Source organism: Haloarchaeobius litoreus (assembly GCF_024495425.1).
In the GTDB taxonomy this organism is placed as follows: domain Archaea; phylum Halobacteriota; class Halobacteria; order Halobacteriales; family Natrialbaceae; genus Haloarchaeobius; species Haloarchaeobius litoreus.
Map to the genome: position 1 here is coordinate 338,510 of NZ_JANHJR010000004.1, position 111,676 is coordinate 450,185.

Below are 111,676 nucleotides of genomic sequence, written 5' to 3' on the forward strand. Positions count from 1 at the left end.
GGGAGTGTGTCGACCAGCGCCTGCACGTGGCGGGGGTGCGGTGGCGTGAACACCTGCCCACCGAAGATGATGTTGATGTAGTACGGCGGGTCGAGGAGCCCCTGGTCGATGAGCCGTTTCGCCTCCTGGAGCTGGCCGCTGTTGAAGCACTCCAGTTCCGGCTTGATTCCCTTCTCCTGCATCTCGATGGCGAGCTGCTCGATGTTGTGCCGTGTGTGCTCGGTGATGATGTGCTGGTCGCGCTTGAACGGGCCGAGGTCGAGCGACGCCATCTCCGGGGCCGGGTCGGTCCGGATTCCCTGGATACGTTCGGGCAGGGTCGCCTGCCCGCCGGTGGTGTTCTGGATGATGATGTCGTCGCAGTGCTCGCGGATGGCGTCGTTGACCGCCTGTAGCCTGCTCGCGTCGTTCTCACCGTGTTCGTCCCGACCGTGCACGTGGACGATGGCGGCACCGAGTCGTTCGCACTCGGCGACTTGTCGGGCGATCTCGTCGGGTTGCTCCGGAAGGTTCGGGTTCGCGTCCTTCCCGTGGACACCTCCGGTGGTCGCGACGGTGAGGACGAGTTTCTTCCCGGACAGATACTCCTCGTAGGTCATGCTGACCGGGTTCGAGGGGACGCCCCGGTTTTGTATTGTGCCGGGTACCGGCCGGCGCGGATGGTAGCCAGTTCCTGACCACCGACACAGTAACACACGACCAACCGCAGACGGGACCGTGAAGACGAGGGAGTATTGCTGGGGGAGTGACCGCGTCAGCGGGGACCTGCAGGGTACAGCCTAAACCGTCGGACCGGTGCGCCCGGTTGCGAGACGGTCGGTCAGCTCACGCCATGTCCGAGAGGTCGACGAGGTCGTCCTCGCCGACGACCATGAAGGCGTCGTCGTGGAGCATGTCCTCGTCCTCCGGGAGCAGCAGCAGCCGCTCGTACTGCTCGGCCTTCACCACGCTGATCGAGAGGCACTCGTACTCGAGGTCGGTTTCGGGATGGGGATGGGGTGCTGCATCCTTCCACTCCTGTTCGAGGTCGGTCATCTCGACCGGCCTCCGAGCCGGAGGTCGACGTTGCCGTCGACGGACACTGCCTCCAGCCTTCCCGAGTACCGGTAGACGTGGATGCCGTCGTTGACGATGCCGACGACCCGGCCTTCGGTGGGAGGTGCCGGCTGTTCGACGGCCTCCGCGTCGCTGCTGGCGTCGCAGTCGGCCCGAATCTCGCCCGACACCGACAGCGTGTAGGTCGCGTCACCCTGGGTGTCGCTCCCGTCGACGAGTAGCTCGTTCGGCAGCGGGTCGGCGTCCTGTGCGGTCTCGGACGCCTGGTCCGCGGTTGTGTCAGTCGCGCCAGACGGGGTTCGATCCGTGCTGTCGATCCCAGTGTCAGCGTCGTTCACATCCGCATCCTCGGGTGACTCCTGCCAGTCGACATCCACGTCGACCACGAAGCCGTCCGAAGCCTCCGTGATGGAGACCGACCGGTACTGCTCCTCCTCCGTCGGCTCGTTCGAGCGCCGCGGTTCCCGGCTGCGCTCTACCATCTCAGACCCCCTGGAGCGAGACGTCGGCATTGCCGTCGACGGTTACCTCGACGACGGAGCCGGAGTAGCGGTAGACGTCCGCACCGTCGTGGACCAGTCCGATGACCTTGCCGTCGCGGGCGACGTCCTCGAACCGGTCGAACTGCCCGGCTGCGGTACTGCTGGCGTTGTCCTTGACGACATCGCCGGAGACCGTCACCGTGTACGCCGTCACGCTGTCCGCGTCGGTGCTTTCGATGACCAGTTCGTTCGGGAGCGCCTCGTCGTCGGTCGTGTCGTCCGCCGTCGAATCGTCGGACGTGGAGTCGTCGGACGTGGAGTCGTCGGTCGACCCATCGTCCGTCGAGCCATCGTCGGTCGACCCGTCGGACGAACCGTCGTCCGAGCCACCGTCGTCGCTGGACTCGCCGACGAGCGCCTCGAAGGTTGTCGACTCGCCGTCGATGGCGACCGAGACGTCGTACTCGCCCGGGAACTCGTAGTCGACGACCTCGCCGGTGAAGACGTACGAGTCGACGGCATCGGGGTCGAGTCCAACGCTCACGACCGTCGTCGTCCCGTCGTCGTTCTCGACGATGCGGTCCGTGTCCGTCTCGGACTCGGGTCCGTACTCGGCGTCACCGGAGACCGTGACGGAGAGCTCGGGAACGTCGTCGGGGTTGTCGGGGGACGCCTGCACGCGGAGCTCGTGCTCCTCGGCGGTGTCCTCCGACGGTTCCTCCTCGGTGTCCGAGGGCTCCTCGCCGACGAGCTCCGCGAACGTGGTAACCGTCCCGTTGAGCGAGACGTCGACCACGTACCCGTCCGGCAGGCTGTAGTCGACGACTTCGCCGTCGAAGAGGAACGAATCGAGCGCGTCCGGGTCGAGGCCGACGCTCGTCATCGTGGTCGTGCCGTCGTCGTTCGCGGTGATCAGGTCGGTATCGGCCTCGGCTTCCGAACCGTAGTCGGCATCCCCGGAGACCGTCAGCGAGAGCTCGGCCACGTCGCCGTCGTTGTCGGGCGAGGCGTGCAGGACGACGTTGTTCTCGTAGTCGTCCGGTGTCGTCTCGCTGGTGCCACCCGAATCCGGTTCGCTCGCACCGGCGTCGATGGGTGCGCCGAGGAACTCCTCGAAGTCGGTCCGCGGCGGTGTCGCTCCGTCGCCACGGGTGACGTCGGATTCGTCTACGCCTTCCAGCTCGAGGTTGCCGCCGCCGGAGATGTGGACGTTCTCGGCGGACCAGCTGGCGTCGGAGCTCTTGTTCCGGACCACCGGCTGACCCGTCTCGTTCAGGACACGGCAGTTCCGCATCACACCGGCCGTCTCGTCGGCGCGGAGCTCGACCGGCGAGCCCGCCCCGGAGACGTCGCGATAGACGAAGTCGCAGTTCTCGATGACGTGATCGCCGGGCTCGCGGAGCCGGATACCACGTGCGTTCGCCGAGTTCGCTCCGTCGGTCGGCACCTCGCCGTCGATGATGACCAGCGAGTTGTACACCTCGCTGTCGCCGAATCCCAGGCGGATGCCCGCGATGTTGTTGTTGTGCGAGACGCAGTTCTCGTAGACGACGCGGCCGTTGTCGGTGTACGCACCGTTGTTGCCGAAGCCCTGCCAGTAGCAGTTCCGGACGAACGCCTCGCCGGCGTGCTCGCTGTCGGCGTAGAGGAAGCGGTCCTCCTCCTGGCTCGCACCGTCGGGTGCGCGGATGTGCTCGAACCGGAGGGTGCCGTCGGAGCCGACGGCGAAGGTAATGCCAGCCTTCGGCTCGGGGTTCGCACCGCGGAATGTCACGTTCTGGAACAGGACCGTCCCGCTCCCGTGTGCGAATTCGCCGCCTAAGGTGCTGTTTACCCTGAAGACGACGTCGCCGATCTCGCCGTCGCCGACGAGGGCGGCGTCACCCTCGTCCGGACCGGAGAGGGTACCGTTCCACTCGTACTCGCCCGGGGGAATATGGACCTCGTTACCGCTCACGAAGAACTCGTCGATGTACGGGTCGATCTCGTCACCCGACGAGAGTCCCTCCGTACCGAGGTCGACCACGGTCCCGAACTCGCCGTTAGGCGCCGCCGAAGCAGTCGAGCCGAACGCCCCGAGCGTCGCCGCCGAAGCGGCCGCCGTCCCCAGGAATCGGAGCGCTTCACGCCTGCTTACTCCGCCAGTCTGTTCGTCAGCGTTGGCCTTGTCAGATGCCATGGACCAGTAGCCCGGGACTACCCCATTAGTAATTTTCACCAACTCGCACCCGAACTGTACCCGACTGCAACCGGTTGCTGGCGAGATACCGACCGACTACCGACCACGTACCGACTGGACTAGGTTGCTTGCAGCCCGTCCGACGCGAAGATTTCGGGGTCCGCGAAAGAAGGGATTTCTGCGAGTAACCACCGCATTTGGTCGACGGGTTCGTGTTCCAGTGCCAGAAAACGCCTCCCTACCGGCCTGTAGAGGGCTTCTACCCGCAAATCAGGAGGCTCTCTACTCGACCGGTGTGCTGGCCACCGGACAGGTGCCCGCTGCGTCGCCCGGAGTCGGGCTGGCCCCCTCTCCAGGTCGAGGTCCTGCTATCGTCCACCTCAGAGCACTCCCAGGGCCGGGAGTCTCCCATCGCGATCTTGCCCCACGGGACCCTCGTTCCGTCAGGTTACTTTCGCCGGTCGTGCGCCGGCTAACTCCCGGCGGTCCCCGACATACCGCTGCATAACAAAGGGTAGCGCTATGCTCTCAGCGCCCACATGCCAACCGAGTCGGATGCCGGCGTCGAGACACTCCTCGTCGGCGTCGATGCAGCCTGTCCTCGAATTCTGGACGAGCTCTTCGAGAAGGGGGTGACACCGAACCTCGAATCCTTCTTCGACGCGGCCGCGAGCGGACCGCTCGCCTCGCAGCTCCCGCCCTGGACTCCCAGTGCCTGGCCCTCGATATACACCGGCGTGAACCCGGGTAAGCACGGCGTGTTCGGCTTCCTGCGCTTCCGGGGCTACGACTGGGACGTGGTCGACTACGGGGACGTCCGCGAGTTCTCCCTCTGGGAACTGCTCGGCCAGCAGGGCAAACAGAGCGTCGTCGTCAACGTCCCGGTCACCGGGCCACCGCGCTCGTTCCCCGGCGCACTCGTGCCGGGGTACGTCGCCCCCGAAGAACCGACCTGTCACCCCGACGGGCTGTTCGACGAGCTCCGCGAGGTCGTGCCGGAGTACCGGGTCTACCCACCAGACGCCGACCGTCGGGACGAACAGCTCCAGCACTACCGGGACTGCGTCTCGTCCCGCGTCGAGGCGTTCGACTACCTCGTCGACCGGTTCGCACCCGACTTCGGCTTCGTCCAGTTCCAGGTATGCGACACCGTCTTCCACGAGTATCCCGGGGACTGGAACGCCGTCGAATCGGTGTACGAGGCCGTCGACGAGGCCTTCGGTCATCTCCTCGACGAACACGACCCCGAGACCGTCGTCGTCGCCAGTGACCACGGCATCGGGGAGTACGGGGGCTACGAGTTCCGCGTGAACGAGTACCTCGCCGACCGGGGCTACATCGAGACGACCCGGGACGGGTCCGGGATGCCCTCCTGGGCGAGCATCGCCCGCGAACAGTTCCACGACGGCGACGAGCAGGGAGGGCACCTGACCAACGCCGTCGAGCAAGCGACCCAGCGGGCGGTCGCGACCGCCGCACGTGCCGGCGTCACGGCCGACCGCGTCTACCGGTATCTCGACCGGGTCGGCCTCGCCGAACCCGTCGCTGAGCGGCTCGGTCCCGACATCGTACGAGCGGGCACCCGTCGGGTCGACTTCGGCGAGTCGATGGCGTTCATGCGCGACCGAATCGAACTCGGCGTCCGCCTGAACGTCATCGGCCGAGAACCCGACGGCGTCGTTTCCCCCGACGACTACGACTCGGTCCGTACCGAGCTCGTCGACGCGCTGGAACGGGCGCAGACTCCAGACGGGGAGCGGGTGTTCGAACGGGTGTTGCCCCGCGAGGCTGTTTTCCACGGTCCGTACGTCGAGGAGGCGCCCGATCTGATCGTCGTCCCGGCCGGGTTCGACCAGTTCCTCTCCGCCTCCCTCCGGGGCGACCAGTTCGCACCACCGAGCGAATCCTGGAACCACAAACCGACCGGCTCGGTCGCCATCGTCGGTCCGAACATCGACCAGCAGCAGTCGGTTCGGGACGCCGGGCTGCTCGACATTGCACCGACCATCTGTTCCTCGGTCGGTGTGCCAGTCCCCGACCGGATGGACGGCGAGGCACTCGACGTCGTCCCGACGCCACCCCGTGAACAGTACCCGCCGTACCCCCACGGTGGCGGCGGCGAGGCGACGCGACGGCATCCAGCCGGTGCGACCGACTACGAACCAATCGAGGAGATAGAATGAGCTACGACTGCGAGGAGCTCGACCCGGCGGACCGAGACCAGTGGAACGAACTCGTCGAAACTGCCCCACAGGGGACGCCATTCCACCTCTTCGAGAGCCTGGAGGTGTTCGCCCGCGACTCCAGCACGGAGCTCCACCCCCTCCTGGTCCGGAAAGGACAGGAGCCGATCGGTCTGTTCCCCGTCTTCGAGCGCCGGGTCGGTCCCATCCCCGTCGCGTTCTCACCGCCACCGAACCTGAAGATCGAGTACATGGGGCCGGTGCTCGTCGAGCGACAGCGGCTGAAGCCGCGCCGCCGCGAGAAGCGACTCGCACGGCTGATCGATACCAGCCTGGACTGGGTCAACGCCGAGATCGATCCCCGGTTCGTCCACGCCAGAACCGGAGCCCGGTTCGACGACCCCCGACCGTTCATCTGGCGGGACTGGGAGGTCGTCCCGAGACACACCTACGTCGTCGACCTCACCCGGGATCTCGACGACCTGTTCATGGCCTTCAGCGCGGACGCGAGGTCGAACGTCCGCCAGGCCGAAGAGTACGATGTGGTGGTCAAAGAAGGCGAGCGCGAACACATCGAGCCGATCATCGACCTCGTCCGACGGCGGCACGAAGAGCAGGACGTGACGTACCCGCTTGGAGCCGCCACCGTGGAGTCCCTGTACGACTCACTTCCCGACGATGTGTTACGGCCGTACGTCTGTGAGTTCGAGGGCTCGTTGGTCGGTGGGCAGCTGTCGCTCGAACTCGGCGAGGACCACTTCGTCTGGACCGGCACCAGCGAACGCGACATCCCCATCGACCCCAACGACCTGATGGACTGGCACGCGATCCAGCAGGCGGCCGAACAGGGACTGAAGCGGTACGATTTCGTCGGCGCGAACAACGAGCGGATCACCGGCTACAAGGCGAAGTTCGCCCCCGAACTCGAGCGGTACTACCGACTCGAACGGTCCACCTTGCCGACGCGGACCGCCGCCAGGGCGTACCAGCGCATCTCCTGAACACCCACTCCAGTTGGAGTCCGTTCCCCACCCCAGCCCAGTTGCAGTCCGTTCAGGCCCAGCAGCGGATGATGACCAGCCCGTTGTGTGCCGCTACGACAGTCGCTGTTACCGTCGGGATGCCGTACCCCACGAACCGTACCACACGGGGTGGTCGACCCAGACGGGTCCAGAGCAGTACCCCCGTTTCTGTGACGACCGTCACCAGCAGCACACTGGCGAACGAGAACCAGACCAACGCCGGGAACATCCCGACGGCCTCGAACCCCGCACGCATGACCGGGTTCAACTCCTCGGTGCGCTCGAAGAGCGAGAGACCGACGAGCGTCGTTCCGGCGTCGAGTGACTTTGCGACCGTCACCGATGCGATCCCGAAGCCAGCAGTCGGTCGTCGTATCTCATGCGCGGAGATCCCAGTTGCCATTCGACCGTCCGGATGCGAGCAGCCCCCTTCGTTAGCTGGAGAGTTCAGATAGTATCGGCTTACTGAACGTGAGCGACACTCCGGTTCCCCTTCGTTTTCCAGTGGACGTGTGAGCGTCTGCTGGCCGTGGATAAGTGCACTCTTCCAGCCATGTAGAAGGTCTGTAACAAAGAACCCCGACTGTGTGCACTCCACCGTATGTCGCACAGCCCAGAGACCGACAGTTCGGATCGCCACGAGTTAGGCGGCTGTCCACACTGTGGGACGCGACTAGCACGGGGGGATGTGTTGATCAGCTACACCGGGGGAGACCAACAGCGCCACTGGGTCGACTGTCCGAACTGTCGCGAGGTAGTGCACCCGCAGGGAGTGCGGGAGTGAATCGGAGGCGCTCCACAGGGCCAGCTGCGGCGTCGACGGGACGAATCGTGCGCCCGATTCCGGGGGACACTGAACACCGTGTCCAGTGAGGAACCGCGACGACTCGTGTCCGCCTCGCAGCTCGATGTGACGACGTACCCCAGCTCTCGCCAGACACCCGACATCGTCGACCTGTCGACGAGCAGCTGGAACTCTGCGACGAGACAGCTGCCTCACGTCCGGACAGGCCCCTGCCCGTGTTAGAGATCTCCCATCTGTGTGGCACCGCGACCATCGGTCAGCTTCCAACCCGTGCAAACCCGAATCCAACAATGTCCAACCAAATCGACACCCGGCTCGACACCGGCTCACTCACCGTCGAGCTGTTCGTCTGCGCATCGATGTACGGAACGTACGAGAAACAGAACGACATCATCCATCGGATCGATCGACTCGCCGACCGGGGTGTTGTCGACGAGTTCGACCGGTACACCTGGGCGCGCGAACTCTCACCCGCTGCCGAAGACACCTGGTGTGAGTTCGCTCGCGAGAAGTACGAGGAGTTCACCCGATGGGCCGAGCTGTCCAACCGGACACTCGAGCCCGCGTTCACGAGACGGTCGGTCTCCAACGATTTCGTCGGCGAACACTACGAGGTCATCCAGTTCCCGATACTCTCCATCGCGGTCTACGCGGGGGACAGACTGGTTCGACTTTCCCCGTCCGTCGACGCGGATGGTGTCGCCTACACCGTCGGGGACTGCCTCTCCGAACTCGAACAACTGGCAGAACAGCAGGTCCGCCAACCCCAACACGTTCCCGGACCGTAACTGAACGTCTACCGTATCCGAACACCCATCACCGTTTCCAGACACCCACCACCGTTTCAGCAATTCTCGGAGCCAGTACCGGTTCGAACAGCGCTGGCGTCGGCCGCAGGCAGAAGCAGACAGTGTCCGGATCGGGACGGTTCGAAGTTCTCGAGCGTGCCCGCCAGTCGGTGGCTCTGTGACAGCTGAACGCTGCCTCCCGTTCGAGTGAGAGCCCTGTAACCAACAGACAGATTGTTGGTTAAAGCACTCATTCCGCCTCGCACCGCTCTCGCCACTTCGTCGGTGAGTCACCCCCTTCACACGGCTCGGCGAGTCACGCCCACCCCCTCACCCCACACCCACCACCGTTTCAGCAATTTCACTGGTAATCGAATACTACCCGGACGATGGGGACACCCACCACCGTTTCGAGAATTCGGACGGCAGTCTCTGGAGGTAGTAGCCGATTACATCTGGCGGGTGGGTCGAGGAACTCGTGCTGCCGTGTCGGCTGGAGAGCCGCTCCAGCTCGGGGACACACACCACCATTTCGAGAATTCCTGTCCGTGTGCGGCCGAGCCGAGTAACCCACTTCTACCGATTGCGGGAGAGAGAACCCACCGAATGTCGGGACATCCCCACCACCGTTTCGGGAATTCGAGACGGAGTATCGGAGTCGAGACGGGGAATCGGAGTCGAGATGGAGAGATTGAGTCGTGACGAGCAATGGAGGGTCGCGTCGTTCCAGCTGTTCAGTCTTTGGATCTGGGGAGATTCATGAGGGAGAACGGTGAACACGTCCGCCGGTGTATCACGACGACGGACAGCTACCACTGTCGACGGGTAGCCACCACTGTTGACGGACACCCGGCACTGTCGACGGACACCCACCACTGTTTCGGCAATTAATCCAGACACGGGGAACTGGTTAGTCGAACTCAGCCACCTGCCCGGGCCCACCCACACCACCGTTTCAGCAATTCCCCGGTGGAACTCCCTCCGCACACGACCCGTGTAAAGATAGTCGAGAACCGAACTTTGGTGTTCGAGAACAAGACAGGGGTGTCGAACAGCTGCCAGTTGCGACACGCGGAATCGTGAGTGGAGGGGAATGACGGGGGAGACAGGGACAGAGACACGACCGGGGGGAGGGTGGACGGTTTCCGCACACCCACACCACCGTTTCGGCAATTCGGCGCAACACGGACCGGGGGGTGTGGCTCGTAGAAGCGGAGTCGAGTCAGATTGTTGAAACGATTTGGATGGATAGCATATAAGGAAGCGGATGTAGCCTCGATTTCCCATCCAAATTCTGCTCCTGAGTCTCTCTACCCCCACCCTTACTACTACTTACCGTTAACGTTATAAATAATAATAATAGCGATCGGACGACTCTGTTCGGAAGATTCGGGATCTCGGTCCGGTGAGACGCCTGAATTCCTGCATCGACCTCCTCAGGCAGTGATTCTCCCCCCACCCCACCTTCTCCCACGAATTCCCGAAACGGTGGTGTGGGTGTGGTGAGTCCCCCGGTCCAAATTCCAGACGTTCTCGACATTCGTGAAAGTAGGGTTTTAAGTGGCCTGCACGTGTGGTGTCTCGGTAATGACCCAGTTCTCCGAGACCTCGCCGATCTTCAAACGGGAGGAGGTCCTCCGTGAGGAGCACTACCCGGACGAGCTCCCGGAGCGGAAGGGCGAGATGGACGACCTGCACATGTCCCTCGCACCGGCGGCACGGGGTGTCGGAGCGAACAACGTCTTCCTGCACGGGAAGGCTGGTCAAGGGAAGACCGCGGCCGCACAGGCGAAACTGTCCGAGCTACAGCAGCACGCCGAGGAGGAGTCCGACCATCTGAACCTGACGACCTGTTACGTCTCGTGTGAATCTCACGACCTCTCGACCTCCTACAAGGCTGCATCCCGGATCTACCAGGAGCTCACCGGTGAGACGAGACCGACGGGGTACGCCACGGACGTGGTCATGGACATGATGTTCGAGGCGATGAACGACATCGGCGGCACGATTATCATCGTCCTCGATGAGATCGACACGCTCGGCGACGACGACCGCATCCTCTACAGTCTTCCCCGGGCACGGGCCCAGGGGTACGTCGGCGACCACGTCTTCCCGAGTATCATCGGTATCAGTAACGACCTCCAGTGGCGCGACAACCTCAGCCCGAAGGTGAAGAGTTCGCTGTACGACGACTCCGTGTTGTTCTCGCCGTACGACGCGACCCAGCTCCAGCAGATCCTCCGTCGGCGGGCTGCCAAGGCGTTCCGCGATACGGAGCTCGTTCCCGTCGACGGAGCAGCTCTTCCGCCGGACGCCGACGGTGATAGCGAGCCAGCAGAGTCGTCGACACCGTCACAGACTGCACCGGACGACGATACGGCAGAAGAACAGCAGACTCACGACGAGACACCTGTCGAAGGACCCACCGTCTCGGAGGACTCAGAGACCGAGGAACTGACGGATGAGCAGTCCGACAGCCCGCTGGCGGGGACACCGATCCAGGTCGACAACTCGGGGCAGGAGTACATCTTTCGGAGCGGGATACTCACCGACGACGTCATCCCGCTCATCGCCGCACTGTCTGCACAGGACACCGGCGACGCCCGGCAGGCGATCAAGTACCTCCGGAAGGCGGGCGAGTTGGCCGACAAGAGCGACGAGCCGATGGTCACCGCCGAGCACGCTCGCGAGGCGCAGGCGCTCGTCGAGCGGGAGGCGGTCGTGGAGGCGATGCGGGAGATGACCACGCAGGCACATCTCGCACTCGCGGCCCTCACCGCGCTCGAGCTCTCGGGAGACGCCCCGGTCCGCGCGAAGCCCATCTACGGCGTGTACAAGAGCATCGCTTCGGAGGTCGACGCGGACAAACTCGGGCAGCGCCGGTTCAAGGACCACCTCCGCGAACTGGATATGCAGGGTATCGCCGACGGGGAGAAGGTTGCAGCCGGTTCGATCGGCGGGCCGGCCTGGCAGTACCAGCTTCAGGTGGACACGGAGATCGCCGTCGAGGTGCTGAAGGACACGACGCGCGTGGCGAACATCAACTTCAAGACCATCGGCGACGACCGCTCGCTCCCCTGAGCGGTCGGTCGAGTGGCGTCGGCCCGAGCCCATTCCCCGGGACACCCCCACCACCGTTTCGAGAATTATAGCGAGCCCGTCGGTGGGTTCTTGATCCGCTTCCGTTCCAGCGACGGTGCGTGTCGGGCCTCCAGAGTCGACACCGGTATTTGAACTTCGGGGTCGGCACAGGTATTTAACGTCGTGTACGTCGAATCGGCAGACGATAACGATGTACGACACAGTCCTCGTTCCGACGGACGGCAGCGACCACGCCCTGCGCGCAGCGGAACACGGTCGGTATCTGGCCGACCTGTTCGACGCGACGGTTCACGTCGTCTCGGTCATCGACGAGACGGCGGGTACCGGGCCGTTTGGTCTGGCGGGCGATGATGCGGAAGCCGCCAACCGACTCGAAGCCGAGGCGGAGGCTGCGATAGACACAGTGGTCGGGGTGATGGACGAGTCGTTCGAGATCCAGCGGGAGGTGCTTCGAGGGACACCGGCCGAGGCGATCCTCGGCTACGCCGACGACCACGGGATAGACTTCCTCGCGATGGGGACCCACGGTCGAACCGGAGTCCAAAGGTACGTCACCGGCAGCGTGACTGAGTCAGTCGTGCGCCACGCGAGGGCACCGGTACTCACGGTTCGGTCGGTCGAGGAGAGCCGTGTCGAGGGCTCGTACGACGAGGTGTTGCTCCCGACCGACGGTAGCGAGGAGGCTGGCGGGGCGATCGAACACGGCCTCAGAATCGCGGAGTTCGCCGACGCACGGGTACACGTCGTGAACGTCGTCGACGTCGTCGGGCTCGGTGCGAGTCCGGAGTACACGATGCCGACCAGCGTGCTCGAGGACCTGGAATCCGCCGGAGAATCGGCGACGGAAGACATCGCGAAGCGGGCGAGAGACACCGGGCTCGAAGCCACGACCACGGTGCGTCATGGCTCACCTGCCAGGGAACTCCTCGACTACACGACGGAGTTCGACATCGACCTCGTCGCGATGGGAACCGCCGGGCGGTCGGGGATCGGGAGGTTCCTCCTCGGAAGCACGACCGAACGAATCATGCGGCACGCGGATGTCCCGGTGGTGGCGGTGAACGCCGGCGAGTCCCCGACTGAATGATCGAGCGAGAGGTCGACTGAGTGACCGAGCGAGAGGCCGATTGAATGATCGAGTGAAAGCCCGGTGAGAGACCGGACTGCCGCACCTGGAACCTATTAACCAACACACCGGTTGCGTTGGTTAAGGCATGCCACGCAGGCACTGCTGCGTCCACATCCTGCATCCCACCATCCCCCGCCTCGCGCTCCTCATCCGCTTTCCGACGCTCCTACCCGCTCGCTCCTACTTCGGCCCGACGAGCTCGTCCGCGACAGCAGCGAGTGACTCGACGTGGAGGTCCGGCGACGGCCCGAACGGTTCCCAGGGCCTTCCCTGGCGGTTGACCCACGCGGCCTGCATTCCGGCGTGAACGGCTCCGAAGACGTCGAACCAGCCGGCGGTCACGTGCAGGATCTCCTCGACCGGTGTCCCGGTCCGTTCGGCAGCGTGTCGGTACAGTGTGGCATCCGGTTTGAAGGTCGCCACCTCGTCGGCACTGATGCTGTCGACCACCAGATCCCCGATGGCCGCGTGCTCGACCATCGACTGCAGCATCTCGGGGTCACCGTTCGAGAGCACGAACGTCGGGACGCCGGCGTCGTGCAGGCGCTCGATGCTCTCGACGACGTCCTCGAACACCTCGAGCTCGTGGTAGACCGCGAGAATCTCGTCCCGTTCGTCCGTGTCGAGATGCACCTCGTTCGCGAGGAGTGCGTACTCCAGTGCATCCCGAAGGATGTCGTAGAACCGGACGTAACCGTCGATCTGGTTCGCGACGAACGTGTACGCCAGCGACCGCGAGCGCCACAGCCGGGAGACGGGCTCCGGGTCCGGAACCCGGTCGGCCAGTGCGTCAGTTGCCGCGGTCACGTCGACGAGGGTTCCGTAGGAGTCGAACGTGACCGTCGTCACGTCGGATGGGTCGAGCGACATACGTGGCACACTCGTGGTAGAATCGTATAGCTGCCGGGGTGTCGTGCGGAGGGGCGACCAAACCGACGACGGCGGTTACCTCGACTACACTCGAACAGTTACAAGCCAGGGGGCCGAGGGTTCCGGTATGACCGACCCGTTCGTGATTATCGGCGGCGACGCGGCAGGACTGAGCGCGGCCAGCAAACACCGGCGAGAGAACCCCGACCGGGAGGTGATCGTCTTCGAGAAGGGTCGCTGGGTCTCCTACGCCGCCTGCGGAATGCCGTACTACGTGAAGGGAGAGGTGGAGTCGCTGATGGACATGCTGTCGTTGACACCGGAGAAGGCGGCGGAACGGGGTATCGACCTCCGTCGAGAACACGAGGTCGTCGGCGTGGACACCGACGCGGGCAGCGTCACCGTCGAGGGTCCCGACGGACGGTTCGAACAACAGTACGGTGATCTACTGGTGGCGACCGGCGCGCGTGCCGTCTCCGAACCCATCGAAGGTGCCCGACTCGAAGGTGCGTTCACGATCCACAGCATGGACAGCGCGGCGGCAGTACGGGCCTTCCTCACCGACCCCGAGAGCCCCGAGTTCGCGGAGCCGGACGTTCCGTACGTGGACACGGACCTCGTGGAGCGATTCCTGGCGAGAGAGCCCCCGGAGACGGCTGCCATCGTGGGTGGCGGCTACGTGGGCGTGGAGATGGCGGAGGCGTTCGCCGCACACGACCTCGACGTCCACCTGTTCCAGCGGCCGGATCAGCTCCTGGAGCCGTTCGGGGAGGCTGTCGGCGACGAGGTCGCAGAGACGCTCCGAGAGGAGGGCGTGAACCTGCACCTCGGCGAGGAGGTCGAGCGGCTCGAATCCGACGGCGATGGGGCTGTTGGCACGGTCCGTTCGTCCGTCGGGACGGTCGACGCCGACCTGGTCGTCGTCGGTATCGGTGTCCGGCCGAACAGCGGGCTCGTAGCCAACACGCGAGTGGAACTCGGGGTGTCCGGTGCCATCGCGACCAACCGGTACGGCGAGACGAGCGTCGAGGGGGTGTACGCCGCCGGTGACTGTGCGGAGATGCGCCACACCGTCACGGGGAGTCCGGACTGGGTCCCACTGGGCCTGACGGCGAACCGGGCCGGGCGCGCGGTCGGCCAGACCGTCGCCGGCGACCCGACGCCGGTCGGTGCCATCTCGGGCACGGCGGTCGTCAAAGCGTTCGAACTGGAGTGTGGCCGCACGGGGCTGGTCGACCACGAACGCGCTCGCGAGGCGGGGTTCGACCCGGTCTCGGAGACCGTGACCGCGGGCTCGCGGTCGGGCTACTACCCCGGGGCTGCGGAGACGACGGTCACACTGACTGCCGACCGCGGCACCGGCAAGCTCCTCGGCGGAACCATCGTGGGAACGGACCGGGCGGCGATCCGTATCGACACCGTCGCGACGGCACTGGAAAACGGGATGACCGTCGGTGAGCTGGAGCGAACGGACCTCGCGTACGCGCCACCGTTCAGCCCTGTCTGGGACCCCGTCCTCGTCGCGGCGAAGGTACTGAACGGCACGCTCGAGGACTGAGCTGAAGTGCCGGGACAGGAAGGACTGTATCCCTCTCGGGACGCCGTAGAGGCGGGCGTCACTCGGACGGTTCGGTCAGGTGTTCGAGCCCCCAGTCCCGCATCGAGACGATCACCGGCTCGAGTGACTCGCCGTGTTCGGTCAGCGAGTACTGGACGCGGAACGGTTTCTCGCTGACGATATCGCGGTCCACCAGCCCCTTCTCCTCGAGGTTCTCCAGGCTGTCGGAGAGCACCTTCGAGGAGATCCCGTCGACGTTGGTCTTGAGCTCGTTGAACCCGCTCGGTCCGTGCTCGAGGAGCCGGTGCACGATGACTGGATGCCACTTCCGTCCGATGAGCGAGGCGGTCGTGGTCACCGGACACCAATCCTCGCCGGCACACCAGACCTCGAGCTCGTCGACAGCATCGCCGTCCACGGAGTTGTCGGTCATACGGGCCTCATCTCGGGGATCGGTCTTAATAGTGAGCTATCGAAAGTCCATTTCCGAGGGTAACCACCGTCGGAGCGGACGAAGACCAGGCAACATCTTGTCCGTCTCCTCGAACGAGACGGAGGATTCGATGGTCCCGTCGATACCGTCGACGACCACCTTTCCACTAGTGCGGTGCCTCTGTCCCGCGATGCTCGACGGGCTCGGCGTTCGATTCCTGTCGCTGATCCTGGCGCGCCTCAGAAGTCCTGCCCTGGACACTTACCAGAGTACGGCTGCATTACTCCACGAGAACAGTCGGTAGAACCGGATTAATCGGGTAATCCCGTCCTACAACACGAACGACCGTGTCCTACTGCAACTGGTCGGTAAGCGTTCGCAGCACTCGGCAACTGGTCCCGAAAGAGACGCTACGTCGGGGATAGACGTGTGTTCCCGGTCCAGAGTGGTAACTACGCTTATGGGCGTAATCCCAAATTACTGGCTCGATGTCCGAAGAACCGCCCGACGATTCAACAGGTAACGACCTCTTACCCGGGGATTCGGGGCACGAGTCCCGGGTCCGCCGCCGGTCGTTCCTCACGGCTTTGGCCACGGCGAGTGCGGGACTCGTCGCGGGCTGTAGCGAGACAGGAGACTCCACTGGACCGACGTCTTCGCCGCCCGAGACGACCCACGGGTACGGGGGCGTTCCGACCACGGAGCGACCATCCTCGACGCGAACGACACCGACCCCGACGACGACCACCGGGCCGGGTGGCGACGGCACGACCGAACCGGGGACCACGCCGCCCGAAACCACGACGCCGGGGGACGGGAGCACCGGTTCCGGCGGGTCGAACGGTGGCGGCGGTGGTGGCGGCTCCGGCGACGGTGACGCCACGGGGACGCCAGCGGTGCCGACTGTCGAGAACGGCGAAGCGGTCACGCGCCGACTCGGACGTGGCGAGACGGCCTGGGTCGCACTTGGCTCCACCGCACCGGCGTCCCTCGTGGCGTCCGCACGGCGCACGGATGGGACCGAGGCCTTCGCGGTGACGCTGTACGGTCCCGATGGCTCGCTTCTCGCCCACGAGTTCGTCGACGGCGCGTCGACGACGCTCCGCGCACGCGCCGAACAGACCGGAGCACAGCACTGCCGGCTCTCGAACCTCGGCACGACCGAGATCGAGTGCGTGGTCGCCGTCGAGACCTCCAACCCCCGACCGCTCACGGGAGGCGAGAGCGACGAGAGCGGGGATGATGGCTCCTTCGAGGTGACGAGCCTCCAGACCGATGGCTCGGTCACGGAGACGGTGCCGCCCCGGGGAACGGGCTGGTACCGGGTCGACTTCGACGCGGACGTACTCGCGAGCATCACGGCGAACTCGTCGGCCGCGGACGGGAGTTTCGCGCTGTCGCTGTACGAGCCCGACGGCGGGCTGCTCGACCATCGCAGCACCGCGAACGGTGAACTGGCGGTCGAGGTGCCGACGACCGCCGCGGGCGGCCATCTCGTCCGGCTCTCGAACACGAGTACCGAGTCGCTCCCGGTTCGGGTCGCGGCGAGTTCCGAGCGACCGGACGACGGCGGGGAGCCCGAGCCGACGACCACGTCGGAACCGACCACGACGACCACCTCGGAACCGACCACGACGGCGGCACCGACGACGACCACGACCACTGCCGCCCCCACGACGACTGCAACGACCACCACGACCACCACGACCAGCGATGAGTCAGGCGACGACGGCGGACTCGCCCAGCTCGGCTACGGAATGGGCGGCTACGGTGGGGCGTCGAACTGACAGACTAACCAAGACACACAGACACCTACGATGACAGACTACCACGGCTACAACACCCCCTCGCAGGGGACGACGGACTGGCACGTACCGATCAACGAGAACTTCGACCGACTGGACACGGACGTCACCGTCTGGGACAGCGCCGGCAACCGAGGAGCCTACACTCCGAAGGACGGTGCGCACTTCGTCGCGGAGGACACCGGCGCAGTGTACCGCGGTGACGGCAGCTCGTGGACCCAGATCGGCTCGATCGCGGAGAGCGACACCGGCGACGCACCGGGGTCCGCCTACTACAACAAGGTGACCTCCTGGGGCGACCTCCAGGGAGCTATCGACGCGGCCCACGAAGCAGGCGGCGGCACCGTCCTGCTCGCTGCCGGCGAGTACGGCCCGCTCGGCGTCGACGACCAGATAACGATGAAAGGTAACGTTACCCTTCGCGGTGAAGGTCCAGGCGTCACGCACATCGTGTATGAGGGTGGGGACGACTCGCTCATCGGCGACAGACAGGAGGCAGACTCGGACATGGTCCTCGGCGACCTCTCCGTCGCCGGCAACGGCGTCGCCGACGGCGCCATCCACTGGGGCTACGGCAACGACGACGGCGTCTACAACGAGCGCAACTACATCGAGAACGTCCATGTCACCCAGTGCGCGAACGGCGGCGTCGGCTTCCGGCACGTCCACGACGGCGCGTTCCGCGACTGCGTCATCGAGGAGTGCGGCAAGGTGAGTATCAACGCCGCCGTCGAGTGTAAGGGGGTTATCATCTCCAACTGCGTCATCAACGACTGCCGGACCTGGCCCGACTCCACGGACGACTTCCTGCACGGCACCAGCGTCGAGCAGTCGAGCGAGTGCATCGTCGAGAACTGTGTCGTGAAGGGCGGTGGCGCCAACGGCGCGTCGCCGGCGTTCAACTTCAACACGGTCAACAACTCCACGCTGACCGGCAGCGTGGCCCACGACGTGAACTGGGGCGTCGAGAGCGTCCGCGACGCCTACTCGAACACGTTCGTCGGCAACACGTTCACCGACATCAACGAGTACGGCATCTACGTCCAGCACTACACGGCCGACTCGGAGAACCCCGACCGCGAGGTCCTGTACAACCAGGTCATCGGGAACAACTTCCGGAACCTCGGTGGCCCGGCCTACGAGGGGGCCTACGGCTTCAGCTGCCAGTTCATGAACAACACCATCGTGAACTACGGTACCAACACCAACACCGACGCACAGCACGCCGTCTGTACGTACAATTCCCCGCTGCTGCACACCGAGGGGAAGGTCAGCGGGAACATCATCCGGGGTGGCGCACAGGACGTGGCGGCTATCAACCTGGGCTCGCCCGAGACGGTGACACAACTCCACATCCAGGACAACTACTGCGACGACGACATCGTGGCCGAGGTGAGCGGCGCATTCGCGACCGGGAACGACGTCGAGGGCAACCTCACGCTCTCCGGTGGCGATACCGCCGCGATGAACAACCGGGCCAGTGGGTCGGTGTCGGCGGATTCGGCCCAGGGCAACGTCTGAGACGGTCGGGTCGAACCTCGACCGGACAGGAATCCCGGACGGTCCACGGTCCGAGGACTGCCGACGGGACGCTGCGTCGCCCGTGGTCACGACTCTCTCGTCCACGCGCGGCGCAGCTCGTTGGTAGTCTTCGGATCGTGGCGGCGTGTGCGCCACTCCCAGTGCACGTCGTCACCATGCGGTCCGTCTGCGACCCGGAGTCGGGTGAACGAGACGCCGGCGTCCGACGAAGAGTTCGCGGTCGAAGCGGCCTGTCCACGTCGATGACGCCTGTCCCAGACGGTTGGTCGGCGACGAGTCAGTCGGTCGACGCCGGTGTTGTCGTCTCGGCGAGTCCGTTCACGAGGTTCTCGATACAGCGCTCGTTCGTCCGCTGGACCGCCTCGTGCGTGTTCTGTGCGTTGTGCGAGCCCAGGAGCACGTCGTCGAGTTCGGTCAGGGGGTCGTCCGATGGGAGCGGCTCACGCTCGAACACGTCCAGTGCGGCACCGGCGATGGTGCCGTCACGGACGGCGGCGACGAGCGCCGACTGGTCGACGATCTCGCCACGGGACGTGTTGACGAGGTAGCCGTCCGGACCGAGCCGCTGGAGCGCCGCGCGGTCCACCATCTGCTCCGTCTCCGAGTTCAGTGGACAGTTGATGCTGACGACGTCCGCGCGCTCGAACAGTTCGTCCCGGTCGACCCGCGAGATGCCGGTATCCGCGACGAGTTCGTCGTCGAAGGGGACCACGTCGTACCCGAGCACCTCCATCCGATGGGCGGCGGCGCGTCGGGCCACAGCCGAGCCGATGTTCCCGACGCCGACGATGCCGAGTGTCGCGCCGCGGAGCGACGTCCCACGGGGACAGTACCACTCGCCTGCCCTGACCGCGTCGTCGACATCGTGGAGCCGACGGGTGAGCATGGTGGTGTACCCGAGCACCACGTCGGCGACATCGTCTGAGAGCGTGCCGGGCGTGTTGTACACCGCGATACCCTCGTCCGCCGCCGTCTCCTGGTCGATGTTGTCGGTGCCGACGCCCCACTTCGCGATGACCTGCAGCCGGTCGGCCGCTCGGAGCACCCGGCCGGTGAGTTCGTCGTCGCCGGCGAGGACGGCGTCGTACTCGTCGATGCACGCGAGCAGGTCGGCTTCGGAGAGCTGCTGGTCGACGTCCGGCACGTCGTACGCGATGCCGTGCGATGCGAGCGTCTCGTCGAACTCGTGGATGGTGTCCTGGATGAGCGGACAGGAGATGAGGGCCCGGTGTTGGGACATGCGGTACACACCGGTAGTTCGAGAACCATGAAATAGCTTCGAGAGGGTTCTAGACCGCTGTACGGCGGTAATACCTCCATATCCGGGTACGCCGGGTATAACAAAGCCCGTGTCTCGGTACCAACGGCGCATGCGTACCGTCGCCGTCATTCCTGCACGGATGGGCTCGACACGGTATCCCGGGAAGCCGCTCTGTGACATCCACGGCCTCCCGATGATCGAACACGTCTACCGCCGGACCCGCATGAGCGACAGCCTCGACGCGACGTACATCGCGACCCCGAACGAGGAGATCAGGGAGGCTGCCGAGGAGTTCGGCGCCCCGGTCATCATGACGGGCGAGCACACCCGCTGCACCTCGCGGGTCGCCGAGGCTGCCCAGGGACTCGACGCGGACGTCGTCGTCGTCATGCAGGGTGACGAGCCGCTCATCCGCCCGGAGATGGTCGACACCGCGGTCGAACCGATGCTGGACGACCCGGACATCGGCTGTGTCAACCTCGCGAGCCGCATCCGCGACCGCGAGGTGTTCGAGGACGAGAACACGGTGAAGGTCGTGCTCGACGGGGACGACCGGGCGCTGTACTTCTCGCGCGAACCCATCCCGAACCTCCACGACGTGGCCTTCGAGGATGCGAGGGTCTACGAGCAGGTGTGTGCGATGCCGTTCCGCACGGAGTTACTGCAGACGTTCGTCGAGCTCCCGGAGACGCCGCTCGAACGGGCCGAGTCCATCGACATGCTCCGACTGCTGGAGCACGGCTTCGACGTCGACGTCGTCGAGACGGACGTCGAGACGCACGCGGTCGACACACCCGCAGACCACGAGCGGGTGAACGAGATGATGGCGGGCGACGACCTGTTCGCGGAGTACGCACCGCGCGAAGCCTGACCACCGCATGGACCCGGCTGAATCGTCCGAGACGACGGACGACGGTCCCGACCTCGGCTCGCTCCTCTACGGCTTCGCCCGGGGGAGTGGCATCCTGTTCATCGCGCTGGCCGTCGAGCTGATGTTCCGCTTCCTCGGGAAGGTGCTCATCGCGCGGGTGCTCGGCCAGGTCGCGTTCGGCGTCGTCGTCATCGGCATCACCACGGTCACCGTCGCCTCGATGATCGCGACGGTCGGGCTGAACAAGGGTGTCGGCCGCTTCTACCCGCGGTCCGACGACGAGGCGTATCGACGCGGTGTCGTGATCTCGGCCCTCCAGATCGCCGTGCCGGTCTCGATACTCGCCGGCGGCCTCGTCTTCCTGCTCGCGGGGCCGATGGCGACGCTCGTCTTCGACGACCCGGCCCTGACGCCGGTGTTCCGCATCACCGCCCTGGCCATCCCCTTCGCCGTGGTCGTGAAGATGGCCGTCGGAGCCGTGCAGGGACGCGAGCTGACCCGGCCGAAGATCCTCGTCCAGAACGTGGCGATGCCGTTCTTCCGGCTCGCGTTCTTCGCCGGTGCCCTGCTGCTCGGCGCACGAGCGGTCGGCGTGGCCTGGGCCTACACCCTCGCCGTGGTCCTCCCGGCCTGCCTTGGCGTCTACTACATCCACCGCTACACCGACGCGTTCTCGCCGGGCGAGTGGCGGCCGATGCACCGCAAGATGCTGTCGTACTCCTCTCCGATGATGCTCCGTAACACGATGACGATGATTCTGGTGCAGGCCGACACGTTCCTGCTCGGCGCGCTGGCGACCGTCGCAGCGACGGGCGTCTACAACACGGTGTACCCGCTCGCGATGCTCATCACCATCGGGCACAAGGCGACCGACTTCCTCTACCTGCCGCTGGTCTCCGGGCTCCACGCCGACGACGCGAGGCAGGAGATCGGCACCATCTACCGGCTCGTCTCGAAGTGGCTGTTCATCGTCAGCGTCCCCCTGCTCGTCGTGTTCGGCGTGTTCCCGGAGCTGGCGATCCGCTGGACCTACGGCCCGGAGTACGTCTCGGGGGCGCTCGCGCTCACCATCCTCGTCGCCGGGTTCTTCGTCGACACCGTCGCCGGCGTGAACGGTCGTACCCTCGAGGCCATCGGCTCAACGAGGGTCGTGATGTACGCGACGACCATCGCAGCGACGGTGAACCTCGCCCTCAACTGGCTGCTCATCCCCCGGTACACCGTCGTCGGCGCCGCCATCGCGACGACCGTCGCCTACCTCCTCCTGAACGGCATCTACACCGCGAGACTCTACCAGGAGACCGGCATCGTCCCGGTCGACCGGACGATCGCTCGCTTCGGCGTCGCCTCGCTGTCGCTCGTCGCGCTGTTCGCCGCCGTCAAGTTCGCCCTGCTCGACCCCGGTCTGTCGGGGAGTCTGGTGCTCCTGGCAGGGTTCGGACTGTGCTATCTCGTGGTCGTCGTCGTGCTCGGGCTCGACCGACCGGACGTGGAGCTCCTGATGCGGGCGGAACGCGAGCTGGGGGTCGATCTGGCGCCGGTGAAGCGTGTCGTCGCACCGTTCGTCGACTGGTGAGGGGCCGCGGTCCCCGTCTGAACCCGCCCGGGCCAACTCACCCGCCCGCCGCGGGTGTCGCCGCAGCGCTCCCCTCCGTCAGCACCGAGTCGACGACGGACCGGATGGTCCGGCGGAACCGTTCGCGGCCGAACTCCGACTCCACGTCCGGGAGCTGCTCGCGGAGCCGGTCCTGTTCGGCCCCGGAATCGAGCACCGTGGAGATGGAGTCGACCGCCTCCTCGACGGAGCTGTAGAGCAGGGTCGACAGTTCGCCGACGACCTCTCGCTGGCCGCCGCTGTCGGGGACGAACGGGAGCATGCCGCTCGCGACCTGCTCGGCGACCGCGATGCCGAAGTGCTCTTGTTCACGGCCGTGGAGGCCGTACCGGTGGCTCCCGAGCAGCGACAGCAACCGGTCACGGTCGACCTTCCCCTCGTACGTGACGAACTCCAGGTCCGACGTCCGTCGCTCGACTCGCTCCGTGTACCGTCTGTCGTGGGCGTGGCCCACGATGTGCAGGTGGACGTCGTGGCCACGGTCGACCAGCCGTTCGACGATTTCCAGGTTCCGGAGGACGTTCTTCTCGGGGGCGATGCGGCCGACCGTGACGAACCCGGATTCGCGCTCGCCCCACGGCTGTCCCGCGGGCAGGTCGGTCGTGTCCACGGGTGGGTAGCAGACGGCCGGTCGCGTGCCGTAGTCTCGGGCGACACGGTCGGCCGTCCAGCCCGAGTTCGCGAGCATCGCCCCGTCCGGACGTGCGGTGCCGACGCCGGCCGTAAGGAGCTCCGACAGCCACCGACGACCACGGTCAAGCGTCTCTGTCGCCGGTAGGCCGTGCTTGTGGTAGTAGACCACGGTCGGGGGCTCGAACGGGAACTCGCCGGCCGTCGAGACGACTAGGTCGGCGTCCCGCGTCTCGCGCTGGACCCACCGGACGAACGCCGCCCGCCGGAGCGACTGGAGCGCGACCCCCAGCCGCCGGTCGGTGACCTCGCCGAGACGGGCGAGCGTTCGCTGGGACGGGCGGCCCCGCCCGGTCCTGAACCGCACCGACGACCGGTCGATGGTCGTGCCGTAGAACTCATCGAGCTCCGCGACCGGGGGCAGCGCCCGCGTGAACACGGTCAGCTCGTGTTCGTCCTGGAGCGCCTCGATGGTGGCGGTACAGACCGCCTCGCCACCGCCGAACAGGTCGAGGCGGTCGTGGAAGATGGCGATGTCCGACATCTGGTTGGTTCTGCCCTCCCGACGGCGTGCTGGTACAAAGGAATGGGCCGACTTTCGACGGAAAGCTGCTGTTACCCGCGTTCGGGGAGCAAAGTCGCCGCCTACTCAAGAGCCACGAGTCCGAGAACCGCCTGTGACTCGCGTATCGACCGGGCGGCAGCGTCCGGGGCCTACAGGGAGGGACCGAGGATGGAACTGACCCGTCGAGACGCGGTCGTCGTGCTCGCGCTCACGGGCGCGGGTGCCGGCGTCTCGGGGCGACTGGTCGAACAGCTCGACGACGACCCGTTCGCCGAATCGGTGGCCGCACTCGCGGGGACCGTCTACCCCTCGGCCGTCGAGCTGGACGGCGAGTTCGTCCGGACGTACCTCGCGGGCCGGCTGGAGGCCGAACGCTCCGAGTACGGCTACGTGATGGACGCGTTCGACACGCTCGACGAGCACGCGATGCGTCTCTACAGCCGCGAGTTCACCGACATCGGGGTCGGTCGGCGGGAGGACGTGCTGCGCGACCTCGGCGTCGACGCTGCGAGCGCCGAACGGCACGGTTCGGTCCCCGAGCGGATCCGGTACCTCGTCGACGAGCTCCTGTTCGTCCTGTACACGTCGCCGACGGGCGGCCGCCTCGTGGGCAACGAGAACCCGGCTGGTCATCCGGGCGGGCTCGAATCGTACCAGCAGGAGCCGTGAGATGTCGGGGGCAGGACAGACACCACGGGCGCCGTCCAGGGACCCGGACGTCTGCGTCGTCGGGTCCGGGCCGGCGGGTGCCATCCTCGCCAACTCGCTGGCCGGCCGCGGACACGAGGTCGTCGTGCTGGAGGCCGGGCCGCGGTTCGACCCGAGCGAGCGCCTCGAGCGCATGGAGACCTCGATCCGGGGGTCGAAGCCGAAGGCGGCCGTCTGGGACATGGGTGGCGAGCGCGACCGCTTCCGGATGGACTCGAACATGCCGTACCGCCTGAACCTCGCCAGGGTGAAGGGTGTCGGGGGGAGCTCGCTCCACTGGGGTGGTACCGTCCCGCGCTTCCACGAGGTCGACTTCGAACGGGAGTCCAGGTACGGGTACGCCTCCGACTGGCCGTTCTCGTACGAGGACCTGCGGCCGTACTACGCGGCGGCAGAACGAGAGATCGGCGTGGCAGGGACGGACGACTCGCCGTTCTCGCCGCCCCGGGAGCACGACTTCCCGGTCGCGCCGTTCCCGCCGAGTTACTCGGACCGCGTCCTGACCGAAGCCTGTGAGGACCTCGGCATCGAGGTCCACACTATCCCACGCGCACAGGTCACGGAGCCGTACGACGGCCGGTCCGTCTGCCTCGCCTACGGTACCTGCAAGCCCGTCTGTCCGTCCGGGTCGAAGTACGACGCGACCATCCACGTCGACCGGGCGGTCGAGAAGGGCGTCCGGGTGCTCGACCGCGCCCCGGTCCAGCGCCTCGAACACGACGCGTCGGGCGACCGGGTCACACACGCGGTGTACGAGACGCCGTCCGGCGAGCGGTTCCGCCAGCCGGCAGACCACTTCGTCGTCGCCTGCGGCTCGGTCGAGACGGCACGGTTGCTCCTGCTCTCGGATTCGGAGACGTACCCCGACGGGCTCGCGAACTCCAGCGGCCAGGTTGGACGGAACTTAATGTCCCATCCCTACGTGACGGGCGTCGGCCGACTCGACCAGCAGACAGGACAGAACGAGATCGGCTTCTCGACGACGATGACACACCAGTTCTACGAGAACGAGGGTGGACGGCCCGGGAGCATCCAGATCGAGTTCCTCAACAACGCCGAACCGGCCCTCGGGACGCTGGCGACGGCGAAGTCGACGATCCTCGACGATTTCCTCGACCTGACCGCGACCCCGGACCGCTTGGGTGTCTGGCAGGACCTGCTGTCGGAGCCCATCGGGACGACGTCCTGGGGCGACGAACTCCTCGAGGAGATGCGGTCTGTGTACGGCACGCACCTCGGCCTGACGGCCACCGTGGAAATGCTCCCCGACCCTGAGAACCGGGTCACCCTGCACCCGAGGCGGACCGACGACCACGGCAACCCCATTCCGGACGTGTCCATCCACACCGGCGAGTTCGCCGAGGAGACGCTCTCGTTCGCCGAGGAACGGATTCATGAGATACTGGCGGCGACCGGCGCGGAGGAGATTGCGACCACCCGCGGCTGGTCCCCGCACCAGTCGGGCACCGCACGGATGGGCGAGGACCCTGCGACCAGCGTCGTCGACGCCCGGCTCAGAGCACACGACCTCGACAACCTCTCCATCGTCGGGGCGAGCGTGTTCCCGACCGACACAGCCGTCAATCCGACGCTCACCATCGTCGCGATCTCGCTTCGCGCGGCCGACGACCTGGACACGTCGCTGGGGTGAGCTGTCGCCGGCCGGACCGCCTACTCGCTCCCGTCGCCGGCGGTCACAGTCGGGTTCGTGTTGCCATCGTCGGCCGCAGACTTCACGGGACGTTCGTCGTCCCCGCCTGCAGACACGGCTGCGGTCGGTAGCAGTCCGACCACGGCGACGAGCGCCACCGCCGCGATACAGAACTGGAGCAGCTGGCCGACCCACAGGGTGTGGGCCGCGAACTCGAAGACGCCCACGATGCGGTGTGGGACGTGCTGTTCGACGACCGGCGGCGGGAGGAGCTCGAGGTCGTGCACGACGGTGTCGGTGGCGGTCGCGACACCCAGCCATGCGAGACCGACGACCGCCAGGAGCAGCCCGCGTTCGACGGAGGTGTTCGGTATCCAGTCAGCTCCCGGTCCCATGGACTCCGGGAGGACGTCGAACCGGTCGAGGAGGACGTAGCCAGCTGCAAGGCCGATCGTCGAGACGATTGTGCCCACCGCTCCCTCGACCGCCAGCGGGGCGAAGGGGTAGCCCGCGACGGTCGCGGCGAGCCCGCCGAACAACGCGTTCCCGACGCTGGCGGCCGCGACGGTGCAGACGATGAAGGACAACAGGAGCCGCCAGCGCCCGGTCGTGACGCTCCTGTCGTCGCCGGGAGACCAGCAGCGCCACGCGACCGCCGCCGCGGCTCCCCTACCGACCGCCATCGAGAGCGAGTACCCCAGGTCACCCCCCACGAACGCCGCCTCGACGACCGCACCACCGACGGCACCGACCACGCCGACCGGCCCGGCGGCGATCCCGAAGAGCACGGGAAGGCCGGCGGATGGTCTGAGGATGACGTGATGTGGGCCGCTCGTGGTCACCAGCGGGTCGACGACGAGCGAGACGAGTGCGTAGCCGATGGCGAGCGCGACGACGGTGGCTGGACCACCAGTGGGCGCTACTCGCCACGACCCCCGGGTCATGGCTGTTGTACGGGGCTCCTGCAGGATAACTACCTGCTAGTTACTGGCGCCGCGACCCAGAAACCGGCACGTATTCGACCCCGGCAACCCCGGTCTCGTCGCACGGGGTCCATAACAATCCCCCTCGGGCCAGGGGACCCTCCATGGACGCTGTGCTCCTCGCCGGGGGCTACGCCACCCGGCTCTGGCCACTGACCCGCACCCGACCGAAGATGATGCTCCCGCTCGGCACGGGGACGGTGATGGACCGGGCGCTCTCGGCGCTGGAGGCGGAGGAGCGAGTCGACACCGTGTACGTCAGTACGAACGCGCGCTTCGAGGCGGAGTTCGCGCGGTTCCTCGACCGGAGCGACTACACGAAACCGGTGCTCTCCGTGGAGGAGACGACCGGCGAGGCCGAGAAGCTGGGGGTCGTCGGCGCGCTCGCACAGCTCGTCGACCGGGAGTCCGTTGACGACGACCTGCTCGTGGTCGCGGGGGACAACGTGGTCGGGTTCGACCTTGAGTCGTTCCTCGACTTCTTCGAGCAGACGGGAACGACGACGCTCGCGGCCTACGACGTCGGCTCGAGGGAGGCCGCGAGCGCGTACGGTCTCGTCGAGACCGACGGGACACGCGTCGTGGACTTCCAGGAGAAACCGGCGGACCCACGGAGCACGCTCGTCTCCATCGCCTGCTACGTGTTCCCCCGACCCGTCGTCGGCCTCCTCGACCGCTACATCGAGGCCGGGGAGGACCCTGACGAACCCGGCTGGTTCGTCCAGTGGCTCCAGGACCGGCGGTCGGTCCACGCCTACACCTTCGACGAGCAGTGGTTCGACGTCGGCACACCGGAGAGCTACCTCGACGCGGTCGAGTGGACGCTGGAGGGCGACGTGACGGTCGCCTCCGACGCCGAGGTGGTCGACTCCGAGCTGGGCCCCAACGTCCATGTGCTCCCCGGGGCCACCGTCGTCGACAGCGAGCTCAGGTCGACCGTCGTCTTCCCGCAGGCGGAGGTACGGAACGCCTCCCTCGACCGGTCGCTGGTCGACGAGCACGCCCAGATCACGGACGTCGACCTGCAGGGCTCGCTGGTCGGTCAGTACACCGCGATTCCAGGTGCGTGACACCTGAGCGGACCAGCCTGCATCTGACCAGACGGCTTCCGACCCCACCGGTTACTGACTGGTTTCCGGTCGGGGAGACAGATACGGGTGGAATAACAAACAGCGGGCTCGGCGAACGCGTCGGTGTGTTCCGTATCGTTCGCCGGTCGCGAAGCCCCGCGTGGCACGTACCGAGACGTGGTCGCCGTCCCCTGGCTGGTCGCTCCCCGGTGAGTGCGAGCCGCGGTCGCGACCAGCCATGACCGAGACGAGCGTCGTCATCAGGTCGTTCAACGAGGCCGACACCATCGAACGGGTGCTCGACGCGGTCGAGGCGCAGGCCTACAGAGACTTCGAGGTCGTGCTCGTCGACTCCGGGTCGACCGACGGCACCCTCGACGTGGCGGCCCCGCGGGTGGACACCGTGGTCGAGATCGACCCGCGTGACTTCACCTTCGGCTACTCGTTGAACGTTGGCTGTGACGCCGCCGAGGGTCGGTTCCTCGCGTTCCTTTCCGCACACGCCATCCCGACTGACGAGCACTGGCTCGGACCGATGGTCGAGAACCTCCGCGACGACGACGTTGCGATGACGTACTCGAGACAGCGCGGCGTCGAGTCGACGAAGCTCCCCGAGGAGCGCCACTTCAAGGAGCTGTTCCCCGACGAGCGGAAGGTCCAGACGCCGCCGGACTACTTCGCGAACAACGCCAGCTCCGCCATCGAGAAGTCGCTCTGGGAGCAACACCAGTTCGACGAGTACCTCACCGGGCTGGAGGACATCGAGTGGGCGAAGCACTTCATGGACCGGGGCTACGTCGTCGTCTACGAGCCTGAGGCCTGCATCTACCACATCCACGACGAGAGCTGGGAGCAGGTTTTCACACGATTCGAACGCGAGGCCATCGCGGCCCGCGAGATCGGCGTGCGTTCGCCCGGCGATGCGGTCCACGAGTACGCGAGACTCCCCGTCGACATCGTCGGCGACGTGCTCGCGGCGGTCCGCCGCGGCGAACTCGACGGCGAGACGCTCCGGAACGTCCTCGGCTTCCGCTTCCATCAGCGTCGGGGAGCGGCGACCGGCCTCCGCGCGGAGCCCGAACTGCAGGAGAACCGTTACGAGTTCTTCTACGGCGGCGCGAACGAGCACGTCGTCGTCTCCGAGCCCGGCGTCGCGTCGGTCGAGCGGGAGCCACTCCCCGCGGTCAAGCCGAACGACGTCCTCCTCGCGGTCACCCACGTCGGCGTCAGCGACGACGACCTCGCGCTCTACCACGGTGAATCGCCACCGGTCGAGACGGACACGTACCCCGTCACCCCCGGCAGGGAGTACGTCGGTCGCGTCGTCGATGCCGGCGCGAACGTCGACCGGGTCGCCGAGGGCGAGGTGGTCGTCGGGGAGGCCACGCTCCACTGCGAGACCTGCGAGCACTGCACGAACGGAGACCGTGGCCGCTGTCCGGACCGGCAACGCCTCGGAATCGACGTCGACGGCAGCTACAGCCACTACCTCGTCGTCCCGTCCGACCACGTCCACGCCGTGCCGTCGTCGCTGACCCACCCGACCGCGACGCTGGCCCGGCCGCTCGCGACGGTCCTCGACGGTCTCGAACGGGTCGGCGGGCTGCAGAACGGGCAGTCCAGGGTCGCCGTGCTCGGCGGCGGGCTGCTCGGCAACCTCTCTGCCAGCCTGCTCGCGAGCGAGGGGAGTGACGTGACCGTGTTCGAGGACCGCTCGACCTTCCGTGATGCCCTCCCCTCATCGGTCCACGCCCGGGGCGCGGCGGCCGGCCAGCTCACCGCGTTCGACCTCGTACTGGAGACTGGCGGGTCGACCGCCTCGCTGGATGCGGCGGTCGGCTCCGCCGCGCCCCGGGTCGTCCTGCTCGGTGCACCCTACCCCGACGAGTCGCTGACCGCAGACGGCGGTGCCGCACTCGACCGCGACGTGACCGTGGCGACGGTCGTCGACCCGTCACCCTCACAGTACGATGCGGCGCTCGACCGGCTAACCGAGCTTCGGGCCGACGGGTTGACGGGCCAGGTGCTGCCGTTCGAGGAGTACGAACGGGCCTGGGCGGCGGCGGACCGGGAGCTCCGGACCGTCCTCTCGGTCAACGGGCGCTGAGGGACCAGATTCCGAGGCGTGACCGGTTGGGACTCAGGCGTGCCCGTCGGTCCCTCCGTCGCTGACCGCCGGCGCCTGTTCCATACTGGCGGCCTCCCCGAGCGCCTCCAGGATGCGGACAGTGTCCCGTGCCTCCTCGAGGGTGACGGGTGGCGCCCGACCCTCCCGGAGCGCGCGCTGGTGGGCGTCGATCTGCTCGTAGTGGCTCCGGTTCGGAATCGGCGGCTCGTCGTTCATCCTGGCGTCGTACAGTTCGGCGAGACGCCCCCCGACCTTCCCGACGACGTTCCGGGTGGCGCCGAGTCCGAGCCCGGCGTTCGACCGCAGGAAGTCGAGGACGCCGACCGAGTTGTCCTCGTTCGCGACGCGGTCGGTGAACAGGCCGCCGCGGATGAAGTCGATGGTGAGCTCGGCGTTCCGTCCGTGGACGAGCAGCTGGTCCTTCGAGGTCGAGCCCGTGAGCACCTTGATGGTGACGAGCCGGTCACCGCTGCCGTCGAGCGCCTCGAGCGCCACGCCGTCGAAGGCCACGTCGTCGTAGCCGCCGTAGTTCTGGGTCGTCACGCACGAGACCTCGCCCAGCCCGTCGACGAACGCGAGCGGGAGGTACGCCTGATGGGCGATGCCCTCGCCAATCTCGCCGCCGGGCAGGCCGAACACCCAGTCGCCGCGGTCGCTCAGACTCAGGTCCCGTGGCTCACCGAACAGCATCGTCACGGAGACGGGGTCGCCAATCTCGCCGCGGTCCACCTTCTTCCGGGCCTTCGTGACGAACGGCGTGAACAGCTTGTTGTGGACGACTGAGGCGGTCGTCCCGGTCTCCTCGCTGATGCGGGCGAGCTCGTCGACCGCCTCGACGGAGTCGGCTGCGGGTTTCTCGACGAGCACCGGGATGCCCGCCTCGAGGACGGGTTCGGCGACGGCGACGTGCGTGTGGGGTGGCGTGCAGACGTGGACCGAGTCGAGCGACTCGGCGGCGAGCATCTCGTCGAGGTCCCTGTAGCGCGCCACGTCGGCGTCCACGTCCACCGACCGGAGCCGCGACTCGTCTGCGTCGCAGACGGCGACGAGCCCGAGGTCCGGGTGCGCCTCGACCACGGGGACGTGGATCTGACTCCCGGCGATGCCACAGCCGACGACGGCGGTCTGGAGTTCCCTCATGGGGGACCACACCGGGTTCGGCCGTTTCGTAATAGCGGCGTTACCGGCCGAGCGACGAATCAGGAGTCCAGGGGGCCGTGGCGTTCCGGCTCACCGGTCGCCGACCGGACCATTCGCGTCAGCCCCTCACGAAGCCCGACCGAGGGTTCCCAGTCGAGGTCGCGCCGGAGCCTCGTCGCGTCGGCGAAGATGCCGAACTGGTCGCCCGGCGTGCCGTCTGTCACCTCCACGGGCCCGCGATCGCCGTCGTACACCTCGCCCATCGTCTCGAGGAGTTCGTCGACGGTCACCCGCTCGCCGCGCCCGAGGTTGTACGTCTCGCCGTAGGTGGCCTGTTCGTCGAGAGCCCGGACCCACGCGTCGACGACGTCGTCGACGTAGACGAAGTCCCGGAAGCGGTCGAGTGGCCCCTTCACGACGATGGGGCCGTCGTCCAGGCAGAACGAGAGGAAGATGCTCACCATGCCCTGTTTCATGTTCGTCATGTTCTGTCCGGGGCCGTAGACGCTGAACAGCCTGAAGACGGTCGTCTCCGTCCCGAGATTGTCGAACAGCCGGACGTACGCCTCGGCGCCGCGCTTGCCCGCGGCGTAGAACGTCTTCGGGTCCGACGGGTGGGACTCGTCGACCGGCAGGTACCGCGGGTCGCCGTAGATGCTCATCGAGCTCGCGTACAGGAGGCGGTCGATGTCCCGCTCGCGGCACCACCGCAGCAGCTCGAACGTCCCGGTGACGTGGCTCTCCAGATCCGCGGCGGGGTCGTCGAAGGACGCCTCACCGGAGGACTGCCCGGCGAGGTGGAACACGGCGTCGACGTCGGACACGCTCTCGACCTCCTCGTACGTCGCGGGGTCCGCGGTGTTCCCCGCGACGAGCGTCGCACCCGCCGGGACGTTCTCCCGTCCGCCCGTCGAGAGGTTGTCGACCACGACGACCTCCCGGCCGGTATCGAGCAGTCGCTCCGCCATCGCGGAGCCGATGAACCCGGCCCCGCCGGTGACGAGCACCGTCTCTGTTGTCATCCGTTCCGACTGGTCACCGGGACCGGTTAGTAAGTCGGCCGTGATTCGGGTGTTGCCCGGGTAGGCCGCGCTTAGCTCGTCGCAGGCACATGCTGCAGTCGTCGCTCGTCGAGTCGCTCGCGGATCCGGTCGAGGACGAGCTCCGTCGAGCTCGACCCGTCGACCTCGAACGCCGAGGGCGTGTAGCAGAACCGGCGGAGGTACTCCCGCTGGGTCTCGATGGACCGTTCGGCCGCGGCCCGGTCGAGGTCCTCGGTCCCCGGCCGGACCTGTACGATGTGCCGGTGGGTGAACGGCTCGAACGCCTGGTGGGTCTCCGTGTCGTCCCACGGCACCGTCAGTACGCCACAGACCTTCCCCTGGACGACCCCCTCGAAGAGCGCGGTAGAGTGGCTCGCGAGGATGACGTCGTAGTTCGCGATGTCGGCTGCGAGGCTCGGCTCCTCCGAGACCGCGACCTGCTCCCGGTAGCGGTCCATCTTGGCTGTGGAGTCCTTCGGGTGCGGGCGGACCGTCACGTCGGCGATCTCGTCCAGTCGGCCGAGGCGGTCGACGTGCCAGTCGAGGTTCTCCTCGGTCCAGAAGCCGCTCTCGTAGGTCTGCTGGGAGAGGTAGAGCACCGAGTCCGTCCGCGGTTCGTACGGCTGGATGCCGCCGTCGAACTCCGGCGACCCCGTCACCGTCACCGGTGTCGTGCCGTCGCAGGGGTACTCCTCGCGGAGCGCGGCGATGCGACGCTGGAAGAACGTCCCCATCGTCAGCACCTCGCCGACGAAGGGGTTGGTGTAGACGGAGAAGCCGTACGGGTAGAGCAACCGTCGCTTCAGCCGCTCCAGCGGCGGGAGCACCGGGTCGAAGCTCGGCGAGAGGACGCCGTTGCGCACCGCTAGCACGCTCGCGTCGAGGTTGTTCGGATACACGCCGTGCTGGAGGACGAGCGTCTCGACGCCGCGCTGGCCCGCGTCCCGGATGAGATGCCGCAGGAACGGGATGGAGTCCATCGCAGCCACGAGGACGTCCGGGTCGACTGCGTCGAGGTATCCCGCGGTGTCGTAGAACGGCCGGTGCGAGAGCCGGTCGACGAGGAGCTTCTGCACCATCGCGTCGCGGAGCCCGTCGGGGAACCGGCTGAACACTGGCTCGTCCCGCTTCATGAACGATTCGGCCAGCCGGTGGTCGTGCCGTCGGTGGACCTCGGCCGAGACGCGGCGACCGCTCTCCGGCGGGTACAGCGAATCGAGCCAGAGGACCTCGCAGTCGACGTGGTCGTCACCTTCGAGGGCCTCGACGAGCGGTCTCAGCGCGTTGTAGCTGGTCGTGTCCTCGATGGCGAAGGCGACGGTGCCTGCTGCTGGCATCCCCGGCGCTTCGCCCCCGAACGACATTGGAATGCACCGGGAACGTCGAGTAAGCAACTGCTACCCGACAGTTCGCGCTCGCTCTCGCTCCTCGGGGTCCGTCCGGTCGCGCCAGACGAGCCCCTCGTAGAACCCCGCGAGCCGGTCGACGCTCCGCCCCCAGGCGTACCGCTCGCGGGCCAGGGTCCGGGACGCCTCGCTGAGCCGCCGACCGAGCTCATCGTCGGTCACGACCTGGGCGACGGCGTCCACGAACGACTCGTCCACGTCGGCGACGACGAGCGCGTGCTCGCCGTCCACGAGCTCGATCCCCTCAGCGCCCTTCTCGGTTGTGACGATCGGTAGGCCGACACCGAGGTAGTCGAACACCTTCGTCTTCGTCCCGCCGCCGTGACGGATGGGAACCACGGCGGCGTCGGCGGCTGCGAGGGTCCCGTACAGGTCCTCGACGAAGCCCGCCGTGGTCACCGCGGAGTCGTCGACCGCCGGCATCCCGTCGCCCACCAGGAGCAACTGGACATCGACGCCGCGGTCGCGGAGTCCCGGCACCACCCGTTCCACCAGCGCCGACACGGCTTCCCGGTTCGGCGGGTGCGAGTACGAGCCGTGGAACACCAGCGTTGGACGGTCGTCGAGCCCCAGTTCGCGTCGTCTCTCGGCCGGGTCCGCGAGGGTCGCCGGCTCCGGGACGGTCGTCCCGGTCGGCACCGCCAGAATCCGGTCCGGGTCGACACCGAACCGCCGGACGAAGGTCTCCCGGTCGCGCTCGCTGACCGTCGTGACGTAGTCGGCGGCGGCGAGCGAGACCCGCTCGATGCGCGGGATGAGCCGAGAGCCGACGAGCCGCTTGTAGACCGGGAGTGTCGGGTCGTCCACGTCGCGAGCGTGCTCGGCCTCGACGTTCTGGGCGGCGTAGACGACCGCGGCCTCGTGGCCGCCTGCCCTAACGGCGAGTTTGCTGGCGACGACACCCTTGGGGAGCGCGACGTGGAGCACGTCGAACGGCTCGCTGTCGAGGGCGCGACGGACGGCACGCAGGAACAGCGGATTCAGGTCCGTCAGGTAGCCCGGTCCGAACCGGTCGAAACCGTACGCGGCGTCCACCCAATCCGGTGGCTCGGCAGCGAACTCGGCGGGACAGAGGACCGAGACGCGGTGACGGTCGGCCAGCCGGGAGGCCAGTTCGTGCAGGCGCGCGCCGGTCCCGGTCGTGGGTTCGAACACGTCGTGCGACGGTGAGACGACCAGTAGTCGGAGCGGGGTCCCGCGGGTCACCCCCGGCCGTTCCGGCGCGCCGGCAATAGCTATGCAGCCGGTACCCGGAGTAGGGTTCGGTAAAACGAGCTTACTGGGTGCCTAAGACAGTCGATATCGGCGTTTGACTGGTTGGCTTGAAGTAGCTGGAAGGTGAACGTGCGGGCACCGAATGTCCTCCCCATTCGAGGATGTCGACGGTGGACTGGATGCCCTCCCGGAACGACGGTTCGAGGCCGCGGTAGCCGCCGTACTGCTTGGTTTCGTGGTCGGTTTCATCGGCGACGTGCCGCTGCTCAGGCCGGTGGCGGGAACGCTGCTTATCCTCGTGGTCCCGGGCCTGCTCGTCCTCTCGATACTCGGGGTGCGACTCGACCGCGCGGAGTCGGCGGTGTACGTCGTCGGGTCGAGCATTGCGGTGGTCCTCCTCTTCGGGATTCTCAGCAACGAACTGCTGACCGGGCTGTTCGATCCGGTCACCTCGCTCGAACCCTTCGCCCCGGTGACGCTCGCGGCCGGGTTCACCGGTCTCGGGCTCGTCGGGTTGGTGCTGGTCTGGCTCTCCGGCACCGTGCCGCGGTTCCCCCGGCTGGCCATCCTCGACGACCGGGACGTACGCTTCCTCTTGTTCGGGCTGCACCTGCCGTTGCTCTCCGCGCTGGCCGCCGTCGCCTTCCTCGTCCTTGGGACCAACCTCCCGTGGATAGCGGCGATGGCCCTCGTCTCGCTCGTCCCGCTCTGGGTGGTCGTCCGCCGCACGCCGCGCCCGCATCGCTGGCTCGGCCTCTGGTGTGTGGGGCTGGCCCTGTTCTACCAGGTCACGCTCTCGACGGTGTACTTCTCGGGTGGTGACGGCTCCATCGAGTACTTCTTCGGGCACCTCACGCTGACCCACGACAGCTGGTTCGTGGGGTTCGAGGCGACGAAGGCGTCGCTGCTGAGTCTGACAGTCTTCCACCCGACGGTCTCGGCGGTGACGGGACTACCGCTGCGCTGGGCCATCAAGCTCGTCTACCCGCTCGTGTTCGCGTTCGCGCCGGTCGCCATCTACCTGTTTCACCGGCGTCACGTCAGCGACACGACCGCGCTGCTCTCGGCGGTGGTGCTGCTGTTCCTGCACCCCTTCTTCAACCTGCTCGCCCAGAACACGCGGACCGGGCTCGCGATCTTCTTCCTGTTCTCGTTCGCGCTGGTCGTCGTCGACGACTCGCTCCAGCCGCTCGCGCGGGGCCTGCTCTCGGTGCTGTTCCTGGGCGGTATCGTCGTCTCGCACTACGGCGTGTCCGCGATGTTCCTCGGACTGGCCGGGGTGGCGTACGTCCTGACCCGGGCCGACGACGTGGTCGGGTGGGCACACGTCGACCGGCCGGCGGTGTTCTCGCTCTCCACGGTCGCGTTCCTCGGTGTCGGCTTCTTCGCGTGGTACCTCTTCACCGCCACCGGGACGAACTTCTACAAGCTCGTCGGGGTGTTCGTGCAGGACGTGTTGTTCGGCTTCTCCGACTTCTTCTCCAGCGAGTCCAACAGCGTTCAGGCGGTCACCCGCCCGCAGGGCGACTCGTTGACGTTCCAGCTCATCAAGGCCCAGTTCATCGGTCTGACGCTGCTCGGCGGCATCGGGCTCGCCCGGACCGTGCTGGCCGCACCGCTGCTCTCGCGGCTGCTCGGCGACCGGTTCCCCTGGCTCGACTCGCTCCGGCGCTCGGTGGCCCCGGACGACGCGATCGTCCACCCCGTCGCCGTCGCCTTCGCCTTCGGTGGCGCCATGCTCCTGTTCGTCTCGTTCACGCCCGTCTCCATCGTCGGCGTGGCGCGCATCTACGCGGTCGCGGGACCGTTCATCGTGCCGTTCGGCGTCGCCGAGGCACGGCGGTTCCTCACCTGGCTGTTCGGCAACCGGACGTCGCTGCCGGCGCCACCGTCGGACTCCCTGCTCGCGGTGGCGTTCGCGGGAATGCTGCTGGTGAACGCGGGCGTTATGTCGGCCGCCATCACCCACGACCGTTCGCCACAGCCGCACTTCGACCGCGAGTACATCCTCGAGGACGGCAGCGAGCGCGAGGTGTACCACTACTACCGGAGCTTCACGCCGCCGTCGGACGTCGCGGCGACGCGCTGGGCGATCGACCACCGGGCGGCGGGTACCACCATGTTCTCCGGCATCCGCCACGGCGGCTACGAGGCGAACCTCGTCTCGACGCAGTACGGGACGTATCACCCGCCGGGGCCGCCCTACCAGCCGTTCACGTGTGAGGCGTACCGGACCACCCGCGGCTACTTCATCGACTCCGAGTACCAGAACCGCGAGGGACAGATCAATCTCGTCTACAGCTCCGAGGGGTCGTACCCGTACATCCGGTTCACGGACCTGTCGACCCTTCGCCTCTCGGACCGGACCAAGGTGTACGACAACGGAATCTCGTCGGTGTACTACAGTGACGGGGTTCCGACGAGGGAACCGGCGTGTGGAGGCTGACACCGGCGGCGAAGAGATCAGTGGGGGCCGCGGACGTGGTCACTGAGCCAGGTCCTGAACGTACTCCACGTAGCCGTCTGGGCCCCGTGTGACGGCTCGTTCGGTGTGGATGCGTCCCCGGCCGGTCCGCGCGTAGATGTCGCTGAGCTTCGATGCCGTCTCGTTGTCCGGGAACTCCAGGACTGCGAGCCAGTCGTACTCGCCGTGCAGGACGTAGAAGTTATCCGGGTCGAAGCTCCCGCCAATCTCCTCGGTGATCTCGACGAACTGTCTCACTGTCTCGGGACCCTGCTCCATCGCGTCGTAGCCCTCGGGGTGAGCGCCTCGAGTGCGAAGTAGGTTGGCATGCTCTGTCTCGCCTCCGTGGCCGCCGATTCGCCCGGAGCGGCCGCGGGTAGAGCTCCGCGAACACGGGTGTTGAAAGTTAACACGCCTGTCACGACGTCGATGTCAGCCGTCCGCCTCGTCGCCCGGATCGTCGTCACCTTCGCCGTCGGCACGGATCGCACCGACCGCCTGTTCCTCACGTGCCGTCTCGATGCGTTCGAGGAGCGTCACGCACCTGATGCCGTCCGCGGCGGTGACCGGCGGCTCGCGGTCGTAGACGATGGCGTCGACGAACTGCTCGATGAGCGCGTAGTGCCCCGGTGCAGCGTACTTGCTTCCGGGGCCCCGCTGGTCGAGCGCGTAGCCGAGCACGTTCCCGACGGTGCTGGTGACGAGCTGTCCGGCGGCCATCGCGTTGTCCGCGACGATGGAGACCGGCGAGCGGTCGACGGTGCTGTACTCGATGGCGGTGTAGTTGAACAGGTCGACGACGGCGAGTCGCTCCTCACCGATGACGGTCGCGCGCTTCGACGGGATGGCGTGCTCGGAGGCGGTGATGGTTCCGCTCAGGCCGACCCGGTCGTCCTCCGAGAGCGCGACAGTGACCCCGAGGACGTCGCCGTCGTCGGTCGTGCTCGTGATGGTCACGTCGGCGTCCGATACGTCGTCCATGAAGTGCGTGACGAGGTAGACCGGGTGCGGTAACCGGTCGCCGATGGGGCCACCGTGGGACTGTTCGGTCCAGCCGCGGTGAGGGGCATCCGGGTTCGGCTGGCCACCGAGGAACGAGCGCACGGTGACGAGGTCGCCGTACGCCCCGTCGGCCACGCGCTCCATGACGGCGCGCATCGGGTCGAAGAAGAGGTTGTTGTGGACGACACAGAGCTTCTTCCCCGTCTCCTCGGCGACCGCCTGCATCTCCTCGCACTCCGCGACCGTCATCGCCATCGGCTTCTCCACGAGGACGTGCGAGCCACCCCGGAGCGCGCGCTTCGTCAGATCGGCGTGGGTGAACACCGGCGTGTTCACGTGGACGATGTCGGGGAGGTGCTCGTAGGCCTCGTCGACGTCGTCGTACCAGGGAACGTCCTGCTCGACGCCGGCGGCCCGGGCCGTCTCGGTGTCGAGGTCGCAGACCCAGGCGAGTTCCACCCTGTCGAGTGCCTCGACGACGGGGAAGTGGTACTGCTTCGACGCCTTCCCACAGCCGACGATACCGACCGTCAGCACGGGAGACCACCCACGAAGCGGAGTTCGTCGCGGTACTCTGTCGCTCTCGTCTCCCAGCTCAGCTGTTCGGTGGCGTAGGTTCGTGCGTTCATGGAGTCTCTCGTGTTCGGCTGTTCGAGGTACGTTGCTGCCGACGAAGCGGCCGTCGTCGGGTGATCGAAGTCCAGCACCCGACCGCAGTCTGCCTCGTCGACGAACCGGTGCACCGGAAGGTCCGAGACGAGCGCCGGGAGCCCCGACGCCAGCGCCTCGTACAGGGCCAGCGGTTCGCCCTCGTACCGCGACGGGAGGACGAAGTAGTCCGCCGCCGCGTAGATGGCCGGCTTCTGCTGTTCCTCGACGAACCCCAGCAAGTGGACGTCCGGGAGGTCGTGCTCTGCGACGAACCGCTCGACAGCCTCCCTGCGAGGCCCGTCGCCAGCGAGGACGAGCGAGCACGGTACACCGTTGCGCTCCCGGAGTGCCTCGTAGAACCGCAGCAGCGACAGGGGCCGTTTCTGCTCGGTCAGGCTCCCCAGCGAGAGCAGTCTGATGGGCTCCCGGCCCGGCGACGTCGGCGAGTAGTCGCCGTCCGCCGTCGAATCGGCGTCGCGCCCGTCGACGGCTCCGTCCGGTGGGTAGACGCCCTTTCCACCGCCGTCCGGTTCCGAGACGGTCCGTTCGATGCGGGCCGGGGCGAGCATGGGGTACCGCTCCCGGTCGAGGTCGGCGACCCGCTCGGGCGCGAACCGGGTCACGTCCACGCCGTTGCCGACGTATCGGACCCGTTCGGGTGGGAGACCAGCCACCCGGAGCTCGCCGACCACGTCGCGGGCGACGCCCGTGTAGCGCAGTCCCGGCTTCGTCCGGATGCCTCGATTCTCGATGGCACCGAAGAACCGGTAGTACAGCCGGGATAGCCCGTCGTGGTAGTCGGCCTTCGCGCCGCGGAGGTGGTTGTGGTAGGTGACGAGACAGTGCTCGGCGGCCGCCTCCGGGAGCAGCGGGAGCAGCCGCGGGTTGTGGAGCCAGACGGCGTCGTACTCGGCGTGCTCCCGGGCGAGTCGATGGTACGCCCGCACCCAGAAGCCGAGGATCGCGTAGCCGAGGTAGGCCGGTTCGAGGTCGCGCAGACGGTCGGTCATGGCCGCCGAGCCGACGGTACTGACCGTCACGCCGTCCGGGACCGGCATGGACGGCCGTGTCAGGTAGTGGTACTCGTCGGCCGGGCTCCCGTCGTCGTCGCCCACCAGCGCCGACAGCACGTCGTGGACGACGTGTTTCACGCCGAGCGCTGCCGTGGAGACGACGAGGACCCGCATCACGGTCCTCCGCGGGGAGCGACGGCCCGCCGTGGGCCGGTGTCGTCGAGCTCCGCGGCCGCGTCGCGGATAGCGAGCTGTTCTCGTTCGTGGGCGAGTCGGCGGCTGGCGAGGGTCGCCAGTAGCTCGTCGACGGGCTCGTCCTCCCCGTACAGGTTCGTCCGTTCCCCCGGGTCGCTGGCGAGGTCGTAGCACTCCCGCCGGCTGCCGTCGTCGGCGTCGACCTGGAGGAACTTCCGGTCCCGTGCACGGACCGCGGTGAGGTTCCGGCCGAGGCGGCCGTCGTACTCGGTGGCCACCGCCCAGTCGTCGCCGTCCGGTAGCTCCGCGCCGCGGCTCGCGGCGTCGACGATCTCGGGAATCCTGGCCAGCGAGAGGGGGCGTTCGACCGTCCGTGACTCGATGCCGGGGCCGCCCACGACCATCGGGACGTGGACGTTCTCCTCGTAGAGGTCGGCGAACAGGTGGCCGTAGACGCCGCGCTCGCAGAACGCCTCGCCGTGGTCGGCGTGGACGACGAAGACGGGGTCGAACTCGTCGAGCCGCTCGCGGAGCTCGGCGACGAACCGGTCGCCGTAGCGTAGCGCGTCGTCGTACAGGTCGACAATCTTCCGGACTTGCTTCTCGGAGAGGTCGAGACCCGTCTCGTCCATGATGCGGTTGCAGAGCCAGTTGTAGCGGTACTGGTCGAGCGCGTTCGACCACCGGCGGTGGCCCCGCGGAGTGATGTACGGGAAGTGGGTGTCGAGCGAGAACGCCCACAGGAAGAAGGGCTCGTCGTCGGGGCGCGAGCGCACCCAGTCCTCGATGTCGTCGACGTAGGTGTCCCACGTCTTGAACGCCTCCTGCCGGCGGACGAAGTTGCGGGCGTTCCGGAGCGCGGTGAACGCGCTCGAACTCCCGAGGTGGTTCGAGAAGACGCGCTGGTACCAGCCCGTGGTGAACAGGAAGTCCTCGTAGTGGTCGAAGCCGCGGTCGAAGCCGTAGTACCGGGAGGCGTAGGCGTTCGGGTTGAACGCGGCCGTCGCGTAGCCCCGCTCCGAGAACGACTCGGCGAGGGTGCCGTGCCTGCGGAGGTGGCTCCGCGAGTGTCGAGGGTCGGAGACGCGTTCGCGGACGACGAGCGGTTCGCCGGTCAGGATACCGGCCATCGATGGGTTCGTCCGGGAGGCGGGCGCGATGGCGTTCTCGTAGCAGGTGCCGTCGGCCGCCAACCGGTCGAGCGTCGGTGTCGTGTCGCGGTCGTAGCCGCCGAACCCGCAGTGGTCCGCGCGGACGCTGTCGAAGGTGAGGAGGACGACGTTCCGTCGGCGTTCGTCCGTGCGCCCGCTCACGTCGCCTCGACCCCGTCCATTACGAGCAGCTCCGCGAGCCCGTCGACCAGCCCGACCGTCGGCGTCCAGCCCGTCACCGACGACATCCGCTCGATGTCGGCCTGGAGGTGCGGCCGGTCCGAGGCGCGAACCCGCTCCTGGTCCTGCGTGACCTCGATGTCCTCGCCGAGCGCGAGCGAGACGGCCTCCACGACCGCCCGGACGGAGTGGGCGTCGCCGGTGCCGACGTTGAGCGCCGGGGGGGCGTCGTCGGCGTGGTCGACGAGCCGCTGGAGGGCGCGGCTCACGTCCCGGACGTGGACGTAGTCCCGACGCGGGGTGAGGTTGCCGAGCTCGACCGTCCGGCTGCCGTCGCGGAGCTGGTCGAGGATGGCCGGGATCAGGTGCGGGTTCGTCTCGCCCGGGCCGTACACGTTGAACAGCCGCGCGGAGACGGTGTCGACGTCCGTCCGCTCCCCGAACAGGTTCACGAGCTCCTCGCCGACGAGCTTCGACTTGCCGTAGGGGTCCATCGGCCCCGGTCGAACGTCCTCCGAGAGCGGCCCGTCGAGCGGGGGGTACACCGCCGCCGAGGAGACGTTGACGACCGTCTCCAGCGTGTCGAGCGTCCGCGCCGCGTCGAGCAGCGTCCGCGTCCCCAGCACGTTCACGTCGTACGTCTCGCCGGGGTGTTCGTCGCAGTACGGGACGTAGTGGATGGCCGCCATGTGGACGATCGCGTGGGGGTCGTACGACTGCAGGGCGGGCTCCAGTTCGCGCGACCGGACGTCGACCTCGTCCACCGTGACGCCGGCCGGGAGTCGGTCCGGGCTGCCGACCGAGCAGTCGTCAACGACGTGGACGTCGTGACCTGCTTCGACGAGGTCGGTGACGAATCGAGTGCCGACGAAGCCGGCACCGCCGGTGACGAGGATGCGCTTCGATGACTGGCTCATTCGGCTCATCATTCCAGAACCGATAGTTTGAGTATAGGCCTGCTACCTGCTGGATTGGGTGAGAACGGCGGAGTACGTGTCCGTTACCCGGTCGACGATGACGTCCCAGTCGTGTCGCCGGCCGAACTCGCGGGCGTTCTCGGAGAGGCGCTCGCGCTTTCCCTCGTCGGTGACGATTCGCCGGATAGCGTCGGCGATGGCCTGGGGGCCGGGGTCGACCACGTAACCGGTGACGCCGTCCTCGACGACGGCCGTGCTGCCGTTCTCCGGGGCGTCGACGACGATGCTCGGGACGCCGCAGGCGGCGGCCTCCAGAATCGTGTTCGGGAACCCTTCGCGGACGGACGGGAGGACGAACGCGTCGGCGGTTGCGAGGTTCGCGACCACGTCGTCGTCGGCCTCGACGAAGCCGAGGAAGTCGACGGCGTCGGCCACGCCGACCGATTCGGCGTGGGCCTCCAGCGCCTCGCGCTCGGGGCCGTCGCCGACGACGACGGTCCGGGGAACGCGCCCCAGGTCGTCCGCGAGGATCGCCAGCGCGTCGAGCAGCCAGTCGACGTGCTTGTGCTGGGAGAGCCGCCCGACGTAGGCGAGTTCGTACGGCATGTCGACCGGTTCGATGGCACGCAGACGGTCGAAGTCGACGCCGTTCGGGACGACGGAGACGCCCCGGTCCCGGCCGATGTCCCGCAGGTCATCGCGGATGGCCTCCGAGATGGCGATGACGTGCGGCGGGAGGTCCACGCTCACCCGCTCGACGAGGCGGCCGCCGTAGCCCTTCCAGCCGACGTACTCGTTCCAGTACGGCCCCCAGACCTCGTACCAGGTGGCGATGAGGCGGGACCGGCCGAGCATATCGTGGAGCTTCGCGGTGAACAGCGGGAAGTAGGGGAACTGCTGGCAGTCGACCACGTCGAACTCCTCGCGTAACAGCGGTCGGGTGACCGCGGCAGCGAACTTCATCGCCTGCGGAATCGAGCGCCGGCCGTCGGTGTACAGGTCGAACGGCTCGCAGACGCCGTGGAAGGTGATGCCCTCGCGCTCCATCACGCTGGGGCCGTCCCAGTACTGCATCCCGTAGAGGTGTACGTCGTGGTCGTCGGCCATGCGGCGGGCGATCTCCCAGACGCGCTTCTGTGCGCCGCCCTTCTCCCACGGGTACACCGCGTCGTAGACGTACGCTACGCGCATGGGTCCTCCTCGAAGTAGCTGCGGCCGACGGCGACGGTGACGAGCAGGAGCACGCTCGCCACGCCGATGCCGTCGATGAACGTGTACTCGCGCTGGTCGGTTGGGACCGGTGTGGCTTCGAGGGCCACGATGGGTCCGTGAATCGACACCGGCAGGAGGCCGTCGCCGAACGTGAGCACCGCCGGGAACCGGAGTCCGACGCCGCTCTCGACCACGGGATACAGGAGGGTCACGGGTCCGCCGTCGAGCAGGTCGAGCACGAGGTGGCTGGCGAGGAACGCGGTCGCGAGCGTCGCCAGCACCCTGGTCCCCCGCACGACGTGCTCGATTCCGAACAGCGCGAGCGAGAGCGGGACGAGGACGAGCAACGACTGGAACAGCCCCTCGGTGCCGACCAGCTTGTCCACGTCCGGGAACAGGGTGAACGCACCCATCGCCAGTTTCGGTGGCGAGCGGAGCACGCTCGGCGCGATGGCGACCGTCGCCGCGAGCGGCAGGCAGACGTGTGTCAGGAAGTCCATTGACGCCGCCTCACGATTCGAGGTAGCCGAGCGATTCGAGCCGGTCGCGCACCTCGCGCTCGTCGACATCCTCGCCGCCGGTGGACTCGTCGTCGTCGACCTCGTCGAGCACCGCCGTCAGGACGTAGTCGACGTACCCCTCGACCGATTCGAACTCGGTGTGTGGGAGCCGGTCGTCGATACGAGCCGCGACTGACGGGGACAGCCGCACGTCTCTGGTGTCGGACATCGGTTGCCCGAAGAGGGGGCAGCGGAGGCTTCGTAATACTCCACTTTCCACCGGTACGCCGAGGTTTCGGGGTGGTAGTCCCGAACGGCTCCGACGGTCACTCACCCATCCGTCGTGGCTCAGTCACTCGATTCGGTCACATTCACCCAGATGCGGACCGAGAGGTCCGGTTGGCCAGTCGTCTCGTCCCCGGTCCAGAGCCGAACCAGAAATCGCTGCCGGCCGGGTGGACCCTCGGGGGTGATGCTGACCGGGAACCGCCGTTGCGAACCGGCGTCGACCGTGACCGTGCCGCTGCTGACCGTGCGGCCATCGAGGGTCGTGACGACGGTGTAGCGCCGAGATTCGTCGACGTTGTTCGTTATCTGGACAACCGTCCGTCCCTCCTCGCCGACGGCCAGTTCGGTCGGGTAGCCGGCCGCGGTCCCCTGGTCGTCGACCAGTGCCAGCTCGGTGGGTCGGTCCGGTCCGACGGGCTGGACGAGCGCGATGGCGCTGGCGGTCGCGAGCAGGAGGAACAGGCTCGTCGCGAGCAGCACCGCCTCGACGTGTGTCCGGTCAGTGGCCATCCACGGTGAAGCTTGAAGGGTGCCGGACGCAATAGTAAGAACACCGTATTCCGTATGTCCGCCGACCTCACCTCGTTCGACGCGGGTGCAACGATACGGCGGCGTGATACCCGTCCACTGCTCGTCGCGACTGTGTTCGGACTGCTCGTCAGCGAGCTGTTCGTCGTGGTCGGCCCGCTCGAGACCGGCCTGTTCGGCTACGTGCTCGTGCTGGCGCTCGCCGCGGTCGCCGGGACCGGCTCCCGGGAGCACCGCGTGCTGCTCGTCCCGGCGACGCTGGCCTCGTGCCGGCTCGTGACGGTGGGTGCCCCCGACATCGCCGGCGTCAGCCCAGTCGTCGTCGCCTACGTCGGGACGTTCCTCGCCGTCGTCGTGCTCCTCGACGCGGACACCGTCGGCGTCGTCGACGAACCGACGAATCTCCTCCACGCGAGCGCCGCGGGTGTTCTCGGGCTCGGGTTCGGCCTGCTCGCCGTGGTCGTCCTCGGCGACTCGGCGGCCTCGTACAGCTTCCCCACCTCGCTCGGGGGACTGGTCGTGCTCGTCGCGCTGGTGCCGCTGATCGTCCTGGTCGAGGAGCTGCTCTTCCGACGGTTGCTCTACCCCGCACTCCGGCGGTCGTTCGAACCGGTGTCGGCGTTCGTCGCGACGAGCCTCCTGTACGCGGTCGCCGCGCCCGCGACCGGCCAGTTCCGGTCGATGTGGCTCGCGCTCGCCGCGGGACTCCTCCTCGGGTTGGCGTACGAGTGGACCAGGGACACCGTCACCGCGGTCGCGCTGCACGCCGGCATCGTTGCCGGACTGGTCGCCGTTCCCGTGGTGTTCTGATCGCTACTGGCCGAGTCCGGTGACGGCGAGGTAGAGGACGAGCGCACCGAAGGCGACCAGGAGCGGGAGCAGCGGTGCGAGCCGTTCCACGCCGAGGTCGTGTGCGCCCTCGGAACGTCGCACCGAAAGCACGGCGAGCAGGACGAGCAGGCCGAGTGCGACGTAGACGCCCCCGTCGGGAGCCGACTGGAGGGGAATCACGGCGAGTCACGCTCCCCGAGTACGCTCAGGAAGAAGGAGTCGAAGACGGTGAGCACGCCGAGCACCAGCAGCGTGAACGCGACGGTGTCCACGTCCGAGAGCGGGACGCTGTTGCCGTTGAGCCACCCGACAGCGTTGACGAGGGTGTACGACCCGCCGACGAGCAGCAGGCCGGTCCCCAGCGCGAGGCCGTGTTCGAGCCGGAAGCGCTCGGTGACGAACCGCGTCACCGGGTCCGACGGCTTCCGGATCGGGTTCGCGACGATGGCGCTCGTGGTCGCCAGCACCGCCGTCTGGTGCGCCACGATGAGGAGGAGGCAGCCGAGGACCACCGCACGGGCACCGAGGTCCAACCCCGTGATGGCCCCATCTGCGGCGACCGCACCGAGCAGCCCGAGGCCCGTGCCGCCGGTGAGCACCGCGGGGATGGTGAACAGGTAGTCCGGTGCATTGATGAGCATGAACCGGACGTGCCGCCAGCCGTCGCGGAAGCTCTCCAGCGTCGCGTCGCCGGTGCGTTCGCGGTAGGTGATAGGCACCTCCCGTATCTCCAATCCGGCGGAGGCGGCCTTCATTATCATCTCGCTCGCGAACTCCATCCCGTCGGTGCGGAGGTCGAGTTGCTCCAGGGCGTCCCGCGAGATGACCCGGAAGCCGCTGTGGGCGTCGCTGATGTTCGTCCCGTAGAACACGTTCAGGAACTTGGTCAGGAGCGGGTTGCCCACGTACCGGTGGAGCGCCGGCATCGCCCCGGTCTCCATGTCCCCGTTCAGCCGGCTCCCCATCGCCATGTCGGCCTCGCCCGACTCGACGAGCGCGAACAGCTCCGGGAGCTCCCGGAAGTCGTAGGTGGTGTCGGCGTCGCCGATGACGACGTACTCGCCCCGGACGTGCTCGAAGGCGTACCGGTACGCGTAGCCGTACCCCCGTCCGTCCGGCGTGATGACTCTCGCACCGTGCTCCCGGGCGATTTTCGGGGTGCGGTCGGTAGAGCTGTCGCTGACCACGATTTCACCGGTCACGCCCAGTTCGAGTAACGCGGATTTCGCCCACTCGATGCACTCCGCGATGGCTCCCTCCTCGTTCATCGTCGGCATCACGAAACTAATCGTCGGCGTTGCCTCACTTTCTTGTGGGACCAGCAACGAGTCTGCATCCCGGGGAGCCTGCCTGGACGAGGGCTCGGACATGATGGTTTCGGGTTCGGTACGTATGGTCGGTACTTCGTTAGACAGCTGAAACTCTGGAAATCCCTTCCTTCTCGCGAGTACGGCGGAATTAGTCGAGACGCTCCTGGCGAGTGGTTCGGTCCCTCAGTCGAGTGCGGGGAACAGCGGGTCCAGCGCGGGCCGCTCCTCGCGGAGCGCGTACTCGCCGCCGTCGACCGCCACAAGGCCGGCGTCCTGCAGGTGTTCGAGGTGGGCGTACGCCTCGCCGGGGCCGTGGAGGATGTGGATACCGGCGAGGTCGCCGAACAGGTGCGCGCTCACGGTCCAGGCGTCGGCCGGGCCGTGCTCCGCCAGCACGTCGACGACGCGGCCGGTGCGCTCGCGGTGGTGGGCCAGGATGTGGCGCGCACGGTCGGCCGGCTCCTCGATGGGCTGCCGATGCCCGGGATAGGCGACGTCGAAGCCGCCCTCGACGATGCGGACCAGGGCGTCGAGGTAGTGCTGCAGTGCGTCCTCGTCCCTGATGTCCGCCCCACCGACGTTCGGCGTGTACTTCGGGAGCAGCGCGTCGCCGCTGAACAGGGCCCGTTCGTCGCCGTCGTCCAGCACGAACCCGCACTGGCCGACGGTGTGCCCCGGCAGGTGCCACACCTCGATCTCGCCGGTGCCGACCGCGAACCGGTCGCCATCCCCGAACGGTTCGACCGAGGCAGCGGGGTCGGACCAGAGCGCGTCGGCGGCGAGGCGGTCTCGCAGCTCCCCCGCCGCACGCTCGGGCATCCCCCACTCGTCGAACAGCGTCGTCTGCCGGTCCTCGAACTCGGCCAGTGCGCTGGCATCACGCTCCACCAGCGGCGCATCCGCGTCGTGGACGCGGACCACGGCGTCGCCGGCCTGCTGGACCGCACCGGCACCGCCGGCGTGGTCGCCGTGGAAATGTGTAAGCAGTACCTGGTCCACGTCGGCGAGTCCGACGCCCGCGGCGGCGAGCCCGTCAGCGAGCTCCCGCTGCACCGTCGGCTGTGCCGTCGCGGTGTCGACCAGCGTGGTCGGTCCGTCCTCGTCGGCCCCCAGCAGATAGACCGCGTTCGCGCCCTCGAACTCCCTGTTGTCAAGCTGAATCCTGTGCACGGTTACTGCGTCGGAAGGGGACGAGGGGCCTTAGGTTGTCGTCATACGGCATCGTGGTGGGAGATGGCCACGGTACGCCCGAATTAACCAACAAAGCGAAGTGGGCCCGCGACGGTTGGTCAAGACTGGAGCCAGCAGATGCCTTTCGAACCACCAACCCCACCCCCGGAACTCTCTACCGACCTCGTCGAGAGCCTCGCGGACTGCTCGCCTGACCAGCTGCGCGAGGCGGCGAACTACGCCTTCGCGCTGGCGAGCCACCGAGAGCGCGACGCCCGTCTCGACGAGGGCGAGAACGACGACCAGCCGAGGCCCGACAGCAGGCCGGCGGAGGTGCCGGCGAAGGCCAGTCTCACCACGAAGACGATCAACGACAACCGGTACTACTACTGGCAGTGGCGCGAGGGCGACCGGGTCAAGTCGAAGTACCACAGCCCTGTTGACGAGACAAACTGAGTTCTCGATAGCTCAGCGCGTGACGCCGACATCTACCAGTACCGCAGGAGAGAGCGGGAGAACGAGTCCAGCGGCAACGTTCTGGACCACCAGCCCGGGGAGCAACGTCGATGTGAAGCGAATCATCGACACGGGAGGAGAGCGTGAGGATCGGCCCAGCCGGTCTGCTTTTGGTATACGCTTCGGGGGTCGATTCGTGGTCGTGACCGTTCGGCCTGAGCACGTGAAAATGGTTGTGGCAGCGGTCGTCGTCGGGGCGAGACGGCGGCACACCCCGGTTGAAGACGTCGGTGAACGGACGACCGTTCGGTTCGCTGCACGACCGAGCTTCCGGGAGTACTACTGCGACTACCACCCGACCTCGATGCGCGGGATGGTCGCAGTCGTCGAGTGACGTCGACGGGAGAACGGAGGTCGAATAGTCGACGCCGTATCCGGGCGGTGTGCTAGTCGAACAGGTCCGTACACCCTCGCAGCACGAACGTCGAGCCGTCCTCCCACGTGATCGTTACCGAATCGCGGCTCTGGTGGACTGACTCCGGGAACACCTCAAGCTCCCAGCTCTCGTCGCCGTCCGACCCGACCACCTCGAGTTCGACCTCTGTGAGGTCGTCGCTCTCCACGTCGATACAGTAGTCATCCGGGCAGCCGAGCACGCGGAGCTCGGTGTTCCGGAGCAGCTGGAGGAGCCACGTCGGGTCGAAGCCTGCTTCCTCCTCTAGCGTCACAACCAGCTGGTTGTCGTCGTAGGCGACGAGCGCGTGGGCGTTGGCGTCAGCGAGGTCCGTAATACGGTGGCGATACCGGACGTCTTCGAAGAGGTAGAGTGCGCTCTCTCCACAGGCACTGCGGACGCTCTCGGGCACCAGCACGACGATATCGTCGCGGCTCCCTCCGGTGATATCGCCCTGTAACACCACCCAGTTCGGTCGTTCCCGGAGCGGAACGTTGTGTGCCTGGTCCGGCAGGGGGTGGATGGGGTTGCAGAACTCGGAGATATCCTTCTCGACGCGGAAGATGCCCCAGTAGCCGGCTTCGAGCTTGCGACGCTGTCTGGTCTCCTGGTAGATGAAGTCACCTGTGCTGGTGGTGAGACCGCCTGCGTCGCCGATCGGTTCAATCTGCTTGGCCTTCCCGACCGTGAATCTGTCGTCGACACCGATGACCTCGGAATCGTCGACGTTGCGGAACCGCTGCCACATATGACCCGCGAGGTGGAACACCAGTCCGTCGGCCTTGTCGGCGGTCTTGTGCACCCGGAAGGTGACGGGGTCGCCGAGGAGCGCGCGCGGAATCGGCGTCGCGGGGTCGTCGTGGATGTCAGAGTCGTACACGTCGGCCGGGTCGGCGTCCTTCTCGAAGCGGCGGATGAACGGTTCGTTCCGGTAGTTGATGGCCTGATAGCCGTGGTCCTCGGCGTCACCGAGTTGGTTGCAGGGGTCGTCGGGATTTTCCACGTCTGGGCCCGGGGGAACGACGCAGTCGTCGGGGTCGTCTTCGTTCAGTATGAACTGCCCGTCGGCGAACGCGAGCGAGTAGTTCCGGCGGTCCGGACCGTCGGGACGCTTGAGCATCGTCGAGTCACCGAGTCCCTGGCGGGCGGGCTCGGCAGTGTACGGGTCGAGGTAGTCGACACCCTCGGGCTCGCTGATGATCCGGCCGTACGCACCGTGGTGGCGGTTGCTTCGAAGGTCCGCGTGGTCGAAGAGGACCGACGCGCCCACCGTCCCGTTGACGAACCACCGGTAGGTGATGGTCTCGCCGGGTCCGACCGTCTGGTCCCAGTTGAAGCCGGCCGTGACGCCGTCGGAGCCGAGCACGTCGTAGTCGAGCCTGAGGGCGTGGATGGAGATGCGCTCGGAGCGCTCCCACGGTCGCGTCGTCTGCATCAGCGGGTGGGCGTGATCCTCGTCGATCTCGTCGAAGTCGATGTCGTTGGTGAGCGTCACCTCGACACAGTCGCCGACGTTCGTTCGGAGGGTCAGCGGCGTGAGCTCCAGACTGCCGTCGCAGATTCCCTCGACGTGGTCATCCAGCGCGTAGACGATACCGTCTGGGTCGTGGTCGCCGTAATCGTTGTACGGAATCTCGGTGGTGAACGCACTCACATCGAAGGACTTGACGGGTGCACCCTTCGGGCAGGGGTCGCCGGGATTCGGGGCGATGTCCGGCGGGTCCCCGTCGATGCAGTCGTTCTGCCGGGCGTCCTTGTCCGGCGGGAATGCGCGGCAGTCGTCGTCGGCGTACAGCAGCCGGGCGAGCTGGCCGCACTCGCTCCAGTCGAGGTCGCTCCACGGCGCTGGATGGCCCATCTCGCGAAGTTCGTGCCGTGAGATCTCCCCGTCGGGTGTGCCCTCGCCCGGGAGGGGGTGGAGGTGGTCGACCTCGCCGCCGAACTCCCGGTAGAGGCCCCACATTCCGTCCCAGCGGTCGTCGACGACCAGCGACCCGTAGACGTAGTCCCGTATCGGGAGCCCCGACGGATTCTCGTTCAGGTCCTCGAACTCGTCCCGGTCGCCCGGGTAGTCGTCCGCGGCGAGATCGAACGAAAACGCCTCCGAGGTGCCGATTATCTGCGAGACGGTCTCCTGCGGGTCGAGCCCCTCGGGTTCGAGCTGCTTGCCGTGGATGTTGAAGTTGTGCTGCTCCTCGTAGACCGCCTGCCACAGACGGAACCGGACGTTGTCGTCCTCGTACGCCTCGAACACCGGCGTCGACGGGTCCCCGTGGACGTACGACGAGTGGACGTACGCGGGGTCGCAGTCGTCCCGGGTGTAGTACGGCGTGTTGCGGTAGTTGAGAGCCATCACCCCGGCGTTCTCGTTGTGCTCTGCGTTCCTGTTCACCAGTTCGTCGTCGCGGTCGAGGAGCTGTGCGAAGTCCTGATAGGCGATACAGAACTCGCGGTAGGCATCGCCCTCCTCGGGATCGATGATGGCCTGCGTCCCGCTCCTGATGTGGTCCCCGCTGTACGGGTCGCGCCACTCCGAGCCCGGCGGTTCGACGACGAGGGAGGCGAACGAGCCGTGCATCACGTCCGAGATGCCGGTGATGTGGTCGTGGAAGAAGATGGTCCCCTCCTCGTCGGCGTACCAGCGGTAGTGGGCCTCCTCGCAGGCCGGCGCGTCCTGGCGGTAGTTGAACCCGGTCGCGAGCGAGTCGGAGCCGAGCAGGTCGTAGGAGACGAAGTGGATGTGGTTGGACTTCCCGCCTTCCTCGATGGGGACGCTCTCGGGCTTGCCCTCGCTGTTGTCGGGTGTCCTGTCGGCAGGTATCGCCGCGATGTTCTCCTCGGTGACCTCGTTCTTGAACGTGATCTCCACGCAGTCGCCGACGTTCGCCCGGATGACGAGCGGCTCCGGGTTCAGCTTCCCCTCCCGGACGAGGTCGGCGTGCTCCTCGAGGACGTAGACGATACCGTTCGGGTCGTGGTGGCCGGCGTCGTTGTAGACGATGTCCGCCGGGAGCGCGACGATGGTGTACTCGCGCGTCTCGCCTTCGTACTCGGGCTCGAACGCATCGAGGTACGGCTCGCACGGGTCGGCGTACGGGGCCCCGGGACGTATCTCGCCGCGCCTCGTGAGCGCCTGCTCCTCGTCGGGTTCGGGGTCCCGGAACTCGTCCAGGCCGGCCGCCCCGTACGGCGGGAACGGCGGGTCCTCGTTGAATTCGCCGGGGACGAACTCCGGAAAGCCGGGGATGTCGTCGTCCTTCGAGAGGGGCGGGTCGTTCGTGGGGAGCTTCTGTAGCTCGTCGGTCTCCTTGTCGAGGATGCGCATGATACCCCACATGCCCTCGCCGTAGTGCGGGAACAGGTGGCAGTGGAACAGCACGTCACCGGCACTGCCGTGTGCGCCGCCGGCACCGACCGAGAACGCCTCGCCGAAGTCCATGTCCGGCCGGACGGTGTCGAAGTCGCGGACCCCACCGAGGGGCCGGCCGAAGGCCGTCGTGAACGGCGTCTCGTACACCGCACCGAGGCCGACGCTCTGTGAGTCGACCGTGTCCGACCCGTCGTTCGGTGGAATCTTCTTCCACCGGTGGCCGTGCAGGTGGTGGACGTGGTTCTCCTCGACAGACGCGCCCACGGCGACCGCCTTGACCGGGTCACCGACGTACATCGGGTAGACGTTGTCACCCCCGCCGGGGTCGCCGTGCAGCCACGAGTTGTAGAACGACTCCTCAAGCTCCGAGTCCTCGTTCTCCAGCGACGGAATCCGGTTACCGGTCGGGTCCGCTCGGTAGTTGATGGCGTGGACCGTCTGCTCCTCGTCGCTGCCCGGGTAGGTCAACTGGCCCCCATCGGCGGTCTGAATACCCTCCGGAGTGTGGTAGTGGATCAGGAACTGTCGGTAGCTGACCCCCGGGACGAACCCATCCTCCGCCGCGTCGTCGGATATCTCGTCCGGGACGTGGATGTCCGCCTGCACGCGCCCTTGCACCTCCTCCCCTGTCAGCGGGTCGGTCCAGTACGCCCCCTGCGGGAACACCGAGATCGACCCGAACAGTCCGAGGGAGAGGAGGTTCGCCTGCTGTGGGCCGTCCCTCGCGCTGTCGTAGGCCTGGTTCGCCCCGTCGAGGAAGAAGTGGGTGCCGAGTTCGTCGGCGTACCACCGGTACGTGACGGACTCTCCCGGTTCGACGGTCGTGTCGGGGTTCTTCCCGACCGCCATCCCGTCGCTCTCAGCGACCTCGTAGGGGAGCGAGGTCTGGTGCATCGAGGCGGTCCTGTCGAGGTCGTTGTGGAACTCGATCTCGACGATGTCGCCACGCTGGGCGCGAAGCACGAGGGGCTGGATGAGCCGCGTATCCCCGTCTGCGCGCTTCCCGTCGGGGATATCGTCACAGAAACAGTCGTCGGCGTCGTCGTCGAAGACCACCCTGTTGTCGCAGGGTACCTTCCCGGAGAGGTCGCAGATGTCGTCGACGTCGTCCTCCAGTGCGTACATCACCCCGACGGGCTGGTGCAGGCCGTACCGGTTGTAGACGATGTCGACCGGTATCGCGTGGACGTCGAAGCGTCTGACCCGGCTACCCTCGTCGGGCTCGTCGGGGACGGTGCCTGCCCTGTTCGTGGCCGCGGCGAGGGGGGCCTCGTTCTGGATCAACCCACCCGCGGCGATCCCGCTGCTCGCAGAGAGGAACTGCCGGCGCGTCGGACGGAACCCCGATCGGACCGAGTCCGTCCCGAGATCCGTAGGCTCCTCGTCGGTACCTTGCCGCTCGTTGGTTGGCATACGGACGGGTGAACGACGATATCTCCCAATGTAACGTTTCGATTATTCACGCATTCGGCGCTGAAATCACGTTAGCTGGATTCTACCCGTGGAAATCCCGTAACCACCCGTCACCAACTCGCAGCCGTTCGCCCGGTCACTGCCGCCAGACTGTGTTTGAAGGGTTCTGTCTGCTTCTCACGACTAACTGGTAACAACGTTGCCACCACCATCTCGTCACCGTCGGCGAGATGTGTACAGGCCGAGTACCGGCGATAACGGGCCGTTTGAGGCGCTCTCAGGTACGAATACGGTGACTACGGTTGTCTGCAGTCGCCAGGGTTCTCTGCCCGGTATCGGAGACCTCGACGACAACCGGTACTACGACTGGCAGTGGCGCCACGGGGAGCAGGGAAACCGAAGTAGTGCACCCCGGTCGACGGCGGGAACTGCCCGGGGTCCTCGAACTCGCACGGACACGCCTATTGCGCTGGAGCACCCGCACTCCGATACCACAATGCAGTCGCCCGCGAGCGCCCGTATCGCTGCTGCCGCGCCCGCCTTCGTCGAGCGAGCGTCGGCCGGCGAGCTCGCCGACTGGCTCGCGTACTTCGAGCCCGACGTGGTCGTGCTGCCCGGCGACGAGTCGGGCCGACGGGCCGCGAGCGCGTTGCGACGGACCACCGGCGACGACACCCTCGTCTTCGACCCGGGGGGACACGATCCGCTCAGCGGCTCCCGACGGGTCGGCGGGGTCGAACTGCACTTCGCGCCGACGACCGACGACCTCGCGACGGTCGACCCTGCCAGCACCGCGTTCGTCCTCTCCGGGCTGCTCTCTCTCGACGTCGACCGGGCGACGCTCTCGACATCGCTGGACGGGCTGACGGCGTATCGCGACGGGCTCGGGCCCGCCGCGGGCGACGACGCTCCCGTCAACCTCTCTGTGCGGCTCCCCGCGGGCTACCGCCGCGAGTGGGAGGGGCTCCGGGTCGTCGGTGCGGGCGCGGACGCCGGGGTCGGTGACGAACCGCTGGTCGCGCTGGACTGCCGGGCCGACGGTCGGGTCCTCGAACGGTCACTGAGACGGTCGACCCTGGGACTTCGCGCCCTCGATGGCGTCGGGGAGACGCGTGCGCGACGGCTCCGCGAGGCCGGCTTCGGCAGCCGCGCGGCCGTCGCCGAGGCGGGGGTCGCGGCGCTGGCCGGACTCGACGGGCTGGGAGAGTCGTCCGCCGAACGCATCGCCGAGAGCGCCCGGGCGGTCGCCGCGGGCGAGGTCGTCCGTCGCTCCGACGCGCCGCTGCCCGGTGGCGACCCGGTGTTCGTCGACATCGAGACGGACGGGCTCTCCCCGACCATCACGTGGCTCGTCGGCGTCCTCGAGGGCTCGGCCGAGGACGGCACCTACCGCTCGTTCGTCCAGCGGGACCCCGACGACCCCGGTGGTGCCATCCGCGAGTTCCTCGCGTGGTACGACGCCGAGGCGAGGGGGCGTCAGGTCGTCGCCTACAACGGCTGGACGTTCGACTTCCCGGTGCTCGCCGAGCACGTCACCGAGTACTGCCCGGAGTTCGAGCCGGTCTGGGACGCGATGGACCGGTTCGACCCGTACCGCTGGGCGGTCAGGGACGACAACGCCGTCCTGCCTGGCCGCACGAACAAGCTGGAAGACGTCGCCGCCGCGCTCGGACACGAACCAGCCGAGACCGGCCTGACAGGGGCCGCGGTGGCGCGAGCCTACCGAGCCTGGATGGACGACCCCTCACGGGCGACCGAACTCGACTGGGACCGCTTCGACGCCTACTGCGAGGACGACGTGCGGGCGCTGGCGACCGTCTGGACGGCGCTCGCCGGGAGCAGTCGCGTCGTCTCCGAGACACGCTCCGATCGCGGAGCGGACGAGACGACCCAGGGCACCCTCTCGGACTGGTGAGACACGATGGGTCAGGACACACACACCGACGCGCCGACCGCGGCCGAGTCGCTCGCCGAGACGTTCCCGGACTACGAGGACCAGCTCCGCCACGCGGAGACCATCCCGCCCCGGCCCGCGCACACCGTCGACCCGCACGACGTTCTGCGTGCCGACCTCGCGGGCCGGTTCTCGGACGCCATCGGCGAACTGTACACCCACCAGGCGCGGGCGCTGGACCGGCTCGCCGACGGCGAGAACGTCTGCGTCGCCACCTCGACCTCCTCGGGCAAGACGTACGTCTACGCGCTCCAGGTGGCCCGGAACCACCTCGCCGACCCGGAGTCGACCGCGCTGCTCGTCTACCCGACGAAGGCACTCTCCCGCGACCAGGAGCAGGAGCTGAACGAGTTCTACGCCGACCTCGGGCTCGACCTCTCGGTGCAGGTGTACGACGGCGACACGCCGGGCGACCGTCGCCGGCACATCCGCGAGCACGCCGATGTGATCATCACGAACTTCGCCGGCGTCAACACGTACCTCGGCCACCACGGCGGCTGGCGTCGCTTCTTCGCGAACTGCGAGCTGCTCGCAGTCGACGAGTCCCACACCTACACCGGCGTCCACGGGATGCACGTCGCCTGGACCGTCCGTCGACTCCGACGCATCCTCGACCACTACGGCAGCGACCCGCAGATCGTCTGCACCTCCGCGACGGTCGGCAACCCCGCCGAGCATTCCGAGCGCCTCGTCGGCAAGCCCTTCGCCGTCGTCGACGAGGACGGCTCGCCACGGGGACGACGCGACGTGGCGTTCTGGAAGCCGCCCGTGGACGAGGACGAACTCGACGACGACGCCGACTTCGAGGCGTTCCGGGCCGCCACCACCAGCCCGGTCTGGGAGGGTGCATCCATCCTCGCCCACCTCGGCCTCCACGGGCTCCAGACGCTTATGTTCGCCCGCAGCCGGAAGAACGCCGAGCTCGGCGCGAAGTACGCCGGCGACGCCGCGAGCAAGCACCCGGGCTCCGGCTACGTCGACGTGGCACCGTACCACGCGGGACTGGGCAAGGAGACCAGACGCGGCACCGAGTACGAGTTCAAGACCGGCCAGCTCGATGGCGTCACCTCGACGAACGCGCTCGAACTCGGCATCGACGTCGGTTCGATGGACGCCACCGTCCTCACGGGCTACCCCGGGACGCGACAGTCGTTCTGGCAGCAGGTCGGCCGTTCCGGCCGCGGCACGAGCGACGCGCTCTCGGTGTTCGTCGCCCGCGCCGACGCCATCGACCAGTACATCCTCGACGACCCGGAGTACGTCCTCGGCGACGCCATCGAGGACGGCGTCGTCGGGCTCGAGAACAACCCCGTCTACGCCGAGCACGTCCGCTGTGCTGCACACGAGAAACCTCTCACCGGCGACGACCGGGAGTGGTTCGACGGCGACCGGCTCGACCGGGCCGTCGGGATGTGGCGCGACGCCGGCCAACTCGCCGGCGAGCTCTCCCGGGGCGTGCGGTACATCGGGCCGCCACGCCCGCAGTCCGACGTGTCGATGTACGGCGCGGCCGACACCCAGTTCGTCGTCCGCCGTGCCGACGGCGACATCGACATGGAGCCGGTCGACCGCGACCGCGCCTACCGCGACCACCACGAGGGTGCGCTGTTCCTCCACGCCGGCGCGCAGTACCTCGTCACCGAGTTCGTCGAGGATGCCCCGCAGCCGTACATCACGGTCGAGCGCGTCCGTACCGACGAGTACACGGAGACGAGCTCCGAGAAGACGATTCGCGACCTCGAGGTCGAGGAGCGCCGCGAGCTCGGCGACGGCTACGCGCTGGCACACGGGACGGGCACCGTCGAGATACACTACACCCACTACCAGCGCAAGAACATCAGTACCGGGCAGGCGACGACGCCGCTGCAGCCGACGGGGCTGCCGCCCGTCGAGCTCCGAACCGACCTGATGTGGGTCGAGACGCCGCCCGCCCTTCGGGACGACATCCTCTCCGAGGTCGGCGGGCTCGACCCCGCAACGGCGTCTGAGGGCGAGGTGATGGAGGTGTTCGGCGGCGGCCTCCACGGCGCTGAGCACGGGATGATCAAGCTCACGCCGCTCGAACTCAGGCTCGATACGGGCGACCTCGGCGGCCTGAGCACGCCCATGCACCCCGAGACCGGTGTGCCGACGTGGTTCATCCACAGCGCGGTGGCGGGTGGCCTCGGCTTCGCCCGGCGCATCTACGAGCGCGCCGAACCGCTCGCCCGGCGGACCCGCGAGCGCGTCGCCTGCTGTGACTGCTCGGGCACCGGCGGCTGTCCGGCGTGCATCATGGACTCCCAGTGCGGCAACCAGAACCAGTACCTGCACACCGAGGCGACGGTCGCCGTGCTGGACAGGCTTCTGGACAGGGCCTGAGAGGCCACCGGCAGTGTCCACTGCGCCGTCCGATGTCGGCCACAGCGTTATCCGACCGGGCAGCGTATGTCATGACATGGCAGACGACAAACGCGGCAGGGAGAAACAGGCCCGCGACGAGGACATGCGACAGCGGAAGCGCGCCATCCTCGAGGAGCTGGAGCGCACGAGCGAGTCCGAACCACGCGTCGACTTCGATTCTCTCGCCGAGGCCGAGGCCGCGCTCGAGTCCGTGCCCTTCCCGGCGACGGGACGGCAGGTCGTCGAGGTGATCGGCGAGCTGGAGCTCGACGCACCGGAGGGTCCGATGCGGGCCGACGACCTGCTCCCGAACGCGGACGCCGAGACGTTCGACTCACCGACCGAGGTCAGGTTCCGACTCCAGCGCCCCACGGTCGCCTCGGCGATGAAGCGCGTCGTGGAGGCGGCCGACGAGGCCCGCAAGGTCGAACTGAGCGGCTCCCAGCGTGAGGCCTACGAGAAGACGTTCACGGCGCTGGAGGACCTCGCCCCGGACGACGAGGACGAGGGTATCCCGTACATCCGTGACTGGATACTCGACCGGATAGAGGACGATGGCGACCTCCCGGGCTCGCGTGCCGTCCGCCGTGAGGCTGCGAAGTTCGCCCGCAAGAACGGCTACCCCGTCAGCAACGACGAGTGGCTCGGAATCTGACCTCGAACTTCCCTCCCGGCCGCGGAGAGCGGTAGAGCTCCAGTAGCATCGAGTTATCCGATGAAAGCTGCCCGGCTCGCGGCGGCGTCGACCCGGTGACGAACGCCGTCCTACTTTGTCGCGACGATTCATAACAAAGCGGCTGTGCGAGGTACACCCATCGTCCTGACGACTCCGACAAGCTCGTCGCGAGCGGCCGGGACGTCTCCAGTGCACCACGCGAGTTGTACGACGACTCGGCGGTGCGCGCGGTCACGCTGGCACCACGCCCCGGCTCGAACGAGAGACGCGGTGACGGACCCACAACTCATGTCAATCGAAAACGTGCGAACCGACGAGGAACGAATCGAACAGCTCGAGGGGAGTCTCCGGGGGCAACTATTGCTGCCGGACGACGATAGCTACCACGAGGCGCGGCAGGTGTGGAACGCGATGATCGACCGTCGACCGTCGCTGATCGTTCAGTGTGCCGGGCCGGCCGACGTACAGGCCGCCGTGAACTACGCCCGTGAGACCGACCAGCTGGTCTCCGTGAAGTCCGGGGGCCACAACATCGCGGGCACCGCCGTGGGCGAGGACGCCGTCATGGTCGACCTCTCCGGGATGAACTCGGTTCGCGTCGACCCCGAGGCGAAGACAGTCCGTGTGGAACCGGGGGCGGTGCTCAACGAGCTCGACCACGAGACCCAGGCACATGGCCTGGCCGTGCCAGCCGGCTACAACTCCACCACCGGTGTCGCCGGACTCGCGCTCGGAGGGGGGTTCGGCTGGCTCTCCCGGAAGTACGGGCTGACGTGTGACAACCTGCTCGCTGCCGATGTCGTCACCGCCGAGGGCGAACTCGTTCACGCGAGCGAGGACGAGAACGAGGACCTCTTCTGGGGGCTCCGCGGTGGCGGTGGGAACTTCGGCATCGTCACCTCCTTCGAGTTCCAGCTCCACGAGGTCGGGCCCGAACTGCTGGCGGGACTGCTCGTGCACCCGTTCGAGGACGTGCCGTCGGTCCTCTCGGCGTACCGGGAGTTCGTCGCCGACGCACCGAACGAGGCGACGGTCTGGTTCGTGATCCGCGACGCGCCCCCGCTCGAGTTCCTCCCGGAGGAGTGGCACGGCGAGCGGGTGCTCATCCTCGCCGCCTGTTACGCCGGTGACCCGTCTGTCGGCGAGACAGTGCTCCAGCCGTTGCGCGACATCGGTGACCCCATCGCGGACGTCATCGGCCCGAACCAGTACACCGAGTGGCAGCAGGCGTTCGACCAGCTCGGGTCCGAGGGGATGCGCAACTACTGGAAGTCACACAACTTCGAGGAGCTCACCGACGGGATGGTCGAGACGTTCGTCGAGTACGGGAAGACGCTTCCCTCGGAGCACTCCGAGATCGCCTGCGCCCAACTCGGCGGGGCGATAAACGAGGTCGACGTGGAGGCGACTGCCTACCCCCACCGGGATGCGAAGTTCCTGATGAACCTCCACACTCGCTGGGAGGACCCCGACCGTGACGACGAGTGCATCGAGTGGACCCGCGAGTTCCACGAGGCCATGACGCCGCACGCGACCGGTGGCGTGTACGTGAACTTCGTGCCCGAAACGGACGGCGGAGCCGAAGCGGCCTACCGCGAGAACTACGAACGCATGGTCGCGGTGAAGACGGAGTGGGACCCGGAGAACCGGTTCCGGCTGAACCACAACGTCGAGCCCGCGACCGGGGGACGGTCGCAGTGAGTGGTCGTATCCACCGGAACCGGACCACGCTACCGCGTGCTCGTCCCGGTGAGTGACAACGAGGCCAGCGCGCGAGCACAGGCCGCCTTCGTGGCCGGACTGCCGTCGGTCACCGCCCGGGTTCGAACACGTGGACCGTGTCCCGCTTCGTCGCCGCCGAGTCGACCTCCACGAGCCCACGGGACGTGAACTCGCTACGCCAGTCCCGGAAGTACAGGGGGATACCACCGCGGACCTCCATGGTGGTCCCCGGTTCGCGGTCCTCGTTCTCGACGACGACGAGCTGTTCGCCGGTGACCCGTGCGATCTCCTCAAACACCCACGCCTCGTCCGGGTGGATGTGCTGGAGCGTCTCGACGGTGAAGACGACGTCGAACGCGTCGTCCGGGAGGTCCGGGAGAAAGTCCTCGATGGCGGCGACGTGGAACGTCCCAGTCGCTGCCAGCTCGCTGTAGGTCTCTACGAGCACGTCGATGGCGTCGGCGTTGACGTCCACCCCGGTGAGGTCCGAGAACCCGGCCTCACGAAGTGCGGCGAGGTGACGCCCAGAACTGCAGCCGAGTTCCAGCACGCTCGCGTCGCGACTGACCCGCTCCGCGAGCGTCGAGACCAACAGCTCGCTCGCCTCGTCCGACCCCAGGTGGGCGTAGTACGTCGGCGAGTACTCGCCGGACCGGTCCGCCCACTCTCGTCTGACGTCGTTAGAATCCACGTTCGGTAGGGGCGACGGAGGGCTAAAGGTCTGCCGACACGTCCGTCTGGCGATACCTCGCCAGGCCGACTACAGTTCGACGGTCCCGAGGTTGGACTCCAGCTCCTCGACGAACTCGTTGTAGGCGTCGACGAAGCCGGCGAACCGGGGGGCGTACTCCCGCACGTCTGCCGCCGATGGCTGTTCGTACTGCGAGAGCAGGTAGAGCCCGCCGGAGCCGCCGACGCGGAGGTACGACGTGCCGTCCTCGTCCCACTTCAGCTCCCAGCGGTCCCCGTCGACACGTTCGGCGAACGTGCCGTAGTCGCCACCCTCGTACCGTCGCAGTTCGGCCGCGATGGTGTCACAGATCTCCCGGATGCGGTCGGTGACACGGTCGCGCTCCGCGACGACGGTGTCGGTGCTCGCGACCGCGGGGAAGTCGGTCGACACGTCGTCGAGGACGCCGGTGCGCGCTTCGACGTACTGGTCGAAGGCCGCGACGAAGGCGTCGTAGTCGGCCATCGCACTCGCCAGCGGGCCGGGCTCCGGCGGCTGCTTCGTCGAGACGACGTAGACGTCGTCGCCGCGCTTCTGCTCGAACAGCAGGAACTCGAGGTCGCCGCCCTCGTACTTCACGGTCCACTCGCCGGCGTCGGTGGTGAACGCCTCGCGGCCGTAGTCGCCGCCCTGGAGCCGGGCGAGCTGGTAGGCGATGCCGCCGGCGTGGTCGCGGACTGCGGCGACCAGTTCGTCCCGGTGTTCGATGGCGTCGGTCGCGTCCGCGGGCTCGCGTGGGGGCCAGTCTGTCACAGTCGAACCAGCACCCGCAGGGAGATAACCCACGTGATGTCGGTCCCCGGTGGTCGGCCCGGGTTCCCCTAACCCTAGCTATTTTCTGTGTCAAACCGTCCCAGTACGCATGCCACCAATTGACCGGAGCGACGTCGAGGCAGTCGTCAGGCGACACGGCCTCGACCCCGACGACGAGACCGTGGGGGCGTACCTGGAAGCCACGGAGGATCTGGCCACACAGTACGGTGGTCTCGCCGCCGAACACCCCGAGCGCGACACGAACATCGATCCAACCCCCGGCGACGACGAGTACAACGCCTTCCGCTATCGGTTCGAACTGGGCGGTGGTGACGGGCCGCTGTCGGACCTCGACGTCGCGGTCAAGGAGAACGTCGTCGTGGCCGGCGTCCCCTCGACGTGTGGCTCCCCTGGCTTCGAGTACGACCCCCCGCACAATGCGACCGTCGTGGACCGTCTCGTCGACGACGGGGCGACGCTCCTCGGGACGACGAACATGGACGAGTTCGCGTTCTACATCACCGGCGAGACGTGTGCGCACGGCCGGAGCGGCAACCCGGCCGTCGATGGCTGTGTCCCCGGCGGGTCCTCGAGTGGCAGTGGTGCGGCTGTCGCGGCGGGATACGTCGACGCCGCACTGGGGACAGACACCGGCGGGTCGGTCCGAATCCCGGCCTCGTTCTGTGGGGTCGTCGGCATCAAACCGACCCACCAGCGCGTCTCCCGCTTCGGCGTCGTCGACCTCTCGCACTCGCTGGACCACGTCGGCCCACTCGCCGGTAACGTGCGGACTGCAGCACGAGTTCTCGAGACGATCGCGGGCCCGGACGTGGCCGACCCGTCGACGCGCGGCACGCCGGATCCGGCCGACTACGTCGATTCGGTCGACGCGGGCGTCGACGGACTCGACATCGGCGTCGTGGCGGAGGCGATGGCGACCAGCGAGGACGCCGTCGCGGCCCAGGTCTCGGAATCGGTGGCGGCGCTGGAGGAGGCAGGGGCGACCGCCGAGGAGACCTCGCTGGCCGGCTACGCGACGATGGGGCCGGCCGTCGGTGCCATCGCGGGCCTCGAGTTCGCGGCGTTCGTCGGGGCGAACGGTGCCTCGTACTCGACGGGGACCGGCACGACGGCAGCCCTCAGGGAGGCGTTGGCCGCGGCGAACGAGCGGGGCGACTTCGGGGAGAACGTCATGGGACTGCTCGTCACGAACGGTGTCGTCGCCGACGGTGACGGAGCCGCGTACGTCGCTGCCAAGGGGATGCAACGGCAGTTCACCCGAACCGTCAGCGAGGTGCTCGCGGAGTACGACGCACTCGTCATGCCGACGACGCCGATCGCGGCACCCGAGTTCGGCGAGCTAGAGGGGATGGACGGCCTCCTCAGAGCGGTCGAGAACACCGCCCCGTTCAACTGTAGTGGCACGCCGGCTGTCTCGGTCCCCTGCGGTGCGGTCGACGGCAAGCCCGTGGGCCTCCAGGTGGTGACGGACTGGAACGACGAATCGACCGCCCTCCGTGTGGCGGGCGCAGTCGAAGCGCGCTGACGGGCAGTGGGGTAGACCCACCGGCATCGAGCCTGTTCATCAGTGAACACAACTACTGAACAACACTGGTGAACATAGTCCTCTCCTTTGGTTGTCTGGTCCACCGACGGTCGTGCCAGCGACTACCCAGTCAGCGATTGCCGAGCCACCGACGGTCAGGCGACCGACGCCAGCTTCGACAGGACCGCGGCACCGTTCGAGACCAGGGGGTCACCGTGACCCATGCAGGCGAACTCGAACTCGAGGTCTCGCGCCGAGAGGGCACGGATACTCTCGCGGTTCTGCCCGGCATCGTACGCCAGCGGCCAGGGAGGTGTCCCCAGCGAACCGTCCTTCTCGCGCACTAGGTCACCGAGCATCGCCACGCCGAGCTCGGGATGGTGGTAGACCGTGTGTCCGGGGGTGTGCCCAGGGGTGTGGTACGCGATGAACCCGCCGACCTGCTCCTCGTCGGTCAGCCGGTCGACCGGTTGCTCCGGAAGCGTGACCAGCAGTCCGGCGGCTCGCTGGAACAGCCCCTTCCGGTTGCCAACCGGTGGCTTGCGAGCACCGGCGACGAAACTCGCGTCGGGCTCCATCGCGTAGAGCGGGCAGTCGGGTGCCAGGCCAGCGATGCCGCCGACGTGGTCCAAATCGAAGTGCGTGATGAGTACACGGTCCAGGTCGTCGACGTCGTAGCCCGCTGTCGCGAGTCCAGCCCCGATGCTGTCTACGGACCGTGGCGTCCCGGCGTCGACGAGTGTCACCTCCCCGTCGTCGACGAGGTAGGCGTTCACCGACCCGAGATTTAGCCGCCAGATTCGCTCGTCGTCGTCCAGTGGAGTGGCGACCGTCATCCCTGGAAGAGGTTCACGACCTCGTGGGCCACGTCCGGTTCGACGGCGACGATGTAGGTCTTCCCGACCTCCAGTCGCGTGTCGGACCGTGCCGTCTGGTCGCCCGACGCACCGGAGACGACGAGGCTCCCCCGCGGGAGTGCGATCTCCTCGAGGGTCCGCCCCGCGATGGGTGCGCCCTCGACGACCTGGATCTGCAGGATGTCGAGGTCCCCGGCCACGGACTCCAGCGTCTGGACGTCCCGTTCGATGAGGTTCACGGCCGCACGCGCGCCGGCGGCCTCGGTGAAGACGACGTCGTCGACCATCTCGTCGTACTCGTCGCCGACGTCGTACTCGGTCCGCATCACGGTGTACAGGTTCGGCTGGAGGTGCCGGGCGGCCATGCAGATCGCGAGGTTGCTGCCGGTCTCCTGGGTCAGCGCCGCGAGCACGTCGGTGCGATCCAGACCCGCCTGTTCGAGGATACTGGGTCTGGTCGCGTCACCCGAGATGATGGTCGCGACGTGTTCCTCCTCCAGGAGGCCGACCTGTTCGGGGGCCTCCTCAATGACAACCACGTCGTGGCCGCGGTCGTCGAGGAGGTTCGCTGCTCGTCTGCCTACACGTCCACCGCCAGCGATCACGATTCGTTTCTGTGTCATGGTCAGTCGTTCCCTCCGGTTGTGTCGCGGGTCGCGTCTGGACCGGCGTCGTCGGTCGTCGCGTCAGTTTGGTCCGCAGCCGATGCGACCGGCTCCCTGAAGTAGAGGAAGTAGAACACGACCCCGAGGAGTATCCAGGCGACGCTCAGGACGAGCGCGAGCGGGTCGGTCCGCAGCAGGTACTCCACGAGCACGCTCGTCAGTATGAGGTTCAGCAGGATACCCATGATGGGTGGGACCGGGTAGTAGGGCATCTCGTACGGCCGGTTCATGTCCGGGCGCTCCCGCCGGAGCTTGATGACCGCGCCGTTGACGATGACGAAGGAGAGCAGGAAGAACAGGCTCGACATGTTCCCCGCGCTCTTCGTCGGCAGCCCGACCGAGAGCAGCATGACGACCGCGCTCGCCAGGATGGCGACGAACGGCGTCCCGTACTGGTGGTGGATGTTCCCGACCCGACTCGGCAGCTGGTCCTCCCGCCCCATCGCGAACGCGACTCGCGACGAGGCGATGACCACCGCGTTGAGCGCGGTGATGGTCGAGAAGATGGCGCCGAAGACGATGATGGCACCACCGTTCTTGATGATCGGCAGACCGGTCGGCATGAACGACGTCGCCGCGGCGGCGATGCCGGCCTCGCCGGCGTCCGCCAGTCCGGGCGCACCGAGTGTCCCGATCGCGACCGTCACGACGAGGATGTACACGAGGACGGTCACCGCGAGGCTGACGAAGATGGCCTTCGGGATGTTCTCCCGCGGGTTCTCCACCTCCTCTGTCACCGTCGTGATGAGGTCGTATCCCTCGAACGCGATGAACGTCAGGCCCATCGCGGGCAGGATGCTGAACGCGCTCTTGCCCTCCGGGAACAGCGGGTCGAAATTCTGGAAGGTGAAGCTCGTCTCGCCGCCACCGCCGGCCGAGAGGAAGCCGAACGCGACGAATACGAGCAGTATCGTCACCTTCGTTGCGGTGAAGATGGTCTCGATGCTCCCGCTAGCGGCCGTCGAGATGGCGTTCACCGAGACTAGCAGGAGGACCGCGACGAACGCGAGCGCGACCTTCGCCGGAATCGCGACCGGCAACACACCGAGTGTCACGGCACCGACCTCGCCCGGCGGCGGGACGACCCCGTAGACGTGCAGGAACTCGAGGAAGTTCGGCGCGAAGCCGAGCGCGTACAGCGCGCCGGCAATCATGTACGCGAACCAGAGCATCCAGCCCATCACGAACGAGGAGAGGTCGTCGAAGATCTCCCGAACGAACGCGTAGCCCCCGCCGCTCTTCGGAATGGAGGACGCCAGTTCGGCGTAGCACAGGCCGGTGAACGCTGTCACGACCCCGTTCAGGATGAATACGAGGATGGCGGCCGGGCCGGAGATCTCTGCTGCGAGCCCGGTCAGCACGAAGATGCCCGCGCCGATCATCGCACCCATGCCGATCATCGTCGCGTCGAGCAAACCCAGCTCGGCGGCCGGCTCCCGTTGGCTCATTAGTTCCTGTCTGGAACTCTATGTCATCACAGAAAGTGGTTGTCCCCGAGGAAGGCCCGCAGTAGCAGGCCGGACTTCCCCGTGACGGCTCGGACACGACCACGAGGTCCGCGACGTTCACGTCTCCAGAAGCGATCCGAGAGAGCCGTGTCCGCTGACCCCGCTCACGTCGCGGTCGACTGCTGGTCTTCTGCTGGCTCGCGAACCTCGAGGAGTCGCAGCTCGAACTCGAGTCGTTCGCCTGCGAGTTCGTGGTTGAAATCGACCGTCACCGTCTCCTCGGTCACGTCGATGATCCATCCGATCTCGCCGTTGGCGCTCTGGACTGGCCGCCCTGGTCGGGCGTCACGACCACTCCTCGTCTCCAGCTCCCCTCGTGGGACCTCGACGACGCTGTCGGCACTCCGGTCGCCATACGCCTCGTCGGGGTCGACAGTGACCGTCCGCTCGTCGCCGACGTCCATCGTCCGGACGGCCGCGTCGATTCCGGGGATAATCTCGTCGGCACCGACCTCGAACGATAGCGGTCGGTAGTCCCGATGCCCCTGGTAGACGCCCTCCGAGAGGGCGACGTCGACGTCAGACGTATCGAACACCTCGCCGGACTCCGCTCCCGACGCGAACCGACCGACGTAGTGGACGACCGCGATGTCACCTGGTTCGACCATGCTGACTACTCGACGGTCACGTCCACCGCGTGGGACATGTAGGCGGTGTTGCTGTAGCCGCCCTGGTTCCACGGGAACTGGTCGTTCTGGATGCCGCGGAGGTTCTGGTCTGGACTGGAGACGGTGGCCGGCTGCGTGCGGTCCATCGCGTCGGTCGCTCGCGAGACGAGCGTGTAGTCGCCTGGTTCGGGCGACCACACGTAGCGGAACAGCCGCCAGGAGAACGGCCCGAGGTCTGGCCGGAAGAACTCGGCCTCGTTCCACGTCTCGCCGCCGTCGTCGGAGACCTCGACGGTCTCGACGGCGTTGTCCCCGGCCCAGGCGACGCCGATTACCTCCACGGTGCCGTCGGCTCGCCGGGTGACGGTACTGTCCTCGCCGGGGAAGCCTATCATCGACTTCACCAGCTGGTCGAAGATGTAGGCGTTCCGGATCTGGTCCGGGTTCTGCATCTGCTCGTACGTGTCGTAGGTGTCGATGGTCTGGTACTGCTCGGCGGCCTCGTCCTGTACGGGGATGATCCGGTAGGAGTACTGCTGCCAGTGCGTGTACAACCGCTGGTCCTCGGTCTCCCACTCGTCGCCGAACACCATCATGTCCATCACGTGCATCCGGTTCACCCACTTGACGTTGTTGTTGCCGTACCAGCCCGGGACGACGAGTCTGACCGGGAACCCGTGGTCGCCCGCGATGGGTGCGCCGTTCATCTCGTAGGCGAGGATGCAGTCGTCCATCACCTTCCCCATCGGAATCGACCGCGTGAAGATGTCCTCGCCCTCGGGTGCCTCGCCGCCCATGAACGACACCCACATCCCGTCGCTCGTATCGGCCCCGTATCGCTCAAGGATGGCGCTGACGGGCGTCCCGGTCCACTCGGCGTTCCCGACCGCACCGAACGTCCACTGGTTCCCACCGACCTGCGGGTCGAAGTACGCCCGGCCGTTCCCGGAGCACTGCATCACGTGGAACACCGTCTCGGTCGGGAACTCCCGCTTCAGCTCCTCCATCGACAGCTCGACGTCCTCGTCGAACATCCCGGTCAGCGAGACGGTCCACTCGCTCTCCTGGATGTCCGGCGTCGGGTAGTGGTTCCGGATGTAGAACTCCTCGAGGGGCGTGATGAGCGTCGTGTAGGTCTCGCGCTCGGCGGCCTCGGCGTTCTCGGGTTCGGGCGAGAGTATCCGTAACCCCGGATATCGCTCCTCCAGTGACTGCTCTGGCTCCTCAGTCTGCTGTGTCTCGGTCGCCGTTTCAGTCGGCGGTTCGGTCGCTGCCGTGGGTTCAGTCCCGGTGGGCGTCTCCGTTCCCGCCGTCTGGTTCCCCCCACAGCCTGCGAGCAGGGAACTCCCTGCCACGGCACCGACTGCTTTCAGGACCCGTCGCCGCTCCAGATACCGGTCCCGTTTCGATGGCTCTGCATCGGATTGCTCTCCCATGACTGCCGGTATCGGCTTTCGTGTGTTTTGTTATGACCAGCCATTCCGTCGTATGGTAGTCTTATTGGCGTCGACCGAGGGGCACCCCGTTTCCCGTTTTCGGTGATCCCACAACGCCGGGGCCAGACCGGTCGAACGGACCGAGAGCCGGCCCGCTCACTCCTCGTCGTCCTCCGTGACGAGGACGGTGCCGACCATGCCCTGGCCCGCGTGGGGTGCACAGACGTAGACGTATTCGCCGGGGACGTCGAACGTGTGCTCGTACGTCGAGCCCACTTCGTCGATAGCGAAGTGTTGATTCCCCTCGTAGGAGGCGAACGGCTCGGCCCCGTCAGGGTTCCTGACCTTCTCGGACGCCCCCGGCAGGGACGTGACGTTGTGTCCGGCGCTCTCGAACGTCCACCGGACGGTCTGCCCGACGGTGATCTCGACGGTCTCGGGGACGAATCGCAGCCGTCCCTCGGGTCCGGCGGCCACGTCGACGACTCCTCCCCCCGTCGTCGTATCGGTCGGTTCGGCCGTGGCGGTCGCCGTCGACGTGGGCGGCGTTGTCACCGGACCGGTTGGTGTTCCCGTCCCGCTCTCTCCCAAACAGCCTGCCAGGGTAATCGCTCCCACGACGGCGAGGTGGTGCAGATAGGTCCGTCTGTCCCTCATGGTGGACCCAATGCCTCGAACCGCTGTTGTTACGAACTGCTTTCGTGCGGCGGGCTGCCGCCGCCGCCCGTCGTCCGGGCTGGTCACCAATCGACAGTCAATGCGAGCGACAGTGGCGGTATGCGTCTCGCACTGGCGAACTCTCGTCGATGCAGGCTCCATTACGCCCCCAAAGCAAGGATTACTGTCCGTGGACCGGTGATGCGTGACCTGTATCGACCAGCGCGTCACCCCCGAACGACCCTCGCTGCGGTCTCAGACGCCGCTCGCGGGATCACCGGTGTCGATCTTCTCGTAGGGGTAGTACGAGTAGCCCTCCGTGACGGCCACGGTACCTTGCTCGACGTATTCGGTCGCAATCGCCTTGCCGATACCCGTTGCACCGCCGGTTACGATGGCTACCTTTCCTGACAGCATAGCTCTAGGTTCACGGCCTGTCGATACAACTCTGCCAGCACCCTACGACTGGAGGGCGGGGGCACACCCTGCGGTCCGGTGGTACTCGTCCTCCAAGCTGATGCACTGCCGACAATCGTTGGAGTGCGCAGAAGGGGCGACCGGATGGGGCGATGCAGAGCCGGGGGCTCGATGCGACCGGGCGAGCAGCGAACCCGGACTCGCGGCCGGGGCTCGGGCGAGTCGAGATTGGGCGGTCGAGACGTAATACTATGTCCGCTACTGACACTTCACGATGATACTTTGCGGCTCGGTGTCGAACTACTACAGACGGTATGTCAGCCCGCTTAACCCGTCGAAGCTTCTTGACGACAGCGACAGGTGCAAGTGCGGTAACCAGCGTGGGCGGGACTGCAGCGGCACAGGACGGCGAGCGCCACACCGTCGAGATGACAGACTCGCTCGTGTTCGAGCCGGACTCGATCACGATCGCGCCGGGGGACACCATCGCCTGGGTGAACGTCGGCAGTATCGGTCATTCGGTAACGGCGTACGAGGACGAAATCCCACAGGATGCGGAGTACTTCGCCTCGGGTGGCTTCGACGCGGAAGGACAAGCTCGGAACAGCTACACGGCAGGTAACACCGCGGCCGGTGACGTCCCCGGTGGCGAATCCTTCAGGCACACCTTCGATGTCGTTGGATCCTACGAGTACTTTTGTATCCCGCACGAAGGTGTCGGGATGGTCGGCAGTATCGATGTCACACCGGGCGGGGCACCGGAGGGCGGTGACGGACCGGCGATTCCCACCATCCCCGATACGGCCTGGACCCTCATCGTTGTCACGACCGTCGCGTTACTCACGGTCACCGGGCTCGCGTACATCTTCATTAAGTATGGTGGTGATTATGAACTGGGTGATGAAGAGTAACACGGGACAGAACCGATCTGTCGGGCGATAAATCGGTGGAGCGGCCCGAAGCCCTGGGGCTGCTGAAGGCCCCTTACGAGTTGCCCCGCTCAGGTGATGTGCTGACTCGCACTTCGCACGCTTCGTCCGTGAACTGTCGGGGTGGCTCATGCGTGTTTCCAACGACGGAGACAGCGGGCCACAGTCCCGTACGGGGTCAGCGCATCCTGTCGAGTGCGACGAACGAGTCTCCCGTGGCCGCGATCCATTCGGCCTCCAGCACGTGCTCGCTCCGCGGTAGCGACGAGATGGCGCACACCGCCACGTCGTCGGACCGGCTCGTGACTGTGGCAACGACCAGCTCGTCGTGCGCCTTCCGGGATGGCTCCCACTCGTCTCGCCCTTTCGGGGTGGACCCCATCTGATCCACCTCGTGCTCTGCCGTGTTCGACTCTGGGTAGAGGTTCGGGACCCCCGCGAAAAGATACTCTGCCACATGACAGCTTCCCGGGGGTACGCCGAGGCACCCCGTCCGGACGTCGCGTCGAGACGGTGTGGCTACACCTCGCGGCCGACGTCGGGTTGATAGCCGGTGAGGAAGTGGAAGCGAAAATCCTCGAACTCCAGAGGCGCTTGGCGACGATTTCGCACCTCACTCCGAGTGCGTCGACAGCTCGAACCCCCAGGTCAGGTTCCCGGACCCCGACGGCGGGGCCGACTCGTAGGTGATGGTGACGCTGTCGGCGTCCTTGGCGGCGACGTAGTACGACCCCGCCGCGTCCGCGCTCTCGGCCCAGACGTTGGCGACCTTGGGAGCGCCGGTGAGGTCGTGGGGGATGTCGAACGAACGGTCACCGGTCCCGCTCGCCGTGTGGGTCCCGATCTGTGCGGTCCGGTGACCGAAGTTGTGTCTGATGACGTCGCCCCTCCATCACCTTCGATCTCGGTCTCGATGTCGTTCTAGACGACCATGCAGTCCGCGGCGACGATCAGGTTGATGTCGCTGCCGCCGGTCTGGGAGAAGTTGTTGTTCGTCACGGCGACGTCGTCGGTCTGGTAGACGAGGGCCGCGTCGTTGCTGCCACGGGAGAAGCTGTTCCCCGTCACGAGTCCGCCCGCGCGGACCAGTAACCCTCGGCCACCGTAGCGGTTGAAATCGCTCGCGGCGACGAGGTTCGGGTCGCCACCCAGGATGGCCGCGAACGACCCGCTGACCTCGGAGAGGGAGTTGCTCAGGAACCGTATCGGCTCGGTCACCGAGCCGGCGGCGACGACGTAGTTACTGATGTCCTCGAAGTGGTTGCCGACAAAGTTCACGTCCTCGACGGACGAGTCACCGATCTCGGAGATGTTGAACGCCGAGCTGCCGGCCACCTCGCTGCTCGTGAAACTCATCGCCTACATCAATGTCTTCGGCTTCCTCGTCCTCCTGGCGGGTGTCGGGACGCCCAGCGTGCTCGAGTACGGCAACCGGAGCCCCGGTCGGCTGCTGGAGGTGACCCTCGTCGCGGTGATGCCCGTCTTCGTCCTCGCGCTCCCGATTCTCGACGTCAGCCTGTTCCTGCCGGGCCGCTGGTACGCGTTCATGTACGTGCCAATGGTGTTCCTCGGTGTGTTCGGGCTGCGCCACCTTACGGCCCGACTCGACCGCCGGCCGATGGTCGTCGGGCTGCTGTTGCTGGTCGTCTCCTCCCCGAGCATCATGCTCGTCTCAGGGGCCGCAACGCTGGACAGCCCGGTCTTCGAGTCCAAACAGCAACGCTACGCCTTCACCGAGACTGAGGTCGACGGCGCACGCAACATCGGCGACATGATCGGTGGGCGACTCCCGCCGGTGTACACCGACGCCCCGTACACGGCCGTCTTCAGGCGCACCGATAGCCACCTCGCCGGTCTCGTGGACGTCCCACGTGATTCACGCGCCAGACACGACTTCGTCGTCTACCACGAGTACCAGACCGAGGATGCGCCCCTCGTCGTCGGTGTGAACAACTCCACCAAGCTCTCACAGGTCGGCCAGGACCGGATCTGTAGCCCGACGCGGAGCCGTCTCTACACTAACGGCGACGTACTCCTCTGTGGTGGCGGGACCCCGGGTGACGACGACACCAGTTTAGCCACACCGTATTCGGCTCCCAGACTGCTTAACGTACCTATAGTAAAGCCACACCCACTCGATGGCGCAGGAGATGAGTGACGCCCCCCAGCCGCCGACCGACCCGACGGTGCCCACCGCCGAGCAGGACCGCCTCGTCCAGTCCCCCACCCCGAGCCAGCTGCGGCAGGCCAGCAGCCGCAGGCTACGGTTCGGCACCAAGGCACTCGTCCAGTCACGTGACCGCGTCCTCCTCGTCAGGGAGCGTCGCGCCGACGGCACCACCTTCTGGACGCTCCCCGGCGGTGGCATCGACCCCGGCGAGACGCCACGCGAGTCCCTCGCCCGTGAGCTTCGGGAGGAGATTTCCTGTGAGTGCAGCCTTGGTGCCATCGTCGCCCGCTGCCAGTACGACCACACGACCCGTTCAAACACGACCAGCCTCTACTCGGTCTTCGAGACTACGCTCGACGGCGAACCCGTTCCGAACGTGGACGAGGGAATCGTCGAGTGCGGCTGGATCGACCCGGCCGAGGTGCCGGCCGACACGCTCGACCCCATCGCGAGCCTGCTGGAGCCCTGATGCCGGCAGCGTCGCGGTGACCGAGCACGACTCCGGGAGTGGAGCAGGAGCTCGCCCGTGGCCTTCGCTTCGTAGAGGAGGTCAGGATCAGAACGGGGCATCCGGGGAGCCGCGGCTGGCACCTTCGTTTTCCATCGCTCGCTCCATCGGGTTCGACCCGACTTCGGCGCTGTCTTCGGGCTCGACCGTCACGTCACCGGTGCGTCGGAACGTTCGTTCGAGTTCCGCGAGCTGGTCGTTGATGGCATTGCTCTGGTGGTGCATCGGAGCCGCACGGACCCGGACGAGGTCGTACTCGTGGCGGTCCGCGAGCCCGTTCCACGCCCTGAACGAGCCGATCGTCAGCGTATGAGTCTGTGGGCAGAACGGCGTCGTCGGGGTGAACTCCGCACGCAGGACGCGTTCAATGCTATCGTCGTCGATGGCTTCGGTACCGTTGTCGACCTCGACGGCGTACCGGTAGCCGGCGTTCTTGTGGCGGGTGTCCAGATTCAGTCTGGCGAGGTTGTAGTTGAACGTCATGTCGTACACCTTCCGCTCCTCGAACAGCTCGCGCGTCAGCCGATGGAAGGCGACGTGGTCGGTGCCCGCCAGTACGTCGTGCCCGTCGAGAAACTCGTCCGCCGGGGGGTTGTGGTCCGGAACGAACTCATCGTAGCTGTCGAACAACGAATCGTCGTCGTTGCCGAACGGGGATGGGAAACTGGGCATACCCGCCGGTTCGTCACCTGTTCACGTACACCTGTTGCCGGAGATATTCGCCATCGACCTCCGATTGAAGCCGTGGGCTCCCGCCTGCCACACCAGTGAACTGTGGGTTCAGCAGCGAACGGAACGGATTCGGCCACCGTGTTTCACGGAGTCCGAACCCCCCTGGACACGGACCCGTGTGCAGTTCGAAAGGGGGTGACGGCGACGAACTTTAGACGTGAACGCGGACGACGTGGCCGCCACAGCCACACTGTTCGATGTACTCCCAGTCGACGTCCGTCTCACCGAACTCGTCTTCGAGCACCGAGAAGAGGTACTCCGACGGGTGGCCATGTTCACCGTGGGTGACCAGGTTGACGTGGTTCCCCTCAGCGGTGTGTTCGACGGCGTCGACCGCGTGCTGAACGACCAGTTCCCGGTCTGCCCCGTGCTCCGGCTTCTCGAGGTTGGCCGACCAGGAGTTGTCGTGGACGCGGTCCGTGACCGGTTCGGCGTCGTGGTCGTGGTCGTGGGGTGTACTCGACATCGTCACGATGCAGTACGGTCGGGGAACGTATACGATTTCGGTCGGTGGAACGGGTTCTCCGGTAACACGGCCGCTCCACCGCGGTACCTCTGGGTCGATGACCAGCCTACCTGCCGATGGGACTCGAAGGCGGACGGGACCGAACGACTTCGGGGATGGTGCTATCAGGGTCAGTCACCGAACCGGAGTACGGGGAGCCGGATGTCGTCCAGGGGCTCCGGAGCGCACGCGGAAACAGCTCGTTCGAGAAGCACTGGCCCGAAGGAACACCCGAACCACCCACCACCGACAGAGTATGAGCCACGACCACGACCACCTCGACCTGACCGGATCTCGAACTGACTTCGACTTCAAGAACGACGTGCTGGCGGTGTTCAAATCCAAGACGGGCCTCACGGAGGAGACCGTTCGGCTCATCTCCGCGGAGAAGGACGAGCCAGCGTGGATGCTCGAGCGGCGACTGGACGCCTTCGAACAGTTCCAGCAGATGCCGATGCCGACCGACTGGCCGGGACAGCCGGACCTGTCGGGGTTCGACCTCGACGAGATCGTCCCGTACCTGCGACCGGATATCGAGTCGAAGCGCAGCGTCGACTCGTGGGAGGACCTCCCCGAGGACATCCACGACACGTTCGACAGGCTCGGGATTCCGGCGGCCGAAGAGAAGTCCCTCTCCGGGGCCGGTGCACAGTACGAGTCGGAGGTGGTCTACCAGAACATGAAAGACCGGTTCGAGGAGAAGGGCGTCGTCTTCTGTGACATGGGCACGGCCGTCCAGGAGTATCCCGACCTCGTCCGTGAACACTTCATGACGAAGTGTGTGCCTCCGAGTGACAACAAGTTCGCCGCGCTGCACGGTGCGGTCTGGTCCGGCGGCTCGTTCGTCTACGTGCCGGAGGGCGTCACCGTCGAGATGCCACTTCAGGCGTACTTCCGGATGAACGCCGAGGGGATGGGCCAGTTCGAACACAAGATAATCATCGCGGAGCCGAACTCCGAGGTCCATCTCATCGAGGGCTGCTCGGCACCGCACTACGGTGAACACAACCTCCACAGCGGCTGCGTCGAGGTGTTCGTGAAGGAGGGGGCACACGTCCAGTACTCGACGGTGCAGAACTGGTCTCGGAACACGTACAACCTGAACACCAAGCGTGCCATCGTCGAGGAGGACGGGACGATGGAGTGGGTCTCGGGCAGCATGGGCTCGAAGGCGACGATGCTCTACCCGGCGACCATCCTGAAGGGACGGGGCGCGACGGACACCCACGTCACCATCGCGTTCGCCGGCGAGGGCCAGAACATCGACACCGGCGCGAAGGTGTACCACACCGCACCTGACACCCACTCCACCATCGAGTCCAAGTCCATCTCGAAGGACGGCGGCCGCACGAACTACCGTGGCCTCGTCCACATCGCCGACGGCGCGGCGCACTCCTCGACGAGCGTCGAGTGTGACGCGCTCATGTTCGACAGCGAGTCCACGTCGGACACGATGCCGTACATGGAGATCAGGGAGTCGACGGTCGACGTGGCCCACGAGGCGACCGTCGGCAAGATCGGCGACGAGGACGTCTTCTACCTCGAGAACCGGGGGCTCGACGAGGACGACGCCAAGAAGCTGATCGTCGCCGGCTTCATCGAACCGCTCACGGAGGAACTGCCCATCGAGTACGCGGTCGAACTCAACCGCCTCATCGAACTCGAGATGGACGGGAGCCTCGGTTAGGCGTGCGGCCGGCGGGACCAGGACGGTCGGCGGTGTTCTCCACGGGAACCCGTGAATCCCAGGTCACACGTCGTCTCAGAAGAGGTAGAGCCCGGGCGGTGTCCTCTCGGTCCAGTCCACGTGCTGGGATTCGGCTCGGATGTTGGTGCGTGAAACGGGCGCTCGGGATGGGATTCGTCTGAACATGCATGGCTATCGCGGCCTTCCAGGACCCATGGACGTCGTCGGCCCACGAATCGGACCACAGACATCGCCCGCGACGTCCCGGTCCGTCGAGTCCCGTCTCAGTCGTCCGTCCGCGACGCCAGGACGATCAGCGCGGTCGTCTCCTCGACTGCTCGGGGAGCGATATCCTGGTCACCGTCGAAGCGGACGACGTCGCCCGCACTCAGTTCGTGTGTCTCGTCGCCCAGTCGGAGCTCGAGCCTCCCGTCGACGAGATAGAGGACGATCTCGCGGTCGGGATGCGCGTGGGCTGGGACCTCCTCGCCCGCGTCGAGCGTGAGTCTGATCGTCTTCGGTTCCGCATCGGGGAAGACGTTCGCGTGTGGCTGTCCATCGAGTTCGTCGAGCGTCGTGATCGTGGTCATGGATTCTGTGGGTCGAACTCGTTCTGCCCGAGTCCGCGTCGGACCGGTTCGTGTTCGGAGTCGGTGGGTGGCGGCGCGGTCACGAGGAGCGCTTCGAGCCGCGAGTCCTCATCGGCTCTGATTCCACGGTCGGTCTCCGCCTGGACGACGACGACGTCGCCGGGTTCGACGGCATGTTCCTCGTCACCGTCGCGGACCAGTCCGGTCCCGGACTGGACGCAGATCGCAACGTCGCTGGATGGGGCGTGCACCGGGATAAACTGCCCCGGTTCGAAGTAGCCACAGACGACCTTCATCCGGTCACTCCGGAACACTTCGACCGCCGAGAACCGGTCGTCGTCGTACGCCCGCTCGGAGTCGAAATCGGTCGCGGTCACACCGACCCCTCCGTTCGGCAGACGCCACACCCGCTGGAACTGTGGTGAACGAGGGGTAGTGACGCGCCGTTCCTCCTCGAAATTTTAGGCTGGCCTAAATACATGCAGGCCCAACTCGGACGAGCACCGCAAAAGAGGTTGGCCCGAACATATTCGCCACGGACGGACGGTGTGACGCCTGGCCTCGGCGGCGGTCCCGTCGGACCGCTCGGTGCGCCTGCCGCGACCCCAACATGAGTTCAGTGTGGCCCGTCTCCGGACTCGGTGACGGCCGTTGTGGGCGTCAGAACGGGGCTTCCGGTTCCCCACTGGTCGCGTCGCCCGTCTTCGTGTCGGCCTTCCCGATCAGCACTCTGAACTCGTCGGGTTCGCGTTGGCGGTACTCCCAGCGGAACTCCGCACCGGCCTCGGCATCGAACTGGTGGTACAGTGGCTTCGGGTCGTGGTCGTTGACGAGCACGAAGCCCGTGCCGGTCTCCAGCTCGTCGTACGCTTCGAAGATCTGTTCGTGGCGTCGAGCTGGCGGGAGCTGCCTGACGTCGAGCTCCTCGACGACCTCTATCGCCTCGCCGTCTGTCGGTGACGCCGAACCGTCGGAGTCGGCCGAACCGGAAGCGTCGTCGGCCCCACCCGCCCCCTTCGTGATATGCACCCGGCACCGTCCCGGTTCGGACTCGACGACCTCCCAGCTGAACGAGTCACCGTACCGCTGCCGGAACTCCTGGTGGAGTGGACGGGGCTCGTGTGGGGCGATGAGTTCCATCGTCCCTCCCTCGGGGATCATCCCGTAGCGATGGTGGATCGTGGGATGCCGTTCCTGTTTGGGAATCTCGCGAACGTCGTACTGCGTGACGACGTCCCCCGAGCGGCTCTCGGAGTCGGCGGTCTTGACGATCTCGACGTGCCACTCGCCCGACCCGCGACTGGCGTACTCCCAGTCGATTCCGTCGCCGTGCATCGACCGAAGTTCGTGGTACAGCGGCTTGGGATCGTGGTCGTTGACCAGCACGAACCCCTCGTCGGCCGCCAGTTCTTCGAAGATTCCGAGGAGGGCCTCGTGCCGGCGCTGTGGTTTCAGGTCACGAACGTCGACCGTCGCGAGCGCGTCGTCCCCGAGTGCCTCACCGACGGTCACGGCGAGTTCACGCGGTTCCGCGTCGGGATGCGCGTACGCCCAGCTCAGTGCGCGCTCGTGCTCGATCTGGTATCGGAGCAGGTGAACGTCGACGTCCCGGTCGGCGACGATCTCCAGTGTGTCCCCCGGGTCCACTTCGGTGAGGGTGTCGAAGAGCTGTTCACGGAGTTCCGTCTCCTCTACCTCCTGCAGGTCCATCTCGATTGCCATCTCTCCACTGAACGGACCCGACGTGAACAGTTGGTCCTTGCGTCGAAGAGGTTCGGCTCGCCTTTGGGATGGCCAGTATCCTCCCGCTGACCGGGCCAGTACTTCAGGACGATACACTGGGAAAGGGTATCACGTCGCGCAGCCGTTCGCATCGGGGTTGGAGCCCGGACAGAGTTCGAGACAGGCCGAGTTGACGATCTCGTGGAGGCGGAGCATCCCGTCTCTCGACAGCACGACCCCGAAATCGAACGCCGTCTCGTCGTCGACCGCGAGGTCCAACACGGAGTCGAAGAAGGTCGAGACGACGCAGAACCGCCAGCCGGCGCGTGTCGCGAGGGAGCGACCCTGTTCGGTGAGCGTCACTCCCCGGTACTTTTCGTACGCGACCAGGTCACGGTCGTCGAGTTTCGATACCATCTCCGTCACGCTGGCCGGAGCCACACCCAAGTAGTTCCCCAGTTCACTGGTGGTGATCCGGTCCGTGCCCGACTCCGAGAGGTCGGAGATCGCGAAGAGATACCGGGCAGCACGCCGCTCGGTTTCCGACAGCGAGTGCGGAAGCGACGCCGAGGGTCCGACCTGCGGTTCCGAAGCCATGTCTCCCGGAAGGTCGTCCATCCTCGAAAGGATACTCCCGAATCCCTTCGTCCCGGCGTGAACGCCGGGGGGATGTCATAGACGAACGGAGTGAACTGCCGGCAGACACGATGGCGGTACCGCGGTGGTGTCGGTCGGCTCTATCGCAGATTCGTACCGAACCGGGGCCGCGGGATTCGGCCGCATTGGAGCGGCGAGCAGCCCTCAAAAGGTGGCCTGAAGTTGCTGTTCTGCGTCGGTGAACAGCACGTTGTTCTCCTTGTGGACGTGGCGGTGGGTGTCGGTCTGGAGTGCTTCGAGTCGTTCGAGCATCACCTCGTAGCTGGCACAGGCGTCCTGGGGCACGGCGAAGTCGTCGGTGAGTGCCGCGAGCCGGTCGAGGTGGTCCGCGGTCTCCTCGTGATCGGTTTCCAGACTCTCGATCTCGGCCTCGAGCTGCTCCCGCTCCGCGTCGGTCAGCGACTCACCCCGATCGAGCCGCTCGACGATCGGGAATAGCTCCGTCTCCTCCTCGTCGATGTGGCGTTTCATCCCCTCGGCGAGTTCGAGGTACTCCGATTGGACCTCGCGGAGTTCCGGGTGGTTCTCGCCGTGGACCCTGGCCACCTTCCGGACGAGGCCCTCCAGTGAGGGTAGTTCCTCGCGGAGGTACTGGTGGTGTGTCGACACGATGTCTTCGATGAGCTTGGTCTGGGTCTCCCACTCGGGGTCGCCGTCCGCGTCCGGTTCGGTCGCCGCGAGGCGTTCCAGGAGACCGTCGAGGTCGACCCCTGCCTCGGTACAGGCGGCTGCGAGGCTCGTCTCGCCGCCACAGCAGTAGTCGATACCGACCGATTCGAGGACCGTCGCGTAGGCGGGGTGCTCCCGGACGAGCGGACCGACTGACCGCTCCGGGTCGACCGTGTCAGTCATTGTACGTCCGATGGTTGGCCGGGGGCTCCCTTGAGGATTCACCCGAACAGTTCCGCGTCGACGAACTCGCCGTAGCCCGCGGCATACTCCCCGAGGTGGTCGTCATCAGGACGCCGTGTTCGGCGTGTCGGACGAGCCCGTTTTGATTCGGTCTCGGGACCAGGAGACAGAGCAGCGCCGTGAAGATGGGCAATCACGGTTCGACCGCTTGTCGAGGGAGCCACCTGGCGAGGCTTCCGACGAGGGCCGTGGGTAATCGGACCCCCGGCCAATCTTTTTACTGTCTCCCACCGTAGTGGGAAGCAAGACCGATGAGTGCGGACAACGAGAAGCGACAGGTCGATTCGAAAGGTCGCGTCACGATTCCCAAATCCATCCGTGACCGACTTAACATCGATCCCGGCGAGGAGGTGGATATCGACATCGAAGACGGAACGGTAGTGATTCGCCCACGTATCTCGCGCGGTGAGTTCATCGAGACGATGGAGGGCTGCATCACCGAAGAGACCCGTGCAGAGTCCGCCGAGCGGCTTACGCCGTCCGATATCAAGTCTGACTGGACAGCTGACCTCCCGAACTCTTCCTGAGCGATGTACTGTCTCGACGCCAATATCTGGATCTACTATCTCGACGAGACGCTCTCGGAACACGACGCCGTCAGCGACTCCGTCTCCGGGATTCTCGCTGAAGAACCGCTGTTCAGCACGACCGTCCTCCAGATGGAGGTCGTCCACTACCTGCAGCACCAGCTTGCGGACAGCCAGCAGGCTATCGACCAGTTCCTGCACCTCGAGGACGTGACGACAGCGGAACTCACTCAGAACGACGTGTCCGCAGCTGCTGAGACTTTACACAGTCATCCAGACACTGGCATCGGTGGACGTGACGCGACCGTCGTCGCAGCGATGGACAGAAACGGCGTGACTGAACTCTGGACTCACGATGGTGGGCTCAAACGTCTCGAAGCGTCGCTCGATTGGCTCACCGTCGTTGACCCTGTCGAAGAGTCGTAGCGTTGGGGCCCCAGGGGACGACACGTCCGATTCTGACTGGCAGTAGAGATATCCGCCTAATCGCCAGCACTGGCCTGCTTGTAGCCGTCTACGCGAGCGGCTGTCGCGATTAACTGGCCGTGGCCCTTCGTTCCGTTGAGCTCGATGATGCCGGTGTCCACGTCGTACGTGATGAGGTCGGCTTCCGCAAGTTTCGGGAGGTGGGTGTGATGAAGCGCCACCTCGATGCTGGCACTGTTGTCGCTCTCGTCTACCGGCGATTGACCCTCGTCCCAGTTGGCGAGTGCAGCCGCGAGCGTTTCGATGTCCATCACCTCGGACTCCGTCGTCAGGAGGTACAGGACGTATCGCCGGGACGGATGTGTCAGTAAATCGAACGTCTTATTCAGTCCGGTCGTGCTCTGTGATGCCATCAACTACCCGTTGGTCTGGACGGCCTTAACCTCTTTTTACCGATAATTCCACCCAAATTATATATGCAAGCGAATGCGGCTGTACACTTGACTTTCCCAAGCAAAGCGAGGCGGGCAGACTGGTTGATGACGGCATCCTTTCACGAATCGTCTGAACCACATGTCCCTCCGTGAACGAGGGCACGAGTTCGCCCGGCCACACCACACCCGACGAACTCAAGACCGACAAGTACCACCGCAACCGCGGAGACGACCCATCTGTTTCCGGTGATTCGGGTCCACTGCAACAGTGGGTTCGTTTCGACCGACAGCGGTCCTGCGTGCGACTCGCCCGTTCGCTGTTCGCGTTGTCCAGCAGACTCCGTGTGGACTCGGCACAAGAAAGCTCCGACGGCACACAGGAAAACGTCTACTGGGAGTCCGGCCAGGTCCGCGATGGATACTCTTTCATCCGCCGTGATCGCTTCGAGGTCTTCTCCAGGGGGGAGACGGTCGATGCTACCGACTAGCGGTGAACTTCTTGCGAACGTCGTTTGCCGTGAGTGCCCCCTGTATAACGTACGAGAGTCTGCGATGCCGAGGTGCGATCGTTGCTGTTCCGAGGAGGAGTGCAGCGCGCTTCTTGTCCCCTCGACGGAGCGCGAGGCCGGCCTGCACGAGTATGGACGCGATGTTCACTGTCGTCCATCGATTCTGCTTCAGTCGTTTCGCCGGACTTCTAGAGGACATCACTCGAACTACGGGCTGTTCCCTGGTAATTCTATCGTCGCGACGACCCGGCGGCGTGAAGGAGTGCCAGTCATGAATGGTCCGCTTCGGTGCCCCAGTGCTTGAGCGTTGTACTGCTGGGCGTCCAAGCGGCCCATCTGCTCGACCAGGAACTGTTCACTCCATCCAGTGGTGGAGCGTGATTTAGAGGGCTGCAGTACCAACTAGTAGTGATGTCCGAATCAGAGGCGACCCGTTGGGAGTACGAGACGCTTCGTCCACCGCGCGATGAGACCCTAAAAGAAGCAGAGGATCCGAAAGCAGAGTTGAATCGACTTGGTGCAGAGGGCTGGGAGTTCGTGGAGACGATCGACTACGAGGGAGGCGGCACCAAGTACCTCGTTTTCAAGCGACCTGCCCAATCGGGTGAACCAGTGTGACCGACGAGACCGACTTCAGTACGGCCAACACGATGCGTGAGCGCTCGGGCAAGAGTCGGACGAAACTCTGGTTGCTGCTGCGCGCGAACCGCCTTGTCGTCTCCAGCGTCCTGACCTGTGCCGTGTTCGTCGCGTTCGTGATCGCCGTCGCGTTCCTCAACCCACCGTTTTCACGGCAGATCGAGTCCGGCGACATGATCGACACGATGTTCTCGACGATGATCACGGTCATCGTGACTGGGACGACACTCGTCGTCACGATCGGTCAGCTCGTCCTCTCCCAGGAGAACGGCCCGCTCGGCGATCAACGCGAGCGCATGTCCAATGCGATGGATTTCCGGGAGTTCACTGAGGAATTGATCGGGTCTCCGAGTCCTGCCGACCCATCCGAGTTCCTCCGTCAGATAATCGGAGTCACGGCACAACGGACGACAGCTCTCCGGGAGTCCGTTGGCGAGAACGATGACGAGAACCTCCGAGAAGAGGTCGAGGAGTTCGCCGAAAGCGTCACCGGGAACGCCGAGACGGTACGTGAGCAACTCGAGGGTGCCCAGTTCGGCTCGTTCGATGTGGTATTCGCCGCACTGAACTTCAATTACAGCTGGAAGATCTTCCAGGTCGAACGGCTCGCGAACGAATACGAAGCGAGTCTGACTGAGGAGGAACACGGCCTGCTTGCCGACCTCAAAACAGCGCTGTCCCTCTTCGGTCCGGCGCGCGAACACATCAAGACGCTGTACTTCCAGTGGGCACTCATCAACCTCTCTCAGATGATTCTCTACGCCGCGGTCCCGGCACTGGCCGTTGCGGGTATCATGGTCGCAGTCGTCGATGCGGGGACGTTCCCTGGAAGCACACTCGGTCTGGATCACATCATCCTCGTCGTGGGCGGTGCGTTTGCGGTGACGCTCGTCCCATTCATGCTGTTCGTCTCGTACGTCCTCCGCATCGTCACCATCGCGAAACGGACACTTGCCATCGAGCCGCTGATCCTCCGAGAATCACAACGCTGAGGCGTCACCCAAAGTGATGGCACGTATCCATGGCCTGAAGGCCGTAGTATTGCGACCGTTCCGCATCTCACCGACGAGGTGTTCACGGACAGTCGACTGGCCAAGCGTCTCGATGGGCCGAATGACTCCTCTTCACGCCGAAGCGATAGTCGACGAGGAACGAGGAATCCACGGCTTCGTCGACGCAACGGACAGCCAGATTCGTTGGCTACGCGTCACCCCCGGGGCCCACGGTGCAGGGATTGGGACGGAGCTGTCCGAATGAGTCCATGACGAACTGTCTCGCCTTTGCTCGTGCGGTCGTGGGGCGAGATGCAAGGGACAGCAGCGACCTGTGACAGGGCGACGACCCAGGCGACCGAATCGCACGCACAGCCGACCCTACACCGACTCCGGTTCCTCGTCGCTGTCGGCCGATTCATCTGGAGTCTCTCCGCCCCGGTCGCTGTACCCCTCTCGGCCGACAGCAGCCTCGCCGACCATATTCAGAACCGACTGCTGGACTTCCTCTGCCGACTCGTAGCGTTGCTCGCCGGTGCTCTCGCTCTGTTCGCCGAGAACCTCGCGAAGCGTCGTCGAACCGTCGACCAGATCCAGTTCGGCGTCGCCGTACGCCGCAAGCAGTTCCTCCAGCGTCGTCGGATACTCGTGCGATTCGAGTTGCTCCATCAGCGGTCCGAATTCGACGCCATGTTCACGCGAGTCGCTGGGCCCGTCGCTGCTGGCTTCGTCAGGAGGTGCCATACGTGGCTATACGTGGACTGGCACCAAGGAATTTGCGCAGGCACGGGTTGTCCCGTTCGACGTGGCCCGCTAGCGGACACTAGTCGAGGACGGCCGCCGAATCGTCCTGCGGTCGGTAATCCAGGTGCTGCATCGTCTCCGTCAGGGTGAGGTATCGGTCGCCGTTGGCCGAGATCCCGTGTGCGATAACCGGCGAGTGATCGATCGGTGTCTTGGCGGCCGCGCGCAGCAGCGCCCGACAGTCCCGGTGGCTGAGCCACATCGCGCGGGCGAAGCGATACCGGTCCGCGGCCTCCGACTCCATCTCCCGCAACTCCTCTCGTGACATCAGCCATCCGATGCGAACGACGACGATGTCGAGATCGTACCGGTCGGCATTGTAGGAACAGAGCGCCTCGGTAGCGACTTTGGCGACGCCGTAGTAGGAGTCCGGTCGCGGCGGCGTCTCCGTATCGATGGTCGTCGTCGGATTCTCGACAGTCGATTCGAACCTCGATGGATCGTCGCGGTTGTACATCCCGTGGACGTGGGCCGAACTCGCCATGACGACGCGGTCGAGGTCGTTCTCGCGGGCGGCCGCCATCGCGTTCGTCGTGATCCGGAGGTTCGCCTCCTCACCCTCGCTCCAGTCTGAACGTTCCCCCGGAACCCACGCGAGGTGGACGAGCACGTCGACACCGTCAAGCGCATCGACGAAGGCATCTCTGTCCGTAGCGTCGAGCAATTCACTGCTCATCTCCTCGTGTTCGTGGTGTGTCAACAGAGTGAGCTGGTCCCGGTCGAACGCGCCGACGGCGACGCGTCCGACCTTTCCAGCCGCGCCCGTGATGGCAACGTGCATACCGGGTCTAGTTACCGTCCCAGCACTGTAACTTGATTGTGTGTCGGAACGATCGAGATGATCTCCACAGAGACACTGTCGACACACACCTACCCCGGGCAGACCTATATTTTCCAGGATATTTTTCGTCTAACAAACTGCCGGGAAACAGTTGTCGGTCTCATCGTGGACACGTTCTCCCCCGAACAGAAATCCAGTACGGAAGCTCAGGAACAGCTCCTGAGATGGTTCTTCAAAACGGGGACAGTCGACCGGACCGTCGGCGATACCGAAGCGGCATTTCACACCGAGACGGGTCGGGAAGATCGACGGATTCGGACGCTGATGTACGAGACGGACATCCCCTGTTTCGCGGGTCATCACGCAGACCACGTCGTCGCGTTCGAACCGCACGAAAGGACGGCAACTCGACTGCGGGAAAACGCCGAGTTTAACGACATCCACGTCACGGTGTACCAGAGGGCGGTCGCTGACTACGAGGGGACAGCATCGCTGGTCCACCCACGACGCTCCCCACGAGAACTTTGAACCGGCGAGTTCTCGGTCGTACCCACCGACGACGCAACCGATGTCGCCGAAATCTCCGTGACGCAGGTAGACACAATCGTCCAACGGGAAGACCTCCCACAGCCCACCGTCGCTGAAATCGACGTGGAAGGTGCCGAACTGCAGGTCCTCGATGGCGGTGAGGAAACGCTCTACGCGTGCCGAGACCTGTTTATCGAGGTGCACACCGACCACGTGCACGTCGACGAGGTCACCTCACGACTGACGGACACCGGTTTCGAAGTCACGACAGTGAAAGAGCGGGGTAACACGGAGTTTCTGTGGGCGACAACACCCGCCTCAGGTAGTTCTCCGGACTGACATCCTCCTCAGCCCAAGGCCCGAGGGTTCCCTGCAGGGCGTGGTATCGCGCCTGTTCCGCGTATAAGCGCCGAATAGTCTTCACCTGTCACGGGAAGCTACTGCTATGGAAGACGTTCCGGGTATCGTCACGCTCACCGACGGCGACTGGACCGGCGCGTTCCGACGCCTCGCCGAACAGCAGGGCGGTATCATCTGGGTCCCGCCGGGGACCCACGACTGTGAACCGACGACCGTCGACCTCGCCGACTACGGCTCGCTTGGCGACAACGTCGCGATCCGCGGCGCGGGACTCGGGACGAGCGTCCTCGATCTCGGCAGCGGCGCAGGGGACGGCTTCTCGCTCGTCGACTCCGAAGGGGGAGATCTGTTCTATATCGATATCTCCGGCGTCAGGTTTCAGGGTGCCCGCGAAGGCGTCCTCTTTCGGCTGGGCACCGACGAGTGTACCGACGCGTACAACAGCTGTCGGCTATCGTTCGCGACGAACAACGGTTCGTCCGATGGAACTGCCGCCTGTCGACTCAATCACGTCCTCAACACCCGCCACTTCGGCGTCCACAACTGCGTCGGCGGCACCGCACTCGAACTCAGACAGTTCCAGTTCGGGGGGATCACAGGGTCGGTCAGCAGCAGACAGGGCCTCTCGATGGACTTTCGGGGCTACTCGATGGCGAACGTCGTGGAGTGGCTCAACGTCGAAGCCTGTGCCGACGGTGTCAGGATCGTCGGCGAAAACAGTGGGATCAACCGGTTCGGGATGCTCTACGGCGCAAACGTCCACGGAACGCTGTGGCGACACGAGGCACCGGTGGAGACGCGCATCGACGCGGCGTTTCTCGGGAGTAACATCGAGACGGTCGGGCGGACGACCGCCGGATCGGTCTCGGTCGGCATCACGAACGCATCGGCGTCGGCGTTCGAAGGAGAGTGACGGTTCCGTGAAAGGGTCGGTTCGCTGGCTGTCCGCCCGGCGGCGAGCGCTCTGCGCTCACAGCGTCTAAGTGCTCAATAACTATTGGACGCCGAGGCGATGCACTGACGATGCACCGTCAGAAACACTCGCAGGTCACCGAGCACGAACGGTCGTGCGGAGGGAAGCCGTGAGCAAGTCAGCACGACGGTACGACCTCGGCGTCCAGAGTTTCACGTACCGTGAGTTCAGCGTGCCCGACCTCTGTCAGGAACTCGGGGACACGGACGTGTCGGCGATCGAACTGTGCCACGAACACGTCACGCCCGAAACCGAACGCGACGCGGTCGATACGATCCGACAGGACCTCGGGGACACCGGTATCGACATCTGTGGCTACGGTGTCGTGGAGTTCGACGCCGAGGACGACGAATCGGATATCCGGGAGACGATGTCGATGATCGACCACCTCGGGGGAGAGTACTGTTCACTGGAGTTCCCGCCGGCCGACAAGGACATCCGCGAGCGGTTGCTCTCCGTCGCTGCGGAGTTCGATCTCGATCTGGCGATCCACAACCACGGTCCCGGCGCGACCTACTCGACGGTGGACGATGTCACACGCGTCCTCGACGAGACAGACGACACCCGGTTGGGGGCCTGCGTCGATACCGGTCACTACCTCCGGTCCGGGGAAGAGCCATCTGACGTGTTTCCGACTCTCGGCGAACGCGTCCTCGCGCTCCACGTGAAGGACTTCGTCGACGAGGAAACCGAGGCGATTCCAGGGAGCGGTCGGCTCGACATCCCGGAGTTGCTCGACATGCTCGACGAGGAGACGAACCTTGCACAGCCACTCGTCATCGAATACGAGGCCGACCCGGACGATCCGACCCCGGCCGTCGTCGAAGCGGTCGAGGCGTTTCAGCGAGCGATGGAGTAGCCGATATTCGTCGAAGGAGCCGCTGCGAGCTCGTTCAGTCGCTGCCGGAGGAGGCGGGCGAAAGCTGTCCGTCCGCGACCATCGATTCGAGCGGGTTGTCGTCGATGTCCAGCGGGAGATCGACGCGGCCGCGGCGACGAACCGACTCGTAGCCGGCGAAGATGATCTCGGTCGCGTTGAGTGCGTTCTTCGCGTCGAGCTCCGAGCGCCGTCCCGTCTCGAGCGCGTCGACGATGTCTCCGATCGCCCTGTCGATACAGGACGTTCCCGGGGCGAGCTCCTCGAACGTCAGTTCCTCACAGGCGTCCGAGTCGGTGCTGTAGACGTTGACGGCGAGTTTCTCGGTCAGGTGGACGTCCATGAAGCCGTCGCTGCCGACGAGACGCCAGTCACCGTCGGCGACGTCGGCAGCCGGACCGGTCGCGGCCATCCCGAAGACACCGTTCTCGTACTCCCAGCACGCGAGCACCTGATTCTCGTTGTGCGTGCCGAACCGGATGTCCTCCTCCTGGTAGTCCAGCTGCCCGATGACCCACTTCGCGCTGTGTTCGTCATTGAAGTAGTTACACATGTCGACGGCGTGGGTCCCGTTGTCGTAGAAGTTGCCCCAGCTGTACTCGATGCGGCGGAGGTCACCGATCGCGCCGTCGTCGAGTCGCTGTTTCGCGACCCGGAAGGGGTCACCGAAACGACGCATGTGGTTGAACGTCAGCTGCACGTCCTCGCGCTCGCAGGCCTCTGCCATCCGACGACTGCCGCCCCACGTGAGCGACATCGGTTTCTCACAGTGGATCGCGTCGACGACGCCGCTCTCGGCGGTTCCGACGACGAGATCGGCGTGGGTCGCGGGCGGCGTGCAGTTGCTCACGATGTCCGGTTCCAGCGCTGCGAGCATCTCCTGGTAATCGGTGAACACGCCTTCGGCCGGGATGTCGAACTCCTCAGCGAACGCAGCGGCGTTCTCCTCGACGATGTCGGCACAGCCGACGAGTCGGCAGTTGTCGAGTTGCTCGTAGGCCTCGGCGTGCTGGTAAGCCATGGCAAACCCATCGACGGAGGGTTCGTCGGGGTTTGCTCCGGTTCCGATGAATGCGATGTCGAACGACGTCACGACTGGGAGACACCCCTCGTTGTGGGAGCAGACGACAGATGCGTTGCCCAGCGCGGTACCGACCGGTCGATTAATGCAGTATTTATCGCCACAGCCGTTCTTTGGTTGCTGTTCATATTAGCCGCCAGGGGTTTTCTCTATATATGGCTTATTACTGGACACATTTAGTTACGAACGTTTGATAACCAGCCGCTATCCAGTTACGGTCCCGCCAGTTTCGTGTGGGACTGTCGATCACGATCGTTATTGGATAGGATTACTGTCCCTCTCGCTCAGTAAGTAAAGTATATCGAACATGATTCGGCGGTGAGTCACCCCGAATCGAGACCCGCAATAGAATGAGACGGTCCCGCAGGAGAGTAGAACCGTGCTTCGGAGGTTTTAGTCTGTCTCAATCGGGTTGGAGATGCTGGTCGTCGTGGTGCGTTCTCGCTCAGTGATCGGGGTATACTGGTCAGATTTCGGAGTACTCCTCTCGCCACAACGATGCTGGAAGAAACTGATGCAAGGGTCCCAGTAAGCCCGGAGCGGCTCGATAAACGATGAGAAGGGTGATAAGCGAGTCAATCCATGTTCTCCTACCACGGAGTCGGCCAATGAAGACCCACAGAGTACGTCGTAACCAGGCTGAGTCGGCAATTCCGCCGATCGGTGTCGGGAATTCAATTTTTTAACTATGAGCAAACAGTCCAGCACTCCGACTGAACAGACAACAGTATCGCAAACGCGTCGGAGCGATCTGAAGCGTATTGCGATGGTAACAACACCCGGTGATGGCTCGTGTGGAATCGGTACGTACGCGCGAGACCTCATCGACGGCATCGACGCAGTTGACGCAGAGGTCGTCGAGATCCCGCAGGACGAGCACTCGGTCGCTGGCTTTCTGCAGCTCGCTCTGCGCGCGGCACGCAGGGGCGGAGACGTGGTCCACGTACAACACGAGTACGGGCTCTTTCGCCGCCCGGGAAGCAAGTATCCCGGCGTGCTCGGCGTCGTCTTCTTCCCGGTGCTCTACGTCGCCTGCGCACTCCAGTCGAAAGACATCGTCGTTACGATGCACTCGGTGCTCGATTTCGAGCCGGACGAGGCACCGTTTTCGGTCAGACTCTATCTCCTGACGATGCACAAGCTTCTGGCGATCTGCTCGACGCACCTTATCTTTCTCGCACCCGATTGCGCCTCGAAGTTCCGAGACGACATCGCGCTCGGAACGGAGGAGTATAGCCTGCTCTCACACGGCGTGAACACCGACGTATCGCCCGACGTGTCGCAGGCGCAAGCCAAGCGACGGTTCGGCTACGACCAAGACGAGACGGTCATCGCCATCCCCGGATTCATCCGACCACCGAAGGGCCACGATATATTCATCGAGGTCGCGTCGAGACTCCCCGAATACGAGTTCATGATCGCAGGCGGTGCACGACCGAAGGGCGAGGACTTCGAGTTTGCGGAACAGATCAGATCGGAGGCACCGGACAACGTGACCGTCACGGGCGTCCTCGACGACCGCGACTACTGGACTGCCCTCAAAGCGCCCGACCTTGCCGTGCTTCCGTACCGCGTCGTGACACAGAGCGGGACGTTCAACGCGTGTGCGACGCAGGAACTTCCGGTCCTCGCCAGCGACGCCAGGTACTTCGAACGCATCCAGGGGACGTGGGGAACGCCGGAGACCACTGATATCTCCGACGTCGACGAGGTGGTCGAGCGCGTCCGGCAACTTCTCGAAGGTGGGAGCCGCCGAACGGGACTCGCCGAGAGCATCGCCCAGTACAAACAGGCCAACAGTTTCGAGCAGGTCGGCACCGACCACCGACGGATTTACCACCGCATACAACACGGCACAGACGGTGAACCTCATCGGTCCGTCGATTCGAATCAGTTCGCCGGGTCGTCCTGATAGAGATGCGAGGAGATTGCCTGCCGTTTTCAGACCAGGATGAATCCGACGATCGACTACACAGACCACGTCGATCGTACGACCTGATATTCCTCGTACCGTCGACCGATCACTCTGAGGGGTCGGTACAGTGGAGGACTCCACGGGCGTCCGGTCTGGGCGAGCAACTCAACTGACTCGGCAACGAATGGACTGTCATGAACGATGACCCGCTCAACAACCTCGACCGGCGCATCCTGCACCTGTTGCAGATAGACGCCCGCGGGGCCTCCGATACGGATATCGCCAACGAGACGGACGTCACTGGCACGACCATCCATAACCGCATCAAGGGGCTGGAGGACCAGGGCATCATCACCGGCTACCATCCGGAAATCGACTACGAGAAGGCGGGCTATCCGATGCAGGTCCTGTTCATCTGCTCGACCGACCTCTCCAACCGGTCGGAGATGGCGGAGAAAGCCCTTGAAGTTCGGGGTGTCGTCAACGTCCGGCAGATGCTGTCCGGCGAGGAGAACCTCCACGTCGAGGTCGTCGCCGAATCAACCTCCGAGATCGAAGAGAGTACGGACCAGTTGGACAGCCTCGGCCTGCGAATCGTGAGTAGCAACATTCTGGCGGAAGAACACATCCAGCCGTGGAATCACTTCCATCAGGAGTTCGCCGGCGAGGACGCCGATACGCCCGATGAGATCGGTTCGACAGACGAATAGTCGCCCGCCGAGATCCGGGGTCAGTTGGAGTACTGAACTCCTTCCCGCGTCCCCCGGTCTACTGACCTCGACCTCTTGGGAAAGTCAAGCAAACGTCCGGTCTCGCTCGATATTATCAATTATGTAGAATTATAGCAAAAAAGATAATAAGGTGGTGCGGTCCGAAGGGTTGGTCGTGGCATCATCGAACACCGCAGAACTGGGCGAGACATTCGGCGTGTTGGCGCATCCCTACCGTCGCTACGTGTTGTACTACCTGCGAAAACACTCCGGGGCGGTCGCCATCGATACCCTCACAGCGATGCTGACCAACGAACTGGACGGTCCATCCGCGACGGCCGGGACGGAGACGCCCGAACACATCGAGGTCGCCCTTCATCACACGCACCTCCCGAAACTCGCTGATGCCGGCCTCATCACGGCTGTACAGGATGGGCAATCGATCGAACTCGTCGGGATGAATGGCCACGCCCAGTTCATCGACGATTCGGCTCGTATCGACGGCTATGCACTGCCCGCCGCGGGCGATTGAGAACACTGCCTCGACCACATCAATCCCGTCCACGACGCCGACCCAGAGAGCTACTATGACAGAAGCCCACGACCACGAGATCGTTCGCCGAGAACTGAACACTGACAGAGAGGAGCCGGCTGTTGCGATAGCGGAAGTTGTCGCTGAGCTCGAAGGAAAGCCAGCGGACGAGTTGACATCGACCTACGACTGCATCGATGGGATGATATCGGAGTTGTATTCGAACCCGCCGTCACCAGAGGCACAGATGACGGTCGAATTCACGTACAGCGGCTACCGCATCACCGTCGAGCAGAGCGGCACCGCGGAGTTCGTCCGTGTGTCGTAACCGCTGTCGGCCGAATGCCAGACAAAGGTAGTGTATCCACGCTCGGTCGGACGGGGCCAGCGGTCAACTCGCATCGTTGGCGAGGGGATGGTTCGTGCGATGTTCTCTCTGAAGGAGGGGTTCCAGCCGAGGCGAGGCTCGTGATTGCGATAACCGACACTGCACGAGCACACCGCTCCGTTCTCGACCAGTACACGATGGGTAACAACCTGTCAGCAGAGTCATCACCGTGAGAGACGATAGCAACTCATGGGAACCGAAATGCACCAACAATGGGAATACAGGACACTCGAACCGCCAAAGGGATTGACCAAGCGAGAGACGGTCGACCCGACGGACGAACTCAACCGCCTCGGTGCAGAGGGCTGGGAACTCGCGGAGACGATCAGCTACGACGGTGGCGGCACGAAATTACTGCTGTTCAAACGCCCAGTCTCCCATGAGTGACCTCTCGACGGACACCACGCTCCGTGAGCGGACGGACGTCAACAGGTACTGGTTCTGGTTGCTGCTCGGGGCCAACCGGTGGGTCGTCGCCGGCGGGCTCGCGTTCCTGATCTTCTTCGTTTTCATGATCTGGGGCGTGACGAAGCCGGTGTCGTTGCACTCGACCATGCAGTCGAGCGACATGGTCGAGACGGTGTTCGCCGGTCTCGTCGGCGCGATCATCACGGGAACGACGCTCGTCGTCACGATCAATCAGCTCGTCCTCTCCCAGGAAATCGGCTCCCTCGGGAACCAGCGGAGTCGGATGGACCGGACGATGGATTTCCGCCAGAACACCGATAGCCTTCTCGGGATGACGACGCCCGCCGACCCAGCGGCCTACCTCGAAGCACTCATCGAAACGAGCGAACAGCGAGCAGAGACACTGCGGGACACACTCTCCGAGACTGAAAACCAGGAGCTCTCCAGGAAGGTGGACGAGTACGTCACCGACCTGTTGGAGAACGCCGACCACGCACGCACCCACCTCGAAGACACCGACTTCGGCACCTTCGACGTCTTATCGCCCGCGCTCGATTACAGCTATGATCGGAAGATGCACGACGTTCGCCGGATCGGGATGGAGTACGAAGCCTCCCTCACCGACGAGGAACGAAGCGCGTTCAGAAACCTGCTCGAGGCGCTTACGATGTACGGGGTGGTCCGCGAGTACATCAAGGACCTCTACATCCAGTGGGCGCTGGTGAAACTCTCACGAGCCATCCTGTACGCCGCGGTGATCGCACTCACCGTCGCTGGGGGGATGGTCGTCTTCGTCGACCCGACGACGTTCCCCGGCACGTTCCTCGGCATCGAGAGCATTCTCTGGGTCGTGAGCGCCGCGTTTGCCATCTCGGTGCTGCCGTTTCTCCTGTTCACATCCTACATCCTGCGGCTCGCGACGCTCGCCAAACAGACGCTCTCGATGGGACCGCTCATGCTCAGCTGACCTGCGACAGGGTTCGAACGCGTACTACGCAGGTCGCCCATGTGGACGCGACGGAGCCCGGACGGAGAGTGGTCGAACAGGGCACGGGTCCGGGTTCGATGATGGCACGTGCCTCCCGCGGCGAAATGGACCAGGCGACGACTTATACATGTTCGACGATAACTTATCGCATGGAAGTTCGCCCTGCGGAGTCGGACGACCGGGACCGTATCAGAGCGATCACACGCGACTCTCTGCAATCGTCGTACTCGCTCAGCCCACAGCAGATCGAGTCGATACTCGAGCAGGAGTTCGACGACGCGTCGCTGGACGACCTGCTCGACGATCCCGATACGACGGTGCTCGTCGTCGACGAGACGATCGACGGCACGGAGGCTGTCTACGGGTTCATCACCGTCGAGGTCGGAACACGAGCGACGATCCGGTGGCTCCACGTGGACCCGGAGGCGCGGGGCAGGGGCATCGCCACGGCGCTGCTCGGTCGCGTTCGCGAAGAGTTCGTCGAGAAGCCGATCGCGGCGTCTGTCCTCGAGGATGCCGTCGAGGGCGGCGAGTTCCTCAAGGGGTTCGGCCTCAAGGAGACCGACCACGACCAGATACTGCTCGGTGGGGAGGAGTTCGGTGTCACCATGTTCGCCGAGGGACAGGGGTCGGAGACGTTGACCGAACCCGCCGTCCCGATCCCCGAGTCAGTCACCGTCGACGGAGTTTCCCGGCCCGTCGACCGTGACGATAGCGTTCCCGGTAGGGAGGCCCCGTTCTTCACGGTGTACGCTGCGGAGGGTGAGCAGGACGCGTACGGGTACTTCTGTTCACAGTGCGGCAGTACGAACGTCTCCGCCGACGGACAGGACAGGCTCGAGTGTGGGGACTGTGGCAACTCACACCTGGCCGACGAGTGGGACGACGCGTATCTTTGAGACTGCCCGGCACGAGTTGACATTCAGACGATGACAAACGCCCCCTCCGACGCCGACCGGAACTCCTCAGGCGGTGTGGTAGCTGCGGGCGATGAAGCGGACCAGCCAGACGAGCCGGCTGTCTACGATTGGCCCGACGATGAGGCCGAGTCACGGATTGACGTGGGAGTCCTCGTCGCGCACTCACCTGGTGGAGCTGTCGAGCCGCTCCGGTCGTTCGCCGAGCGGATGGCCCGTGACGGTGTCGACGAGTTGGCGGCAGTCACGGACGCAGCGTGGCGGGTGCATTGTGTCGAACCGGACCCGCTCACCGACCGTGCTCCGCGACGGCCGTCCGAGTTCCTCGATGAAGCCGCGCTTCACATGACGAAACGCCCGTACGACCTGGTCGTCGTCGTGACCGACGTGCCACTCACCACGCGGGATGAGCGAACCGTCGAGGGACTCGCTTCCCCGCTCGCCCGCGTCGTCGTCGTCTCCACGCAACGACTCCTGCGGACTCACGACCGGGCGGCGGTCCGGGAGATCGACTCACCGGCCGTCCGCTGGAACGCTGCGACTCTCCTCGTTCACCTCCTGGGGCACGTGTTTCGTGCGGACCACAGTGATGGCGGGGTGATGGCTCCGTTCTCGTTCGACCCGTCCCGACGGAGCGTCCCGCCGTTCGATGCGGACGTCACGGAACATCTCGAAGGGATCGCGAGCCGCATCCCCCAGGCGGACGTCTCGCGAGGGTGGCTTCGACGGCTGGTGTTTCACGCGGTGAGCCTCGTGCGGAATCCGGGTATCGTCGCCGCGACACTGCTGCAGAGTCGCGCACCGCTGCTCCCGTTCTCGCTTCCGCGCCTCTCGACGGCCGCCGTGACGCCGACACTGATCCTCGTGTTCAGTGCCGAGGCGTGGGACGTCGGGCTGAACCTGACCAACCGCATCGCCGCGCTCTTCGCGATAGGGAGTATCATCGCTGCTGCACTCCATCTCCTGTACGTGCAGCGCCTGACGTTCCCACGAGAACACAGCCAGGTGTTCACCGAACACATGGCACTGGTGAACGTGACCGTGTTTCTCATCCTCGTCGTGGCGATGACGGGACTCTTCCTCATCGTCGGGTCGATCATGCTCCTGATCGAACTCGCCGTCTTCCCGCCGAACCTGATGACGAACTGGCCGAGCCTCGAAGATCCCACCGTCGGGCTCGTCGACCTTGTCCGTGTTGGGGTGTTCATCAGTACCCTCGGTGTGCTGTCGGGCGCGCTCGCCGGTGGTGCCGAAAATCGGATGGCACTCCGGCATCTCGCGCTCTTCCGTGACAGGCCGTAGGCTGTCGACGACATCGCGTGAGTGACTGGTGCGGAGCGTGACCCGTCTCACGTCGAGGTGGGGCCACCGAGTCATTCACACCCACAGTATTTTGCCTCTGTGAGGCGTCTATCGTACGTATGAGTGCTCGATTACGAGCAGGTCCCCTCAGTACTGCTGCGCAGGGAACCGTGTCATGAGGCTCTCTCGGTGGCGAGGTTGGTTTCCGGTCCCGAACTGGGCCACTGGGTTCAACCTGAAACAGTGGGTACTGCTCGATGCGGACCGGCTGGCGGTGACGGGTGCGTTGCTCACGGGGGTCTTCATGACTTTTATGCTCATCTCGACGTTCTGGACCTTCGAGATGCAGACACTACTGACGGACACCTCGACCGTCCAGACGATCCTCAATACGTTCCTGAGCGGGATGATCCTCCTGGTCTCCATCGTCGTCTCGATCAACTCGATAGTCCTCTCACACGACATGACCTCCGTCGAAAACCAGGAGGACCGGATTCAGGGCGCGATAGAGTTCCGTCGGAGCCTCAGCGAACTGACCGAGGAGGGGGAAGACCCGTCCGAACCCTCGTCGTTTCTCAAGGTCATGTCCCGAACCATCAGTGCTCGTGCGCAGGTGCTCACGAGCGATCTGGACGGTGTCGAAGAGGAACTCGTCGACGATATCGACGAGTACGTGACTTCGGTCTCAAACGCCGCCGAACAGCTCGGTGCAGTCGAGGAGACCTCCGGCGCGGAGTTCGCCGTCCTCTGGAAAGGAATCGAGTTCGACTACGGTTCGCACATCGAACGGTCGCGAACGCTTGGTGCGTCCGGTGAGGCCTCGTCAGACTCCTTCGAAGACCTCATCAAGGCGTTCGAACTGTTCGCCATCGGGAAGGAGTATTTCAAAACCCTATACTATACGAAGGAGGTGTCACAGCTGTCCCGGACACTGCTGGTCGTCGCGCTCCCGGCCATCCTGTTCAACGCCTCCGCGATCATCGCGATCAACGGAGAGGTCCTCCCCGACACCCAGATCCTGGGTATCCCATCGCTACAGACGTTCATGGCCGTCGCGTTCACGGTCTCGGTCGCACCCTATCTCGTGTTGACCGCGTATATGCTCCGACTCTCGACCGTCGCGCGACTGACTGCGTCGGGTGGAATCTTCTCGCTGAAGTAGCGAGCATCGGGACCCCCTCGCTGTGGATGGCTACCCAGACGACGGGGGAGGGTGGCCCGACCGCCGCAGGCGGTGTTCCTCCCGTCGCGAGCACGTCCGCCAACTGGCCCTGCGGACACCCACCGTCGAATCTCCACGGAAGAACTGTTCAAACTATCACATATCTGGAGGTGGAAACAGAGGTTTACCCTTCCGGACCGAAGGTTAGTCTGTACAGGCGACCCACTCCGCTCCTGACCGGCGTCCGGCAGCATGGGCAGTCGATGCCGAGGGTGGGGGTGTGTCTGATATCGTCGTGACCGCAGCCAGGTACTCCCGCGGGGCGACTGCGTGCGCGACCCGTGGATATCTGGCCGCGGACTGAGGAATCATGACGGGACGAACATCCGGAGACACACGCACACGGCGGCGACCGAGTTTCGTCTGACGACGTAGAATTATGGCTATCACACACTCGCTCGCTCGAAACGTGACGACGAACGCAGTGCTTGGGTGGGCCTTCGTCGGGGTCGTCATCCTCATCGCCGCCGTCAGCCTCCTTCTGGCGTCGCTTCTCGGGGGTTTTCTCGCACTCATCGCTGCCGGAATCCTCGTGGTTCCGGCGGTACTGCGACGGGACTGGCGGGTGATGCTCCCGTGGCCACTCGCGCTGGTCGTCGCCGTCGGAGTGACCGCGCGGACGTTCGGCGTCGCCCCGGAGGTTTCCGGGTACGTCGCCATCGCCTCCGTCGCGCTCGCGGCTGTCGTCGAGCTCGACTCGTTCACCGACGTAGAGATGAGTCGTCGCTTCGCAGTGCTGTTCTCCGTTATGACGACTATCGCGTTCCAGTCGTGGTGGACGATCGCAGGCTACTATTCGGACCAGTGGTTCGGCACCTCGTTCATCCTCTCGCAGGCGGAACTACAGTGGGACCTCGTCGCCGTCATGGTCGTCAGCCTCGTCATGGGGCTGCTCTTCTTGTGGTACTTCGACCGTATCGAACACGTCGGTTCACGTCACCAACCGGTCGTCCCGGAGGAGTCATCATGACCGTCGCCGAGACCATCGGCCTCTCGGCGCGGAGGCAACGCCTGCTGACCCGACTGCTGCAGTTCGTGCTGGTGGGTATCTGCATCGTCGGGTTAGTCACGCTCCGCCCCGGGATGGCTGTCAACGGCGCGTTCGGTCTGGCGCTCACGTTGATCCCGGCCGCGATCCGCCGGGAGTACGATTACACGATGAGTCCCGCGCTGGTCCTGTGGATTACCATCGCCGTCAGTCTTCACAGCGTCGGGTCGCTCGGCCCGTACACGTGGTTCTCCTGGTTCGACAGCGTGACACACACGGTCTCAGCGATCGTGGTCGCCGGGCTGGGATACGCGGTCTTCCGTGGGTTCGAGCAGCACTCGGATGAGCTCCACGTCCCGGCCAGCGTCAGGCCCGTGTTCATCGTCGTGTTCGTCCTCGCTGTCTCCGTCGTCTGGGAGCTGCTCGAGTTCTCGACCGGCCAGCTATCGCAGGTACTCGGTATCGAAGCACCGCTGGTCGTCTATGGGGTCGACGACATCGTCACGGACATGGTGTTCAACACAGTCGGCGGACTGATCGTGGCCGCCGGTGCCTCCGGGTACTTCGACTCGCTTTCGGGATTCTTCCGGCGTCGGTTCGGCTCCGATAACACCTGAGTCCACGGGAGAGGCGGGAGATGGATGGAGCAGGAGGAGTTCGCAGGGCTTCTCGGCAGTACGCCGCGAGTCGGTTCCGGGCACCGGACGAATTGGAGGCTGTCATAGAACGGTACACCCCACTCTAAGCCGACTGGCGAACGCTACCTACTGAGGCTGTCGGGGTCACTTCGGAGTACCACTACTGGGAACCGCTGTACCGAGGAGAACCATCACCCGGTCAGTGCGGAGAGGGCCTCCTCGAGATCGTTACGGCGGATGTACAGCACGATGAGTCCAAGGATGAGGAGGCCGACTCCCCACCAGAGCGAGTCTCCGGGAATATACCATAGAATGATGGTTACGATGCCCGACGACAGAAGCGACCAGCCGATCGTCGTCTGATATGCCATAGTTGATATACGTGTTCACGGTGTTTATCGCTAGCCTGTCGTTCCAGACGAACCACGCCGGGTGCGCGAACAGCAATCAGAACCCGACGGGGCCATCACGTCTCCCATCGGCCGCAATCTCGAACGAACTCGGCGGGCATCGTTCCGAGTCTACAGAATGAACGTGACGATGGCGAGGATGACGAAGATGATGACGAGCCATTTTGCGATATCCATACTGAGCCCGGCGACTCCCCGGGCACCGAGCACCGCTGCGACGACCGCGAGTATCAAAAAGAGGATTGCAAGCTCGATGAATCCTCCACCGAACTGCAACGGCACCGGCTGGACCGAGACGGCACTATCCAGAACACTGGGTGATGGTAACATAGCTCACCTACGCCTCCCGTACATTTAAATCCGCAACGTATTCACTCTCATCGTGCTATCGAGTAACAGGAGGATTCACTCCGTGTGACAGGGAGAGTCTCGCTTCTCCGCAATTCGCGTGACCGAGAGAGGGTTTCAACTATGCCGAAGCTTTTCAGATGACCGAGGCGAGTGCCTCGGGGTCCGCCACCGACGCGGTTCACAGTGAGCCAGAGCGTGGAAGTGCTTTCACTGCTGGTACCGTACCTCCCTGTATGGCCGATGAAAAGCCAGACGACTCGGAACTGGCAGAGGAAGCCAAACTTGGCCGGGAGATCGCCGATCATAGCACGGAGATGATCTCGATACTGGGTGATGCCTATCGCGGAGAGTTGGACCGGGAGACGACATGGCGATCACGCCTCGACCAGACGACGACGTGGGGGGTCACGGTCGTGGCTGCGATTCTCACGTGGGCGTTTTCCAGTCCAGATAATCCACATTATATCATCCTCGTCGGTATTCTAGCGCTCTCATTCTTCCTGTTTATCGAAGCACGGCGGTACCGTGACTACGATGTCTTTCGCTCACGAGTGCGTCTCTTCCAGCAGAACTTGCTTGCGGACGCACTTGATCCGTCGGAGGGGGTCGAACACGAGGATTGGCGGAGCAAACTCAGTCGAGATTACCGGACTCCGACGCTGAAAGTATCGATATTGGAAGCCACAGCGAACCGGCTTCGGCGAATGTACCTCCCGTTGCTGACTGTGTTACTCGTCGCGTGGCTGTTCCGAATCACGGCGTTCGCGCCGAACGAGAGCCCACTGACGACTGCCAGCATTGCCGTCGTCCCTGGCGTTATCGTCGTCGTCGCCATTGCTCTCTATTACATAGCTGCCCTCGTGATCGTACTCTGGGCCCGGGAACGGCATGCGAAAGGAGAGTTTCGTGAAGGCGATCCAGAGGCGTGGAAAGAGGCGGAGAAAGACGATGGCTGACAACGGGGAGCCAGCACCTGACGAACAGGACAGCCCCGCCCCGCCCCATTCAGACGGGAACGACCAGTGGGTCATCCTGAACCCGACGAGTGGAACGGCAGACCACGTCGACGAGGTTCGCCGGCACGCGGATGAACGGAACTACACGATCCAGGAGACGACGCACGAGGAACACGCGGTGCAGCTCGCACAGGACGCTGCCGCGAACGACGTCGAACGACTGGCTGTTGCGGGTGGCGACGGGACGCTCCACGAGGTCGTCCGTGGGCTCGTAGAGGTGTCTGCTCTCGGGGCGGTGACCCTCGGTGTGATTCCGACGGGAACGGAGAACATCTTTGCAACCACCATCGGGGTCGCAGGCATCGAAGAAGGGTTCGACCTGCTCGACCACGGTGAGCGACGACGAATCGATGTCGGGTTCGCCGGAGAGGAACCGTTCCTCGTGTCGTGTATCGCTGGGTTCCCTGCCGAGGTCAGCGTGGCGGCGTCGAGCGACCTGAAAGAACGGTTCGGCTCGCTGGCGTTCGTCGTCGCCAGTCTACAGGAACTCACGGAGTTCGATGAACTCCATATCGAGCTCACTGCGATCTCGGACGACGAGGAGACGACGTGGTCGGGAGAGGCGCTGTGTGTGCTCGTCGGGAACGTCCTGCGATTCGTCAATCGTGGTGGGCAGGCCAACGTCGAAGACGGGCTGTTCGACGTCGTCCTCATCGAGCAGATGCCTGCGAGTGACATCCTGGCTGAAGCGACCGCACAGCGAGTATTTGGTCGTGATACCGAACACGTGCTCCACGTTCAGGCGAACCAACTGGAGATTCGGGGGCTCGGCAGCGATCCCATCACGTTCAGTCTCGATGGTGAGCTAAACACCCATGACGAGCTCGTGTTGTATACGGAACCGCGGTCGCTCACTGTCTGCGTGGGGTCGACGTACGAGTACACACACCCAGAGTAGGCACCGAACGACCGAGGGCTGTTTGACAGGTGTGCGCTCTGTACCGACCGATTCATTCGTTGTCTACTTGCGGATATGCGAACTGTGCTGTGACACCCTGTCGAGGGGGAAACCTGATGGTATACCCGATAGCCTCTGCGAAATGGTTCGCGGTTGGATAGGCGTTCAAGAACCGGTCTGGAGCGGTTTCTGGACGTCAGTCTTGCTCGAAATAACGCCCCCACCGCTTATCCTCGGCCTCGTGGGCGAGAGGATATCAATTAGAAACGGTGGTGAGAGACCACGTCGGTACGGAGGCGGTTTTCAGCAGGTTGCCCCCTTCAGTTCTCGCCCTGGTGGCCAGGACCCCGGTTCGGGTGCCACTCTCCCGAAGGACGAGCGGGTAACGTCGGCACAGTGAATCCCCCTATTCGAAGTCACTGGAGGGGGAGGCGGTACACATGAATCGTTCCAACTCGCCCGAAACGGGGTTCATCGACCCGAGTGGGGCAAACGCCGAAGCCATCCGACACCTCGCCGAGGACGTGCTCGATCAGCTCCTCGGACAGCTCGGGGCGGCGGAAGACCGGTCGCCGCTACCAGACGAGTCGGCCGTCCCTGCGGGGACGATTCCGGAATCTCCACGGTCCCAGACCGACCTTCTCGGCGACCTCGAGACGATCGTTGCGGGATCGATGAATCCCGCTCACCCGGGGTACATCGGCCATATGGATACGATGCCGACGACGGTGTCGGTGCTGGGTGACCTCGTCGCATCGGCGATCAACAACAACATGCTGAGCGTGGAGATGTCGCCGGTTCTCTCGGAACTCGAGGTCCAGTTGACCGAGACCATCGCCAGCGAGTTCGGCCTCGGGCCCGACGCTGGCGGAGTCCTCGCGAGTGGCGGTTCGCTCGCGAACCTGCACGCCCTGTCAGTCGCCCGGAACCACGCCTTCGATGTGCAGGGGGGTGGGCTCACCGGACTGGCTCGCGAGCCGGTGCTGTTCACGTCCGAGGTGGCACACACCTCCCTGCAGAAAGCCGCGATGGTGCTGGGGCTCGGGACCGACGCGGTCGTCGCGGTCGAGACCGACGCGGACTCTCGGATGAAGCCGAGCGCGCTGAATCACGCGGTCGAGCAGGCCGAGCGAGACGGTCACGTGCCCTTCTGCGTCGTCGCGACCGCCGGCACGACCACGACCGGGAACATCGACCCTCTCCCGGCGGTCAGCGAGATCGCTGATGAACACGATCTGTGGCTCCACGTCGACGCGGCCTACGGCGGTGCCCTCGTCTTCTCCGGGGCTGAGCGTGGCCGCCTCGACGGGATCGAAGCCGCCGACTCGGTGACGTTCAACCCCCAGAAGTGGTGTTACGTCGCCAAGACGTGCGCGATGGCCCTGTTCGCCGACACCGACGTCCTGCAGGAGAAGTTCCGAATCGGGGCTCCGTACATGCGGGGCGACGATGCGATTCCGAACCTCGGCGAGCTGGGCGTCCAGGGAACCCGGCGGGCGGAGGTGCTAAAACTCTGGCTTACCTTCCAGCATCTCGGCCGTGACGGACTCGGACAGTTGATCGACGAGAGCTACCGCCTGACGGCCGCGGTCCGAGACCACGTCGCCGACCACGACACGCTGGAGCTGGCCAGCGAGCCTGAGATGAACCTGGTCTGTTTCCGTGCCGCGCCCGATTGGTGTCCACCGGACGAACGGGACGCCCTGAACGGGCGGCTCCAGCGGTATCTGCTCTCCGAGCAGGAGATCTTCGTCTCGCTCCCGACCTATCGGGACGCCCGGTGGCTCCGGGTCGTCCTGTTGAATCCATTCACCGACGAGGCGACGCTCGACCGACTGTTCGATGGGGTCGACGTGTTTCTGGACGCGGACGGACCGTAGCCTACTGGACGTGACTTCGAGACCGAGACGCGGACTCGATTCCACTCCCGACATCCTCCCACGGCGAAGGCCGTGGGGTTCCCCCACTGGGGGGTGAGCCCATGGAACGGAGCGGTTCGCAGGCTCGTCGTCACGGTGGACGATGACCTGAGTTCCGGGCTGTGCCCGTACAGCCCCAGCCTCGGACAGCGGTCTCTCGAACTTGCTCCGGGCTCGTTCGCCGATATTCAACGCACCGCTCTCGTCCCCGTTGTCGTCCAGCCCACATCCAGGATAGTCGCGTCGGCGACCCTCGAACCGTCAACACGTATAAGCGGCCTGGGGTGCTAATGAGTAGTACATTTAATGGCTCGTCTGAACCGGCAGGAGGAGACGGAGAAGACCCATACCGAATCGGACACGAAAGAGCACACGAAAGAATCGGAGGAGGAGTCCTGTCCGGAATGCGAGTCGGAGAGTCTTGTCACCAGCGGGGAAGGTGATGAACTCGTCTGTGATGACTGTGGGCTGGTTATCGAGGAGGACATAATCGACCGCGGCCCCGAGTGGCGCGCGTTCAACCACGGTGAGCGTGAGAGCAAGAGTCGGGTCGGTGCGCCGACGACCCAGACGATGCACGACAAGGGGCTGACGACCCAGATCGACTGGAAGGACAAGGACGCCTATGGCCGGTCGCTCTCCTCGGAGAAGCGGAGTCAGATGCACCGGCTTCGGAAGTGGCAGGAACGCATCCGGACGAAAGATGCGGGGGAACGAAACCTCCAGTTCGCGCTCAGTGAGACCGACCGGATGGCCTCTGCACTCGGCGTCCCTCGGTCAGTTCGGGAGGTCGCGTCGGTGATCTATCGGCGGGCACTGAACGAGGACCTGATACGTGGACGGTCGATCGAGGGGGTGGCGACGAGCTGTCTCTACGCCGCCTGCCGTCAGGAGGGGATTCCGCGGAGCCTCGAGGAGGTGTCGGAGGTCTCCCGGGTCGAGCAGAAAGAGATCGGGCGCACGTATCGGTACATCTCGCAGGAACTCGGCCTCAGGATGGAGCCGGTCGACCCGAAGGAGTACGTCCCCCGGTTCTGCTCCGAACTCGGGGTGAGCGAGGAGGTAGAGATGAAGGCGAAGGAGATAATCGACGTGACGGCCGAGCAGGGGCTCCTCTCGGGGAAGTCACCGACAGGGTTCGCGGCGGCTGCAATCTATGCCGCGTCCCTCCTCTGTAACGAGAAGCAGACACAACGCGAGGTGGCTTCCGTGGCGCAGGTGACAGAGGTCACGATCCGGAATCGGTATCAGGAGCAGATCGAAGCGATGGGCATCCAGTGATCAGTTGAGCGGTCTCTCACTCCTGGGTCCCTCACGCTAGATGAATTCGGTGTTCTGGGGCCCGTTCGTCACGTGTACTTCGAACGGCTGCGTGTCGACGTTGTCCTGTTCGACGAGGTGCCAGTAGGTCTCCGCCAGCCGGTCGGGGTCGAGGAACGTGTCGCCGTCGCGGTCCGGGGATCGCTCCCGTGCAGCTGGGCTCTCAATCTGGCCGTCGATGACCACGTGCGCCACGTGTATCCCGTCCGGTCCGAACTCCTGAGCCATGTCCATCGCCATCCCACGAGCGGCGAACTTCGCAGCGGTGAATCCGATGGTCCCGCCCAGACTCCTGACCGCAGAGGTCGCTCCGGTGAAGATGACGGTCCCCCCACCACTATCGAGCATGTCGTCGACGGCCTCCTGAGAGCACACGAACGCGCCTCGCCCGTTGACCGCCCAGGCCCGTTCGAACTCCTCGACGCTGGAATCCATCAGTCCCGTCCACGACGCGGCACTCGCGTGGTTGACCAGCACGTCGACCGAGCCGAACGTCTCCCTGACCGTCTCGAACCCGTCTCTGACCTGCTCGACGCTGGTGAGGTCGGTCTGGACCGCGAGACCCTCGCCCGGTCGGGGGAGATCGGCAGCCAACTCCTCGATGAACTCCTCCGTTCGGGCGAACAGGGCCACTTCACAGAGATGCAAGGAGGAAGCTCACGGCTTTAGCCGTGGGATGAATCCGACACGGCTCGAATCAACCCACGAGCGAGAGCACTCAGACTCCCCCACGCCGGGCGCAGGTTTATAAAATATTACGGGGCAAGTAAAGTACCAGATGGAGGTCAAGCGAACTGTTCCGGTCAAACTCTCGGTTCCCGACGACCGACAGGAGGACCTTCATCAGACCCTCGACCAGTTCAACCACGCCTGCAACTACACCGTCCAGCACGGGCGAAACGACGACGGCTCCCTCATCCTTACCAAGTCGAAAATACACGACCGAGTGTACCACACCTTGCGAGACGAGACAGACCTACCCGCGGACCTCTGTGTCCGAGCGTACTCGAAAGCTGTCGAGGCGATGAAGTCAACCGTCGCAGACTGGAAGAAGGGTACCAGTCGACCACTCCCACGATTCACCGAACCGTCTGCCGTCTACGACAAACGAACGTTGACACTCAAAGATAGGTCGGCCACACTCTCGACCATCAACGGCAGAGTCAGTGTGGACTACGTTCTCGGTGACTACCAGAAATCGTACCTCGATGATGGCGAGTACGAAAAGCGGATGGGGACGCTCCACTACCGCGAAGACGAGGACGCGTTCTACCTCCACATCGTCATCAAGAAAGCGGTCGAAGAACGGGATGGTAACACCGTACTGGGTGTGGATTTGAACCTGAAGAACGTCGCCGTGACCAGTACGGGGTCGTTCTACGACGGTGGCGAACTACTGTGGGGACAGAATCACTTCTTCCGCGTGCGTCGGAGCCTTCAGCACAAAGGCACTCGCTCCGCCAAGCAGGTTCTCCGGCGATTGTCGGGGCGAGAAACCCGCTTCGTGCTGAATCGCCTGCACACGATTTCCCGACGTATCGTAGAAGAAGCCGACGCCCACGACTGTTCGTTCATCGCTGTCGAACGCTTGACCAACATCCGTGAGCGACTGGACAACCCGAACGACCACGTGAAGCGACAGCTGCACAACTGGGCGTTCCGCGAACTCCAAGAGATGCTGGCGTACAAGGCCAGCGAGTACGGTATCCGTGTTGAGCAGATCCCGCCTGCGTTTACCTCGCAGACCTGTTCTCGGTGTGGACATCAGTCTAGCACGAACCGCACCTCGGACGGATGGTTCGAGTGCAACGAGTGTGAGTATTCGATCGACGGCGACTACAATGCGGCGAAGAACATCGGATTGAAGTTGCTAACTTTACCGGAGGGCGAACGTCCCTCTGGGTTGGGCGACGGTCATCTCGCCCTCAAGTCCGGGATGGTGAATGGGAATGGCGAGTACACCGCCTCCGACGGTTCGTCGGCAGACCGGGAGTCCACGGACAAGCCCACGACTTCAGTCGTGGGTCGATGACAGCCCTCGGATGCGAACTTGCGTGCGAGTGACTCACCGAGTCCCGGTCCGACGCCCGCGATAACGGCTGTTCGTGCCATACTCGTTGTTGGGGGCTCTGTTGCAAAACCGTGGTGGCGAACGAGATGACAATCGCGAACGGTGCGGCTGCCGACGACGGCTACTCGGTGCTCGGTTCGCTTCCGTCGAGCGAGTAGATACGTTGTCGCGCGTCCTGGAACGAGATGCGGGACCTGACGATACCGCTCTTCTCCAGTCGAGATAGGGCGTCCCGAACGGTTCGGACCGGCAGTAGTGTCGACTCCGCGAGCTGGGACTGCGTAGCGTCACCCTCGTATTCCAGCGTCTTCGCGACGAGCTTCGCACTCGGTGGCAGATCCAGCAGGTCGGTATCCTGCTCGGCCGACGAACGGGAGATACTCCGGGACATCGATACGCAAGATGGTCGGGGAGGCCTCTTAACGGCGAACCGCGTGTGTGTCGGCCCCGCACGACCGGACTGGTGGTTTCACGACACCACTCGAAGCGCGGGTGACACTCCGCCAGACGAACCCATATGCAGGTGGCACCCCTACATTGTATCCAATGGACGACTCAGCGTCGCCGACAGCCGAGCCACGGATCTTCGCGGCTCCACGCACCGATGTCTCCCAGAACCAGGGGAAATTCAGAATCCACTTCGACTTCCCGGGGCGCGCGGTCCCGGACCACGACGACCACGGCTACGGTCCGCTTGCGACCGTCGTCGAATCGTTCATGGACCCTGGAACGCTCATCCGGATGCACCAGCACCGCAACGAGGAGATAATCTCCTGGGTCCCTGACGGCGTCATGCGCCACGACGACCGGCAGGGAAACGAACTGGTCACGGACGCCGAGCACCTCATGGTGATGAACGCTGGCAGCGGCTTCTGGCACGCCGAGGAGACGCTTCCGGACGACCCACCACTGCGGATGCTCCAGATCTTCGTCCGCCCGCACAGCCTCGACCTCGCCCCCGACATCCAGCACGAGCCGATTCCGGAGTCGGCCCCCAACGAGTGGCGGTACCTGTTCGGACCGGAGGACGGTGAGGCACCGCTCTGGGTCCGGAACGAGGTCCAGTTCTACGACTGTCGGCTCGACGCGGGTGCGACCACCACGCTGCCGTTCGAGCCCGGGTGGGACACCTACCTCTACGTGTTCGAGGGGGCGGTGACGGTCGGTGACGGGGACGCGAACCTCGGCCACACGGAGAGTGCACTCGTGATCGGCGGTGAGGACGTGTCCGTCACCGCGACTGAGCGGTCGATACTCGTCGCGTTCTGCATCGATCCCGACGCGCCGGTCACCCGCCAGGGGACCATCGGCCGCTAGGTCGGCACAGCAGCGAGGCCAGAGCGTCTCCGACTCAATCCATCCAGTCCGGGTCGTCCCGGGGCGGACTGAAGATGTCGAGTCCGACGGCCGGCACGTCACCACGATTCTCCGCGCCGTGGGCTTCACCGCCCGGCAGGACGTACGAGTCACCCGCCTCGACGACGCGGGTCTCGCCGTCGACGACGAACGTGAGGGCTCCCTCGAGGATGAACCCCGTCTGCTCGTGTGGGTGACTGTGCTCGGGGACCGTCGCACCGGGGTCGATGCTGAAGTGCTGGACGTTCATGTTCTCGCCGCCAGCCAGGAGCTTCAGGTGTGCGCCGTCGACCGCCTCGACGGCTTCGACGTCGGATTCGGGAACGATTTCCATGTCAGACCCCTCGGTGGGAGCGACCAAATAGCTGCAGGCCCCCGTAGCGGTATGTTCCAGGACGACGAAATCCACGTATGCCGAAATCTGCACCCTTCGAACGCCACACCGACCGATACGAAGCGTGGTTCGAGGAGAACGAAGCCGCCTATCGCACCGAGATAGCGGCGCTTCAACAACTGCTTCCCGAGCCGGGATTCGGCCTGGAGATCGGCGTCGGCAGTGCCCGATTCGCCGCGCCACTGGGGATGCGAATCGGGCTGGACCCGGCGGAGGAGATGTTGGCTCGGGCCCGCGAGCGAGGCGTCGACGTGGTCAGGGGCGTCGCCGAGGACTTGCCGTTCCGCGACGCCAGTTTCGATACCGCACTGCTCGTCACGACCATCTGCTTCGTCGACGATATCCCAGAGACCCTGAGCGAGGCGCGACGCGTCCTGCGGCCGGACGGCTCGCTCGTCATCGGATACATCGACAAAGACAGCCCCGTCGGCCGGATCTATCAGGAGAAACAGTCTGAGAACCCGTTCTACAGGGACGCCGTCTTCGTCTCGACCGACGAGCTCGTCGCGGCGCTCGAAGCCGCGGGGTTCTCCGGGTTCGAGTTCGTCCAGACCATCTTCCACTGGCCGGGCGACATCGAGGAGCCGGACCCGGTCGAAGAGGGCTACGGTGAGGGCTCGTTCGTCGGGATCAAGGCGACCCCTTAGCGGTCGTGCACCCGATCAGCAGCAGCGTCGAGGGTCGATCCCCGAACCGTATCGTAGCGCCGGACCAGCACGCCGACCCACCAGAGTTTCAACCCCATCCCCAGCACCGTCGCGACCGCGGTCGCTACCGGACGTCGTCGCCAGGCTGCGAGGAGCGCGTACCCGAACGATATCGCGCCGAGTGAGTTGCAGATGTTCGGGTAGGTGGCTCCCATCGTCCCGTTCTCCACCTCGCGGACCCACCAGCGCTCGGCGAGCACGACGCGGGTCATCCAGGCGTCGTCCGTCTCGGGTGGCGAGAACACGAAGGGGTTGACCGCCGCCCAGAGCAGTCCCGCGATGAGGAGTCGCCAATCACGTCGGTAGACGGCGTAGACGATGACGGCCCCGGTCGGGAGCCGCGTCCAGCCGCTCTTCGGGTTCGAGTGCCTGGACCAGAGGGCCTCCTCGGCACGTTCGAGCGCCGACGACATACCCAAATCTAGGACGGACTGTGGGATTTCTCCCACGGCTGAAGCCATGGGCTTCCTCCTTGCAATCCTGTGAGTGCTCCGTGGGGTCACTGCTCGAACGAGCGCTCACCGGCTTCGACGGGCACGTCGAGCCAGTTCTCCATCGGGGGCAGCGGACACTCGTACCGGTCGGAGTACGCGCAGGTGGGGTTGTACGCCTCGTTGAAGTCGAGGATCCACCGCCCGTCGTCGGTCCGGTGGCTGTCGGGTTCGAGGTCGAGGTAGCGGCCGGCACCGTACGTCTCGTCGCCGCTCGTCTCGTCACGGAAGGGGACCCAGAGACGGTCCTCCTCAGGGTCGCTCTTGTACGCCGTTATGGTCACCTCCTCGTCCGAGATTTCCACCGTGAACTCGCCCCAGGCGAGGTACTCCTGCTCGCCGTCGGTGCTGGTGCCGACGACGACCGGCTCGGGCTCGGCGTACGTATCGAGTTCGACCACGAACCGGTAGTCGGGGTCAATCTCGTAGTAGTCGAGCCCGTCGAACCCCTCGCGCACATCTGGCGGCAACGGCGAGTGCGGGTCCTCCCCGAAATACTCGTCCTTCCGCTCTCGCTGGGCCTCGACCGCCTCCGCCCACTGCTGTGTGTTCTGGTTCGTCATCTGTCCTGGTTATGAAGTTCTCGCGCTGGCCACTTGAGCATTGTGTAGGACATACAATATCGTTGTGCCATCGAACGGTTCGACCGCCTCGGAACGGCACCATTCGAGGCCGATGCAGGTCGGAAGGGTTCCCGGGCAGCGACCCAGCCGACGGTGTCGGTCGCCCTGCGGTCAGTTCACGACGTTTTCCGGCCGGTAGCGTTCCCCGTCGACGAAGATCACCGAGTCCTGCGTGACCGTGCCCTGCGGGTCGGCGAACTGGAACGTCACGCGACAGCACCCCTTCTTCTCCTGGGCACCCAGCTTGGCCAGTATCTCGGGGTCGATGTAGTCGTGGAGCTGGGGGATGTCCGCCATCGCGACCACGTCGGCCGCGGCCACCGCTCGACGACCCCGGCGAAGAGATCAGTCCGAGGCATTCTCGGTCACCTCCCCGATGACGGCACACTCGTCGCGCAGCCGGCGCGGTAATCTGGTCTCCGATTCGGTCATCCTGTCGAGGACCAGCGCCGGTTCCGCGAAGTGGGGGCCGCGGCTGACGGTGAACGGGTCGCTCTCCCAGCGGATGTACCC

112 protein-coding genes and 2 pseudogenes (2 of these 114 cut by a window edge) are annotated in these 111,676 nt (G+C 65.5%); 55 read left to right on the plus strand and 59 right to left on the minus strand.

Translation table 11 applies throughout. The features are described from left to right. From NOW55_RS19330 to NOW55_RS19345, 4 genes are all read right to left on the minus strand, one after another. On the minus strand, nucleotides 1-599 hold the 5' portion of the coding sequence (locus NOW55_RS19330) for a beta-keto acid cleavage family enzyme (RefSeq protein ID WP_256401762.1). It extends 238 nt beyond the left edge of the window; only the first 599 of its 837 coding nucleotides appear in the window; its start codon is at nucleotides 597-599; its stop codon lies off the left edge, out of view. Between the two features lie 226 nt (nucleotides 600-825). Continuing rightward, nucleotides 826-1,035 (minus strand): hypothetical protein, encoded by a 210-nt coding sequence (locus NOW55_RS19335; protein WP_256401763.1) that lies wholly within the window; start codon nucleotides 1,033-1,035, stop codon nucleotides 826-828. Continuing rightward, the gene (locus NOW55_RS19340; protein WP_256401764.1) at nucleotides 1,032-1,538 is read right to left on the minus strand and encodes a hypothetical protein; all 507 of its coding nucleotides are present in this window, start codon (nucleotides 1,536-1,538) and stop codon (nucleotides 1,032-1,034) included. Before NOW55_RS19340 ends, NOW55_RS19335 begins: the two co-directional genes overlap by 4 nt. A gap of 1 nt (nucleotide 1,539) precedes the next feature. Beyond that, complete coding sequence (locus tag NOW55_RS19345; RefSeq protein ID WP_256401765.1) at nucleotides 1,540-3,717, minus strand: hypothetical protein; 2,178 nt, start codon at nucleotides 3,715-3,717, stop codon at nucleotides 1,540-1,542. Nucleotides 3,718-4,256: 539 nt separating this feature from the next. On the opposite strand from NOW55_RS19345, the gene NOW55_RS19350 reads away from it, so the two are divergent. Both NOW55_RS19350 and NOW55_RS19355 read left to right on the plus strand, forming a co-directional pair. After that, nucleotides 4,257-5,900 carry an alkaline phosphatase family protein gene (locus NOW55_RS19350; protein ID WP_256401766.1) on the plus strand — a complete coding sequence of 548 codons (1,644 nt, stop codon included), beginning with the start codon at nucleotides 4,257-4,259 and terminating at the stop codon, nucleotides 5,898-5,900. Next, nucleotides 5,897-6,901 carry a lipid II:glycine glycyltransferase FemX gene (locus tag NOW55_RS19355; protein WP_256401767.1) on the plus strand — a complete coding sequence of 335 codons (1,005 nt, stop codon included), beginning with the start codon at nucleotides 5,897-5,899 and terminating at the stop codon, nucleotides 6,899-6,901. The genes NOW55_RS19350 and NOW55_RS19355 overlap by 4 nt, the downstream gene beginning before the upstream one ends. Nucleotides 6,902-6,953: 52 nt before the next feature. On the opposite strand, the gene NOW55_RS19360 is transcribed toward NOW55_RS19355, so the two are convergent. Further along, the gene (locus tag NOW55_RS19360) at nucleotides 6,954-7,262 is read right to left on the minus strand and encodes a DUF5658 family protein (RefSeq protein WP_256401768.1); all 309 of its coding nucleotides are present in this window, start codon (nucleotides 7,260-7,262) and stop codon (nucleotides 6,954-6,956) included. Nucleotides 7,263-7,523: 261 nt separating this feature from the next. Here NOW55_RS19360 and NOW55_RS21000 point away from each other — a divergent pair, with 261 nt between their 5' ends. The 4 genes from NOW55_RS21000 to NOW55_RS19375 all read left to right on the plus strand — a co-directional run bounded on the left by NOW55_RS21000 (nucleotide 7,524) and on the right by NOW55_RS19375 (nucleotide 12,704). Then, a complete protein-coding gene (locus tag NOW55_RS21000; protein WP_438266590.1) occupies nucleotides 7,524-7,706 on the plus strand; it encodes a DUF7837 family putative zinc-binding protein in 183 nt (60 codons plus the stop codon). 311 nt (nucleotides 7,707-8,017) lie between these two features. Further along, on the plus strand, nucleotides 8,018-8,515 hold the full coding sequence (locus NOW55_RS19365; protein WP_256401769.1) for an HTH domain-containing protein: 498 nt from the start codon (nucleotides 8,018-8,020) through the stop codon (nucleotides 8,513-8,515). Between the two features lie 1,587 nt (nucleotides 8,516-10,102). Further along, the gene (locus tag NOW55_RS19370; RefSeq protein ID WP_256401770.1) at nucleotides 10,103-11,596 is read left to right on the plus strand and encodes a Cdc6/Cdc18 family protein; all 1,494 of its coding nucleotides are present in this window, start codon (nucleotides 10,103-10,105) and stop codon (nucleotides 11,594-11,596) included. Between the two features lie 211 nt (nucleotides 11,597-11,807). Continuing rightward, on the plus strand, nucleotides 11,808-12,704 hold the full coding sequence (locus NOW55_RS19375) for a universal stress protein (protein WP_256401771.1): 897 nt from the start codon (nucleotides 11,808-11,810) through the stop codon (nucleotides 12,702-12,704). 222 nt (nucleotides 12,705-12,926) lie between these two features. On the opposite strand, the gene NOW55_RS19380 is transcribed toward NOW55_RS19375, so the two are convergent. Next, nucleotides 12,927-13,616, minus strand: a complete 690-nt coding sequence (locus tag NOW55_RS19380) for a haloacid dehalogenase type II (protein ID WP_256401772.1) — start codon at nucleotides 13,614-13,616, stop codon at nucleotides 12,927-12,929. A 127-nt stretch (nucleotides 13,617-13,743) separates the two neighbouring features. On the opposite strand from NOW55_RS19380, the gene NOW55_RS19385 reads away from it, so the two are divergent. Continuing rightward, nucleotides 13,744-15,174, plus strand: a complete 1,431-nt coding sequence (locus NOW55_RS19385; protein WP_256401773.1) for an FAD-dependent oxidoreductase — start codon at nucleotides 13,744-13,746, stop codon at nucleotides 15,172-15,174. A gap of 58 nt (nucleotides 15,175-15,232) precedes the next feature. On the opposite strand, the gene NOW55_RS19390 is transcribed toward NOW55_RS19385, so the two are convergent. Continuing rightward, entirely contained in the window at nucleotides 15,233-15,607 is a 375-nt protein-coding gene (locus tag NOW55_RS19390; RefSeq protein WP_256401774.1) for a winged helix-turn-helix transcriptional regulator, read from the minus strand. A gap of 488 nt (nucleotides 15,608-16,095) precedes the next feature. Here NOW55_RS19390 and NOW55_RS19395 point away from each other — a divergent pair, with 488 nt between their 5' ends. Further along, nucleotides 16,096-17,394 carry a hypothetical protein gene (locus NOW55_RS19395; protein WP_256401775.1) on the plus strand — a complete coding sequence of 433 codons (1,299 nt, stop codon included), beginning with the start codon at nucleotides 16,096-16,098 and terminating at the stop codon, nucleotides 17,392-17,394. A gap of 30 nt (nucleotides 17,395-17,424) precedes the next feature. After that, nucleotides 17,425-18,933 (plus strand): right-handed parallel beta-helix repeat-containing protein, encoded by a 1,509-nt coding sequence (locus NOW55_RS19400; protein WP_256401776.1) that lies wholly within the window; start codon nucleotides 17,425-17,427, stop codon nucleotides 18,931-18,933. A 298-nt stretch (nucleotides 18,934-19,231) separates the two neighbouring features. Here the strand turns inward: NOW55_RS19400 and NOW55_RS19405 are convergent, their stop codons facing one another. Further along, a complete protein-coding gene (locus tag NOW55_RS19405) occupies nucleotides 19,232-20,194 on the minus strand; it encodes a phosphoglycerate dehydrogenase (protein ID WP_256401777.1) in 963 nt (320 codons plus the stop codon). 130 nt (nucleotides 20,195-20,324) lie between these two features. Between NOW55_RS19405 and NOW55_RS19410 the strand changes: the two genes are divergently transcribed. Then, nucleotides 20,325-21,086 (plus strand): 3-deoxy-manno-octulosonate cytidylyltransferase, encoded by a 762-nt coding sequence (locus NOW55_RS19410; protein ID WP_256401778.1) that lies wholly within the window; start codon nucleotides 20,325-20,327, stop codon nucleotides 21,084-21,086. 7 nt (nucleotides 21,087-21,093) lie between these two features. Continuing rightward, nucleotides 21,094-22,662, plus strand: coding sequence for a flippase (locus NOW55_RS19415; RefSeq protein ID WP_256401779.1), 1,569 nt, complete (start codon nucleotides 21,094-21,096; stop codon nucleotides 22,660-22,662). Between the two features lie 37 nt (nucleotides 22,663-22,699). On the opposite strand, the gene NOW55_RS19420 is transcribed toward NOW55_RS19415, so the two are convergent. Further along, complete coding sequence (locus NOW55_RS19420; RefSeq protein ID WP_256401780.1) at nucleotides 22,700-23,875, minus strand: glycosyltransferase family 4 protein; 1,176 nt, start codon at nucleotides 23,873-23,875, stop codon at nucleotides 22,700-22,702. Between the two features lie 189 nt (nucleotides 23,876-24,064). Here NOW55_RS19420 and NOW55_RS19425 point away from each other — a divergent pair, with 189 nt between their 5' ends. After that, nucleotides 24,065-24,565, plus strand: a complete 501-nt coding sequence (locus NOW55_RS19425; RefSeq protein ID WP_256401781.1) for a gluconate 2-dehydrogenase subunit 3 family protein — start codon at nucleotides 24,065-24,067, stop codon at nucleotides 24,563-24,565. A gap of 1 nt (nucleotide 24,566) precedes the next feature. Beyond that, complete coding sequence (locus NOW55_RS19430) at nucleotides 24,567-26,255, plus strand: GMC family oxidoreductase (protein WP_256401782.1); 1,689 nt, start codon at nucleotides 24,567-24,569, stop codon at nucleotides 26,253-26,255. A 20-nt stretch (nucleotides 26,256-26,275) separates the two neighbouring features. Here the strand turns inward: NOW55_RS19430 and NOW55_RS19435 are convergent, their stop codons facing one another. Next, entirely contained in the window at nucleotides 26,276-27,199 is a 924-nt protein-coding gene (locus tag NOW55_RS19435) for a hypothetical protein (RefSeq protein WP_256401783.1), read from the minus strand. Nucleotides 27,200-27,342: 143 nt separating this feature from the next. Between NOW55_RS19435 and NOW55_RS19440 the strand changes: the two genes are divergently transcribed. Together NOW55_RS19440 and NOW55_RS19445 are read left to right on the plus strand one after the other, a co-directional pair. Next, a complete protein-coding gene (locus NOW55_RS19440) occupies nucleotides 27,343-28,308 on the plus strand; it encodes a nucleotidyltransferase family protein (RefSeq protein ID WP_256401784.1) in 966 nt (321 codons plus the stop codon). 238 nt (nucleotides 28,309-28,546) lie between these two features. Then, nucleotides 28,547-30,415, plus strand: coding sequence for a glycosyltransferase (locus NOW55_RS19445; protein ID WP_256401785.1), 1,869 nt, complete (start codon nucleotides 28,547-28,549; stop codon nucleotides 30,413-30,415). 33 nt (nucleotides 30,416-30,448) lie between these two features. On the opposite strand, the gene NOW55_RS19450 is transcribed toward NOW55_RS19445, so the two are convergent. From NOW55_RS19450 to NOW55_RS19465, 4 genes are all read right to left on the minus strand, one after another. Then, a complete protein-coding gene (locus NOW55_RS19450; RefSeq protein WP_256401786.1) occupies nucleotides 30,449-31,576 on the minus strand; it encodes a Gfo/Idh/MocA family protein in 1,128 nt (375 codons plus the stop codon). A 59-nt stretch (nucleotides 31,577-31,635) separates the two neighbouring features. After that, nucleotides 31,636-32,598: an NAD-dependent epimerase/dehydratase family protein gene (locus tag NOW55_RS19455; RefSeq protein WP_256401787.1), complete on the minus strand. Its 963-nt coding sequence runs from the start codon at nucleotides 32,596-32,598 to the stop codon at nucleotides 31,636-31,638. A gap of 71 nt (nucleotides 32,599-32,669) precedes the next feature. Next, nucleotides 32,670-33,956: a hypothetical protein gene (locus NOW55_RS19460; RefSeq protein ID WP_256401788.1), complete on the minus strand. Its 1,287-nt coding sequence runs from the start codon at nucleotides 33,954-33,956 to the stop codon at nucleotides 32,670-32,672. Nucleotides 33,957-34,016: 60 nt separating this feature from the next. Continuing rightward, a complete protein-coding gene (locus NOW55_RS19465) occupies nucleotides 34,017-35,231 on the minus strand; it encodes a glycosyltransferase family 4 protein (protein WP_256401789.1) in 1,215 nt (404 codons plus the stop codon). Between the two features lie 151 nt (nucleotides 35,232-35,382). On the opposite strand from NOW55_RS19465, the gene NOW55_RS19470 reads away from it, so the two are divergent. Further along, a complete protein-coding gene (locus tag NOW55_RS19470; protein WP_256401790.1) occupies nucleotides 35,383-37,686 on the plus strand; it encodes a DUF2206 domain-containing protein in 2,304 nt (767 codons plus the stop codon). Nucleotides 37,687-37,725: 39 nt separating this feature from the next. Here the strand turns inward: NOW55_RS19470 and NOW55_RS19475 are convergent, their stop codons facing one another. From NOW55_RS19475 to NOW55_RS19515, 9 genes are all read right to left on the minus strand, one after another. Continuing rightward, nucleotides 37,726-38,061 (minus strand): GYD domain-containing protein, encoded by a 336-nt coding sequence (locus NOW55_RS19475; RefSeq protein ID WP_256402002.1) that lies wholly within the window; start codon nucleotides 38,059-38,061, stop codon nucleotides 37,726-37,728. Nucleotides 38,062-38,136: 75 nt separating this feature from the next. Next, the gene (locus NOW55_RS19480; RefSeq protein ID WP_256401791.1) at nucleotides 38,137-39,243 is read right to left on the minus strand and encodes a Gfo/Idh/MocA family protein; all 1,107 of its coding nucleotides are present in this window, start codon (nucleotides 39,241-39,243) and stop codon (nucleotides 38,137-38,139) included. Next, nucleotides 39,237-40,544 (minus strand): glycosyltransferase family 4 protein, encoded by a 1,308-nt coding sequence (locus NOW55_RS19485; protein WP_256401792.1) that lies wholly within the window; start codon nucleotides 40,542-40,544, stop codon nucleotides 39,237-39,239. The genes NOW55_RS19480 and NOW55_RS19485 overlap by 7 nt, the downstream gene beginning before the upstream one ends. After that, on the minus strand, nucleotides 40,544-41,878 hold the full coding sequence (locus NOW55_RS19490; RefSeq protein ID WP_256401793.1) for a sulfatase: 1,335 nt from the start codon (nucleotides 41,876-41,878) through the stop codon (nucleotides 40,544-40,546). Before NOW55_RS19490 ends, NOW55_RS19485 begins: the two co-directional genes overlap by 1 nt. Continuing rightward, on the minus strand, nucleotides 41,875-42,813 hold the full coding sequence (locus NOW55_RS19495; RefSeq protein WP_256401794.1) for an NAD-dependent epimerase/dehydratase family protein: 939 nt from the start codon (nucleotides 42,811-42,813) through the stop codon (nucleotides 41,875-41,877). The genes NOW55_RS19490 and NOW55_RS19495 overlap by 4 nt, the downstream gene beginning before the upstream one ends. A gap of 42 nt (nucleotides 42,814-42,855) precedes the next feature. Further along, the gene (locus tag NOW55_RS19500) at nucleotides 42,856-44,004 is read right to left on the minus strand and encodes a glycosyltransferase family 4 protein (protein WP_256401795.1); all 1,149 of its coding nucleotides are present in this window, start codon (nucleotides 44,002-44,004) and stop codon (nucleotides 42,856-42,858) included. After that, a complete protein-coding gene (locus tag NOW55_RS19505; RefSeq protein ID WP_256401796.1) occupies nucleotides 43,995-44,525 on the minus strand; it encodes a metal-dependent hydrolase in 531 nt (176 codons plus the stop codon). The genes NOW55_RS19500 and NOW55_RS19505 overlap by 10 nt, the downstream gene beginning before the upstream one ends. Nucleotides 44,526-44,535: 10 nt before the next feature. After that, entirely contained in the window at nucleotides 44,536-44,754 is a 219-nt protein-coding gene (locus NOW55_RS19510; protein ID WP_256401797.1) for a hypothetical protein, read from the minus strand. 119 nt (nucleotides 44,755-44,873) lie between these two features. Next, a complete protein-coding gene (locus NOW55_RS19515; protein ID WP_256401798.1) occupies nucleotides 44,874-45,323 on the minus strand; it encodes a DUF1616 domain-containing protein in 450 nt (149 codons plus the stop codon). Between the two features lie 54 nt (nucleotides 45,324-45,377). On the opposite strand from NOW55_RS19515, the gene NOW55_RS19520 reads away from it, so the two are divergent. After that, nucleotides 45,378-46,151: a CPBP family intramembrane glutamic endopeptidase gene (locus NOW55_RS19520; protein WP_256401799.1), complete on the plus strand. Its 774-nt coding sequence runs from the start codon at nucleotides 45,378-45,380 to the stop codon at nucleotides 46,149-46,151. A 3-nt stretch (nucleotides 46,152-46,154) separates the two neighbouring features. Here NOW55_RS19520 and NOW55_RS19525 read toward each other — a convergent pair whose 3' ends face one another. From NOW55_RS19525 to NOW55_RS19535, 3 genes are all read right to left on the minus strand, one after another. Then, entirely contained in the window at nucleotides 46,155-46,352 is a 198-nt protein-coding gene (locus NOW55_RS19525) for an MYXO-CTERM sorting domain-containing protein (RefSeq protein ID WP_256401800.1), read from the minus strand. Next, nucleotides 46,349-47,542: a glycosyltransferase family 2 protein gene (locus tag NOW55_RS19530; protein WP_256401801.1), complete on the minus strand. Its 1,194-nt coding sequence runs from the start codon at nucleotides 47,540-47,542 to the stop codon at nucleotides 46,349-46,351. The genes NOW55_RS19525 and NOW55_RS19530 overlap by 4 nt, the downstream gene beginning before the upstream one ends. Before the next feature lie 123 nt (nucleotides 47,543-47,665). Next, nucleotides 47,666-48,652: an MBL fold metallo-hydrolase gene (locus NOW55_RS19535; RefSeq protein WP_256401802.1), complete on the minus strand. Its 987-nt coding sequence runs from the start codon at nucleotides 48,650-48,652 to the stop codon at nucleotides 47,666-47,668. Between the two features lie 138 nt (nucleotides 48,653-48,790). Here NOW55_RS19535 and NOW55_RS19540 point away from each other — a divergent pair, with 138 nt between their 5' ends. Beyond that, entirely contained in the window at nucleotides 48,791-49,108 is a 318-nt protein-coding gene (locus tag NOW55_RS19540; RefSeq protein WP_256401803.1) for a DUF6788 family protein, read from the plus strand. Nucleotides 49,109-49,220: 112 nt separating this feature from the next. Continuing rightward, nucleotides 49,221-49,502: a hypothetical protein gene (locus tag NOW55_RS19545; protein WP_256401804.1), complete on the plus strand. Its 282-nt coding sequence runs from the start codon at nucleotides 49,221-49,223 to the stop codon at nucleotides 49,500-49,502. 52 nt (nucleotides 49,503-49,554) lie between these two features. Here the strand turns inward: NOW55_RS19545 and NOW55_RS19550 are convergent, their stop codons facing one another. Beyond that, nucleotides 49,555-54,345 (minus strand): multicopper oxidase domain-containing protein, encoded by a 4,791-nt coding sequence (locus NOW55_RS19550; protein WP_256401805.1) that lies wholly within the window; start codon nucleotides 54,343-54,345, stop codon nucleotides 49,555-49,557. Between the two features lie 496 nt (nucleotides 54,346-54,841). Between NOW55_RS19550 and NOW55_RS19555 the strand changes: the two genes are divergently transcribed. The 4 genes from NOW55_RS19555 to NOW55_RS19570 all read left to right on the plus strand — a co-directional run bounded on the left by NOW55_RS19555 (nucleotide 54,842) and on the right by NOW55_RS19570 (nucleotide 61,058). Next, the gene (locus tag NOW55_RS19555; protein WP_256401806.1) at nucleotides 54,842-56,260 is read left to right on the plus strand and encodes a ribonuclease H-like domain-containing protein; all 1,419 of its coding nucleotides are present in this window, start codon (nucleotides 54,842-54,844) and stop codon (nucleotides 56,258-56,260) included. Nucleotides 56,261-56,266: 6 nt separating this feature from the next. After that, on the plus strand, nucleotides 56,267-58,660 hold the full coding sequence (locus NOW55_RS19560) for a DEAD/DEAH box helicase (protein WP_256401807.1): 2,394 nt from the start codon (nucleotides 56,267-56,269) through the stop codon (nucleotides 58,658-58,660). Nucleotides 58,661-58,736: 76 nt separating this feature from the next. After that, entirely contained in the window at nucleotides 58,737-59,336 is a 600-nt protein-coding gene (locus tag NOW55_RS19565; RefSeq protein ID WP_256401808.1) for a DUF5789 family protein, read from the plus strand. Between the two features lie 309 nt (nucleotides 59,337-59,645). Beyond that, nucleotides 59,646-61,058 (plus strand): FAD-binding oxidoreductase, encoded by a 1,413-nt coding sequence (locus NOW55_RS19570; protein WP_256401809.1) that lies wholly within the window; start codon nucleotides 59,646-59,648, stop codon nucleotides 61,056-61,058. A 109-nt stretch (nucleotides 61,059-61,167) separates the two neighbouring features. On the opposite strand, the gene NOW55_RS19575 is transcribed toward NOW55_RS19570, so the two are convergent. After that, a complete protein-coding gene (locus NOW55_RS19575; RefSeq protein ID WP_256401810.1) occupies nucleotides 61,168-61,770 on the minus strand; it encodes a class I SAM-dependent methyltransferase in 603 nt (200 codons plus the stop codon). A gap of 69 nt (nucleotides 61,771-61,839) precedes the next feature. Beyond that, nucleotides 61,840-62,562 (minus strand): profilin-fold protein, encoded by a 723-nt coding sequence (locus NOW55_RS19580; RefSeq protein ID WP_256401811.1) that lies wholly within the window; start codon nucleotides 62,560-62,562, stop codon nucleotides 61,840-61,842. A gap of 109 nt (nucleotides 62,563-62,671) precedes the next feature. Between NOW55_RS19580 and NOW55_RS19585 the strand changes: the two genes are divergently transcribed. Next, the gene (locus tag NOW55_RS19585) at nucleotides 62,672-64,108 is read left to right on the plus strand and encodes an amidase (RefSeq protein ID WP_256401812.1); all 1,437 of its coding nucleotides are present in this window, start codon (nucleotides 62,672-62,674) and stop codon (nucleotides 64,106-64,108) included. Nucleotides 64,109-64,263: 155 nt separating this feature from the next. Here the strand turns inward: NOW55_RS19585 and NOW55_RS19590 are convergent, their stop codons facing one another. From NOW55_RS19590 to NOW55_RS19620, 7 genes are all read right to left on the minus strand, one after another. Continuing rightward, the gene (locus NOW55_RS19590; RefSeq protein WP_256401813.1) at nucleotides 64,264-64,944 is read right to left on the minus strand and encodes an MBL fold metallo-hydrolase; all 681 of its coding nucleotides are present in this window, start codon (nucleotides 64,942-64,944) and stop codon (nucleotides 64,264-64,266) included. Further along, the gene (locus NOW55_RS19595; RefSeq protein ID WP_256401814.1) at nucleotides 64,941-65,588 is read right to left on the minus strand and encodes a potassium channel family protein; all 648 of its coding nucleotides are present in this window, start codon (nucleotides 65,586-65,588) and stop codon (nucleotides 64,941-64,943) included. The genes NOW55_RS19590 and NOW55_RS19595 overlap by 4 nt, the downstream gene beginning before the upstream one ends. 2 nt (nucleotides 65,589-65,590) lie before the next feature. Next, on the minus strand, nucleotides 65,591-67,078 hold the full coding sequence (locus NOW55_RS19600; RefSeq protein WP_256401815.1) for an APC family permease: 1,488 nt from the start codon (nucleotides 67,076-67,078) through the stop codon (nucleotides 65,591-65,593). 164 nt (nucleotides 67,079-67,242) lie between these two features. After that, nucleotides 67,243-67,746: an FKBP-type peptidyl-prolyl cis-trans isomerase gene (locus NOW55_RS19605; RefSeq protein WP_256401816.1), complete on the minus strand. Its 504-nt coding sequence runs from the start codon at nucleotides 67,744-67,746 to the stop codon at nucleotides 67,243-67,245. A 5-nt stretch (nucleotides 67,747-67,751) separates the two neighbouring features. Beyond that, nucleotides 67,752-69,182, minus strand: a complete 1,431-nt coding sequence (locus NOW55_RS19610) for a sulfite oxidase (protein WP_256401817.1) — start codon at nucleotides 69,180-69,182, stop codon at nucleotides 67,752-67,754. 156 nt (nucleotides 69,183-69,338) lie between these two features. Continuing rightward, complete coding sequence (locus NOW55_RS20910; protein ID WP_256401818.1) at nucleotides 69,339-69,659, minus strand: cupredoxin domain-containing protein; 321 nt, start codon at nucleotides 69,657-69,659, stop codon at nucleotides 69,339-69,341. 435 nt (nucleotides 69,660-70,094) lie between these two features. Beyond that, nucleotides 70,095-70,256, minus strand: coding sequence for an SDR family NAD(P)-dependent oxidoreductase (locus NOW55_RS19620; protein WP_256401819.1), 162 nt, complete (start codon nucleotides 70,254-70,256; stop codon nucleotides 70,095-70,097). A gap of 344 nt (nucleotides 70,257-70,600) precedes the next feature. Between NOW55_RS19620 and NOW55_RS19625 the strand changes: the two genes are divergently transcribed. Further along, entirely contained in the window at nucleotides 70,601-71,167 is a 567-nt protein-coding gene (locus tag NOW55_RS19625; RefSeq protein WP_256401820.1) for a plastocyanin/azurin family copper-binding protein, read from the plus strand. Between the two features lie 196 nt (nucleotides 71,168-71,363). Here NOW55_RS19625 and NOW55_RS19630 read toward each other — a convergent pair whose 3' ends face one another. Both NOW55_RS19630 and NOW55_RS19635 read right to left on the minus strand, forming a co-directional pair. Continuing rightward, nucleotides 71,364-71,567: a hypothetical protein gene (locus tag NOW55_RS19630; RefSeq protein ID WP_256401821.1), complete on the minus strand. Its 204-nt coding sequence runs from the start codon at nucleotides 71,565-71,567 to the stop codon at nucleotides 71,364-71,366. Between the two features lie 539 nt (nucleotides 71,568-72,106). Further along, nucleotides 72,107-72,520 carry a hypothetical protein gene (locus tag NOW55_RS19635; RefSeq protein ID WP_256401822.1) on the minus strand — a complete coding sequence of 138 codons (414 nt, stop codon included), beginning with the start codon at nucleotides 72,518-72,520 and terminating at the stop codon, nucleotides 72,107-72,109. Between NOW55_RS19635 and NOW55_RS19640 the strand changes: the two genes are divergently transcribed. Then, nucleotides 72,495-73,343 (plus strand): hypothetical protein, encoded by an 849-nt coding sequence (locus tag NOW55_RS19640; RefSeq protein ID WP_256401823.1) that lies wholly within the window; start codon nucleotides 72,495-72,497, stop codon nucleotides 73,341-73,343. The genes NOW55_RS19635 and NOW55_RS19640 overlap by 26 nt on opposite strands. Continuing rightward, nucleotides 73,336-73,824 (plus strand): NUDIX hydrolase, encoded by a 489-nt coding sequence (locus NOW55_RS19645; protein WP_256401824.1) that lies wholly within the window; start codon nucleotides 73,336-73,338, stop codon nucleotides 73,822-73,824. The genes NOW55_RS19640 and NOW55_RS19645 overlap by 8 nt, the downstream gene beginning before the upstream one ends. Nucleotides 73,825-73,911: 87 nt before the next feature. Here the strand turns inward: NOW55_RS19645 and NOW55_RS19650 are convergent, their stop codons facing one another. Next, complete coding sequence (locus NOW55_RS19650) at nucleotides 73,912-74,535, minus strand: DUF7998 family protein (protein ID WP_256401825.1); 624 nt, start codon at nucleotides 74,533-74,535, stop codon at nucleotides 73,912-73,914. Nucleotides 74,536-74,746: 211 nt separating this feature from the next. Next, entirely contained in the window at nucleotides 74,747-75,061 is a 315-nt protein-coding gene (locus NOW55_RS19655; protein WP_256401826.1) for a CGCGG family putative rSAM-modified RiPP protein, read from the minus strand. Between the two features lie 295 nt (nucleotides 75,062-75,356). Between NOW55_RS19655 and sufB the strand changes: the two genes are divergently transcribed. Continuing rightward, nucleotides 75,357-76,787 (plus strand): Fe-S cluster assembly protein SufB, encoded by a 1,431-nt coding sequence (gene sufB, locus NOW55_RS19660; RefSeq protein ID WP_256401827.1) that lies wholly within the window; start codon nucleotides 75,357-75,359, stop codon nucleotides 76,785-76,787. A gap of 284 nt (nucleotides 76,788-77,071) precedes the next feature. Here sufB and NOW55_RS19665 read toward each other — a convergent pair whose 3' ends face one another. From NOW55_RS19665 to ric, 5 genes are all read right to left on the minus strand, one after another. Beyond that, nucleotides 77,072-77,377, minus strand: coding sequence for a cupin domain-containing protein (locus NOW55_RS19665; protein ID WP_256401829.1), 306 nt, complete (start codon nucleotides 77,375-77,377; stop codon nucleotides 77,072-77,074). Further along, the gene (locus NOW55_RS19670) at nucleotides 77,374-77,754 is read right to left on the minus strand and encodes a cupin domain-containing protein (protein ID WP_256401830.1); all 381 of its coding nucleotides are present in this window, start codon (nucleotides 77,752-77,754) and stop codon (nucleotides 77,374-77,376) included. The genes NOW55_RS19665 and NOW55_RS19670 overlap by 4 nt, the downstream gene beginning before the upstream one ends. A gap of 283 nt (nucleotides 77,755-78,037) precedes the next feature. Continuing rightward, complete coding sequence (locus tag NOW55_RS19675) at nucleotides 78,038-79,099, minus strand: DUF2249 domain-containing protein (RefSeq protein WP_256401831.1); 1,062 nt, start codon at nucleotides 79,097-79,099, stop codon at nucleotides 78,038-78,040. Nucleotides 79,100-79,228: 129 nt separating this feature from the next. Then, nucleotides 79,229-79,696, minus strand: coding sequence for a metal-dependent transcriptional regulator (locus NOW55_RS19680; RefSeq protein WP_256401832.1), 468 nt, complete (start codon nucleotides 79,694-79,696; stop codon nucleotides 79,229-79,231). Nucleotides 79,697-79,900: 204 nt separating this feature from the next. Then, complete coding sequence (gene ric / locus NOW55_RS19685; protein WP_256401833.1) at nucleotides 79,901-80,608, minus strand: iron-sulfur cluster repair di-iron protein; 708 nt, start codon at nucleotides 80,606-80,608, stop codon at nucleotides 79,901-79,903. A 311-nt stretch (nucleotides 80,609-80,919) separates the two neighbouring features. Here ric and NOW55_RS19690 point away from each other — a divergent pair, with 311 nt between their 5' ends. After that, nucleotides 80,920-81,195 carry an AbrB/MazE/SpoVT family DNA-binding domain-containing protein gene (locus NOW55_RS19690; RefSeq protein ID WP_256401834.1) on the plus strand — a complete coding sequence of 92 codons (276 nt, stop codon included), beginning with the start codon at nucleotides 80,920-80,922 and terminating at the stop codon, nucleotides 81,193-81,195. 3 nt (nucleotides 81,196-81,198) lie between these two features. Beyond that, on the plus strand, nucleotides 81,199-81,621 hold the full coding sequence (locus tag NOW55_RS19695; protein WP_256401835.1) for a type II toxin-antitoxin system VapC family toxin: 423 nt from the start codon (nucleotides 81,199-81,201) through the stop codon (nucleotides 81,619-81,621). A gap of 56 nt (nucleotides 81,622-81,677) precedes the next feature. Here the strand turns inward: NOW55_RS19695 and NOW55_RS19700 are convergent, their stop codons facing one another. Further along, a complete protein-coding gene (locus NOW55_RS19700; RefSeq protein ID WP_256401836.1) occupies nucleotides 81,678-82,034 on the minus strand; it encodes a DUF7344 domain-containing protein in 357 nt (118 codons plus the stop codon). A gap of 170 nt (nucleotides 82,035-82,204) precedes the next feature. On the opposite strand from NOW55_RS19700, the gene NOW55_RS19705 reads away from it, so the two are divergent. The 3 genes from NOW55_RS19705 (at nucleotide 82,205) to NOW55_RS19715 (ending at nucleotide 84,195) form a co-directional block, all read left to right on the plus strand. Further along, nucleotides 82,205-82,543, plus strand: coding sequence for a hypothetical protein (locus NOW55_RS19705; RefSeq protein ID WP_256401837.1), 339 nt, complete (start codon nucleotides 82,205-82,207; stop codon nucleotides 82,541-82,543). Between the two features lie 432 nt (nucleotides 82,544-82,975). Beyond that, nucleotides 82,976-83,182 carry a Sp36 family protein gene (gene sp36, locus NOW55_RS19710; protein WP_256401838.1) on the plus strand — a complete coding sequence of 69 codons (207 nt, stop codon included), beginning with the start codon at nucleotides 82,976-82,978 and terminating at the stop codon, nucleotides 83,180-83,182. Beyond that, nucleotides 83,179-84,195 carry a DUF7972 family membrane protein gene (locus NOW55_RS19715; protein ID WP_368407790.1) on the plus strand — a complete coding sequence of 339 codons (1,017 nt, stop codon included), beginning with the start codon at nucleotides 83,179-83,181 and terminating at the stop codon, nucleotides 84,193-84,195. Before sp36 (NOW55_RS19710) ends, NOW55_RS19715 begins: the two co-directional genes overlap by 4 nt. A gap of 381 nt (nucleotides 84,196-84,576) precedes the next feature. Here NOW55_RS19715 and NOW55_RS19720 read toward each other — a convergent pair whose 3' ends face one another. Continuing rightward, nucleotides 84,577-84,939 (minus strand): DUF5789 family protein, encoded by a 363-nt coding sequence (locus tag NOW55_RS19720; protein WP_256401839.1) that lies wholly within the window; start codon nucleotides 84,937-84,939, stop codon nucleotides 84,577-84,579. A 79-nt stretch (nucleotides 84,940-85,018) separates the two neighbouring features. After that, nucleotides 85,019-85,780 (minus strand): NAD-dependent epimerase/dehydratase family protein, encoded by a 762-nt coding sequence (locus NOW55_RS19725; RefSeq protein WP_256401840.1) that lies wholly within the window; start codon nucleotides 85,778-85,780, stop codon nucleotides 85,019-85,021. A gap of 57 nt (nucleotides 85,781-85,837) precedes the next feature. On the opposite strand from NOW55_RS19725, the gene NOW55_RS19730 reads away from it, so the two are divergent. The 4 genes and pseudogenes from NOW55_RS19730 (at nucleotide 85,838) to NOW55_RS19745 (ending at nucleotide 88,500) form a co-directional block, all read left to right on the plus strand. After that, the gene (locus NOW55_RS19730) at nucleotides 85,838-86,308 is read left to right on the plus strand and encodes a class I SAM-dependent methyltransferase (protein WP_256401841.1); all 471 of its coding nucleotides are present in this window, start codon (nucleotides 85,838-85,840) and stop codon (nucleotides 86,306-86,308) included. 33 nt (nucleotides 86,309-86,341) lie between these two features. Then, nucleotides 86,342-86,647 (plus strand): annotated as a pseudogene (locus NOW55_RS19735) (FkbM family methyltransferase); the annotation flags it as partial. Between the two features lie 106 nt (nucleotides 86,648-86,753). Continuing rightward, the gene (locus NOW55_RS19740) at nucleotides 86,754-87,581 is read left to right on the plus strand and encodes a hypothetical protein (protein WP_256401842.1); all 828 of its coding nucleotides are present in this window, start codon (nucleotides 86,754-86,756) and stop codon (nucleotides 87,579-87,581) included. 169 nt (nucleotides 87,582-87,750) lie between these two features. Further along, nucleotides 87,751-88,500, plus strand: coding sequence for a sugar phosphate isomerase/epimerase family protein (locus NOW55_RS19745; RefSeq protein WP_256401843.1), 750 nt, complete (start codon nucleotides 87,751-87,753; stop codon nucleotides 88,498-88,500). Nucleotides 88,501-88,534: 34 nt separating this feature from the next. Here NOW55_RS19745 and NOW55_RS19750 read toward each other — a convergent pair whose 3' ends face one another. Next, nucleotides 88,535-89,611, minus strand: a complete 1,077-nt coding sequence (locus NOW55_RS19750) for a Gfo/Idh/MocA family protein (protein ID WP_368407791.1) — start codon at nucleotides 89,609-89,611, stop codon at nucleotides 88,535-88,537. 676 nt (nucleotides 89,612-90,287) lie between these two features. Here NOW55_RS19750 and NOW55_RS19755 point away from each other — a divergent pair. The 11 genes from NOW55_RS19755 (at nucleotide 90,288) to NOW55_RS19805 (ending at nucleotide 99,586) form a co-directional block, all read left to right on the plus strand. Next, on the plus strand, nucleotides 90,288-91,511 hold the full coding sequence (locus tag NOW55_RS19755; protein ID WP_256401845.1) for a glycosyltransferase: 1,224 nt from the start codon (nucleotides 90,288-90,290) through the stop codon (nucleotides 91,509-91,511). A 197-nt stretch (nucleotides 91,512-91,708) separates the two neighbouring features. Further along, the gene (locus NOW55_RS19760) at nucleotides 91,709-92,224 is read left to right on the plus strand and encodes an Lrp/AsnC family transcriptional regulator (protein WP_256401846.1); all 516 of its coding nucleotides are present in this window, start codon (nucleotides 91,709-91,711) and stop codon (nucleotides 92,222-92,224) included. A gap of 175 nt (nucleotides 92,225-92,399) precedes the next feature. Then, nucleotides 92,400-92,756 carry a DUF7344 domain-containing protein gene (locus tag NOW55_RS19765; RefSeq protein ID WP_256401847.1) on the plus strand — a complete coding sequence of 119 codons (357 nt, stop codon included), beginning with the start codon at nucleotides 92,400-92,402 and terminating at the stop codon, nucleotides 92,754-92,756. A 55-nt stretch (nucleotides 92,757-92,811) separates the two neighbouring features. Beyond that, the gene (locus tag NOW55_RS19770; RefSeq protein WP_256401848.1) at nucleotides 92,812-93,084 is read left to right on the plus strand and encodes a HalOD1 output domain-containing protein; all 273 of its coding nucleotides are present in this window, start codon (nucleotides 92,812-92,814) and stop codon (nucleotides 93,082-93,084) included. Between the two features lie 249 nt (nucleotides 93,085-93,333). Continuing rightward, the gene (sp36, locus tag NOW55_RS19775; protein ID WP_390293646.1) at nucleotides 93,334-93,531 is read left to right on the plus strand and encodes a Sp36 family protein; all 198 of its coding nucleotides are present in this window, start codon (nucleotides 93,334-93,336) and stop codon (nucleotides 93,529-93,531) included. Further along, nucleotides 93,524-94,519, plus strand: coding sequence for a DUF7972 family membrane protein (locus tag NOW55_RS19780; RefSeq protein ID WP_256401849.1), 996 nt, complete (start codon nucleotides 93,524-93,526; stop codon nucleotides 94,517-94,519). Before sp36 (NOW55_RS19775) ends, NOW55_RS19780 begins: the two co-directional genes overlap by 8 nt. 170 nt (nucleotides 94,520-94,689) lie before the next feature. Continuing rightward, nucleotides 94,690-95,439 carry a GNAT family N-acetyltransferase gene (locus NOW55_RS19785; RefSeq protein ID WP_256401850.1) on the plus strand — a complete coding sequence of 250 codons (750 nt, stop codon included), beginning with the start codon at nucleotides 94,690-94,692 and terminating at the stop codon, nucleotides 95,437-95,439. Nucleotides 95,440-95,469: 30 nt separating this feature from the next. Further along, nucleotides 95,470-96,759: a zinc metalloprotease gene (locus tag NOW55_RS19790; RefSeq protein WP_256401851.1), complete on the plus strand. Its 1,290-nt coding sequence runs from the start codon at nucleotides 95,470-95,472 to the stop codon at nucleotides 96,757-96,759. A gap of 175 nt (nucleotides 96,760-96,934) precedes the next feature. Beyond that, nucleotides 96,935-97,921, plus strand: coding sequence for a DUF7972 family membrane protein (locus NOW55_RS19795; protein WP_256401852.1), 987 nt, complete (start codon nucleotides 96,935-96,937; stop codon nucleotides 97,919-97,921). Between the two features lie 469 nt (nucleotides 97,922-98,390). Next, on the plus strand, nucleotides 98,391-98,951 hold the full coding sequence (locus NOW55_RS19800; RefSeq protein ID WP_256401853.1) for a hypothetical protein: 561 nt from the start codon (nucleotides 98,391-98,393) through the stop codon (nucleotides 98,949-98,951). Further along, the gene (locus NOW55_RS19805) at nucleotides 98,948-99,586 is read left to right on the plus strand and encodes a DUF2238 domain-containing protein (RefSeq protein ID WP_256401854.1); all 639 of its coding nucleotides are present in this window, start codon (nucleotides 98,948-98,950) and stop codon (nucleotides 99,584-99,586) included. Before NOW55_RS19800 ends, NOW55_RS19805 begins: the two co-directional genes overlap by 4 nt. Nucleotides 99,587-99,798: 212 nt before the next feature. Here NOW55_RS19805 and NOW55_RS19810 read toward each other — a convergent pair whose 3' ends face one another. After that, a complete protein-coding gene (locus NOW55_RS19810) occupies nucleotides 99,799-99,978 on the minus strand; it encodes a hypothetical protein (RefSeq protein WP_256401855.1) in 180 nt (59 codons plus the stop codon). Nucleotides 99,979-100,128: 150 nt separating this feature from the next. Further along, a complete protein-coding gene (locus NOW55_RS19815) occupies nucleotides 100,129-100,347 on the minus strand; it encodes a DUF1328 domain-containing protein (RefSeq protein WP_256401856.1) in 219 nt (72 codons plus the stop codon). 254 nt (nucleotides 100,348-100,601) lie between these two features. Between NOW55_RS19815 and NOW55_RS19820 the strand changes: the two genes are divergently transcribed. The 4 genes from NOW55_RS19820 (at nucleotide 100,602) to NOW55_RS19835 (ending at nucleotide 105,482) form a co-directional block, all read left to right on the plus strand. Continuing rightward, on the plus strand, nucleotides 100,602-101,324 hold the full coding sequence (locus NOW55_RS19820) for a DUF2270 domain-containing protein (protein ID WP_256401857.1): 723 nt from the start codon (nucleotides 100,602-100,604) through the stop codon (nucleotides 101,322-101,324). Next, nucleotides 101,317-102,282, plus strand: a complete 966-nt coding sequence (locus NOW55_RS19825; protein ID WP_256401858.1) for a diacylglycerol/lipid kinase family protein — start codon at nucleotides 101,317-101,319, stop codon at nucleotides 102,280-102,282. The genes NOW55_RS19820 and NOW55_RS19825 overlap by 8 nt, the downstream gene beginning before the upstream one ends. A 440-nt stretch (nucleotides 102,283-102,722) precedes the next feature. Beyond that, nucleotides 102,723-104,162, plus strand: coding sequence for a pyridoxal phosphate-dependent decarboxylase family protein (locus tag NOW55_RS19830; protein ID WP_256401859.1), 1,440 nt, complete (start codon nucleotides 102,723-102,725; stop codon nucleotides 104,160-104,162). 345 nt (nucleotides 104,163-104,507) lie between these two features. Next, nucleotides 104,508-105,482, plus strand: a complete 975-nt coding sequence (locus NOW55_RS19835; protein ID WP_256401860.1) for a transcription initiation factor IIB — start codon at nucleotides 104,508-104,510, stop codon at nucleotides 105,480-105,482. Nucleotides 105,483-105,518: 36 nt separating this feature from the next. Here NOW55_RS19835 and NOW55_RS19840 read toward each other — a convergent pair whose 3' ends face one another. After that, nucleotides 105,519-106,169 carry an SDR family NAD(P)-dependent oxidoreductase gene (locus NOW55_RS19840; protein ID WP_256401861.1) on the minus strand — a complete coding sequence of 217 codons (651 nt, stop codon included), beginning with the start codon at nucleotides 106,167-106,169 and terminating at the stop codon, nucleotides 105,519-105,521. A 130-nt stretch (nucleotides 106,170-106,299) separates the two neighbouring features. Here NOW55_RS19840 and NOW55_RS19845 point away from each other — a divergent pair, with 130 nt between their 5' ends. After that, nucleotides 106,300-107,553 carry an RNA-guided endonuclease InsQ/TnpB family protein gene (locus tag NOW55_RS19845; protein WP_256401862.1) on the plus strand — a complete coding sequence of 418 codons (1,254 nt, stop codon included), beginning with the start codon at nucleotides 106,300-106,302 and terminating at the stop codon, nucleotides 107,551-107,553. Here the strand turns inward: NOW55_RS19845 and NOW55_RS19850 are convergent. After that, nucleotides 107,549-107,633 (minus strand): annotated as a pseudogene (locus NOW55_RS19850) (short-chain dehydrogenase); the annotation flags it as partial. The gene NOW55_RS19845 and the pseudogene NOW55_RS19850 sit on opposite strands and share 5 nt — an antisense overlap. 80 nt (nucleotides 107,634-107,713) lie before the next feature. Beyond that, entirely contained in the window at nucleotides 107,714-107,983 is a 270-nt protein-coding gene (locus NOW55_RS19855) for a helix-turn-helix domain-containing protein (RefSeq protein WP_256401863.1), read from the minus strand. Between the two features lie 155 nt (nucleotides 107,984-108,138). Here NOW55_RS19855 and NOW55_RS19860 point away from each other — a divergent pair, with 155 nt between their 5' ends. Further along, complete coding sequence (locus NOW55_RS19860) at nucleotides 108,139-108,909, plus strand: pirin family protein (protein WP_256401864.1); 771 nt, start codon at nucleotides 108,139-108,141, stop codon at nucleotides 108,907-108,909. A gap of 34 nt (nucleotides 108,910-108,943) precedes the next feature. Here NOW55_RS19860 and NOW55_RS19865 read toward each other — a convergent pair whose 3' ends face one another. Beyond that, nucleotides 108,944-109,282 (minus strand): cupin domain-containing protein, encoded by a 339-nt coding sequence (locus NOW55_RS19865; RefSeq protein ID WP_256401865.1) that lies wholly within the window; start codon nucleotides 109,280-109,282, stop codon nucleotides 108,944-108,946. 77 nt (nucleotides 109,283-109,359) lie between these two features. On the opposite strand from NOW55_RS19865, the gene NOW55_RS19870 reads away from it, so the two are divergent. Continuing rightward, on the plus strand, nucleotides 109,360-109,989 hold the full coding sequence (locus NOW55_RS19870) for a class I SAM-dependent methyltransferase (protein ID WP_256401866.1): 630 nt from the start codon (nucleotides 109,360-109,362) through the stop codon (nucleotides 109,987-109,989). On the opposite strand, the gene NOW55_RS19875 is transcribed toward NOW55_RS19870, so the two are convergent. From NOW55_RS19875 to NOW55_RS19890, 4 genes are all read right to left on the minus strand, one after another. Continuing rightward, a complete protein-coding gene (locus tag NOW55_RS19875) occupies nucleotides 109,986-110,462 on the minus strand; it encodes a DUF6653 family protein (RefSeq protein ID WP_256401867.1) in 477 nt (158 codons plus the stop codon). The two genes, NOW55_RS19870 and NOW55_RS19875, sit on opposite strands and share 4 nt — an antisense overlap. Before the next feature lie 86 nt (nucleotides 110,463-110,548). Continuing rightward, the gene (locus NOW55_RS19880) at nucleotides 110,549-111,103 is read right to left on the minus strand and encodes a DUF1684 domain-containing protein (protein ID WP_256401868.1); all 555 of its coding nucleotides are present in this window, start codon (nucleotides 111,101-111,103) and stop codon (nucleotides 110,549-110,551) included. Between the two features lie 171 nt (nucleotides 111,104-111,274). Then, a complete protein-coding gene (locus NOW55_RS19885) occupies nucleotides 111,275-111,484 on the minus strand; it encodes a HalOD1 output domain-containing protein (protein ID WP_256401869.1) in 210 nt (69 codons plus the stop codon). Between the two features lie 24 nt (nucleotides 111,485-111,508). Further along, nucleotides 111,509-111,676: the 3' portion of a hypothetical protein gene (locus NOW55_RS19890; RefSeq protein WP_256401870.1), read on the minus strand. 96 nt of this gene lie beyond the right edge of the window; the window shows 168 of its 264 coding nt (coding positions 97-264); its start codon lies beyond the right edge, outside the window — the gene reads right to left on this strand; its stop codon occupies nucleotides 111,509-111,511.

What these genes read in the sequence shown, in the direction of transcription:
- NOW55_RS19335 (WP_256401763.1), bottom strand. Translation starts at nt 1,035, where the DNA reads ATGACCGACCTCGAACAGGAGTGGAAGGATGCAGCACCCCATCCCCAT.
- NOW55_RS19340 (WP_256401764.1), bottom strand. Translation starts at nt 1,538, where the DNA reads ATGGTAGAGCGCAGCCGGGAACCGCGGCGCTCGAACGAGCCGACGGAG.
- NOW55_RS19345 (WP_256401765.1), bottom strand. Translation starts at nt 3,717, where the DNA reads ATGGCATCTGACAAGGCCAACGCTGACGAACAGACTGGCGGAGTAAGC.
- NOW55_RS19350 (WP_256401766.1), top strand. Translation starts at nt 4,257, where the DNA reads ATGCCAACCGAGTCGGATGCCGGCGTCGAGACACTCCTCGTCGGCGTC.
- NOW55_RS19355 (WP_256401767.1), top strand. Translation starts at nt 5,897, where the DNA reads ATGAGCTACGACTGCGAGGAGCTCGACCCGGCGGACCGAGACCAGTGG.
- NOW55_RS21000 (WP_438266590.1), top strand. Translation starts at nt 7,524, where the DNA reads ATGTCGCACAGCCCAGAGACCGACAGTTCGGATCGCCACGAGTTAGGC.
- NOW55_RS19365 (WP_256401769.1), top strand. Translation starts at nt 8,018, where the DNA reads ATGTCCAACCAAATCGACACCCGGCTCGACACCGGCTCACTCACCGTC.
- NOW55_RS19370 (WP_256401770.1), top strand. Translation starts at nt 10,103, where the DNA reads ATGACCCAGTTCTCCGAGACCTCGCCGATCTTCAAACGGGAGGAGGTC.
- NOW55_RS19375 (WP_256401771.1), top strand. Translation starts at nt 11,808, where the DNA reads ATGTACGACACAGTCCTCGTTCCGACGGACGGCAGCGACCACGCCCTG.
- NOW55_RS19380 (WP_256401772.1), bottom strand. Translation starts at nt 13,616, where the DNA reads ATGTCGCTCGACCCATCCGACGTGACGACGGTCACGTTCGACTCCTAC.
- NOW55_RS19385 (WP_256401773.1), top strand. Translation starts at nt 13,744, where the DNA reads ATGACCGACCCGTTCGTGATTATCGGCGGCGACGCGGCAGGACTGAGC.
- NOW55_RS19390 (WP_256401774.1), bottom strand. Translation starts at nt 15,607, where the DNA reads ATGACCGACAACTCCGTGGACGGCGATGCTGTCGACGAGCTCGAGGTC.
- NOW55_RS19395 (WP_256401775.1), top strand. Translation starts at nt 16,096, where the DNA reads ATGTCCGAAGAACCGCCCGACGATTCAACAGGTAACGACCTCTTACCC.
- NOW55_RS19400 (WP_256401776.1), top strand. Translation starts at nt 17,425, where the DNA reads ATGACAGACTACCACGGCTACAACACCCCCTCGCAGGGGACGACGGAC.
- NOW55_RS19405 (WP_256401777.1), bottom strand. Translation starts at nt 20,194, where the DNA reads ATGTCCCAACACCGGGCCCTCATCTCCTGTCCGCTCATCCAGGACACC.
- NOW55_RS19410 (WP_256401778.1), top strand. Translation starts at nt 20,325, where the DNA reads ATGCGTACCGTCGCCGTCATTCCTGCACGGATGGGCTCGACACGGTAT.
- NOW55_RS19415 (WP_256401779.1), top strand. Translation starts at nt 21,094, where the DNA reads ATGGACCCGGCTGAATCGTCCGAGACGACGGACGACGGTCCCGACCTC.
- NOW55_RS19420 (WP_256401780.1), bottom strand. Translation starts at nt 23,875, where the DNA reads ATGTCGGACATCGCCATCTTCCACGACCGCCTCGACCTGTTCGGCGGT.
- NOW55_RS19425 (WP_256401781.1), top strand. Translation starts at nt 24,065, where the DNA reads ATGGAACTGACCCGTCGAGACGCGGTCGTCGTGCTCGCGCTCACGGGC.
- NOW55_RS19430 (WP_256401782.1), top strand. Translation starts at nt 24,567, where the DNA reads ATGTCGGGGGCAGGACAGACACCACGGGCGCCGTCCAGGGACCCGGAC.
- NOW55_RS19435 (WP_256401783.1), bottom strand. Translation starts at nt 27,199, where the DNA reads ATGACCCGGGGGTCGTGGCGAGTAGCGCCCACTGGTGGTCCAGCCACC.
- NOW55_RS19440 (WP_256401784.1), top strand. Translation starts at nt 27,343, where the DNA reads ATGGACGCTGTGCTCCTCGCCGGGGGCTACGCCACCCGGCTCTGGCCA.
- NOW55_RS19445 (WP_256401785.1), top strand. Translation starts at nt 28,547, where the DNA reads ATGACCGAGACGAGCGTCGTCATCAGGTCGTTCAACGAGGCCGACACC.
- NOW55_RS19450 (WP_256401786.1), bottom strand. Translation starts at nt 31,576, where the DNA reads ATGAGGGAACTCCAGACCGCCGTCGTCGGCTGTGGCATCGCCGGGAGT.
- NOW55_RS19455 (WP_256401787.1), bottom strand. Translation starts at nt 32,598, where the DNA reads ATGACAACAGAGACGGTGCTCGTCACCGGCGGGGCCGGGTTCATCGGC.
- NOW55_RS19460 (WP_256401788.1), bottom strand. Translation starts at nt 33,956, where the DNA reads ATGCCAGCAGCAGGCACCGTCGCCTTCGCCATCGAGGACACGACCAGC.
- NOW55_RS19470 (WP_256401790.1), top strand. Translation starts at nt 35,383, where the DNA reads ATGTCCTCCCCATTCGAGGATGTCGACGGTGGACTGGATGCCCTCCCG.
- NOW55_RS19485 (WP_256401792.1), bottom strand. Translation starts at nt 40,544, where the DNA reads ATGCGGGTCCTCGTCGTCTCCACGGCAGCGCTCGGCGTGAAACACGTC.
- NOW55_RS19495 (WP_256401794.1), bottom strand. Translation starts at nt 42,813, where the DNA reads ATGAGCCAGTCATCGAAGCGCATCCTCGTCACCGGCGGTGCCGGCTTC.
- NOW55_RS19500 (WP_256401795.1), bottom strand. Translation starts at nt 44,004, where the DNA reads ATGCGCGTAGCGTACGTCTACGACGCGGTGTACCCGTGGGAGAAGGGC.
- NOW55_RS19505 (WP_256401796.1), bottom strand. Translation starts at nt 44,525, where the DNA reads ATGGACTTCCTGACACACGTCTGCCTGCCGCTCGCGGCGACGGTCGCC.
- NOW55_RS19510 (WP_256401797.1), bottom strand. Translation starts at nt 44,754, where the DNA reads ATGTCCGACACCAGAGACGTGCGGCTGTCCCCGTCAGTCGCGGCTCGT.
- NOW55_RS19515 (WP_256401798.1), bottom strand. Translation starts at nt 45,323, where the DNA reads ATGGCCACTGACCGGACACACGTCGAGGCGGTGCTGCTCGCGACGAGC.
- NOW55_RS19520 (WP_256401799.1), top strand. Translation starts at nt 45,378, where the DNA reads ATGTCCGCCGACCTCACCTCGTTCGACGCGGGTGCAACGATACGGCGG.
- NOW55_RS19530 (WP_256401801.1), bottom strand. Translation starts at nt 47,542, where the DNA reads ATGTCCGAGCCCTCGTCCAGGCAGGCTCCCCGGGATGCAGACTCGTTG.
- NOW55_RS19540 (WP_256401803.1), top strand. Translation starts at nt 48,791, where the DNA reads ATGCCTTTCGAACCACCAACCCCACCCCCGGAACTCTCTACCGACCTC.
- NOW55_RS19550 (WP_256401805.1), bottom strand. Translation starts at nt 54,345, where the DNA reads ATGCCAACCAACGAGCGGCAAGGTACCGACGAGGAGCCTACGGATCTC.
- NOW55_RS19555 (WP_256401806.1), top strand. Translation starts at nt 54,842, where the DNA reads ATGCAGTCGCCCGCGAGCGCCCGTATCGCTGCTGCCGCGCCCGCCTTC.
- NOW55_RS19560 (WP_256401807.1), top strand. Translation starts at nt 56,267, where the DNA reads ATGGGTCAGGACACACACACCGACGCGCCGACCGCGGCCGAGTCGCTC.
- NOW55_RS19565 (WP_256401808.1), top strand. Translation starts at nt 58,737, where the DNA reads ATGGCAGACGACAAACGCGGCAGGGAGAAACAGGCCCGCGACGAGGAC.
- NOW55_RS19570 (WP_256401809.1), top strand. Translation starts at nt 59,646, where the DNA reads ATGTCAATCGAAAACGTGCGAACCGACGAGGAACGAATCGAACAGCTC.
- NOW55_RS19585 (WP_256401812.1), top strand. Translation starts at nt 62,672, where the DNA reads ATGCCACCAATTGACCGGAGCGACGTCGAGGCAGTCGTCAGGCGACAC.
- NOW55_RS19590 (WP_256401813.1), bottom strand. Translation starts at nt 64,944, where the DNA reads ATGACGGTCGCCACTCCACTGGACGACGACGAGCGAATCTGGCGGCTA.
- NOW55_RS19595 (WP_256401814.1), bottom strand. Translation starts at nt 65,588, where the DNA reads ATGACACAGAAACGAATCGTGATCGCTGGCGGTGGACGTGTAGGCAGA.
- NOW55_RS19600 (WP_256401815.1), bottom strand. Translation starts at nt 67,078, where the DNA reads ATGAGCCAACGGGAGCCGGCCGCCGAGCTGGGTTTGCTCGACGCGACG.
- NOW55_RS19605 (WP_256401816.1), bottom strand. Translation starts at nt 67,746, where the DNA reads ATGGTCGAACCAGGTGACATCGCGGTCGTCCACTACGTCGGTCGGTTC.
- NOW55_RS19610 (WP_256401817.1), bottom strand. Translation starts at nt 69,182, where the DNA reads ATGGGAGAGCAATCCGATGCAGAGCCATCGAAACGGGACCGGTATCTG.
- NOW55_RS19620 (WP_256401819.1), bottom strand. Translation starts at nt 70,256, where the DNA reads ATGCTGTCAGGAAAGGTAGCCATCGTAACCGGCGGTGCAACGGGTATC.
- NOW55_RS19630 (WP_256401821.1), bottom strand. Translation starts at nt 71,567, where the DNA reads ATGGGGTCCACCCCGAAAGGGCGAGACGAGTGGGAGCCATCCCGGAAG.
- NOW55_RS19640 (WP_256401823.1), top strand. Translation starts at nt 72,495, where the DNA reads ATGTTGAACGCCGAGCTGCCGGCCACCTCGCTGCTCGTGAAACTCATC.
- NOW55_RS19645 (WP_256401824.1), top strand. Translation starts at nt 73,336, where the DNA reads ATGAGTGACGCCCCCCAGCCGCCGACCGACCCGACGGTGCCCACCGCC.
- NOW55_RS19650 (WP_256401825.1), bottom strand. Translation starts at nt 74,535, where the DNA reads ATGCCCAGTTTCCCATCCCCGTTCGGCAACGACGACGATTCGTTGTTC.
- NOW55_RS19655 (WP_256401826.1), bottom strand. Translation starts at nt 75,061, where the DNA reads ATGTCGAGTACACCCCACGACCACGACCACGACGCCGAACCGGTCACG.
- sufB (WP_256401827.1), top strand. Translation starts at nt 75,357, where the DNA reads ATGAGCCACGACCACGACCACCTCGACCTGACCGGATCTCGAACTGAC.
- NOW55_RS19665 (WP_256401829.1), bottom strand. Translation starts at nt 77,377, where the DNA reads ATGACCACGATCACGACGCTCGACGAACTCGATGGACAGCCACACGCG.
- NOW55_RS19675 (WP_256401831.1), bottom strand. Translation starts at nt 79,099, where the DNA reads ATGGCAATCGAGATGGACCTGCAGGAGGTAGAGGAGACGGAACTCCGT.
- NOW55_RS19680 (WP_256401832.1), bottom strand. Translation starts at nt 79,696, where the DNA reads ATGGCTTCGGAACCGCAGGTCGGACCCTCGGCGTCGCTTCCGCACTCG.
- ric (WP_256401833.1), bottom strand. Translation starts at nt 80,608, where the DNA reads ATGACTGACACGGTCGACCCGGAGCGGTCAGTCGGTCCGCTCGTCCGG.
- NOW55_RS19690 (WP_256401834.1), top strand. Translation starts at nt 80,920, where the DNA reads ATGAGTGCGGACAACGAGAAGCGACAGGTCGATTCGAAAGGTCGCGTC.
- NOW55_RS19695 (WP_256401835.1), top strand. Translation starts at nt 81,199, where the DNA reads ATGTACTGTCTCGACGCCAATATCTGGATCTACTATCTCGACGAGACG.
- NOW55_RS19700 (WP_256401836.1), bottom strand. Translation starts at nt 82,034, where the DNA reads ATGGCATCACAGAGCACGACCGGACTGAATAAGACGTTCGATTTACTG.
- sp36 (WP_256401838.1), top strand. Translation starts at nt 82,976, where the DNA reads ATGTCCGAATCAGAGGCGACCCGTTGGGAGTACGAGACGCTTCGTCCA.
- NOW55_RS19720 (WP_256401839.1), bottom strand. Translation starts at nt 84,939, where the DNA reads ATGGCACCTCCTGACGAAGCCAGCAGCGACGGGCCCAGCGACTCGCGT.
- NOW55_RS19725 (WP_256401840.1), bottom strand. Translation starts at nt 85,780, where the DNA reads ATGCACGTTGCCATCACGGGCGCGGCTGGAAAGGTCGGACGCGTCGCC.
- NOW55_RS19730 (WP_256401841.1), top strand. Translation starts at nt 85,838, where the DNA reads ATGATCTCCACAGAGACACTGTCGACACACACCTACCCCGGGCAGACC.
- NOW55_RS19740 (WP_256401842.1), top strand. Translation starts at nt 86,754, where the DNA reads ATGGAAGACGTTCCGGGTATCGTCACGCTCACCGACGGCGACTGGACC.
- NOW55_RS19755 (WP_256401845.1), top strand. Translation starts at nt 90,288, where the DNA reads ATGAGCAAACAGTCCAGCACTCCGACTGAACAGACAACAGTATCGCAA.
- NOW55_RS19760 (WP_256401846.1), top strand. Translation starts at nt 91,709, where the DNA reads ATGAACGATGACCCGCTCAACAACCTCGACCGGCGCATCCTGCACCTG.
- NOW55_RS19770 (WP_256401848.1), top strand. Translation starts at nt 92,812, where the DNA reads ATGACAGAAGCCCACGACCACGAGATCGTTCGCCGAGAACTGAACACT.
- sp36 (WP_390293646.1), top strand. Translation starts at nt 93,334, where the DNA reads ATGGGAACCGAAATGCACCAACAATGGGAATACAGGACACTCGAACCG.
- NOW55_RS19780 (WP_256401849.1), top strand. Translation starts at nt 93,524, where the DNA reads ATGAGTGACCTCTCGACGGACACCACGCTCCGTGAGCGGACGGACGTC.
- NOW55_RS19785 (WP_256401850.1), top strand. Translation starts at nt 94,690, where the DNA reads ATGGAAGTTCGCCCTGCGGAGTCGGACGACCGGGACCGTATCAGAGCG.
- NOW55_RS19790 (WP_256401851.1), top strand. Translation starts at nt 95,470, where the DNA reads ATGACAAACGCCCCCTCCGACGCCGACCGGAACTCCTCAGGCGGTGTG.
- NOW55_RS19795 (WP_256401852.1), top strand. Translation starts at nt 96,935, where the DNA reads ATGAGGCTCTCTCGGTGGCGAGGTTGGTTTCCGGTCCCGAACTGGGCC.
- NOW55_RS19805 (WP_256401854.1), top strand. Translation starts at nt 98,948, where the DNA reads ATGACCGTCGCCGAGACCATCGGCCTCTCGGCGCGGAGGCAACGCCTG.
- NOW55_RS19810 (WP_256401855.1), bottom strand. Translation starts at nt 99,978, where the DNA reads ATGGCATATCAGACGACGATCGGCTGGTCGCTTCTGTCGTCGGGCATC.
- NOW55_RS19815 (WP_256401856.1), bottom strand. Translation starts at nt 100,347, where the DNA reads ATGTTACCATCACCCAGTGTTCTGGATAGTGCCGTCTCGGTCCAGCCG.
- NOW55_RS19820 (WP_256401857.1), top strand. Translation starts at nt 100,602, where the DNA reads ATGGCCGATGAAAAGCCAGACGACTCGGAACTGGCAGAGGAAGCCAAA.
- NOW55_RS19825 (WP_256401858.1), top strand. Translation starts at nt 101,317, where the DNA reads ATGGCTGACAACGGGGAGCCAGCACCTGACGAACAGGACAGCCCCGCC.
- NOW55_RS19830 (WP_256401859.1), top strand. Translation starts at nt 102,723, where the DNA reads ATGAATCGTTCCAACTCGCCCGAAACGGGGTTCATCGACCCGAGTGGG.
- NOW55_RS19835 (WP_256401860.1), top strand. Translation starts at nt 104,508, where the DNA reads ATGGCTCGTCTGAACCGGCAGGAGGAGACGGAGAAGACCCATACCGAA.
- NOW55_RS19845 (WP_256401862.1), top strand. Translation starts at nt 106,300, where the DNA reads ATGGAGGTCAAGCGAACTGTTCCGGTCAAACTCTCGGTTCCCGACGAC.
- NOW55_RS19855 (WP_256401863.1), bottom strand. Translation starts at nt 107,983, where the DNA reads ATGTCCCGGAGTATCTCCCGTTCGTCGGCCGAGCAGGATACCGACCTG.
- NOW55_RS19860 (WP_256401864.1), top strand. Translation starts at nt 108,139, where the DNA reads ATGGACGACTCAGCGTCGCCGACAGCCGAGCCACGGATCTTCGCGGCT.
- NOW55_RS19865 (WP_256401865.1), bottom strand. Translation starts at nt 109,282, where the DNA reads ATGGAAATCGTTCCCGAATCCGACGTCGAAGCCGTCGAGGCGGTCGAC.
- NOW55_RS19870 (WP_256401866.1), top strand. Translation starts at nt 109,360, where the DNA reads ATGCCGAAATCTGCACCCTTCGAACGCCACACCGACCGATACGAAGCG.
- NOW55_RS19875 (WP_256401867.1), bottom strand. Translation starts at nt 110,462, where the DNA reads ATGTCGTCGGCGCTCGAACGTGCCGAGGAGGCCCTCTGGTCCAGGCAC.
- NOW55_RS19880 (WP_256401868.1), bottom strand. Translation starts at nt 111,103, where the DNA reads ATGACGAACCAGAACACACAGCAGTGGGCGGAGGCGGTCGAGGCCCAG.